The organism is Actinoplanes sp. NPDC004185 (assembly GCF_053603475.1).
Map to the genome: position 1 here is coordinate 54949 of NZ_JBSGFR010000026.1, position 89746 is coordinate 144694.

Sequence of the window (89746 nt, forward strand, 5' to 3'; positions counted from 1 at the left end):
GGCAGGATCGGTCCGCCGCTCATCCGCCGAGGACTTCACCGGGTGGACAGTCGCCGTCACGTCAGTCTCATCCGGACGGCCACCGTCAGAGAGCGCTCGCCGACCGGTTTCGGACGGTCGACCCTTCTCCCCCGGACCCGGATCCTTCGCCTCATAAGAGCCGGAAGATGTGGCCTTGTGGCGGTCGACGTGCGCAGCGGTCCGATGCCCTGACGCGACGATCTTCCGGCCAGCCGCCTCCGCCCGCGCCGAAACCGGAGCCTTCGACGGGGTGGTCTTCCGGCCGTCGGCCCTCAACGCCGGAATCTTCCGCGGCTCAGCCTTGGCACCGCTGACGTCAGCCTTCACCTCTTCGGGAGCCGAGGCTTTCGGGCGATCCACGGAAATCGGAGCCTTCCGCACCCGGGAACCCGTCCCAGCAGAACCCTTGCGACCTTCCGCAGAATCCGCGGATTTACCCACATGGATCTTCGGAACAGAGATCACCGACCGCGGGCGGTCCTTTTTCGCATTGTCCGCGAGATCCCGGCCAACACCGGCCAGACCTTCCTTTCCGCCGCGATCACCACCATCCGTATCAGCACGGGCGGCGTGATCAAAAAGACTGAGAGCAAGGTACGCAGCGACGATCAACCCGACCATCACCAGCAGCCGGGAAATGCGCTGAGCTGCTGCTCCAGCGACATTCCGGCGCACCGCGAACCTCCCGCTCGATCATTTACCCGTGCCATCGATTCATTCTTACCCGCCAATCGCAAGCTAACACCGCGCCACCGTGACCGCAGAACTCGGCCGAATCGCGCTCACCCATTCGTGACACCCGGAAAGAATGCATCATGCCGCCCGGGAGAGACCGCGCAGTCTGCTGTGGAGCTCCGTCGTCTCCGGCGCCGGACGGGTGCCGACGTGGGTTTCGAGCAGCCGCGCCAGCTCCTCGTACTGGCGCAGCGCCCGTCCCCGATCCCCCCAGTGCGGCATAGCAGCGCATCAAGTTCGAGGTCAGCGCGGACAGCGACAACCCGACCCAGACCGCGGTCCGGTTCGGCGACATCAACCCGCAGTACCGGGAGAACTTCACCGTGTTCAGCGCGCAGCGCCTGTTCACGCCGATCGGCACGAACTGTACGACCGGTGGGGCACCCAGCTCTGGTGGCAGGCGGTGCCCAAGGGCACCACGGCCAACCGCAGCCTGTCCTTCCTCGGCGTCAAGACCACCGCCGACGTGTACGAGGTCCGCATCACCACCGGCAACGCCCCCTCGGCCACGCCGCGCGTCACACCACCACGCCGTCGATCTGCAGGGTCTGGACCGAGGCCGCCGGGAACGGGACGGTGATCCGCTTGTCCGCCACCCGCAGGTCCTGACGGGCGGTGTACCGGTCGGAGCCGCCCGGGACGGTGGACCAGCGCGGAACCATGCCGCCCGTGCCGCCGGTGGCCTGGCCGAAGCGGGACAGGTCGAACGTCAGGTTCTGGGCGGCGGCCGCGTTCAGCGCCACGATGACCAGGCGGCGGGCGGCCGCGTCGTAGCCGGCGATCGCGTGGTCCACGCCGAGGTCGATGATCCGCATGCCTGGGCGGATGTGCCGGGTGAACTGGGCGAGCGTGTAGTACTTCGTCTCGACCGCCCCGGCGGCGCCCGTGCCGCCGTTGTAGCGGATCGTGCCCCAGCCGGCCGACGGGTCCATCACCTGCCAGTAGCACCACGCCGTCGGGTGCAGCCAGCGCCAGTCCATGCACAGGTTGCGGGCCATGGCCAGGCCGGTGCCGTCGCTGTCGCCGTGCTCGGAGTTCCACAGCACCTTGTTGTCGGCGCGGACGGCGTTGTAGAGCAGGTCGCGGCGTGTGTCCGGGCCGTAGCCGTGCACGTTCACCTGCCGTACGAGTGCCTTGGTGGCACTGTCGAAACTGTTCCACGTCGCCCGGGCCGCGTCGAAGTTGGTCTCGTCCGACGCCGAGATCGTCACGCCGGTCAGGCCCTCCCGGTTCAGCTCGGTACGCAGGTGCCCCAGCACGCTGCGCTGGGTCTGCGCGTCGATGTGGCACCCCTCCTGGGTGCCGTCGGCGCGCCACCAGCCGGCGGAGGGCTCGTTGAACGGATCCACGGTCCGGAAACGCACGCCCCACCGCTCCTGGGCGTAGCGGGCGGTGACGGCGAGGTGATGGGCGTGCTGACGGTGGTTCCACGACTGCAGGTTCAGCCCGCCGCCGGCCGCCCCGGACGGGTTGTGGTTGCTGCACATCCACCACATCGGCGAGTTGGCGAACAGCTCGCTGATCGCGCCCCGCTGGGTCGCCTTGACCAGGGCGGCGCGCTGCTTGGCGTCCACGTTCCAGTTCCAGGCCGGCGAGGCCGGGTCCTCATTGGTGTAGTCGAGCCAGAATCCCTCGATCTGCTTGAAGCGCGGGATGTTCGGCGAGGCCACCATCCGCTCGCCGTTGATGGCGTTCCAGCTGCTGGCACCCAGGTTGTAGCGGGCGATGGTGAGGCCGAGACCGGGCAGCGTGGCGCCGTTGTACGACACGTTCTTCAGGGTGAAGAACAGGTCGGCGAAGTCGTCCCGGTCGCCGAAGACGTTCGCCCACCAGGCCAGCGACGTGCCCCAGCCCTCCCAGGCGCCGAAGTCGGCGCCGGGGTTGACGGCGATCGTGGCGTCGGCCCACGCCGGTCCCGCGCCGAGGGCGCCACCGGCGACGGCGAGCCCGGTCGCTCCCACGGCGGCGAGAACCGTCCTTCTTGTGGTCATGGAGTCCTCCCGAGAGTGGTCACAAGCCCCAGCCCCAGCGGATCTGGGCGAGGCCGGAGGCGTTGTTCACCGCGAGGCCGCTGCCGCTCTGCCGGGTCAGTGAGTAGGTGTCGCCGGTGCGCAGCCCGGGCCAGTAGACGATGCCCAGCTGCCGGGCCCGGGCCAGGTCCGTCGTGGCCGCGAGGTACGCGGTGAAGGCGTTCCCGTCCTGGTGTCCCGCGCTGTAGTTCAGCCCGGTGGTCATGGGCGAGCCGGCCTCGTCGATCACGGTCCGCGAGGAGTACGACCCGAGCCGGTTGCTGAGATTGGTGGTCCACGCGGCCCGGGTGGTGTCCGAGGCCCAGAAGCCGTAGAAGTGCAGCGACAACAGGGTGCCGTTGAGAGCGCTCGCCGCGCCGACGCCGGTCACGTTGTCGTTGTAGCCGGTGCCGCTGATCAGGACCCGTCCGCGCGGGATGCTTGCGTGCCGCGACAGCCAGGTGGAGCACAGCGACACCCACGCGCCGAGGCTGTAGCCGAACGGCTCGTTCATCGGCTCGAAGTAGACGGTGCCGCTGCCGCCGTAGTCGCCGGTGACCCGGTCCCACATGGTGTTCCACGCGGCGGGGTCGTCGACGTAGCCGTCCTTGTCCGCCTCCCAGTACGACAGGATGACCTTCATCCCGTGCCCGAGCGCCGAGTCGACGGCGCCCTTGTAGCGGGCCCACCAGTCGGAGTTGACACTCTGCGGGTTGATCGGCAGCCGGACGGTGTCGGCGCCGAGCTGCTGCTGGAAGCCGGTGATGACGCCGTCCGCCTTGGCCCGCACCGTGGCGTAGGAGTCGGCCGCGGTCAGGCCGCTGGGGATGACCCAGCCGTCGACGTAGTTGTCGCGCTGGTCCGCCCAGTTGACGCCGCGGAAGCCGTTGGTGGCCGCGGATGCCGGCGTGCACAGGGTCAGCAGCGACGCGGCGAGCGCCACGGCCGTGATCGCGCTGAGAAAAGCTCGTCGCAACTCGACTCCAGTGATCGAAGCTGGATGTTTACGCAAACACACACGACCGCCAGTAGCATCGATGCTGCTGAATGATTGCGCTAACATTTGCAGTGTGTCAAGAAGCCGTCCGGCGGCTGCTACCCGCGGGCCCGGTCCAGCTGTCCGGTTTTGTTCAGCGCGCGGGCGACCTCGATGAGCCTGCTGCTGGATTGCTGGCTGGCCCGGGCGAGCACGGAGAACGCCTGGTCGGCGGTCAGTCTGTGGCGCTCCATGAGAATGCCCTTGGCCTGCCCGATGATGTCGCGTGCGGCCGGGGCGTTGTTCATGTGATCCTGCAGCTGAGCGCCGGACATCGCCACGGCGGCGTGCGCGGCGAACAGCTCCTGAGGCCCCGGCCTGACGGCGATCATGGTGTCCGGCCGGACCAGTGTCCGGTCGCGTATCGCTCGACAAGGGCGTTGCCGATCGAGGCCAGATGGTCACCCACGCCCGGAGGGCCGGTCACCTCGAGCCATTCGATCAGCCCGGCCAGCTCGGCCGCGAGGGCGTACTCGTCGTAGCCGCGGATCACGACCTCGACGCGGCCGTCGGTCGTGGCCCCTCCGACCTCGAGCCGGTCGCCGAGCATCGCCCGGAGCAGGCCCATCCCGTCGGGTGTGCACACCGCCTGGATCTCCAGGGGCGTCCGCCGGCGATCGACCTCGTCGGCGATCTCGCGCCAGCTCCGGGCCAGATCGAAGTCCTCGGGCCGGTGCACAGGTTCGCCGGTCGGCTCGGCGGACGACACGCGGTCGATCCGGAAGGTCCGCCGGCCGGCCCCGGTGGCGGCGACGAGGTACCACACCGGACCCTTGGCGACGATGCCCAGCGGGTGCACGGTCCGCTCGGTCCGGGCGCCGTGGCCGTCGACGTACGCGAGCCGTACCTGGACACCGCGGATCACCGCGTCCTGGAGTTGGTCGAGCAGGCGCGGAGGCCGGGGCTCGATCCGGCTCGATCCCCACCGTTGCGGGTCCATGACGAACGACGACGCGGCCGCCTCGGCCTGCACCCGGAAGGGCTCCGGCAGGGCACGGACGAGCTTGCGCAGAGCCGCTTTCACCGTCGGCGTGGCCGCCGAGGCCGGGCCGGCCACCAGGAACAGGGCGCGGGCCTCACCCGCGGTCAGGCCGGACAGGTCGGTGCGGGCACCGCCGACGAGGCGCCAGCCGCCGCCCCGGCCCTGCGTCGAGTACACGGGCACCCCGGCCATGGCCAGGGCGTCGAGGTCGCGGCGGGCGGTGCGCTCGGAGATCTCCAGCTCCCGGGCGACCTCGGCCGCGGTCACGTGCTCGCGCTGTTGCAGCAGGAAGAGGATGGCCATCAGCCGGTCAGCTCGCACCCCGGGAACACTTCCACGAAAACCGGTCAGGAGGTGACCGGTTCTGGTCGGCACCATGGCGCCATGACCTCATCGACCAGTCCCACCCCATTTCCCGAGCCCACCATCGTTCCGGTCAACGGAGTTGAACTCGAAGTCTTCGAAGCCGGCCGGCACAATGCGGGACGGGCCATCGTTCTTTGTCACGGCTGGCCGGAGCATGCCTTCTCCTGGCGCCACCAGATGTCTGCCCTGGCCGCGGCGGGCTACCACGTCATCGTCCCGAACCAGCGGGGGTACGGGAACTCATCCCGTCCGGCCGAGGTGACCGACTACGACATCGCCCACCTGTCGGGTGATCTCGTCGCCCTCCTGGATCACTACGGGTACGAGGACGCCACCTTCGTCGGTCACGACTGGGGGGCCATGGTCGTCTGGGGACTGACCTTGTTGCATCCGCACCGGGTGAACGCGGTGATCAACCTGAGCTTGCCCTACCAGGAGCGCGGGGAACGGCCCTGGATCGAGGTCATGGAGGAATACCTCGGTGGCGACTTCTACTTCGTCCACTTCAATCGCCGGCCGGGCGTAGCGGACGCTGTGCTGGAGAAGAACACGTTCCGGTTCCTGCGCAACCTGTACCGCAAGAACGGGCCACTCGGAGCGCCGGCGCCGGGCATGGTGATGATCGATCTCGCCACCGCGGAGACGCCGACGGGCGACTCGTTGATGAGTGACAGTGAACTGGCTGTCTTCGTCTCCGCCTTCGAGACCTCAGGTTTCACCGGCAGCATCAACTGGTATCGGAACCTCGACCGTAACTGGCGCTTGCTGGCGGACGTGGACCCGATCATCCATCAGCCCGCGCTCATGATCTACGGCGACCGGGATGTGGTCCAGAGGTCGGAACGGCTGACGGAGTTCGTCCCCGACGTGGACGTGGTCAGCCTGGACTGCGGTCATTGGATCCAGCAGGAGAAGCCGGAGGAATTGAACCAGGTGATGCTGACGTGGCTGGCCCGGCAGGATGCCACCGCATCTGCTGCTCGTCGAGATCGCCGCTAGGCTTCGGGCCACCACGATCGGCGCTCCGCCGCGCCCCGACAGGAGCAACGTCATGAGCCACGTTCTGGATGCATCCCCGCTTCCGTTCCCCGTGACCGCCTCACATCCGGATGTGTGGCGGTACGACGACGCGGCCGGGGCGGTGGTCGCCGACGCCCCGGCTCACACCGACCTCTACATCAATCCCGGCGGTGCGGACGCCGCGGACGCCGCGGACGCCGAGACCCTGCTGAACGCCGCGACTCTGCTCGGGCTGCCACCCGGCGGCGACTTCCAGCTGAGCGCGCGGATCAGCGTCGACTTCCGGGCTCAGTACGACGCCGGGGTCCTGCTGCTGTGGGCCGACGAGAGGCACTGGGGGAAGTTCTGCTTCGAGCTCTCCCCGTCCTCGGCGCCCATGGTCGTCTCCGTGGTGACCCGGGACGTCTCCGACGATGCCAACGCCTTCACCGTGGATGGCCACGTCATCTGGCTGCGCGTCTCCCGCGTCGACCGGGCCTACGCCTACCACGCCTCGCTCGACGGCAAGACCTGGCAGCTGATCCGGGTGTTCCACCTCGGGGACGACCTTGCCGGCCACCGGATCGGCTTCGAAGCCCAGTCACCCACCGGCGACGGGTGCACCGTGACCTTCGACCAGGTCCGTTTCATCTCCGACCGCCTGGCGGAGTTGCGCGACGGCTCATGACCGCGTCCGCGACGAGCCCGGTGCGGTCATGAGGTCCTCCGCTCAGCACAGCATCCGCATCATTCGACCGGCGACCGGCCGGTCGCCCGGGGCGGCAGCGGGTGCGATCAAGGAGGCACCGGTGTAGACCAGGAGGGTCCGGCGACGAGGAGGTCGAGATGGCACCGATCCTGGCGGCACTGCCCATCCTGCTGGTGGCCGGGCTCGGGGTCGCGCCCGTCGCCCCCGCGACCGGGGCGGCGCCCGGGGCCCCCGGCGTCGATCAGCAGTACCTGCCGGCCGACAAGTCGGGGCTGCTCACCTCGCGGACGCGGGAGAGCAAGGTCTGGGCCACCGTGCAGCGCGAAGGCGGCCTGGGCGAGATCTTCTACCCGACGATCGGCGGGCCGAGCGCCCGCTCCCTGACCTTCGTCGTGACCGCCCGCGGCGGCCCAGCCCCGGCCGCCGTCCGCACCGAGCAGCTCGACGGCCTGCGCTTCCGCCAGACGTTCGACGGCTCCGGGTGGCGGCTCACCGCCGACTACACGACCGATCCCGTACGGTCGGCTGTCCTGGTCGACCTGTCGTTCGCCGGGCCGCGGGGTCATCGGCTGTTCGCTGTCTATGATCCGGCGCTGGGCAACACCCGGGCGGGCGACTCGGGGCGTACCTCCGGCGGGGCGTTGCTCGCCTCGGACGGCGCGGTGTCGAGTGCGCTCGTCGGCTCCTTCGCCGCCACGTCCAGCGGGTTCGCCGGGGTCAGCGACGGGATCACCGACCTGCGGGACGGGCGGATGGACTGGCGCTACTCGTCGGCCACGGCCGGCAATCTGGTGCAGACGGCCGCGCTGCGGGGGCGGCACACCACTCTCGCGCTCGGCTTCGCCGGCTCCGCCGCCGACGCGCTGACCACTGCACGGCGCTCTCTGCGGGACGGCTTCGGCACGGTCGCACGCTCTTACGCGTACGGCTGGAAGCGTTATCTGGCCGGCCTGAGCGTCCCGCCGCGGGTGTTGCGGGGCCCCGCGCCGCGGCAGCTCTACCGGACGTCCGCGATGGTTCTCGCGGCCTCCGAGGACAAGACCCACCCCGGGGCGTACGTCGCGGCGCCGGCCTCCCCGTGGGCGTTCGGCACCGACGACCCGTCCGGCCCGTACCATCTGGTGTGGTCGCGCGACCTCTACCAGATCGCCACCGGACTGATCGCCGCCGGAGACCGCGCCGGCGCGAACCGCGCCCTGGACTTCCTGTTCGGGGTGCAGCAGAAGGCGGACGGCTCGTTCCCGCAGAACTCCCAGGTGGACGGGACGCCGGTGTGGGGCGGCCTGCAGCTCGACGAAGTGGCGCTGCCGATCGTGCTCGCCTATCAGCTGCGTCGCGGGGACACCTGGCCGCACGTCAAGCGGGCGGCCGACTTCCTGCTCGCTTATCCCGGTGCGCCGTTCACACCGCAGGAACGCTGGGAGAACCAGTCGGGCTACTCGCCCAACACCATCGCCACGGCCATCGCCGGGCTGGTGTGTGCCGCATCCCTCGCACGCTCCCACGGTGACGCGGCGTCGAGCCGGCGATATCTGGCGACAGCCGACTCCTGGCGGGAAAAGGTCAAGGCGTGGACGGTGACGAGCACCGGCCCGTACTCGGCCCGGCCGTACTTCCTGCGCCTGACCAAGGACGGCAGACCGGACGCCGGCACCACGTACAGCATCGGCGACAGTGGACCGGTCGATGTGGACCAGCGCCGCGTGGTCGACCCCAGCTTCCTCGACCTGGTCCGCCTCGGCGTCCTGCCGCCGTCCGACCGCGACGTGGTGAACACCCTGGCCGTGGTGGACGCGCAGCTCGGCGTGGCCACCCCGCGGGGTTTCTTCTGGCACCGGGCCTCGTTCGACGGCTTCGGCGAGCAGCTCGACGGCAGCCAGTGGGAGTTCGACGAGCCGCCGGGGTCCCTGGTCTCCCGGGGCCGGGCCTGGCCCCTGCTCAGCGGCGAACGGGGCGAGTACGAGATCGCCGCCGGTGACCTGCGGGCGGCGGCCTCCCGGCTGGCCGCGATGACCCGGGCCACCGGGCCCGGCGGCATGCTCCCCGAGCAGGTGTGGGACCACACCGCCCCGGCGGGACGCGGCCGCTTCGAGCCGGGCACGCCCACGTTCTCGGCGACGCCGCTGGCCTGGACGCACGCGCAGTATCTGCGACTGGCCCGGGATCTGGCGGAGGGCCGGGTCGTGGAACAGCCTGCCGTGGTCGCCGACCGCTACCGGGGGCGGGGAACGACCGGTACCGTCCACCCCGGCGCTCGGGTCCCGCCGGAATAGCGGAACTACCCTCCTGGCCTGCTCCGTGCTCCTAGAGTGTGGCTGGGACCGGTCGTGCGGTCCTCCGAGGAGTGCCGGCAGAGGACGTCGTGGGCTGAGACCCACAGCCCGGGTGCCGGTCCCTCGGTCCGGGGATCGACCGGCAGGCTGGCCGAGTGTCCTCTCATGCCCGTCACAGTGCCTGCTCGGCCTGGTCTGCGGCTGACGGCACGCGGCCCAGGAGTCTGCCCGATGAGCGCCACAACGAGTCCTGCCTCCGGCCGGCATTTCGTCGCCGACCTCGGGGTCAACGTCAAGATCGTCACCGCGATCGCCGTCGCGGTCGGGGTCGCCGTCGTGGTGGGTGTGGTCGGCCTGACGGCGCTGAGCAATGCCAGTGAGTCCGCGCAGCTGCTCTACAGCAGCAACGTGACCGGGATCAAGGCCATGGGGCAGCTCGACGTGACGGTCAAGCAGGCCCGCTCGGACGTCGCCAACGTCGCGATCTCCCAGGACGACGCCACCGCCGACAAATACGTCGCCGCGTTCGCGGCCGACAAGCAGAAGTTCGACGCGGCGTACGGCGCGTACGACAGCAGCGGCCCCGCCGACCAGGCCGCGTTCGGCGACCTGCGGTCCAAGTGGCAGGCGTACGCGCAGGTCGTCGAGACCAAGCTCATCGGGCTGGGCAAGGCCGACGACCTGGCCGGCTACCAGAAGGTCCGCGACGCCGAGGTCGTCCCGCTGATGGACGGTATCGGGCAGGACGTCGACACGTTGGTGACCGAGGAGGACGCGAGCGCCGCCCAGGCTGCCGCGTCGGCCGAATCGGGTTACCGGTCCAGCCGCATCCAGTCGATTCTGCTGCTTGTCATCGGGTCGCTGCTCGCGCTCGGGCTGGGGCTGCTGGTCGCCCGCGGCATCGTGCGCTCATTGCAGCGGGTCAGGCAGGTCTGCGAGGCCCTGGCCGCGGGTGACCTCACTCGTACCAGCGGTCTCACGTCCCGCGACGAACCCGGCCGGATGGGCCAGGCTCTCGACGCCGCCGTGGTCAACCTGCGGGCGACGGTCGCGACGATCGACGGTTCGGCCACCTCGCTGGCCGGTGCGTCGGAGGAGATGTCGAGCACCGCGACGCAGATCGCCGCCTCCGCCGAGGAGACCTCCGCGCAGGCGCAGACGGTGTCCGCCGCGGCGGAGCAGATCTCCCGCAGCGTGGACACCGTCTCGGCCGGCAGTGAGGAGATGGGCGCCTCCATCCGGGAGATCGCGCAGAACGCCACCGAGGCCGCCCAGGTCGCCTCCCAGGCCGTCGCGGTCACGGCGGCGACCTCGGCCACGATGACCAAGCTCGGTGAGTCGTCGGCCGAGATCGGCAACGTCATCAAGGTGATCACCGCGATCGCCGAGCAGACCAACCTGCTCGCCCTCAACGCCACCATCGAGGCGGCCCGGGCCGGCGAGATGGGCAAGGGCTTCGCCGTGGTCGCCTCGGAGGTCAAGGATCTGGCTCAGGAGACCGCCCGGGCCACCGAGGACATCTCCCACCGGGTGGAGGCGATCCAGGCCGACACCACCGGGGCGGTGACCGCCATCGAGGAGATCACCCGGGTCATCGCCCGGATCAGTGACTTCCAGACGACCATCGCCTCGGCGGTGGAGGAGCAGACGGCCACCACCGCCGAGATGAACCGCAGCGTCAGCGAGGCGGCCACCGGCACCTCCGACATCGCACAGAACATCACCGGCGTGGCGGAGGCGGCCCGGCTGACCAGCGAGGGCGTGACCCAGTCGCAGCAGACCACCGCGGAGCTCGCCCGGTTGTCCAGCGACCTGAAGGCGCTGGTCACCAACTTCCGTTACTGAGCGAACGCGACGGCGACGTCGAGGACCCAGGTCACGCCGAAGCGGTCCTTGAGCATGCCGTAGAGCGGGCTCCACCCGGCCGGGCCCAGGTCCTGGACGATGGTCGCGCCGTCGGAGAGACCCTTCCAGTACGTGGTGAGCTCGGCCTCGTCCGTGCCCCGCACCGAGACGAAGACCGGCTTGTCGCCCGGGCTGTAGGTCTGGTTCCCCGGTACGTCGTACGCCATGACGTGGAAGCCGTTCGGGGCCTGGACCTGCCCCCACATGATCTGCCCGGCCTCGGCCGGGTCGGTGACGTTGTGCGCGTCGGCGTAGGTGAGCAGGACCGTCTGGCCGCCGAACACCGACTGGTAGAAGGTCAGTGCCTCCCGGGCGTCGCCGCGGAAGTTGAGGTGGGTCGTGGTGGTGACGCTCATGATGACTCCTGTCTCGGTTGCTTGAGACCAAGATTCGCAGCCGTAGGTGACAAGATGTGTCCTCTTCTCCGGGCAGAATCACTGTCATGCCGAAGACCTCCGCCCGCCTGCTGGCCCTGCTGTCGTTGCTGCAGACCCGCCGGGACTGGCCGGGCACCCTGCTGGCCGACCGGCTGGAGGTCAGCCTGCGTACCGTGCGCCGGGACGTCGACCGGCTCCGGGAGCTCGGCTATCCCATCGCCGCGGCGAAGGGACCCGACGGTGGCTACCGGCTGCGCGCCGGCACCGAACTGCCGCCGTTGCTGTTCGACGACGACCAGGCCGTCGCCCTCACGGTCGCCCTGCAGCTCGCCGCCTCCACCGCGGGCAGCGGTCTGGCCGAGGCGGCCGCCCGCGCGCTGACCACCATCCGGCAGGTCCTGCCCGCCCGGCTGCGGCACCGCGTCAGCGCGTTGCAGGTCACCGCGATCGAACGGCCTTCCGCCCGTCCCGCCACGCCGGTCGAGGGCGACGTGCTGCTGGCGATCAGCGCCGCCGTCCAAGCCCGGGAGGTGCTGCGCTTCGATTACGGTGTCGAGCAGGCCGACGGGCCCCCGCGCCGGGCCGAGCCGCACCACCTCGTCACCTGGGACGGCCGCTGGTATCTCGTCGCCTGGGACCTCGACCGCGCGGACTGGCGTACCTTCCGCGCCGACCGGATCGCTCTGCGCACCCCCAACGGGCCCCGGTTCACCCCGCGTGAGCTGCCCGGCGGGGACGTCGCCGGCTTTGTCATCAGCAAGTTCCGTGGTTCCGGGGACACCTCCGGCGGCTGGCCCTGCCAGGGCACGGTGCTGCTCGACCGGCCGGCGGCCACCGTCGCGCTCTACAGCCGTGACGGCGTCGTCGAGGAGGCCGGGACCGGCCGCTGCCGGCTCACCCTCGGATCGTGGTCCTGGCCGAGCCTCGCCGCCGCCGTCGCCCGGTTCGACGCCGACATCGAGGTCGTCGGTCCCGATGAACTGGCCGACGCGTTCGGTCAGCTCGCCCGGCGGCTGGCCCGGACCGCAGCCGCTTTCGACGCGGCGCACGACCGGCCGTCGTTATCCTGACGGCCGACGAGAGGGGGCCGGATGCGCCTGCGCGTGTTGACGATCAACGTGCAGAACGACGAGGGCGACCCGCGCCGGACCCGCCTGCTCCATCAGGAGATCCGGCGCCTGGCGCCCGATCTGGTGGCTTTGCAGGAGGTCTGCTACCCCGCCCGGCGTGACCAGCTCGCCGAGCTGGTCGCCGGCACCGGGCTGCACACCACCCACCAGGCCGCCGTGCTCGACCGGCTGCCGCCGGACGGTGACCGGTACGGCGGAACAGCGATCGCCACCCGCCGGCCCCACCGGATCCTCGAGGTCCTGGAGAACCGGACCGGTGACGTCCACTGGTGGACGCTGGCCGTGTCGGTTCCGGTGCCGCCGCTGGGCGAGCAGGTGTTCATCGTGCCCACCACGCCGTGGCGGCTGGACGCCGAGGCCGCCCGGGAGCGTCAGGCCGTCGAGATCACCGAGCTCGACGCCCGGCACCGGGCGGAGCTGCCGACGATCATCGCCGGTGACCTCAACGCCGGCCCGGACGCGTCGAGCATCCGCTACCTGAGCGGGCTGCAGGCCCTGCACGGGCACAGCGCGCACTATCACGACGCCTGGGCCGTGGCCGGTGACGGGCCCGGCCACACCTGGACAGTGGACAATCCCCTGGCCGCCGCCGAGATCGAACGGGTGATCGGCCAGCCCGGTCACCGCCGGCGGATCGACTACGTGTTCGTCGGCTCCGCGCACGCCCATCCGCGGGCCCGCGCCCGGATCGTGGCAGCGCGGCTGATCGCCGACCACCCGGTGGACGGGGTCTGGCTCAGCGACCATGCCGGCGTGGTGGCCGACCTCGACGTCGAGATCCTCGCGTCGTCGTGACGGCCGGGCACTCCCCGGCGGGACCATCGGCCCTGGTCCGCGGGTGAGGCGCGATGCCATGCTCCCATCGACCGGCGGTGATGCGGCCACCGCCCCGCTCGAACCGGGAGGCACCCATGATCGCCCAGGTCGGAGACCGGATCCGCGTCGGCGTCATCATGGCACTACGGCACGCCGACGGCACCCCGCCGTACGAGGTACGGTGGCTCGACGACGGGCATGTCGGCCTGATTCTCCCGGGTCCGGAGACCCCCATCGAGCACCCGAAGCGGCCGGCATGAACAGCGGGCGCGCACGCCCGGATGCTCGATGCCCGATCCGTCCCGGGGAGCCCTGCACGTTGTGCGAGATGGGCGCCACCGGGCCGCGGGACTGCCCGCTGGTGTGGCTGGTGATGACCGACGACGAATTGCGGGCCGGCGTGCACGCCGCCGCGGTACGCCACCGCGCCGCCACGAGCCACCCGGCGCCGCGGTAGCTCGACCGGACCCGCCGGGCCGCACGGCCACTGGGCGGAACGCGAGGATGCGGAGGCCATCGATGACGCCGCGCGACAACCATGGCGCGACCCGCCTCGACCACGGAGCCGCGGCCGGCGCACTGCACCGGATCCTGGCCCCACGCTCGATCGCGGTCGTCGGCGCGGGACGACGACGCGGCGGTGCCGGACACGAGACGGTACGGGCGCTCCGCGACTACGGCTTCTCGGGCCGGCTCCATGCGGTCAACGGTTCCGGGCGCCCGGTGTGCGGTGTGCTCGCCCACCGCGCCGTCACCGACCTGCCCGGACCCGTCGACCTGCTGGTGGCCGCCGTGGCCACCGACGACATCGCGGACGTCCTGACCGACGCGGGCGGGCTCGGCGTCCGCGGCGCCGTCCTGCTCGGCACCGGCCCGCCCGGCGGCGATCCATGGGGCGAAGGACAGCGGCGGGAGATCCTCCGGATCGCCCGCCGGCACCACATCCGGCTGCTCGGCCCGGGCTGCCTCGGCGTCCTCAACACCGATCCACGCGTACGGCTCAACGCGAGCCTGTCGCCGCTGCGCCCGCCCAGCGGCGGCCTCGCCCTGGCGGTGCGCTCCGGCGCCGTCGGCATCACGCTGCTGGCCGACGCGGTACGCGAGCACTGCGGCATCTCGAGCCTCGTCTCGCTCGGCGACGCGATCGACCTCTCGGGCGGCGACCTGCTCGACTACTGGCTCGACGACCCGGCCACCCGCGCGGTCGCGCTGTCGCCCGACGCGTTCAGCGACCCGGCCGGCTTCGCGCGGGCCGCCTGGTTCCTGAGCCGGCGCAAACCCGTGCTGGCGATCACCGGCGCCGCTGATCCCGTACGGGAAGAGCTGCTCGCCGAAGCCGGCGTCATCCGCACGTCGAGCGTCGGTGAAACGCTCGACACCGCCCGGCTCCTGGTCGACCAGCCGCTGCCCGGCAGCAACCGGATGGCGATCGTCGGCAACGCCGGCGGCCTCACGGCGCTCGCGGCCGACCGGGCCCGGACGTACGGGTTCGACGTCGTGCCGCTGAGCGGGCCGACCCGGGCCCAGCTCCCGGCCTCCGCCGGCCCGGACGGGCCCGGCAATCCGGTCGATCTCGGCATCGACGCGCTGCCCGCACGGATCGCCGACGCCGTCGAGACCGTCGCGGTCAGCGGCGAGGCCGACGTCCTGCTGCTGGTCCTGGTCGGCACCCGCGCGAACTTGCTCGCCGCCCAACTGGCGGTGCTGACGCCGATCCTCGACGGCCATCCGCGCCTCACGATCGCCGCGATCAGCACCGGCGGGACCGCGGACGAGCACCAGTTCGCCCGGTCCGCCGTCCCCATCTTCCGCGAGCCGGAACAGGCCCTCCGGGCGCTGGTCCACGCCCGCGACTACGCCGCCTGGCGACGGTTCCCGCCGGCCCGCCGCCCCGACCCGGGACACGGCGCGATCCGCCGGACGGTCACGACCTGGTCCGGGCCGGCCGATCTGGAGTACGCACCGCGAGCCGGGAAAGGAGCGTCGATCCAGCGCTGATCGCCCGTGACCGTCATCCCGGCCGCCGCATCCCGTCGACATCCCTGCCCGCCGACCACTGCATGCCTCGCGGCCCGGTCCCCTCGGCCAGCCGCATGGCGTCGTGCAGCAGCTCAGGGAGTCGGTCTCGCAATACTTTCGCTTCTTGTGCACAAGTGCGCAGCTCGGCCGTAGCGGCGTCGCGCGCCGTAGACATCCGGCGGGAAGCGATCCCGACCCGTTCCTCCAGCGCGTACAAGGACGTGAGGTGCGGATTCAGTTCGTTGTAGGCCGACAAGCTCAGGCTGGCGGTCATGGCGACCGCGCTCATGAGGCTTCCGTAGGCCTCGTTGACCCGGTGCTCGTACGACTTGATCAGCTCCGCGTCGATCTCGTCCGGTGCGTGCTTCGCGTACCAGCACATCCACTCGATCTCCTGGATCACCCTGAACAGGAACCCGAAGCAGATTCCGCACCGGTCCCGAACCAGCTGCACGTATGCCTGCTCGGCGGCGAACTCCTGCCGGCGACGTTCATTCGCCAGTGAGACCACGTTGGTGATGACAGATCCGCTGACTGCCGCAAGTGCCCCGATGAGCGAACCGAGCAGCGCCGCCGTGACCGGATTCATGCAGCCATCCTCATGGACGCGGTCCGCCCGGCACAGCTCTCGACCGGATCAGTCTCGTCCGGACGCGAGGGCCTCGGCGATCATGCGGTGGCCTTGGGCTTCGAACGGCTCGTCACCCACCCGGTAGGCCCACGCCGCGGTGCTGATCGCCTCGCGGACCCGGTTGCGATACCACGCGGCCGGCTCCCGGGGGTCGGTCCCGTACCCGTCAAGGAAGGCCGTCTCGAGTTCGGCGTCGCGGCGGAAGTCCTGGACCGCCAGCCGGGCGAAGTCCGTGAGGGCCGGACGCAACGCCGCCCGGCCGAAGTCGATGACGCTCACGACGCCGTCACAGCTGAGCCAGTTCCGAGGCTGCCAATCGCCATGGGTCGGTACCAGAGTCACGGGCGGCGTCGGCCAGGCGGTGATCTCGGCTCGTAGCCGCTCCACCGTGGACGCGGCGATCCGGTGTGGCTCGCTGAGCCATGCCAATGACTTGTCGTTCTCACGGCGCTCGTAGTCGTCGTCCGTGACGGCGGTCTGGCCGTGCAGCAGGGCCAGCAGCTCGCCCGCCTGCCGATAGGTGGCGGGCTCGTCGGCGAGTTCGCTGCCGAGCACCAGTTCACCGGGCAGGTAGCGGGTGACGATCAGCTTGGCGGCCGCGCTGCCGTGCACCAGAGCCGGCGCGCGGCCCCGGCTGGTCCAGGGGTCCAGCCAGTGGAGATGGGCGTGCAGCTCCCGCTGGATGTGATGGTCATCCCCGCCGCCGGCCTTGACGATGAACCGTGATCCGGCGTGGGTCACTTCGAGGACAGTGGTTGCCACCAAGCCCCAGCTGTGGTCCTTCTCGACGGTCGCCGAAGGTAGCCACTGGTCCACCAGTTCCCGCTGCCGCGGAGAGAGATTTCCGAGTGCAGAAGTCACAGCGCGGAATCATACGGGCGACCAACGAACGTTCGCCCGGCGCTGATCCGCCGCCAGCAGCATGAGCCACAGCCAGCCGACCGACACGCAGAGTCGCTGCCACAGGCCCGCCGCCTGCGCCCATGGTTCGACACCGTCGAAACCCATCGTCGCGAAGGAGAACAGTACGGCGAATGCCACCCCGCTCAGCGCCGAGTACACCGCGAACCACCCCGGTCGACGGCGCGCGAACGTGACGGCGGCGGTCACCATGGCGACGGCCAGCGCAGCGAAGCCGGGCAGCGAAAAGGCCAGGTCGTGCACTTGACCGTGCCAGGTGACCGGACTCGCGGCCGTCGGATAGCCGCCGACGGGGTCGGTGACGACAAGACCCGCGCCGATCAGTCCGATGCCCCACACCGCCACCAGCACCGGCAGAGCCAGCGCGCCGGGACCGGGGCGCAGCGCGCGGCGCAGACCGATCGAGAACAGCACCACCAGCAGTCCGCACACGACGAAGGTGGCGATCTGCTGCCAGCCGTGCGGCCCGAGAGCGAGCGAGCTGACCGGATGACGCAGCTGGGAGTATCCGCGGCCACGGGAAATGCCTTCGGCGAGGTATGCCGCCGTGAAAAGAGGACCAGCGAGCAGGCCGGCCACAAGAAGCCGACTGCGGCGAAAAGGCGGCCGCGCCGGGCTGGCAGCGGCAATGGAAGTCAGCAGCGTCATGCTGTCAACCGTAGTTGACAGCATGGAGGACGTCAACCGTGGTTGACAGGCCTCGTCTGATCCCTAGTCATGCAACATGCCCAGGAAGCCGGCGAAGTTCGGCGCCAGCGGTACCACCCCCCAGTCCACGCTCCAGAAGACGACCGCCGGGTGATCGTTGTCAGCGCGGTAGTCGAAGCAGAAGAAGTCGCCGCCCCCATCGGCGGCGAACGGGATGATTCCGTCGTCCAGCACATCGAGCAGCGGAAACACCGCGGCGACGATGTTGCTGACGAACGGCGAGTCCTCGAAATGGAGGAGATGATCCACCGCGGTGCTGAAGCCGTCAGGCAGGTCGATCCGGGCGGGGACCGGGGCGGCGCCCTGATGGATCTGTGCGACAGCCAAGAATTCCGCAGGCAGGCTGACCTCCAGTTCGTCCTGCGCCTCTCGCACCGCGGTGTCCGACGCCCGCCGGGGGTCATCGATCGCCCCGTCCACCCACGTCACCATCGCTTCACTCCTTCTGTTCGCCGGCTTCGGGTCTGAGCCGCAGCTGCAGCATCGCCGCGAACCGCTCGTCCGGATCGCCCAGGTCGATCCCGCCGACGTCGGCCAGGCGGCGCAGCCGATACCGGAAGGTGTTCGGGTGCACGAACGACGACCGGGCCGCCGCCACGACGTCGCCGTAGTGGTCCAGCCACGCCGTCAGGGTGGCGATCAGGTGGCTGCCGTGCTTGCGGTCGTACTCGATCAGCCGGCGGATCCCGCCGGTCGGCCGGTCGCCCCGCAGAGCGGCCAGATCCCGCAGCTCCAGCAGCAGCGACTCGACGTAGACGTCGTCGATGCCGGCCGTGCGCCGGTCCCCGCGGGCCTGGGCCAGCACCCGCAGGGTGCGGTCGACGCTGGCCCGGGCCTGCACCAGCTCGCTGATGTCCCGGGCGACCGGCCCGATGCCGACCACCGGCCGGTGCCGGTCACCGACCCGGTCGAGGAAGTCGGCCGCCAGGCGCTGCCCGCGGGCGTCGGCCTCGTCGGCCCCGGCAACGGTCGGCAGCAGCCCGTACGCGATCCCGCCGACGAGCGCCGTCGTGCTGCGCGGCTGAACCGCGTGCAGATAGACCGCGAAGGCGTCGCTGAGGCGCTGGCGCTCCTGGATGAAGGCGGGATCGTCGGGACGTTGCTCACCGCTGTGCGACAGCGTGGCGCCGAGCAGCAGCACGGGCTGTCCGGCCAGGCCCAGCCGTTCCATCGCGGCCCGGGCGCCCGCGCCGCCCTCCAGCGCGGAGCTCAGCAGGTCGATCCGCAGCCGGCGCTGGACATCGGTGCCGGCGCGCAGCCGCAGCAGGTGCAGCGCCACGAGTTTGGCGGCGTCGCGGAAGGCCTCGGTGCGTTCCTCGGTGAGCCCGTGCGGGGTCACCGCCCAGATGGAACCGAGCACCTCGTCGCCGGCCCGGACCGCGATCGCCAGCCGGGGCAGCGAGAAGCCGTGCCGGCCGTCGCCGATGGGGTCGATGCGCACCGGCTGGTCGGTGCGCAGCAGGTCGCGGAACACGCCGCGTTCGGTGAGCTCCTGCTCGATGCGTTCGGGCACGTGCCGGCCGAGGATCGTCTCGACCCGCGACGGGTCCGCCTCCTCCTGCCGGCCGGAGAAGGCCAGGATGCGGGAGCTGAGGTCCTCGATGGTGATCGGGGCGTCGATGAGCGCGGCGATCGCGTTGGCCACCGCGAACAGGTCGCCGGAGGGCAGCCCGAGCAGCGATTCCTGCTGGGCCATGCCGACCTCGCCGTCGGCGAGCAGGGAACGCAGCATCGCGGCCAGGTGCACCCACGGGGCTCCGCGGCGCAGCCCGAGCAGGACCACCCCGGCCTGGTCGGCGGCCGCCCGTACCGGCGGCGGGGCCGGGACCGACGAGCGCAGGATCAGCGCGACGGCGTCCTGGGCGCCGATCTCGGCGAGGAGCTCGGTGATCGCGGCCGGGTCGCTGAGGCCGACGCCCAGCACGAGGGCGTGCGGCGGCAGGACCGGGCTGTCCTCCGGATCGTGGATGACCACCGAACCGACCGGCTCGGCGCGTTCCGGGTCGCCGTGCACGAGCTCCAGCAGCATGGAGCCGAGGTCGTCCAGCACGCGGCCGAGGCTCGCTCGGGGACGTGCCGAGGGGGCGGGATTCACGGCGATGGGCACTCCCTGGGCCTGGGCGTCGCTCTCACGATAGGGGCCGCGGGCTACGCACCGGCCCCGTTCACATCGGGACCCACTCGACGCGGGTGGTCACCTCGGCCAGCCGGGCGGTGTCCGGGGTCACGCCCAGCCCGGGACCGGCCGGCACGGGCAGATGGCCCTGGTCGAGCACGAACGGCTCGGTGATGTCGGCCGCGTAGTAGCGGCCGGAGGCCGACGTGTCCCCGGGCAGCGTGAAGCCGGGCAGGGCGGCCAGGGCCACGTTGGCGGCCCGGCCGAGGCCGGTCTCCAGCATGCCGCCGCACCAGACCGGTACGCCGTGCGCGGCACACACGTCGTGGATGCGCCGGGCCTCGAGGTAGCCGCCGACCCGGCCCGGCTTGATGTTGACGATCTGGCAGGCGCCGAGGCGGATCGCGGCCGCGGCGGAGGCGGCAGAGGTGATCGACTCGTCCAGGCAGACCGGGGTACGGATCAGCCGGGCCAGGTCGGCGTGGCCGAGCACGTCCTCCTCGTCCAGCGGCTGCTCGATGAGCACCAGGTCGAACGGGTCGAGGCGGGCCAGGTGCCGGGCGTCGGACAGCGAGTAGGCGGTGTTCGCGTCGGCCTGCAGCAGCACCTGCTCGCCGAAGCGCTCCCGGACCGCGCGGACCGGCTCGACGTCCCAGCCGGGCTCGATCTTGAGTTTGATGCGGACGTACCCCTCGGCCAGGTAGCCGCCGACGGCGTCGAGCAGCGCCGGGATGCTGTCCATGATCCCGACCGAGACGCCGCACGGCACCCGGTCGCGGACAGCGCCCAGCTCCCGGCCGAACGAGCGGCCCTCGGCCCGCAGCTCGGCGTCGAGGACGGCCGTCTCCAGGGCCGCCTTGGCCATCCGATGACCCTTGACCGGGGCCAGCGCCGGGGCGACGGCCAGGGCGTTCGCCGGCGCGGCGGCGGCCAGGGCCGGCACGAGATGGTCGCGGAGCACTCCCGCGGCGGCCTCGGTGTACTCCGAGGAGTAAACCGGCGCGGCCATCGCGACGCACTCGCCCCAGCCTTCGGCGTCCTCGGTGACCGCGCGCACGAGCAGGATCTCGCGGCTGGTCACCGTGCCGAACGAGGTGCGGAACGGTCCGGTCAGCGGCATGGTGAGCCACCGCAGTTCACAGCCGGTCAGTTTCATGAGTCCCTCCGCAGTACGTATCCCCGGGCCCGGTCGAAACCGACGACGGTGGCGCCCTGGGCCAGCAGGCCTGTCATCGCGTCGCGTACCGCACGCCGCCATTGTGCGGCCAGGGCCGGGTCCGAGGCCCGCAGCGCGGTGATGTCCCGCGGGACGGCCACCACGCTGGTCGCGCCGTCGAGGCGGCCGGGCACGGGCGAGCCGTCCGCCGCCGTCCCCACGGCCACGACCGCACCGGCAGCCGGCGCCAGGTCCGGCCGGTGCTCCCCGGGCCGGCCGCACGCCTCGGCGACGGCCGGGTCCCGCAACGACCACCGGACGAGCAGCCGGTCGGAGTCCCCGTCGCCGTTGAGGGTGTCGAGCATGAGCCCGTAGAAGTTCGGCATGTACTCGACCGGGCGGGCGGCCAGCTTCACGACGTTGAAGTAGGCGTTGCGGGCCACGAGGGGGTCGAACGTCCAGGCGACCCGGTCCACGCCGCGGCTCATCGCCCACGCCCGCTGGTGCAGCTTGAGCGCGAAACCGACCGCGCGCCCGGTCATCTCGGGCGACACCCCGGCGATGTGGCTGTGCAGGGCGTCCTCCGACGGGGCGTGGAAGAAGCCGACGCATGCCCCGACCAGCCGCTCGCCGACGAAGGCGCCGCTGACGTAGTTGCCCGCCTTCCCGAACGCCCGCAGCAGTTCGAGGTTCAGCGGCGGGTTGGCGTCACGGCCCCAGATCCGGGCGAGCAGCCGGACCGCCTGGTCGAGGTCGTCGAAGTCGGTCAGGGCGCGCACGTCCACCCGGGCGGCCGCGGCGGCGGCCTGGGCCTGGCCGACGGCCTCGTCGACGGCGGCGTCGAGGTGGTTCGGCTCGGGCCCGGTCTGCAGGCCACCGAGGTTGTCGGGCCTGCTCATCCTGGTCACCGCGCCCCCGTCAGCTCGGTCAGCAGCGCACCGAGCAGCGCCGTACGGGCGGGGAGGAACTCCAGCAGGACGTGTTCGTCGGCGGCGTGGGCCCCGCCGCCGACCGCGCCGAGACCGTCCAGGGTCGGGGTGCCCGTACCGGCGGTCAGGTTGCCGTCGGAGGCGCCGCCGACCGCGGCGGAGGTCAGTTCCGGCAGGCCCAGCGAGCGGGCCAGTGCCGTCGCCCGCGCGAACAGTGCCGCGGACGAGGCGGCTTCCAGCGGCGCGCGGTTCGGACCGCCGGTCACCTCGAGGACGGCGTCGGGCAGGACGGGCGTCAGGGCCGGCATCGCGTCGTCGACCCGGCGCTGCTCGTCCAGGGACCGGATCCGGACGTCCACCGCGACGCGGGCGCCGGCCGGCACGGTGTTGGTCGTCGTGCCCGCGCGGGCCAGGGTCGGTGTCACGGTGGTGCCTGCTTCCGGGTCCGACAGGGCCGCGATGCGCAGCACCTGGTGGGCCAGTTCGACGGTGGCGTTGACGCCCTGCTCCGGGGCCAGACCGGCGTGCGCGGCCCGCCCGGCGACGATCAGCTCGTAGATCGAGACGCCCTTGCGTTCGGTCTTCAGCCCTCCCCCGTCGGCCGCGGCCTCCAGCACGAGTGCAGCGCCGGTGGCCCGCGCCTCGGCCTCGATGAGCGGACGCGAGCTCGGCGAACCGAGCTCCTCGTCGCCGGTCACGAGCAGGGTGATGCCGTCCCGGTCCGGCACGGTGGCGATCGCGTGGAAGGCCATGGCGAGCCCGGTCTTCATGTCCAGGCAGCCGGGTCCGCGCAGCACTCCGGCGCTGATCCCGTACGGGATGGTGGCAAGCGTCCCGATCGGCCAGACGGTGTCGTGGTGGCCGACCACCAGGACCCGCGACGGCCCGGCGCCGAACCGCCAGCGCAGGTGGGTACGCCCGTCGAGCACGATCCGTTCCGGCTGGGCGCCCAGGCGGGCGGCGCCGACCCGGGCGACCACCTCGGCGCAGCGGGCGACGGCGGCGAGGTCGGTCGACGGTGACTCGCACTCGACCAGGGCCCGGGTGTCGGCCAGCAGGGAGTCCAGCATCTCAGTCCACCCGCGGGGTGGCTCGGGCGCCGAAGTGGACGTACTTCTCGCCCGAGTCCAGCTCGTAGAAGGTGACCGGATACCAGCTCGTGCGCTGGGCGGGCGCGGTCAGGAACAGGGCGGGACCGACCGGGACCAGCGGCTGCACCTCGACCGGATCCGGTACGAGCGCGGCCAGCGGCCCGGTGAGCGTCGTGCGCATCCGTGGCCCCTCGTCACCCTCGCCGGCCAGCACCTCGATGCGCACCGAGGCCCGCTCGTACGTGCCGGTGTACGGGGTGATGTCGACCTCGACCGGTTCCTCGGGCGGGGTGATCGAGGCCGGCATGGCCACTCCGGCGAGTTCGGCGAACACCTCGGTGAACAGGTCCTGGTACAGGTCGCGGGCGCTCTCCTTGTTGGTCAGCAGCGTGACCGCCAGCCCCTGCTCGGGCAGCAGGCGCAGGAAGGCGGCCTGGCCGATGGTATTGCCGTCGTGCCCGATGAGCCGGTGGCCGTCCCAGCCGAAGCGGATCCAGCCCAGGCCCCACGAGTCGCCGAGCGAGAGTTTGTCCGGCAGGTCGGCCTGGTGCTCGGCCATGGCCGCCGCCGATTCCGCGGCGAGCAGCTGGTCGCCACCGGCGGTACGGCCGCCGGTCAGGTGCAGCCGGGCGAAGACCAGCACGTCGGCGGCGTTCGCGCTGATCAGGCCGGCCGGACCGACCGAGCGGGGCAGGTGCCAGACGGGCGCGGCGGCGACCTGCCCCTCGTGCTCGACGTGACCGCCGGCCACCGGGTGCAGCAGCACGTCCTCGGGCAGGGTGGCCGTCGCGGTCAGGCCGAGCGGGGTGAACAGCCGCTCCCGCATCACCTGGTCCCAGCTCTGTCCGGTGACCTCCTCCAGAATGCGGCCGAGCACGCTGTAGCCGGCGTTGCAGTAGGACCAGGTGGCGCCGAGCGGGTGGTTCTGGGTCTGGTCGGCCAGCAGCTCCACGTACCGCTGGAGGCAGTCGTCGCCGCGGCCGGTGTCGGTGAAGACGTCACCGTCGATGCCGCTGGTGTGGGTGAGCAGGTGCCGTACGGTCACCCGGGCCGCGACGCCGGGGTCGGCGAGCCGGAAGCCGGGCAGCAGCTCACCCACCGGCGTGTCCAGGCTGAGCCGGCCCTCGTCGGCGAGCTGCATGATCGCGGTGGCGGTCCACACCTTGGTGACCGAACCGATCTGGAACAGGGCGTCGGGCGTCACCGGGTGGCCGCTGCCGGTGTCGAGCACCCCGGCGCAGACCTCGATGTGCTCGTCCGGGGACTGCGGATCGGTGGCCAGCCGCAGGATGCCGAGCTGGGCCCCGGGTACGCCGTGGCGCTCGGCCAGCGCGGCGAGGCGCCGCTGCCAGTGGGCGGCGTCGAGGGCCGGGCGGCCGCCGCGGCGGGTGTGCTGCTCCAGCCAGTCCACGACCCGGCGGTTGTAGTCGAGACGCTGCGACGGCGGCCCGGCCAGGATGAACGCGTGCGAGGCGCCCGGGTAGAGCACCAGCCGGGTCGGCACGCCCTGCTGGCGCAACGCCGTGTGCCATTGCTGGGCCTGCCCGGCCGGGCAGGTGAGGTCGTCGGCGCCGTGCAGCAGCAGGGTGGGGGTGCGCACGTCGGCGACGCGGGACAGCGGCGACATGTCGGCGTACCGCTTCGGGTCCTGCCAGGGCGGGCCGCCCAGCTCGTACGCGCTCAGGAACTGCCCGTCGTCGCAGGTGCCGGCCATGCTCACCAGGTCGGCCACCGTCCCGCCGGCGACCGCGGCCACGAACCGGTCGTCGTGCCCGGTGAGCCAGCAGGTCATGTACCCGCCGTAGCTGTATCCGGTGACGGCCAGCCGCGCCGGGTCGGCGATGCCCTCGGCGACCAGGGCGTCGATCGGCTCCAGCAGATCGGCCGCGTCGGCGACTCCCCACGCGCTGTTGACCCCGTCGTAGAACGCCTCGCCGTAGCCGTCGCTGCCGCGCGGATTGACCAGCAGCACCGCCCAGCCGCGCCGGGCGAGTTCCTGGTGGTACAGGTGGACCTCGTCGGCCGTGCCGTTCCAGGCGTTGTGCGGCCCGCCGTGGATGTCGAGCAGCAGCGGCCGCGGTCCCGGCGCGTCGCCGTCGCGGATCAGCCACGCCTGCACGCTGCGGCCGTCGGAGATGGTGAAGGAGCGCTCCTCGCGAGGGACGAGAGCGACGTCGGCACCGTGCTCGGTCAGCACCCGCTCGCCGCCGCCGGACAGGTCCACCACGGCGATCTCGCCGAACGAGTCCGCTGTGGACAACACGAATGCGGCGAGGTTTCCCCGGACGGAGAGGCCGTCGACGACGCGACCGGCGCCGTCGACCACCGCCCGCGGGTCCGTGCCGTCGGACGCCACCGACCACAGGTGCGTGCAGCCCTGGTCGCGGACGCAGAACAGCACCCGACCGTCGTGTTCCTGGGGCAGGCCACCCGGGTAGGCCAGGCCGCCCGGCATGACGTTGCGGTCGAGGGTGCCCGCGAGGTCGACGGGCTCCGCGCCGTCGAGCGGCACCCGCAGCAGCCGGGCGTGGCCGACCGGGTCGGCCGGCCAGCCGACCACGAGCAGGGCGGTGCCGTCGGCGGTGAAACCGGCGGTGCGGGCGACACCACCGGCCGGTCCGGCCACCCGGGCCGCGGCCTGGCGGTCGTCGACCGCGAGCAGGTGCACGGCCGAGCGGAACCGCAGGTCGCTGTCGTGACCGAGGGCGCGGACGAAGGCCAGATCGGTGCCGTCGGGCGACCACACGGGTACGCCGGCGTCGTGCGGCCCGTCGGTCAGGACGCGGCATTCGAGGGTGTCGAGGTCGACGACGTGCACCTGGCTGCGGGCCGAGCCGATCAGGCCGGCACCGTCGGCCTGATAGTCCAGGCGGTCGGCGACCAGCGGCGCGTGCACCGGGTTCTCCGGCCGCACCACGGCGGTGAAGGCGAGCCGGGCACCGTCGGGACTCCACGCCGGCGGGCCCGACAGCGGCGGCAGGTCGCCGAGCACCCGGGCCTCACCGCCGGCCATCGGCAGTACCGCGAGCCGGCCGGCGCGCAGGAACGCGAGCCGGCTCCCGTCCGGGCTCCAGACCGGGGTGGTGTCGGCCGGGCCGGCGGTCAGGCGGCGGGCCGGGCCACCTCCGGTGGCCACGATCCACAGCTCGGTGACGGTACGGTCGCCCGCCGCGTCCTGGGTCCGCAGCACGTACGCGACGTGCGCGCCGTCCGGGGCGAGGGCCGGCTCGGCGGGCACCGCCAGCGCGAGGAGGTCGTCGATGCGCATCGGTCGGGTCACGGGGTGCTCCTTGCGGTGAGGCGGTGGCCGGGTACGGCGTCGAGCAGCGCCCGGGTGTAGTCGTGGCGGGGGTCGGCCAGCACCCGGCCGGCCGGGCCCTGCTCGACCACCCGGCCGCGGAGCATGATCGCCACGTGGTCCGCGACGTACCGGACGACGGCCAGGTTGTGGGAGATGAACAGGATCGACAGGCCCAGCTCGCGTTGCAGCTCGCGGACCAGGTTGAGGATCGCGCCCTGGATCGACACGTCCAGGGCGGAGGTGATCTCGTCGGCGATGACCACCCGCGGCCGGCCGGCCAGGGCCCGGGCGAGCGCCACGCGCTGGCGCTGCCCGCCGGAGAGCTGTCCCGGGTAGGCGGTCGCCCGGCCGGGGTCCAGGTGCACCAGCTCCAGCAGCCGGGCCACCTCGCCGCGGCGCTCAGGCCGGGACATCCCCGGCGGGATCGCCTCGGTGATCGTCTCGCCGATGGTCATCCGCGGATCCAGCGACGAGTACGGGTCCTGGAACACCATCTGCAGCGGGCGGTGCCGGCCGTGGGCCCGGATCGGCTCGCCGTCCAGCAGGATCCGCCCGCCGGCCGGGGCGACCAGGCCGACCGCGGCGCGGGCCAGGGTGGACTTGCCCGAGCCGGACTCACCGACCAGGCCCAGGACCCCGCCCGCGGGCACGCTCAGGGTGACGCTGTCGACCGCCGTCAGCCGCCCGTAGCGGACGGTCACGTCCTCGAAGGTCAGTTCGCTCATGACGTCTCCACCACCGAGGCCGGCCGGACGGTTTCCGCGTGGACGGGTTCGGGGCGGGCGTGCCAGCACGCCACCCGGTGGCCCGACGGGTGCTGGGCCAGCGGCGGATCCTCGGTCCGGCACCGCTGCGAGGCCAGCGGGCACCGGGCGGCGTACGCGCAGCCCCGGGGCACGTCGGCCGGGTCCACGGGACGTCCCGGGATCACCGGCAGCGGCCGGTCCAGCGGCGAGTCCATCCGCGGCACGGCGGCGGTCAGGGCCCGGGTGTACGGGTGCAGCGCGCCGGTGGTCAGCCGGTCCGTGGGCAGGTCCTCGACGATGCGGCCGGCGTACATGACCAGGACCCGGTCGCAGACCTCGCTGACCACGGCGACGTCGTGGCTGATGAGCAGCAGAGCGACGTCGTCCGAGCGGCGGATCGCGGTGAGCAGGTCGAGCACCTGCCGCTGGACCGTGACGTCCAGGGCCGTGGTGGGCTCGTCGGCCACGATGAGCGCCGGGGAGCCCATGAGCCCCATGCCGATCATCGCCCGTTGCCGCATGCCGCCGGAGAACTCGTGCGGATACTGCCGGGCCCGGCGGGCCGGGTCGGTGATGCGCACGGCCCGGAGCCGGTCGACCGCGCGGGTGAACGCCGCGCGGCGGCCGAGGCCGTGGTGGTGCCGCGAGGTCTCGGCGAGCTGGCGGCCGATCCGCTGGGTCGGGTTGAAGGAGCTGGCCGGGTCCTGGAAGACCATCGCGAGCGAGCTGCCGAGCAGGCGGCGCTGGACCGCGGAGTCGGGCTCGCGCAGGTCGGCGCCGAGCAGGTGCAGGCGGTCGGCGTCGACCCGGCCGGCCGCGTCGATCAGCCGGGACACGGCCAGCGCGGTGAGCGACTTGCCGGAGCCAGACTCGCCGACGACGGCGACCGCCTCGCCCCGGCGGATGGAGAACGTCACGCCGCGCACCGGCCGGATCGGTCCCCCGGCAGCGGGGAAGCTGACGGTGAGATCCCGGACGTCGAGGACCACGTCGGACGCCGTGCTGTTGTCCGTGCTCCCGGGTGCCGGTGGCACCGTGCTCGCGGGTGCGGCCGGGGAGGGGTGCGCCGAGGCGGGCAGGCCGACCAGGGCGTCCATCCCGAAGCCCTTGGCCACGGACTCACCGAGCAGGTTGAGGGCCAGGCCGGCGACGAGGACGGCCAGCGCCGGGGCGATCGCGGCGGCCGGGTTGAGGTAGAGCACGCCGATGCCGTCGTACAGCAGCCGTCCCCAGTCGTAGGCGGGAGCCTGCACGCCGAGGCCGAGGAACGACAGGCCGGCGAACGCGAGCAGCGCTCCCCCGGCGCCCATGGTGGCGTTGACCACCAGCGGCTCGGCGATGTTGGGCAGCAGGTGCCGGATCAGGATGCGGAAGCGTCCCACGCCGGCGATCCGCGCGGCGGCGACGAAGTCCCGCGCCGCGACCCCGGCCAGCAGGGTCTGCACGAGCCGGGCGAACGTCGGCGCCCCGGCCAGCCCGATGGCCAGCACCGCCCCGGTCGCGCCGACGCCGAAGACGACCGCGAAGAACAGCGCGAGCAGCAGGCCCGGGAAGGCGATGGCGATCTGCACGGCTCCGGTCACCAGCCGGCCCAGACGCCGCCCGAGCAGCCACGGCGCGGTGCCCAGCAGGAGCCCGGCCAGTACGCCGATGGCCGTGGCGGCCAGCGCGAGGCCGACCGACAGCCGGGTCGCCTCCAGCACCCGGAACGCGATGTCCCGGCCCAGGTTGTCGGTGCCGGCCCAGTGCCGCCCGGACGGTCCGGCCAGGATGTTCGCGGTGTCCACGGCGTCCGCGCGGGCGTCCCACGGCGCCGGTCCGATGAGGGCCAGGACCAGGACCACGAGGACCAGTGCGGCCGCGGCCCGGCCCATGGGCGTGCGCAGCACGCGGAGCCAGCGATGGGCGGTACGGCGGTCCACCTCAGTCCTCCCGGATCGTCGACCGTGGGTCGAGCAGCGCGAGCGCGACGTCGACGGCGGTGTTGATCAGCAGCACGCCCAGGCCGTAGACCAGCACGATGGCCTGGACCAGCGGGTAGTCCTTGCTGAGGATGGAACGCACGATCGTGGTGCCCAGACCGGGCCAGGCGAACACGTTCTCGACCAGGACGGTGCCAGCGACCATCGCGCCGAGGATCAGGCCGCCCAGGGTCAGCGAGGCCGTGGCGGCGTTCGGTAGGGCGTGGCCCAGATACAGCGAGCGGGCCGGCAGGCGCTTGGCCCGCGCCGTACGCAGGTAGTCGGCGTCCAGGACGGCGACCATCTCCACCCGCAGGATGCGGGCGATGATCGCGGCCGGGCCCACGGCCAGCGACAGCACCGGCAGCACGTACCCGGCTGGGGTGGTGTTGCCGGCCACCGGCAGCCATTGCAGCGTGACGCCCAGCAGGTAGACCAGGCCGACGCCGAGCAGGAAGTCCGGGACGGTGCCGAGCACGATGGTGCCGGAGGTGAAGGCGGCCTCCGTCCTGCGGCCGTGCCCGCGCCGGGTGAGCACGCCGATGACCACGCCCACCGGGACGGCGATCACCACGGCGGCCAGGAACGCCAGTGCGGCCAGGGCCAGCGTCGCGGGCAGGCGCTGACCGACGACGTCGCTGACCGGGAGCCGGGTGAGGATCGAGGTCCCCAGGTCGCCGCCGAACAGTCCCTTCACGTAGGTGAGGTACTGGGTGAGCAGCGGGTCGTCCAGGCCGAGGGCGGCCCGGCGCTCGGCCACCAGGGCCGCCGGGGCGGTGGGCCCGAGGGCCGCCCGGACCGGGTCGCCGGGGACCAGGTGGATCATCAGGAACGACGCGGTGACCAGGACCCAGAGCGAGACCAGCAGGCGGCCGGCGCGCCGCAGCGCGAACCGGGACCACGGGTGGCCGGCGATCCGCCGGAGCCGGGACGCGCCGGTCGCCTGCTCCTGCTCCTGTTCCGCGGCGGCCCCGATCTGCGGCGCGGGCGCCGGCGCCGCCGTCATCGGTCGAGCATCCGGATGCTCGTCGGGATGAGCTGGCCGGGGGTCTCGAAGCGGGCCTTGGCGCCGTACGTGGCGATCTGCTGGTTGGCGAACGGCACCACGTCGGCCGCCTTGACCAGGGCGGTCTCCGCCTCCAGCCAGGCGGGGCAACCCGTGGCGCCGTCCATCGCGTTGGCCCGCTTCACCGCGGCCTCGTACGCGCTGTTGCGGATGCCGGCGAAGTTGGTGCCGTCGGGGACGCCGGGGCCGGACAGGAAGGGCACGATCTGGTCCGGGCTGTTGACGTTCACCTGGGCCCAGGCGATGTCCCAGTCGCCGGTGCCGAACAGGGTCTGGTTGAGGGCCTCGCCGCTCTGCGGCTTGGGTGTCACCGTGATCCCGGCGGCCTTCCACTGCTGCACCGCGAGTTCGGCGGTGGCCGTGGCGGCGCTGCCCCCGGCACTCGAGTACGCGAAGGTCAGCGTCTTCCCGGCGATCTTCTTCAGCGCTTCGGTGGCCGCGGCCGGGTCGTGGGCGGGCAGCGCGGAGCCGAGCGTCCCGCCGGGGCAGGCGAGCGGCTCGATCGCGGCGAGCGTGGTGGGCGGCGTGGCCTGGCCGGCGCCGAGCACGGTCCGCAGCTGGCCCAGGTCGAGCGCCTGGGTCAGGGCGAGCCGGACGGCGGGGTCACTCGTGGCCCGGCCCTGGGCCTGGTTGTACCACTGCTCACCGAGCACCGCGGCGGTGCGGGCCGCGAACAGACCGGCCTTGTCGAGGCGCTGCGCGTCCGGGCCGGTGACCTGGGCGGCGTTGAGCTCGCGGGACAACAGCAGGTTCGCGGCGGTGGCCGGGTTCTCGACGACCCGGACGGTGATGGTGTCGGGCATGCCGGGCGTCGCGGTGGACGCGCCGTTGGGCCCCCAGGTGTAGCCCTCGCGGATCGCGTACGTGTAGTGGTCGCCGGGCACAGCCTCGGTCAGCTTGTACGGCCCGGTGCCCGCGGTGGCCTTGGCCAGGCTCGCGCGGTTGCTCATCCCGCCGGAGCACACGATGGGCAGGCTGGCCAGCCCGTTGAGCACGAACGGAGCCGGCGCGGCCAGCGTCAGCGTCACCTCGCCGGTGGCGTCGTCGGCGGTGGCGCGGGCCCCGGCCGGCAGGAACGTGCCGAGGAACGGGCTCTTGTTCTTCGGGTCGCCGACGTAGCTCAGATTGTCGGCGACCGTCCTCGCGGTGAGCGCCGTACCATCCGCGCACGTCACGCCCTTGCGCAGGGTGAGCTTCACGGTGGTGCCGGCGGCCGACCACTTGTCGGCCAGCTGCGAGCGGATCTGGCCGCCGGCCGGGTCGACGCCGACCAGCGTGTCGTAGGCGAGCTGGCTGATGGTGAACAGCGCACTGCCCGCCGAGGACTGCGGGTCGAGATTGCCCGGGTCCGCGTTCAGGGCCATGGTGAACGTACCGCCGTCCACGACCTGGCCCTGGGCCGGCGAGCCGGAGCCCGACCCGCCGCCGCATCCGGCCAGGGCCAGCGCCGCGCAGAGCGCCGCGCTGCCGGCGATCCTCGACGTGGTGGTCAGCTTCATGAGGGTCCTCTTCCGGCCTGCCGGCTCCGGTTCGACGGGGTGGGGGTGGTCGGTGGTCGGCCGGCCGGTCAGACCGGCGCGGCCGTGGAGCCGGCCCGGCGCACGGCCCGGCCGACGTGCAGGAACCGGGCGTGCCCGGCGCCGTCGTCGCCGACGAACGCGTGCGGCACGTACATGCCCTGCTCGGGTTCGACCGGGATGAGGAAGTCCTCGCGGTAGTGCACGAGCTCCTTGCGGACCGCGTGCCCGACCAGCTCGGCCAGCTCGCCCTTGGGGGTCTGCTCGAGCCAGATCCGGCCGTCCGGGTCCTGGCTCAGCGTCAGGTCGGCCACCCGCGACGAGTACGTCCCGACGAAGCGGCCCGCGTCGACGCGCTCGGGCTCGGCCGGCGGGCGGGGCATCTCGGGCAGCGGGATGCGGCCGAGCTCGCTCAGCACGAGACCGAAGACGTCCCGGTACAGCGACATCGCGTCGCCGCCGTTGGTCAGCAGCGTCACGGCCAGTCCGTCCTCGACGACCATGCGCAGGAAGGCCGACTGCCCGATGGTGTTGCCGTCGTGCCCGGTGAGCGTCCCGGCCGGGGTGTCGAACCGTTCGAAGCCCAGCCCCCACGAGGTGCCCATCACCCCGATGTCGGGCAGCTCCACCTCGCGCTCCCGCATCCGGGCGGCGGTGCCCGGGGCGAGCACCTGCGTACCGTCGGCGGCGCGGCCGTCCTCGAGGTGCATCCGGGCGAAGGCCAGCAGGTCGCGGGGGCGCATCGCGAGCATCGCCCCGGCCGGCGCGTTCGAGCGGGCGAGCGCCCAGACCGGCGCCGGCTGGTAACCCGCGCCCGGCTCGAGCTCCAGGTGGCCGACCGCGACCCGGTGCAGGATCGCCTCGTACGGCCCGGGCGCGGCGTGGGTCAGGCCCAGTGGCGCGATCAGGTGCCGGCGCAGGCACTCGTCGTACGGCAGCTCGCGGACGACCTCGACGAGGCGCCCGAGCACGCAGTAGCCGGCGTTGTTGTACGAGAACTGCTCCCCGGGCGCGAACAGCTGCGGCAGGTCGTGCAGGGTCTCGACGAACTTGGCCACGCAGTCGTCGCCCGGCCCGGTGTCGGTGAAGATGTCACCCTCGAAGCCGGCCGTGTGGTTGAGCAGCTGCCGGGTCGTGATGACCGCGGCGGCCGCCTCGTCGCCGAGCCGGAACTGCGGCAGGTACGTGCGCACCGGCGCGTCGAGGTCGACCTTGCCCTCGTCGGCCAGTTGTAGGACCAGGGTGGCGGTCCAGAGCTTGGTGATCGAGCCGATCTGGAACAGTGAGTCCGGCGTCGCCTCGATCCCGGTCGCGGTGCTGAGCAGCCCGGCGGCCCCGTCGACGATCTGCCCGTCGTGCAGGATGCCCCACGCCGCGGCCGGCACCTGGTGCCGGCGGAGCAGGCCGGGCAGGCGGGCCGCCACGATGTCCCGGACCTCTGTGATCGTCGTCATAGCGGGATCGTAGGAGCGCGGACCCGCATCGGTGTTCGTCGATCAGGACGAAAAAGCGCCGCTGTCTTGGTCCGCTCGCACAATCGCGCTGCGGGACCGAGGCCGGCCCCGCAGCGCGATCGCGGGCGGTCAGACCGCCCAGCAGATGTCGTACGCGGACAGGTACCAGCTGACGCCCCCGCCGGGGTTGAGGCCCTCGACCGCCTCGGCCGTTGCCGTGTCCTGGACCAGGTTGCTGCTCACCTGATTGACGAACACGTACCCGCTGATGGTGGCTCCGGCGGTCGCCGTGGCCGACCCGCCCACGCCGGTCGTCACCGTGCCGGCCGGGCAGGCGCCGGACTGCTGGCTCTTCGCGTTGACCGGGTCGGCCCCGCCCGCGGTCGACTGCGCCACGCGGACCGGCGCGGCGCCCGGCGGGGTGCCGCAGATGGCGTACGCGACGAGCTCCCAGGCGCCGGCGAAGCCGAACGCGGCGTCGGCGGTGACGGTGTTGCTGGTCAGGGCGAAGTCGGGCAGGATCGAGCGGTAGAACGCCTGCCCGTTCGCGCCGATGATCTCGGCCCCGGTGCCGAGCAGCCGGGTTCCGCCCTGGCAGGTCGCCACGACGGCCTTGGTGGTGTCGGCGTTCAAGCCGGTGCTCTGCACCTCGCGGTAGTAGCCGGCGGGCGGCGCACCCGGACGGCAGATCGCCTGGGCCACGGTGGAGTATCCGGGCGCTCCCCCGGGATTCGTGTGACCCCACACCGTCACGGATTTCGTGGCCAGGTCGGGGATGACGTCGGTGAGGGTCACGTTCCGGCCGGCGCCGACGATTCCTCCCGCCCCACCGGTGAGGTACTGCCCGGCCGGACAGGTGGCGGTGGCGCTCTGCGCCACGACGCCGGCGGGCGCGGCCACCGCTACGTCGACCACCGCGGCCTGCGCCGGTGCGGCGGTGACGACGACGGCGGCGATGCCGGCCAGGGTGGTGCCGGCGAGGAAAGCCGTCCGGGCCGATCGTGTGCTGCTCATGGGTGCTCCTCAGGTGTGGGACGGGACCTGCTGAGCGTCGGCGACCGGCGTTGGGCGTTCGTTGGGCGATCGTTGAACCTCGTGCGGACGCGCCGGGGGCGGCTCACCGGACCGGTGGCCGCCCTCGGGGTCGCGCGGGTCAGCGGTGGGACTTGAGCCAGCCGCGGATCTCGGTGATGACCTGCTGGTCGGGCTCACCGAACGCGGGGAAGAACTTCGGGGTGATGTTCATGGTGTGGGCCATGCCCGGGTAGATGACGATCTTGTGGTCCGGGTTGCCGGCCGCGGCGACCGCGGCGTCGGCGACCAGGGCGGCCCGGGCCGGGGTCTGGATGTCGTTCGCGCCGTTGAGCATCAGGGTCGGCCCGGAGAACTTGGGCAGGGCCTGACCGACGGTCGGGAAGCGGGCGATGTCGTTGAGGTAGTCGACCACCGGCTGGTCCAGACCGGGGACGTTCGGGTAGGCGTCGATGCCGGTGATCTTGCGCAGCACCGGGCCGGCCTCGGCGTCGATGGCCACCTGACCGTCGTGGTCGGTGTCCGTGGCGGCCGCGACCTTGTCCCCGTCGAGCAGGACCGAGCGGAACTGGTCGGCGGCCTCCTTCGGCTGCCCGGTCAGGCCGTTGGCGGCCTCGGTGGCCGTCAGCCGGCCGTCGGCGTCCACATCGAACTCGTCGTGCAGCTGCAGCAGCAGTCGGCCGTAGATCTGCAGGGTCAGCAGCTGCTTGATGTCGAGGCCGACGACGCCCATCTCGATCACGCCGGCCGGCTTCGGGATGCCGAACTTCTTCGGCTCGGCGGCGAGGTTGGCCGCCACGTTGGTGCCCTCGCTGTGCCCGAGCAGGAAGATCCGCGACGGGTCGATCCGCGGCGACCGGGCGGCGAAGCGGATCACCGCGGCCGCGTCCTGCTGGATCCGGTCGTACGGGTTCTTCGGGTTCAGCTGGGCCGGGTCGGTGCTCTCCACCGGGCCGATGTCCGTCACGCCCCGCTTGTTGAAACGCAGCGTCGCGAAGCCCTCGCGGCTGGCCCCCTGGGCGATCGGGACGAAGGTCGAGCCCTTACCCTCCGGCAGCGTCTGGTTCATGTCGTTGTGCCCGCTGCCGTGCAGCAGCACGACCACCGGCAGCCGGCCCTTGGCATTGCTCGGGTAGGTGAGCTCACCCTTGGTGACCCAGCCCTGACCGAAATCGATCTGTACGGCCTCCCGGGTGACACCGTGCCACCCGGACTGCTTCGTGGCCGCGCCGGCTTGCCGGGTATCACCGGTCACCGCGCTCGGTGTCACTGCGGCGTTGGCGACTCCCACTCCCCCGGCGAGCACCGCGGCGGTACCGAGAGCGACCGTCAGGTTCCGGAACTTCTTCGTCGTTGTCATGTCAACAACGCTATTTTTCGGGGCCGCCGCCAACGATCCCGACAGCTACCCAGCAGTGGTACCGCTAGCGCTACCGATCATCGGAGCCCCATTACTCTGCAGGCATGCTGACCGCTGAACGGATGAGTATGTGGCGCGGCCGCTACCAGCTGGTCTCCGACGGCACGCCGGTAGCCGTCTGGGACCCGTCGTGGTGGCGCACCGGCGGCGACTTCGAGGTCGACGGCCGCCACTACCACGTGCGCGCCAACGGCTGGGGCACCAAGTACCGGATGACCGACGACCGGGGCGAGGAGATCGCCCTGGTCGAGCGGGCCGGCCGTAAGCACTGGACCGTGCAGGCCGAAGGACGCACCTACGAGTTCCGTCGCGAGTCGATGTGGGGCAACCAGCAGGCATGGGTCGCCGACGGGGTCAAGGTGGGGTCGCTGCGCCGGACGAGCGCCTGGTCGGGGGCCGTCGAGGCGGACCTGCCCGGCATGCCCCTGCCGGTGCAGATCTTCGTGCTGGCGGTTCAGATCGCGATCTGGCAGGCGCAGCAGTCCGCCGCGGCCGGCAGCTGACGCCCCGCCCATGGTGCGGCAGCGGCTCGCTCAGGCGGTGACAGAAGGCGGCGCCACCGTGGCGTACGCCTCGGTCGGTGCCGGCCGGCCGCTGGTCTACGTGATGGGCTGGCTCACGCATCTCCAGCTGAGCTGGGAGCTGCCGCCCGAGCGCGCGCTGTACGAGGCGCTGGCGCAGGGCTGCCGGCTCGTCCGCTACGACCGCGCCGGGTCCGGGCTGTCACCGGCCGCCGACCGTCCGGCGTCGCTCGCTTTCGAGCTGGAGCAGCTGGCCGCCGTGGCCGCCACCCTGGACCAGCCGTTCGATCTGATGGGCACTTCCCTCGGTGCCCCGGTGGCCGTGGCCTGGGCCGCGGCCCACCCCGGCACGGTCCGGCGCCTGGTCCTCTACGGCGGCTGGGCCCGCGGTGCCGACGTCTCTGCGCCGCAGGTCCGGGAGCACGTCCTGGGCCTGGTCGAGGCGCACTGGGGGCTCGGCTCCGACGTGCTGACCGACATCTTCGCCCCCGACGCCGACCCTGCGACCCGCGCCGAGCTGGCCCGCTACCAGCGTGCGTGCTCGGATGCCGCCACCGCCCGGGCGCTGCTGGCGCTGAGCTACGAGCTCGACGTCACCGGCTACCTGGGTCAGGTGCAGGCGCCGACCCTGGTGGTGCACCGCACCGGCGACCGCGCCGCGCCGGTCGCGCAAGCGCACGCCCTGGCCGACGGTATTCGCGGTGCCGAGCTGGTGCTGCTGCCCGGCCGGTCGCACCTGCCGTACGCGGGTGACCGGGACGAGCTGGTCCGCGCGGTCCGCCGGTTCCTCGGCCTGCCCGTCCCCCGGCGCCGCGCCGACGGGTTGACCGCTCGCCAGCGGGAGGTGGCGGAGTTGGTCAGCCAGGGGTGCACGAACCGCGAGATCGCGACGCGCCTGGGCATCGACGAGCGCTCGGCCGAGGGCCACGTCGAACGGATCCGCCTGCGGCTGGGCTTCCGGTCCCGCGCCCAGATCGCCGCCTGGTACAGCGCCCAGCGCCGACATTGAGGTATTTCCCCGCCTGACACGCCGCGGGGATCGGCGCAGAGTTCCCTCTTGTGACCTTCGAACTGCACCGGGCCCGCGGGCCCTTCAACGCCGCCTTCTTCAGCATCATGGGCCCGTACATCGAGTGGAACGTGCGGCACCAGAAGCGGCGGGTCTTCGCCGGCCTGCCGCCGACGGTCGTCGAGCTGGGCTCCGGGGTGGGCGCCAACCTGCGCTTCCTGACCCCGGGGTCGACGCTCATCGCCGTCGAGCCGAACGTCGCCATGCACCGGCGGCTGCGGGCGGCGGCCGGGCGGCGCGGCGTACGCCTGGACCTGCGCGACCAGGTCGCCGAGCACACCGGCCTGCCCGGCGGCAGCGCCGACAGCGTGATCTCCTCGCTCGTGCTCTGCACGGTGAGCGACCCGGCCGCGGTCCTGGCCGAGGTCCGCCGGATCCTGCGTCCCGGTGGGACCTTCCGCTTCGTCGAGCACGTCGCCGCCCGGGCCGGCACGCCGACGCGGGCGCTCCAGCGAGCGCTGCGCCGGCCGTGGGCCTGGACCTTCGAGGGCTGCTCCTGCGAGCGGGACCTCGCGACTTCGGTACGCGCGGCCGGCTTCACCCGCGTCGACCTCGAGCCGTACCGGCTGCACAGCCCGTTCGTCACCTTCAACACCCAGATAGCGGGCGTCGCCCACGCCTGAGCGCGCACGTATTGTTGCGGTATGACCGAGAGACTCGTCAGCGTGTGGCAGCCGTACTTCCTCGAGAGCCCGACTGCGGACGCGGCCGTGGCCGCCGCGAAACAGCTGGAGGAGCTCGGCTACTCCCGGATCTGGTTCTCGGCCGGCTTCGACCAGCACGTCCCGCCGCGCTACCGCGAGATCCTGGACGGGACCGAGCGCATCGGGGTCGCCCCCGGCATCGTGAGCATCTGGCACTCGTCACCCGCCGAGGTCGCGGCGTACGCCCAGGACGCGCAGCGCGCCCACCCCGGCCGGTTCCTGCTCGGCCTCGGCGCCAGCCACGCCGTCCTGGTGGAGAGCAACGGCACCGACTACCGCAAGCCGTACTCCAAAATGGTGGATTACCTCGATGCCCTCGACGCGGCGGGCCTCGGACCCGAGCAGCGGGTCCTGGCCGCCCTGGGCCCTCGGATGTTGACGCTCTCCCACGACCGGGCGGCCGGCGCGCACCCGTACTTCACCCCGGCCGAGCACACCGCCGAGGCCCGGACGGCGATCGGCCCGGACCGGCTGCTGGCCGTCGAGGTCGCGGTGGTGCTCGATCCGGACCCGGCCGCGGCGCGGGCGACGGCCCGGCAGTACACCACCGGCTATCTCTCACTACCGAACTACACCAACAACCTGCGCCGGTTCGGCTGGACCGACGAGGACCTCGCCGGCGGCGGCAGCGACCGCCTGGTCGACGCCCTCATCCCCTGGGGTACGGCCGACCAGGTGGCCGCCGGCATCGAGAAGCACTTCCAGGCGGGCGCGGACGAGGTGGCGATCCAGGTCCTGAACGGAGGCGACGCCACGACCTTCCCGGCCGAAGCGTTCCGCGCCCTGGCCGCGATCCTGATCTGATTCTCGCCACTACCCTTCCGTCATAGCTCTGACGTGCTGGCAAGTCTGGTCGCTGAGCTCATCGGCCGGTGCCGGATGATGTGGTCATGACGGGGCAGCATTGGCAACCGGTCGTGGCGATCGGCTCTCACGGTTCGGTGCTCGGTCTGGACGCTGACGGGTCGTGGGTCGTGGCCGATGGCGGCAAGGTCCGGGGTGTCGCCGTCGGCGCGAACTTGACGATGCTGTTGCCGTTGCTCGAGCAGCCGCATCGCCAGCTCGCGGCGGCCGTGGCAGCGGTGGTGCCGTCGGCGCCACCCTGGGACGAGCTGCTGGTGTTCGCGCTTGGCTGGCCGACTGAGTACTGGCCCGCTCTGGCCCTGGGGTGGTTGGAGGACGGCTATCCGTCAGCCGGGGTCCGCGACGCTCTCACCGCGTTGAGGGACGATGCCCACCGGTCGCAGCCGTTGCGACACCGCGCGTTGCGGTTGTGCAGGCACGCCATCGGCTGACTGTGAACCGCATCAGGTCACCGGCGTCCCGGTGAACAGGTCGAGCAGCTCACCGATGCTGTGGTCGGCCTCCGCGGGGTGCCGGAAACGGCCGGCCGGGTTGAGGGTGTACTGGTTACGGCGCCCGACGCGTTCGTGCCGGAGGTAGCCGGCTGCTTCGAGGTCGGCGACGATCGCCTGCGCGGCGCGCTCGGTGATGCCGACGGCGTCGGCGACGTCACGCAGCCGGACGGTCGGGTCCCGGGCGATGGCCAGGAGCACGTGGGCGTGGTTGGTCAGAAACGTCCACCCCTTGACCGGGTGAGCTGTCTGAGACACGTGATCCCCGTCCCCGCGTTCGCACCGAGCCGTACCACCCCTCAATGTACGCATACCAAGACACGAAATCAGCTGCGCCCCTGCCTTGACATACGAACGTCACTTCGTGAATCATTGAACGTAGTTCGAGGGGGAGTACCCGACGCACCACGCGCCACCGTCAGGACGGACCCGGCAGATCCGGGTCTCGGTGGTGCAGCCATCGCCGCGGTGGCCCGGGGAGACCTTCGTCCACAGTCGCCGGCCCGCCGCCACGGGCCGGCCGGGCGAAAGGTCTCCCTTCCCATGTCTGTGTCCTGGTGGGTCTGGGCGCTGCTCATGCTCGCGGTCGCCGCGATGCTCGCCGTCGACCTGTTCCTGCACCGCGACAACCACGTCATCGGCTTCCGCGAGGCCGCCCTGTGGTCCGGCATCTGGATCGCCGCCGGCCTGCTGTTCGGCGTCGTGCTGTGGGCCTGGCAGGGCGGCGAGGTCGCCGGCACCTACTACGCCGGCTACCTGATCGAGAAGGCCCTGTCGATCGACAACGTCTTCGTCTTCGCGCTGATCTTCACCTCCTTCGCCGTCCCCGCCGCCTTCCAGCACAAGGTCCTGTTCTGGGGTGTCATCGGCGCGCTGCTCTTCCGGCTGGTCTTCATCTTCGTCGGCGCCGAGCTGCTGGAGACGTTCTTCTGGACCGCGTACGTGTTCGGCGCGTTCCTGATCTACACCGGCTACAAGATGGCGTTCCGCCACGACGAACAGACCCCGCCGGACCGCAACCCCGTCGTCCGCCTGGTCCGCAAGGTCATCCCGACCGACCCGGCGTACCACGGTGACAAGTTCTTCACCCGGATCAACGGCAAGCGCGTCGCCACCCTGCTGTTCGTGGTCCTGATCGCCGTCGAGGCCACCGACCTGATTTTTGCCGTCGACTCCGTGGCCGCGATCCTGGCCATCACCACCAGCACCTTCATCGTCTGGACAGCCAACGCCTTCGCCATCCTCGGCCTGCGTAGCCTCTACTTCTGCCTCGCCGGCCTGCTGCGCCGCTTCGTCCACCTGCACTACGGCCTGGCCGTGCTGCTCGCCTTCGCCGGGGTCAAGCTGATCCTCTCCGAGACCCCGGTCGGCAAACTGCCCATCCCCGTCACCCTCGGCGTCATCGTGCTCACCATCACGGTCTCGATCGTCTGGAGCCTGCGCAGTACCCGCCAGACCACGACGACGCCGGAACCTCGGCCCTGACCCCGTCCACGCCGCACGGGAGGGAAACGATCATCCCCACCGCACGCCTAGGACTCCCCCACCGACCCCTCGTGGCGGCCCACGCTGCGCAGACCGGCACGCCGCTGTTCGGCGCCGCCTGGACACGCTGGCCGATCAGGCCGTCGGCCGGGTCCGCCGCCGCTGCGGCGCCCGTGAGGACTGACTGTTGTGCAACGACGGCGCCAGCACGGCGGCACGGACACACTCCCTCAGCACCGACCAGGATGGCGGCGACGACCGCCTGCCGATCCGCGGTCGACGGAGGTCACCGGACAGCCCGGGTAGCCGTCCAGATTTCACCCAGGACGGTGCCGGGGCCGGAAGACTCTGGCCCGGCACGGCCGAGCGGGCCATCGTCGACAGTGACGCGGAGGTGGCCCATGACCTATCTCATCGAGAGCCGAACCCTGACCAGCCAGGACACCGCGGTCGTCCGGTCCCGCGTACCGGCCGCACAGCTGCTGGCGTGGTTGATCGATGTCTACCGGGAGCTCGACCGCTACCTGACGGATCGCGGCGTCCGGGTCTGCGGGCCGCCGTTCGCCCGGTATGCCGGCCATGCGGACATGGTCGACGTGGAGGCCGGTTATCCGGTCCCCGGGCCGGTGCCCGGCCAGGGACGAATCACCGCGTCGCGGCTGCCCGGCGGACGAGCGGCGGCCACCGTTCACCACGGCTCCTGCCAGGACCTCGATACGGCCGAGCGGGCGGTCGCCGACTGGCTGGAGAAGCGGGGACTCGTGGCCGCCGGACCGCACTGGGACGTGTACTACACGAACCTCGCCGCGCAATCAGACAACGCCGTGGCCAGAACGGATCTAGTCGTTCCTTATCGGACGGCGTGAGCGACGTCCCATGGCAACCACGCCGGCCCGAGCGGTGCACTGTCGGCGACGGCGCGGATTTCGGGGGTCGCGTGTGCCCGGTTTCACCCATACCATCGTGCTGTGGGAGCGCTCCCAAGCCATCGTGGGGTGCTGACCGCCCAAGCAGGGAGGAGACCCCGTGCGCTACGGACACTTCGACGACGAGCGCCGTGAGTACGTCATCGACCGGCCGGACACGCCGTTGCCCTGGATCAATTATCTGGGGACCGAGGCGTACTTCGGCATCATCTCCAACACCGCGGGCGGATATTCGTTCTACCGCGACGCCCGGCTGCGCCGCCTCACCCGGTACCGCTACAACAACGCGCCGTTCGACCTCGGCGGGCGCTACCTGTACGTGCGGGACGACGCCACCGGTGACTTCTGGTCACCGACCTGGCAGCCGACCCGCAGCTCCCTGGACGAGTACGAGTGCCGGCACGGTCTGTCGTACACCCGGGTCGCTTCCGCCCGGGGCGGCATCCGCGCCGAGACGCTGTACTTCGCGCCGCTCGGCGAGACCCTCGAGGTCTGGCGGTGCCGGGTCACCAACGAGCGCGACACCGCGGCTGAGCTCTCGCTCTTCTCCTCGGTCGAGTTCTGCCTGTGGGACGCGCAGGACGACGCGACCAACTTCCAGCGCAACTTCTCCACCGGCCAGGTCGAGGTGGCCGACGGGGTGATCTACCACAAGACCGAATACCGCGAACGGCGTGACCACTTCGCCTATTTCGCCTGCTCGGAACCGCTGGCGGGCTTCGACACCCAGCGGGACACGTTCCTGGGCGCGTACCGGGGCTGGGACCAGCCGGCTGCGGTGGAGCGCGGCGCGGCCTTCGACTCGGTGGCCCACGGCTGGGCACCGATGGGCAGTCACCACGTACGGCTGAGCCTGGCCCCGCAGGAGACCCGTGAGGTGGTCTTCGTGCTCGGGTACGCGGAGAATCCGCGCACCGAGAAGTTCGATCCCCCGGGATCGCAGACGCTCAACAAACGCCACGTGCGCCCGGTCATCGAGCGCTGGCTGCGGCCGGAGACGGTCGCCGAGGGCTTCGCGGCGCTCGGCGCCTACTGGGACCGGCTGCTCGGCACGCTGAGCGTGACGACCCCGGACCTGGACACCGACCGGATGGTCAACATCTGGAACGCCTACCAGTGCGTGGTCACCTTCAACATGAGCCGGTCCGCGTCGTTCTACGAGTCCGGGATCGGCCGCGGCATGGGCTTCCGCGACTCCAACCAGGACCTGCTGGGCTTCGTCCACATGATCCCGGAGCGCGCCCGGGAACGCATCCTCGACATCGCCGCCACCCAGCTACCGACCGGCGGGGCGTACCACCAGTACCAGCCGCTGACCAAGCGGGGGAACAACGACATCGGCCAGGGCTTCAACGACGACCCGCTGTGGCTGATCCTGGGCGTTGCCGCGTACGTCAAGGAGACCGGTGACCAGACCATCCTGGACGAGCCGGTGCCCTTCGACAACGCGCCGGGCAGCGAGGCGCCGCTGTACGAGCACCTGCGCCGTTCGCTGCGCTACACCCGGGAGCGGCTCGGCCCGCACGGCCTGCCGCTGATCGGGCGGGCCGACTGGAACGACTGCCTCAACCTCAACTGCTTCTCCGACACTCCCGGTGAGCCGTTCCAGACCACCGAGAACGCCTCCGGCGGCGCGGCCGAGTCGGTCTTCATCGCCGGCCAGTTCGTGCTGGCCGGCAAGGAGCTGGCCGCGCTCGCCGAGCTGCGCGGACTGGACGACGAGGCGGTCGAGTACCGTGCCGCCGCGGAGAAGATGACCGGCGTCATCGTCGAGCACGGGTGGGACGGCGCCTGGTTCCGTCGCGCGTACGACTTCGACGGCCGCCCGATCGGCTCGGCGGAGAACGACGAGGGGCAGATCTTCATCGAGCCGCAGGGCATGTGCGTGCTGGGCGGCGTCGGCCTGGACGACGGGCTGGCCGTACGGGCGCTGGACAGCGTGGCGGAGCGGCTGGCCACCCCGCACGGCATCGTCCTGCAGCAGCCGGCGTACTCCGGCTACCGGATCGAGCTCGGCGAGATCTCGTCCTATCCGCCCGGCTACAAGGAGAACGCCGGCATCTTCTGCCACACCAACCCGTGGATCATGATCGCCGAGGCGATGGCGGGCAACGGCGACCGCGCCTTCGACTACTACCGGCGGATCAACCCGTCCGCCCGGGAAGGCATCAGCGAGGTGCACCGCTGCGAGCCGTACGTGTACGCGCAGATGATCGCCGGCCGGGACGCGCCGGCCCACGGCGAGGCCAAGAACTCCTGGTTGTCCGGCACCGCGGCGTGGAACTTCGTCGCTGTCACCCAGTGGATCCTCGGCATCCGGCCGGAGCTGACCGGGCTGCGCGTCGACCCGGTGCTGCCCGCCGACTGGTCCGGCTTCCAGGCCACCCGGGCCTTCCGGGGTGCCACCTACCAGATCACCGTCCGCAAGGAGGCGGGCGTGACCGGCCGGGTCACCCACCTGCTCGTCAACGGTGAGCGGGTGGAGGGGACCGTGGTGCCGCCCGCCGCCCCCGGCATTGAGGTGCACGTGGAAGCCGTCATCGGGGGGTCGTCCTGAGCTGACACCGTACGGTGCGCCGGAAACTTCAGCCGTGCACGGAGCCGCGACCCGCCGGCTCACGCCTCCCTCACGGCTGAAGTTTCCGCAGCACTCCCGGAATGCGGCGGAGGATCTCCCGCTCGGCGTCGTCGAGGTCCTCGCGGATCGCGCGGGCTATCCCGGCGGCCCGCGCGCGGCGAGCGCTCGCCAGGGCCTCGCCGCCGGAGGTGGTCAGCGTCAGCATGACCTGGCGACGGTCGGCGTCATGGCGGCCGAGGGTGACCAGGGCCTGATCAGCCAGCAGGCCGACCGTGCGGGCCATCGACTGGTGCTTGACCTGCTCGAGCCGGGCCAGGTCGGCGATCGACAGCGGCCCCGAGCGGGCCAGGTGACCGAGTACCGCGGCCTGACCGGGCGACATCTCGTCGTGGACGCGAACGCGGCGCACGAAGTCGCCGATCGCCGCGCGCAGTTCTTCGGCGAGATCCAAGTCACTCATGCCGCCGAATATACAGCACTGCTGTATTGTTCGGCGAAGTGCAGCAATGCTGTACATCAGAGCTGAGGAGCAAGAGATGACCTACGACCCGTACGCCCTGGCTTTTCCCGCCCCCGCGTTCACCCTCACCAGCAAGGACTTCACCAACGGCGGGGCCCTGCCCGACTCCGCCTACCAGCCGCACAACGCATCACCCGAGCTGTCCTGGGGTCCGCTGCCCGACGGCACGCGGAGCCTAGTGGTGACCGCGTTCGACGCCGACGCTCCGATCCCCGGCGGGCTGTGGCACTGGGCGGTCAAGGACATCCCGGCCACGCTGAACGGGCTTCCGCACGGCGGCGGCGCCGGCACCGCACTGCTCAACGACCTCGGCAGCACCGGCTACGCCGGGGCCAACCCGCCGCCCGGCACCGGCACCCACCGGATGGTCATCTGCGTCACCGCGCTCGCCGTCGAATCTCTGGACCTGCCCAAGGGCGCGAGCCGGGCACTACTGAACATCATGCTGATCCCGCACACCCTGGGCCGGGCGATCATCATCGGGACCAGCACGCCACGCTGACACCCGAGCGCCACCCGCGACGCGCGATCCGCAGTTGTGCCAGATCAACCGGAAGCCGGGGGTGGCGCCGCCGTCCCCGGTGGCCGCGTTCTCGTGCAACCAGAACAGGTCGCCGCCGAACCAGCCGCCCGGGCCGTTGATAGCCTCGCCGATGGCACAGAAGAACCCATCGAGGTCGGTGATGTAGCGCCCGTCCAGGTGGTACACCATGCCCGCGGGCTTGTCCGGGGCGTGCCTCCGGTGGAGTGCGGCGGCTCGCACCCAGAGGAAGCGATCGCTGCGATCAAGGTCTGCCCACTGGTTCGGCGTGGTCGGGCCCCCGGCGCGCCACATGTCCCAGAGCGGACGGTCGTTCGCCGCCAGTGGTGTCGGGATCCGCGCGCTCACGGTGATATCGACCAAGTCGTCACCGAGGGCGGATGGGCGGGTGCCTTCGACACTGCCCAGCACGCGGTGTTCCCAGCCCATCTTGTGCGCTGTGCCGTCCACGCGTACGTGGACCAGCTCGGCCTCGAAGGAACCGGTGAGTCCGGGCCGGCAACCCAGCAAAGTCAATGGTGGACCGGGCGGCCAGACCTCCGGGCGCTCATGGAACAGACCCGCAATGTCTCGGCACTCGCCGGCCGGTGTCCCGGGGTGGGAGCCGTCCGGTTCCGGCCATACGATCAGCCGATAGCCGAAGACAGCGGGCGCGACGGTACCGCCTTCATTGTTGTCACCGTCGCGGCGATGGCCTTCGAGGTCGATGTCGAGCAGGCCGGACCCGTCCACGGAAGGCCGATGGTCGATGACACGGACGTCGAGCAGCTCCTCGATGATGTCGAAGCAACCCTTGCATCCGGGATCACAGCCTTCGCTCACCGGCCGGCCGGGGACATGGGCTCCCTCGACAACGAAGTTGCCGAACCACGTCGGTCCTGTCCCTTTGATCGCTACAAGCAGTGGCCCAGCCGGCGCGCAGCTCAACAGGGTGTAACGCTCGTACACCGGCTCCGCAGGAAACACGCGATCGACGAACAGCCCGTCGACATCCGCGCATTCAGTAAGAGCGATACGGGTTCCCTCGTCGAGCAGCCGCCAGCGCAGGGGAATCGACACGGCCCGACCTTATAGTTGCCTGGAGTGGTACGCCTTGATACTGGTTGGCGCAGTGCCTGAGGTCTGCCGGATGAGAGCCGCGTCGTCGGGCGGGACCGGCACCTCGGTTTCCCCGTGCGCCGCTACGGTGACGAGGTCACCGATGGGCTCGGTGCGAACAGCTTGCTGGGTCCGTCCCTCAGGCGGCATGTCCCAGATGATGTACACCAGGCGAATCGTGATCGGACGATCGTTGTCGTTGTTCACCCGGACCCGCGTGAACACGTCGTTGCGGGTGACGGCGACGCCTGAGGCGTCGAGCGGGGTCACGGTGGGCTCGGTGGCTATCGCCGGGTAGTCCACATACAGCGCGTCTATGACTGTGGCACGGACATCGGCGACCCTGTCCACGTGCTCTCCGGTGAACCGCATGATGTCCACGATGGAGGTCCGGGCCGGGATCACCAGGGCAGCATGGTCACTGCCGTAGACAGTGGAAACCGTCACGGACGGCAGCACTTCGCCGGTCTCGTCGACTGCAGCCAGCTTCAGGATCGGCGCATAGCTCAACGAGGTGAGGTTGGAGATCGCCAAAGTCTGGTTCATCTGGTCATCGCCCGACGTGGGCTGGTAAAGGAACTCGAACGGGGGCGACTGAGGGCCAGGGCCCGATGGGATCAAGCCGCATCCGCCGGCAAGCAGACTTGCCAGCGCAACGACGGTCAGGGCGCGAAGAGGGGCGAACACCGAGTGATCCTAGATCACGTAGCCCTGGACGCTCTTCCGAGTTGATGCACCGCACCAGGACCTCGACGTTCGCCTCACCGGCCAGCAGGATGGTGGTGTGTACGAGACGGCCGGCATGCCGGGTGACCTTCCCGCCGGCGCCGACACTTTCGATCTCCTTCCCGGTCTGCAGCGAGGTGAGCAGCTACGGCGAACCGACAAGGCCGTCACCGTCGCCGGCCGCTGGCACGGCCGTGACGTGGTCGCCAAGCAGCTGATCAGCTCCGAGCGGCAATGGGTCGAACGCTTCGCGCACGAGGTGAGCGCATACCAGGCGTTCGCTGTCACCCCACCGCCATGGCGCGTCCCGCTGCTGCAGTACGCCGGGCACACCGTTCTGGTCATCGAACGCCTGCCCGGAGCGCCGCCGCACACCGACCGATACCCACCGCGGCTACCCGAGCCCATCGTGACCGCCATGATCGACGCCATGGCGGCCTTCGCCTCATGGCGGCCTCCGCCCCGGGCCGCTCAGCATGCCCGCCACGGACTGGCCGGCCCGTATCCGTCGCTACGCCGCGGCCGGGGATCTGCCTGCTGATGTCCAGCAACCACTGCTGGAAGCGGTCACCGACGCTCCCCTGCTGTTCGGGCACGGCGATCCGCTGGCCAGCAACGCCCTGGTCGCCGCCGGCGAGCCGCTGATCTTCATCGACTTCGAGTTCGCCGGCATGTATCCGCCCGGCGCTGACCTCGCACTTCTCGGGCTGTGGCTGGGCCGCCACGACCCCGCCGCCGAGCAACGGTGCGCCCGGACCGCCGAGGCTGCCGGATGGTGGCACAGCTACCGGGCGATGCGGGTTCTGTGGCTCGCCCGCGAGCAGCGGCTCTACCAGAACCTGTTCGACACTGTCGACGACCGCGAGCACCGGCAATGGCTCGACGGCCAGACCGCTGAAGCGATCACCGGGTTACGCCGGGCGGAAGGCCGTGGCTGAGCTCGCGTCGACGCCGAACCCCACGCTGGAGGCACGGACCGCCCTGCGGGTCGCGGTGGTGAGGTGGCTGTTCCCGAACCGGCGGTCAGCCGGCCGATTCGGGGAAGAGTTCCAGGACCCGGTACGCGGCGGAGCCGACGACCCCGCTGTCAGCTCGTCCGGCGATGCCGCGACATTCCAGTCGTTCGTCGATGTAGTCGTCGAGTCTGTGGTGCGGGCCGGGTTCCTCGCCCGGGGTGCCGTCGAGGCGGCCGATGAGCACGAGTTCCACCTCATCGTCGAGGTGGTCCAACGCGATGTCCAGACCCGGCTCGTCGTCTGGTTGCGGGCCGGTCACCTGCTCCCGGTACCAGACCAGGACCGGTTCGGGTCGCGGGTGTTGCTCGGCGATGGTGACGAGCGCGGGTATGACCGCGTCCAGCATTCGGGCAGCGAGTTGGTCTGCGTGCTCCTCGAGCGCGCTGAGCGGTACGACGAGTGCCACATGTTCACCAGCGGCGTCGAGGCCGGCCACCACGGTAGAGACGCTGTCCGTGTCGTCTGTGACGGTGACCGTGATGCCGACAGCCTGTGGCGTCGCCGCGGTGAGGAAATCGCCCCAAAGTGCGAGGCAGTGCTCAGCGGTGCTGACGGCGGAGTGCAGCGTCTTGGACCTCCTCGCTGAGAGGCCTGGAACCTGCGGTGTCCAGGTCACCGGATGTGGATGATCCATGCCCGCATGTCTCCCTCAGGCGCGGCGACGGTGCGCCGCGCGACGACCGTGCCGAGCGCCTCGATCACGGCTTGGTGCTGCCTGGCGACGGTTGCGGACGGGGTTCCTTGGCGACGAGTATTAGTTGATCTGGCGGGGTGGAGTGTGCGAGGCGCTGCAGTTCGAGCGCGGCCGCGGCGTAGCGGGACGGTCCGGACGGTGGCCGACGGAACGGATCAACCAGCGCGGGCCGGCCTCGGTCGGCGTGCGGGCCGACGGCCGCGGGTGTGCCGATGCCGTACCGGTCCCCTATCGCGTGCAGGGCGTGCTGCACGGCCTGGAACAGGCGCAGACCGGTCAGCCCGTCTCCCACTGGCGGGTCCTGGAACCAGGAGGAGGGAAGACGGAGTCCGCACTGGATCTCTTTCGGTCCTCCGTAGTTCTTCTTCCTGAGATATTCCGCGCTCACCACCGTGTCGTCGCGCGGCAGCAGGTGCACCCGGACGGAACTGCGGGCCGGGAACCGCTGCTTGAGCCATGCCGCGCCGGCGAAGCAACGGTTGAACCGGTCCTCGACACTATGTGCGACGACCAGGGCCTGCCCGTAAGCCACGCGGCCTACCCCTGCCGGCATCGTGAGGGACGCCGACAGGGAGATCCAGAAGCTCATGGCGCCGCTCCTACCTACCCGCGGCTCTCATGCCGACCGGCCGATGGCCGTACCGGACAACGAACCTCAGGCACATGGCCCACTCCCACGACCGGGCGAGGTATCGGTTGAGGGACAGGAGGATCAAGACGATCTGGCAGGACCCGTACGTCTTGGGGTCCCTTCACCATAGTGATCTAGTAGCCCGAGGTGGGCCGAGATGACCGCAGTTGCCTCACGTCGCGCCTTGCCGGGCGCATCCGCGCTGCGGCTGCCGAGCGTAAGCATCGTGAGAGAAGGTGACCCCTGTGACAACCAAGGACACGACGCCGACCGCTACCGGCGTCACCGAGCAGCGCCTGGCCGGTCTGCGTAGGTGGAACCTGGCTCTGACCCTGCTGCACCTGGCCCAGGCGGCGGTCGTCGTGCTGATCGCCGGCAACTTCGCGATCACCGTGACGTCGTCGTTCCCGGAGGGACCACCCGGCTCCGCCGCCGTCGCCCCGCAGGCACTGTTCGAAGTCTCCATCGGATGGGCCGTGGCCGCATTCCTGCTCCTGGCGGCGCTCGACCACCTGCTGACCGGAATTGTGGCGCGCCGCACCTACGCACGAGCATCAACGCTGTCATCGCGGTCGCCGGCGCCAACGCCGGGATGATCCTGTTCGGGTGGCTGCAGGAACTGATGAACCCACCCGGCCGCCGCAGCACGACGATGCTTCCCTTCTGGTTCGGCACGATCGTCGGCCTCACACCGTGGATCTCGATCGCGTTCAACGTCGCCGGGTCCGAGACCGTGCCCGGCTTCGTGTACGGCATCGTGGTGGTCCAGGCCGTCCTGTTCTTCAGCTTCGGACTGAACCAGTGGCTGCAGTACCGGGGGGTCGGCCGGTGGGCGGACTACGCCTACGGCGAGAAGGCGTACCTGGTCCTCAGCCTGGTGGCCAAGTCCCTGCTGGCGTGGCAGATCTTCGCCGGGTCGCTGGCCGGCTGACAACGCCGGCCCGACGGACGGCGTAGCGCGCCTCCGGTGTCATGGCCGCCGGCTCAGCGCATGAAGGCGTCGTGGACGGCTGCGGCGAGACCGGCCCGTCGTCGGTCGTGGTCCTCCGCCGGGTCGGCCAGGGTCGCCGTATAGGTCAGGCTGCTCGGCGCCCAGGTCATGGCCATCGCGATCACCATGGAGTGGATGTCGGCCGCAGCGAGGTCCGGGCGGATCCGGCCGGCGCGCTGGCCGGCGGCGATGACGTCGAGCTTGGCGGTCTCGTCGGCCTGGGGGAACAACGGGCCGGCCGGGTGGCGCTCCAGCCGCGCCCACGTGGCCAGGCGGACCAGCTGGGGGTGCTCCAGGTAGGCGTCGTAGAGGCGGACCGCGTAGTCGGGCAGGTCATCGGTGAGCGGCGCCTTCTCCAGGATGTCGGTGACCTGGTCGTCGAGGACCGCGTCGAAGAGCTGCTCCTTGCCGGCGTAGTACGAGTAGACCTGGGCTTTGCTGACCTTGGCCTCGAGGGAGATGCGGTCGACTCGCGCCCCGGCTACGCCGTACCGGGCGAACTCGACGGCGCCGGCGTCCAGCAGACGCCGGCGGCTGGCCTGTGACCTGTCCACCGTCCCAGCCTAAACGAACTTGTTCGTTTGGCACACGACGATCCGTGCGCTGCGGTCGGCAAACGAACCAGTTCGTTTGCCAAGCACGGGAAGAAGTGACGACATGAGGGACACCACCGGATGGGCCGCTCTGGATCAGGGCGGTCCGCTGCGACCCTGGGCCTTCCAGCGCCGCGACCTGCGGGACGACGACGTCGCGGTCCGGATCGAGTACTGCGGGGTCTGCTCCAGCGACATCTCCGCCATCCGCCACAGCGGCGGCGCCCCCTTGGTGCCGGGTCATGAGATGACCGGCGAGATCGCCGCCGTCGGCCCGGCGGTCACCGGCTTCCGGATCGGCGACAAGGTCGCCGTCGGCAACATCATCGACTCCTGCGGCGCATGCCCGCCGTGCCGCGCCGGCCGGGAGAACTGGTGCGAGCGGTTCCCGACGCTCACCTACGGCAACGTCGACCCCAAGGACGGGATGCCGACCCGCGGCGGCTACTCCTCGGAGTACGTCCTGCCGGCCAAGTTCACTTACCACGTACCCGATGGGTTGGACCTCGCTGCCGTCGCGCCGCTGATGTGCGCGGGGGTCACCACCTACGTTCCGCTCAAGCGCTGGGGCGCGGGTCCCGGCACGCGAGTCGGCATCGTCGGGATGGGCGGGCTCGGTCACCTGGCCCTGAAGATCGCCCATCACCTCGGCGCCGAGGTCGTCCAGTTCACCCGCACCCCGGACAAGGCCGCCGAGGCCCGCGCCCTGGGCGCCGACGCCGTCGTGCTCTCCACCGACCAGCAGCAGATGGCGGCGCAGAAGGGCCGCTTCGACCTCATCCTCGACACCGTGGGCGCGCCGCACGCGGTCGAGCCCTACCTGGCCGCGCTGGCCATGGACGGCACCCTCTGCATCGTCGGCATCCCGGAGGCCGACCTCACCGTCAACCCGATGAGCCTGATCCAGGGCGCCAAGACCATCGCCGGCGCCGGCAGCGGAGGCACCCGCGAGACGCAGGAGATGCTCGACTTCTGCGCCCGCCACCACCTCACCGCCGACATCGAGACCCTGCCTCAGCTACAGGTCAACGAGGCACTCGAGCGGCTGGCCCGCAACGACGTCCGGTACCGCTTCGTCCTCGACATGACCACCGAGTAGCGCCGCGTCCCTGGACCGGCTACGTCATGCCGCGGACAATGCGCTGCTGAAGGGGCTGCGTCAGTACGCGCCGAGTCTCTGAAACGGCGCAAACTCCTCGCCTTCGCCGCCGACCCCCAGTACTAGCGAACCCGCAGTCAGGCCGACGAATAGCCCGTCGGAGACCTCCAGGCAGACCAGCGCCGGATGGTGCACCGGGATAGAGAGATGCAGGGACCGGATGCCGACGTCCCAGATCTTGATCGTCCGGTCCTGGCTACCGGACGCGAGCATACGGCGGCCGTCGACTGTCACCGGGCAGAGCGCGTTGATGCCGTCGGTGTGCCCGGTCATCACTGCCAGGCAGTCCCCGCCCGCCGGGTCCCAGAGCCGGACGGTCTGGTCCGCGCCTGCGGTGGCCAGCAGGGTACGGCCCTGGTGCGCCACCGTGGTCAGCGCGCTGATCGAGCGGCGATGCCCGACCAGTTTGTTGCGCGGACGCCCCTCGGGTCCCCAAAGCACAACCTCGTCGTCGTCGCCGGCGGTGGCCAGCAGCGACACACCGTCCACCACGAGGTGCCGGATAATGCGGACACCGTCGAGGTGCGCGCTAAGTTTTCGGTGCCCGAAGAAGTTCGGCATCCGGACCGAGTGCACGAATTTTGCGGTGTCCGCCCACAGGTACCGAATGGCACTGTGCCCCTTGCTGACGACGGCCAGTACCGGGCGCCCGCCACGGGCCTCGAACGAGCACATGGCACGAAGGCTGCCGTACTGAAAAGCCTGGTAGTGGAGTTGCCGGCCAGCGCCGGGATCCCAGATTTGCAGGGTGCCCTGATCGCTGGACGCCACCACGAGCTGCCGGGCCCGGTAGTCGACGGTGCAGATGTCCGCGAACGCGCCGGTCACGCCCTTGAGCTGGACCACCTCTGCGCCGGTCTCGACGTTCTGCAGGCGGATCACCCCTGTGGTGTTGTCCACCGTGGCGACCAGTTGCCGGGCGGAAGCGCGGACCATGCAGGCCCCGCTGACCCGAGTGCCGCGGTGGTGACCACCGGTGGCCGGCCCGGCGAGGCTGACGTCCCACTGGCGAGCCGTGCGGTCGAGGCTCGTGGTGGCGACGAACGCGCGCCCGTCCACAGTGATCGTGCAGATGGCTGTGACCGCATCAGTATGGCCGGACAAAACGCGCAGACAGCTGCCGTCTTCCGGGTCCCAGATGCGAACGTCGCCGTCGGCGGCCGCCGTCGCCAGGACCTCCTTGCCGTCGACTCGCAGCGCAACCATGCCGCGGATGCCGGCAGTGTGCCCGTCCAGCTCGTACGACTCCAGGCCGGTGGCCGCGTTCCAAACCTTGGCGGTGCGGTAGTTGGCCGTTGCCATACTCGCACGACCGCCGACGGTCACCGAGCACGCTGCCCGCACCGCAGCGATGTGCGGCGCAACCACCAGCATCTGCTGACCGGTAAGGGGGTCCCAGACTCGAGCCTTGTAGTCGTCCCCGGCGGACAGCAGCAATTCTCGGCCGCGGCGCCGAATCACGGTGACGCAGCGCACCGGGCCATCGTGGCCCGCGATGGTACGCAAGCGCCGGTTAGCGAGGCTCCACATCCGGATGACGCCATCGTCACCGCCGGAAACCAACGTGGACTGTCCCTCGACGTTCACAGTGCACAACGATCGGACGATCGCCGGGCTCTCGGGCAACGCACCGATGAAGCGCCGAGCGACCGGATCGATGAACGAGATCCTCCGACTGCGCCCGGCCACGGCCGCCACCACTCGACCCCCCAGCACGACCGGGCAGACCGCGAGTTGCGGTTCTGTCTGCGTCTGCGGTATCGGCACTTCCCAGTGCCGGCCTGACGCCGGGTTCCAGAACCGGACCGACCGGAAATCCCCGACTGTGGCCAGGTGCGGCTGACCGGCCACCGTGATCTCGCAGATCCCTCGGACGGCGCCTGCGTGTCCTTCCAGGACGGCGCGTTCGGCGCGGCCAGTGACCGTCGCCCAGCGAGCCTGATAAGGCAGCCCAGCCCAGCTCGAGAAGGTGTCGCCGAGTTGTTCGAGTGACTCGGTCACGCCGAACAACGCAGCCCGCTCTCGTGCTCCGGCCGCGATGGCGTGCGGGGTCAGTCGCAACAGCCGGGCCCGGGCGTACCCTGCGGCGGTGCGAGCCTGGTCGGCCAGCTGGGTGAGCCGGGGCAGGTCGGCGTACAGCAGAAACGTGTCGTCGGTCAGCAACGTGTCGATGATCCCAGCACGGCCCGCGTAGGTTGGCAGCACCCGCAGCAGGTACGGGTCGACACGCTCCCAGCCGAGAGTGCGGCCGTCCTGGATCAGCCGCAGCGCCAGCGCCCGTTCGTCGTCGCGGCGCAACCCGTCGTGCGTACGCCGTGCCAGCAACGAATCGTTGAGCGCCTGATGAAACAGGCGGTACCGCGGCGTACCGGCGTCGTTGCTGGATTCTACGAGGAAGTTCGCAGCCGAGGACCCGGCGAACCGGACCAACTCGTCTCGGCCCACGGCGACGTTCAACGCCTCGAGCGCCACCCGCCACAGGTCGACGGACAATCCGGGAGCCTGGGCGTACGCCAGCGCGGTCAGGACCACGGTCGCGGGCACCTGGTCGAGCGGAGGCAGCCGGATCAGGTAGTCCTCGAGCGCGGCGTCCACCGTCGCGGTGAAATCCAGGCCGGCCGGGTCGACGGGCTCCGTGTCGTACAGGCCGTGAGACCGGGCGATCAGACCGGCGATAAGAAAGTTGCGATCGGCCATCGAGGCGATCTGCCGGGCCACTGGAACGGCCACCTCGGGGTCCGCGTACGGATTATCGCTGCGTTCGTCGCCGGTCAGCGCGAGGGTCGCGTGCGCGTACTCGATGAGGTCCTCCTCGGCGAAGTAGCGTTCTTCGTCGAGGTTGACCAGCTCAGCGTTTGCCCCCAACAAAGTCAGCAACGGCCCGCCATCGTCGGTAAGCCGGCTGCCCACCACGACTTGCGCACCGAGCCGGGCACAGGTGCGGGCGATCGGCAGCAGCAGCACATTCATGATCAAGCGGGCCTGCCGGGGACTGCTTGCCTCATCCAGGGCGTCGATGACGAGATTGAACCGGCGCCGACCACCCTCCTGGTTCAACTTCTGATGCAGCGCGGGGACCAGCTCGTCGACGGTGCGCGGAACCCGGATAGATGCGGCCTTGGCAATCTCGGTGGCCACGTCGAGCGCGGTTTTGCCCTTGGCATGTACGGCGCAGGCGATCGAGCCGAGGGGCGCCCGCACGTTGCGGTCGGTGGCTGGCAGCGCCGCCCGCATCCCCTTGTCGGCGGTGGTCACCACCCGGCCCAACACCGCGGACTTGCCAACGCCCGGTGAACCGGTGACCACCAACACCCGGGCGTCCGGCCGGGCGCGGCCGAGCCATCCGACGATCGTGGTCAGCGCCGCAGTCCGGCCGCGGAACCGGTAGCCGCCCTCTGTGTCGATGGATACGCCACGTGCCCGCGGGCGCCAATGACGGACCGCCTCGACGTCGTGGCTCAGCGACCAGCCCCAGGCCTTGAGAGCAGTTTCCCCAGCGGCCATGATCGACCAGGCCGAGAGCTCGTGCAGCTTCTCGTCGGGCAGTTCGGCGGCGGCCCGGTGCAACGTCACGGCGAGCGCGTCGCCGGGGTGGTCGCCGCCCAGGCGGGCTTGTCCAACCAGCCCGACGACTGCGCCGAAGGCCGCCGACCACAGTCCGGCGCCGCTGAAGCCCGGCTTCACCACGTATCGCGACTGGGTGTCCAGGCGGACCCATCCATACGCCAGCGGCGCGCCGATCACGCCGTACGCGTCCGTACCCAACTCGGAATCCTGGGTGAACCCGAACGCCCACCAGCGTTCGCCGGCCAGCGAATCCGGCGTGGGTGACCGTAGCGGCGCCGGCACCGCCTCGGGCGGAGCCAGGTCGGCCAGTTCCAGGACGGCGACGTCGCCCTCGCGCCCGGGCCGGAATCCGGCGACAGCCGTCATCGCTGTCCGCGGCAACCCCGATTTCGGATAGGCCACGGTGAACGGCTGCCGCCTGTCCTGGAGGACGTGCAGGCAGGTAAGAACGCGACGCCGGTCGATGAGCACCCCGGATCCGACCGGAAACCGGGAGCCGCTGGCGTAAATCGCGACGGTCCAGGGATCGCGCCCCGGACCATCGGTCACCATCCATCGATGTTGTCATTACCGCGGAGACCCGTCCAGGCCGCCGCCACGTCATATCGACGTCACCCCGCAGGCGACGGCTCCCCCGCTGACTTCCGTGTGGGTGATTCAGGCTTGCTGGAGCTGGAACCGCTGATTGGTGCTTCCGGTGACCGTCCACTGGGAGATGCGGGCGCCGTCGGCGGTGGAGGCCTGGTAGACGTCCATGGCCAGGCCGGTCTGCCGGTTGACCAGGCTGCACACCTGGCCGCCCTGGTCCACCACCCGCCACTGCTGGGCCGCGGCGCCGGTGTCGGGCTGCTGGGTGATGTCGGCGCCGCCCGCGGTACCGGCGACCTGCAGGACCAGACCGCTGTGCCGGGCCCTGATGCGGTGGTAGCCGCCGTCGGAGGGCAGGAACTCGAACTGCTGGTTGAGTCCGCTGGTGAGCGGCCACTGGACCAGGGCGGCCCCGGCGGTCGTGGAGGCACCGCTGATGTCGGCGGCCTTGCCGCTGTGCTGGGCCACCAGCCGATAGTAGACGCCCTTTTGCACCGGCCCTGTCTGGAGCGCCGACGCCCGGTACGTGTGCCCGGCCTGACCGGTGAACTCGATGACGCCGGCCTCGGGCCGCGCCGGCTGGACCGCAGCGCCGCTGGTCTCGTCGCGCAGCTCCAGGTCGCCGGTCAGTGACTGGTTGCGCAACCGGACGGTGCCCGTACGGTCGGGGGTGACGACCAGTTCGACGCGGCCGCTGCTCCAGGTGGCACCGACGGTGTGTCCGCCGCGGGCGCGCAGACCGCTGACGCTGCCGCTCGGCCAGGTCGGCGGTAGTGCGGGCAGCACGTGCAGTTCGCCGTTGTGGCTCTGCAGCAGCATCTCGGCGATGCCCGAGGTGGCGCCGAAGTTGCCGTCGATCTGGAACGGCGGGTGCAGGTCGAACATGTTGGGCGCGAGCCGGTCCGTGCGTACGAGATCACGCAGGAGCTTGTGCGCGCGGGCCCCGTCCTCCAGCCGGGCCCAGTAGTTGATCTTCCAGGCGAGGGACCAGCCGGTGCCGTCGTCGCCGCGCAGTTCCAGCGTGCGGCGTGCGGCCGTGTGCAACGCCGGTGTTCCCCGCCGCGTGATCTGGTTGCTCGGGTGCAGCCCGTACAGGTGGGAGACGTGCCGGTGGTTGATCTCGGTCTCGACCCAGTCGGCCAGCCACTCCTGGATGTTGCCGCGCGAGCCGACCCGCATCGGCGCCAGCCGGTCCCGGGCCGCCAGGACCTGGGTGCGGAAGGCGGCGTCCACGCCCAGCGTCTCCGCGGCCCGGGCGCAGCCGGTGAACAGGTCGCGCAGGATCTGGTTGTCCATGGTGGGACCGGCGCACACGCTGGCGTTCGCGTGGTGCGGCAGTTCCGGTGAGTTCGACGGGTTGGTGACCAGGTGCCCGAGCGTCGGGTGGGTGACCAGGGTGTCGAGGAAGAACTGGGCGGCGCCCTTCATCGCCGGGAAGTTGGCGCGCAGGAAGTCGAGGTCGCCGGTGAACGCGTAGTGGTCCCAGATGAGGGTGGCCAGCCATGCGCCGCCGGTCTGCCACATGCCCCACAGTGCACCGTCGACCACCGACGAGCCCCGCCACGCGTCGGTGTTGTGGTGGGTGACCCAGCCGCCCGCGCCGTACTGGGCCTGGGCCGTGCGGGCGCCGGTCACGGTCAAATCCTTGATCATGGCGAAGACCGGCTGGAAGCACTCGGCCAGGTTGGTCGTGTCAGCCGGCCAGTAGTTCATCGGCAGGTTCGCGTTGATGGTGTACTTCGAGTCCCAGGACGGCGCCATCTCCTCGTTCCAGAGGCCCTGGAGATTGGCCGGCTGGGTGCCGGGCCGCGAGGACGAGATGAGCAGATACCGGCCGTACTGGAACAGCAGCGCGGACAGCTGCGGGTCGTTGGTGGAGGCGTGCTGGGCTATCCGTACGTCGGTGGTCTGATCGGCCGCGGCGGTGCGGCCCAGATCGAGCGTCACCCGGTTGAACAGCGCCTGATAGTCGGCCAGGTGCCGGGCGCGCAGCTGCTCGTAGCCCACCGTGCCGGCGGCACCCAGCCGGGTCCGGGCGATGTTCTGGTAGTCGCCGTTGACGGTACGGAAGTCGACGTAGCTGGTGCCGATCGACACGAGCAGGGTGACGGAGGTGGCGCCGGAGACCCGCAGCGTGCCACCGGAGCTGCTGACCGTACCGCCGGTGACCGTGGCCCTGGTCAGGGCCAGGAACCGCACCGAGCCGGTGATGCCCTCCATGCTGCCGGAGATGCCGTCGAGGCCGATCGTGGCGCCGTCCGGGCTGGACACGGTGGTCCGTTGCGGGCTGTCGAAGGTGGCGGTGAAGCTCAGCGCGCCGGCGCGGTCGGCGGTCAGCCGGACCACGATCACCTGGTCGGCCGCGCTGGCGAACACCTCCCGCTGGAACCGCACGCCGTTGAGCACGTACGTCGTGGTGACGGTCGCCGTGGTCAGGTCGAGGGTGCGGCGGTACTGCGAGGCACCGGCGGCGCTGCCGAACGCCAGCCGCAGGTTGCCGACCGGCTGGTAGGCCAGCTGCCCGGCCGGGCTGCCGAGCATCGTCTGGTTGATCAGGTCCTGGGCCTGGGTCCACTGGTCGGCGAACACCCGCCGCCGGATCTCGGCCAGGTTGGCGGCACCGCGAGGATTGGCGGAGTCGTACGGGCCCCCGGCCCACACCGTGTCCTCGTTGAGCTGCAACCGATCCGTGTCGACGTTGCCGAACACCATCGCGCCGAGCCGCCCGTTGCCGACCGGCAACGCCCGCAGCCACTCGGTGCCGGCCGGTTCGTCGTACCAGAGCGCGAGGTCACCCGCGGCCAGCACCTGCGGTGGCGCCGTCGCTCCGGCCCGGGCCGCGGCCGTCCACCCCGGCAGCAGCGCGGCCCCGGCGCCGGCCGCCCCGGCGGCGAGAAGTTTCCTTCGTGTCACTTCGGACATGGTGCTTCTCCAAGCGGTCGCTACGGGAGGGTCCAGCGTTGGTTGGTGCCGCCGTGGCAGGTCCAGACGATCAGTTGGGTGCCGTCGGCGGAGCTGCCGCCGTTGGCGTCCAGGCACCGGCCGGACGCGGCGTTGACCAGCGAGCCGTTGGCTCCCGCGGTCCAGTTCTGCCCGCCGGCGCCGGTGCAGGTCGACAGCTGCACCGGGCTGCCGTTGGCCGTGCCGGCCACGGTCAGGCACTTGCCGAGGGAGCGCAAGGTGCTGCCGGTGACCGTCCACTGCTGGTTGGCGCCGCCGTGGCAGGTCCACAGCTGGACCTTCGTGCCGTCGGCGGAGCCGGACCCGCTGACGTCGGCGCACTTGCCGGCGACACCGGTGATCGGGCCGACCCGGGGCGTCGTGCCACCGAGCTCCTTGATCCGGATGTTGCGGAACGACACGTCGTCACCGGTGCCGTTGTTCTGGATGCCGACGTGGCCGGAGCTCAGCGATCGCAGCGGGTCCGTGTTGACGAAATCGTTGATCTTGACGCCGTTCAGGAGGACCTGCAGATGCTCGCCCTCCACCAGCAGCTCGTAGGTGTTCCATTCGCCCGGTGGGTTGAGCGCGCTGTCGCGGGCGGCGAGGTCCGCCGACTGGAATCCGTACACCGATCCGGTGGTCCGGTCCGGGGTGTCGGTGGCGTCGATCTGCACCTCGTAGCCATTGGCCAGGGCCGCGTTCGGGTCGTTGCCCGCCGGGAAGCCGATCAGCACCCCGGAGTTGTCGTCACCGGGCATCATCCAGTCCAGCTTCAGCGAGTAGGAGCCGAACTCCTTGGTGCTGTACCAGAGCATGCCCGGCCCGCCGGAGGACGTCAGGGTGCCGTTGCTGTTGCTGAAGCTGCCCGGCCCGGCCTGGGACCAGCCCGTGGTGGCGCCGTTGTAGAGGGTGGTGTAGCCGGTTTCCGGGCGACAGTCGGCCTTGGTGCGGTTGGCCGCGTACCGGATGCCGCCCAGCAGCAGCGACCGGAAGCCGGCCTCGGCATAGCTGGCCTGGGTGTGGCCGGCTCCGGTGTAGAAGGATCGGCCGCCCTGCAGAGTCTTGCACCAGGTGTGCGGATGGTCGGCGCCCATCGTGCCGCCGGAGTAGCTCGACTCGTCCAGGGTCGACAGCACCCGCGCCGACGAGCGCGGGTTGGTGCGGAAGTTGTACCACTCGTCGGTGCGGGTCTGGGCCGGGCTCAGCCCCGCCGTCGCCGCGTGCGCCCGGTTCTCCGTCCGGACGGTGGCCTGCTGGATCGCCGGGTGCGAGGCGAAGTACGCCCCGACCAGCTCGCCGTAGAACGGCCAGTCGTACTCGGTGTCCGCGGCGGCGTGCACGCCCACGTACCCGCCGCCGCCCCGGATGTAGTTCTCGAAGGCGGTCTGCTGGCTCGCGTTGAGCACGTCACCGGTGGTGTTGAGGAAGACCACCGCCTCGTACCGGGCCAGCTCGGTCGCGGTGAACTGGGCCGGGTCCTCCGTCGCGGTCACCGTGAAGCTGTTGGCCGCGCCCAGCTCCCGGATCAGCTGGATGCCGGCCGGGATGGCGTCGTGCCGGAAGCCGGCGGTCCTGGAGAACACCAGGACGTCGTAGGGCGCGTCCGCGGCGTGGGCCGGCGTGCCGCCGGTGCCCGCCAGGATCATCAACGTCGCCGCCGCGACGCCGAGCAGGCTGCGGATGGATGGGCGCATGGCGGTTCCTCTCGAGGCAGATCCGGTCATGGCAGGGTCCAGCGCTGGTTGGTGCCGCCGTGGCAAGTCCAGATGATCAACTGGGTGCCGTCCGCGGAGCTGCCGCCGTTGGCGTCCAGGCACTTGCCGGACCCGGCGTTGACCAGCGAGCCGTTGGCGCCCGCGGTCCAGTTCTGCCCGCCGGTGCCGGTGCAGGTCGACAGCTGCACCAGGCTGCCGTCGGCGGTGGCCCCACCGGCGACGCCCATGCACTTGCCGAGCGCCCGCAAGGTGGTGCCGGTACGGGTCCACTGCTGATTGGCGCCACCGTTGCAGGACCACAGCTGGATCTTCGTGCCGTCGGCGGTGCCGGCGCCGTTGACGTCGACGCACTTGCCGGCTGCCGCGGTGATCGGGCCGGCGCCGCTGCTCGGGGCCGTACCGAAGCTGAACGCGTCCACGTCGAACAGCGTGCCGCTGCCGCCCTGGAAGGTCAGATACAGCGTGGTGGTGCCGGCCGGAACCGCGGACAACGCGGTGGACACCTCGGTGAAGGTCTCCCAGCCACCCGTGACCGGAACGGTGACCGTGCCGAGCACGGTGCCGGTCGGTGAGCCGGTGCGCACTGCGAGCGTGCCGCCCGAGCCGGCCGAGGACACCCGCGCCGTGAACCTGTTCTCACCGGCCAGGGCGTAGCGCTGGAACGCGATCCAGTCGCCGTTGTTGATGTCGCCGACCGTCTGCCCGCCCTCGGCGGCCGCCTTGCTGTACACGGTGGTGCCGGACTGGGTGTTGCGGTGTTCGGCCTGACGGTGGCGGGGTTGCAGCACGTTCTGGGCGTGGGTGGTCAGCGCCGGCTGGCCGTTGGCGCCGTTGTCGGTGTACTCGGCGTCGAAGACCGCGAACAGGTTGGCCGCCGTGTCGTGCTCGCCGTCCACCGGGATCGGCAGCGTTCCCGAGCACCCGGTCCGCGAGCTGATCGCGTGGCCGTGGTCGTCGTGGCCGAGCAGGTAGGTCAGCTTCACCCGGTCGCAGTCGACCGTGCCGTCCTCCGGATCCGACACCGTGATCGTGTACGGCACGCTGTCACCGAAGGCGAACAGGGACCCGTCGACCGGCGTGCTCAGGGTCACGGTGGGAGCGGTGTTGCCGACGGTGATGGTCACCGTGGCGCTGCCCGTACGGCCGGCCGGATCGGTCACGGTGAGGGTGACCGCCCGCTGGCCGCTGTCGGTGAAGGTGTGGCTCGGATTGGCCTGCGTGGAGGTGCTGCCGTCGCCGAAGTTCCACGAGTAGCTCAGCGCCCCGCCCTCCGGGTCCGAGGAACCGGCGGCGGAGAAGTTGACCGTGAGCGGCGCGCCCCCGGAGGTGCGGTCGGCACCGGCCCGGGCGACCGGCGCCTGGTTGCCGGCCGGGTTGTACTCGATGCGGTACAGCGCGGAGCTGGCGTCCCCGCTGCCCCATCCGGTGCCGTAGTCCAGCACGTACAGGGCGCCGTCCGGGCCGAAGGCACTGTCCATGATCTGCGTGCCCCGCCACGGGAAGTCACTGATCTGCCCGGCCGAGCCGTCGGCGTTCACGTCGATGGTCTTGATCCAGCGCCGCCCGAACTCGGTGGCGAAATAGTGCCCGTCGAGAGCGGCGGGGAACTTCACCGAGGACGGGTTGGCCGCGTCGTAGCGGTACACCGCGCCACCCATCGGCGATTCGGACCCGCAGCCGAACGCGGCGAGTGAGCAGTTGTCGTACTTGATCCACGCGGGCCGCGCGGGCGGCAGGTTCGTCAGCCCGGTGTTGCGCGGCGAGTTGTTGACCGGCGCGGCGCAGTTGAACCGGTTCCCCGACGGCCCGGACGGGAACACGTAGTCCACGTACGTCTCCGCGGTGGTGTTCGAACCGGTGCAGTACGGCCAGCCGTAGTTGCCGGCCGACGTGATCCGGTTGAACTCGACCTGGCCCGCGGGTCCGCGCGTCGCGGTGGTGGTGCCGGCGTCAGGCCCGTAGTCGGCGACGTACAGGACGCCGGTCGGCTTGTCGACGCTGAGCCGGAACGGGTTGCGCAGGCCCATCGCGTAGATCTCCGGCCGGGTGCCGGCGGTGCCGGGCGGGAACAGGTTGCCCGACGGGATCGCGTACGTGCCATTGGGGTTGACCTTGATCCGCAGCACCTTGCCGCGCAGGTCGTTGGTGTTGCCGGCAGTGCGCTGGGCGTCGTAGACCGGATTGCGGTTGCTGCGCTCGTCGATGGGCGTGTAACCGCCCGAGTCGAACGGGTTGGAGTCGTCGCCGGTGGACAGATACAGGTTGCCGGCCGCGTCGAAGTCGATGTCGCCGCCGACGTGGCAGCACATCCCGCGGTTGGTGGCCGCCTCCAGGACGGTCACCTGGCTGGACATGTTGAGCGTGAAGTCGGCGTTGAGGGTGAACCGGGCCAGGCGGTTCACGCCGTTCCAGGCTGAGAAGTCCGTCCCGGTGGCGGGCGCGTCCCCGCCCGGAGTGGACAGCGGCGGGGCGTAGTAGAGGTAGATGAACCGGTTGGTGGAGAAGCCCGGATCCACCCCCACGCCCTGCAGTCCCTCCTCGTCGTGGGTGTAGACCGGCAGGGTCCCGATCACGCTGGTGACCCCGGCGGCGGTGGTCCGGCGCAGCACCCCGTTGCGGGCGGTGTGCAGCACCGAGCGGTCCGGCAGCACCGCCATCGACATCGGCTCGCCCAGCTCGGCGACTCCCCGGGCCAGCTCCACCTGCTGGAAGTCGGCCGCGGTGACCGGATGCGCGGCAGCCGGTGAGGCGGGGACGGCGATGGTCGCCGCGGTGCCGGCGGCCAGGAGGAATGCGACCGCCGTGGCGGTCAACGCGCGCATTGTCATAGGGCGGTCGCCTTCTGAGTGGGCAGCTTCGAGGACGGGATGCGGGTCGGAAGCTCGTCCGGCGGGGTGGTGGGAGTCCCGCGCTGCTCGTTGCCGGCATCGACGTAAGACGTCATACGTTATAACTGCCGATTGGCGTCGGTCAATGCATTGTCGTACGGATGCCCGGGGATCAATTTCCGTGCTCACCACTCGGCGATGACAATGCGCACCAGGAAAAAAGATGCTCAGAAAAGTGTTACGGCAGGTCTGGTGCATTGCCGAAAATCGGCGTTGCGGTCGCGGGCTACCAGAGTGTGGGCTGGTCCGGGTTGTTCCTCGTCCAGGACAGTGATGCCGGCCAGATGTCGAGCGGAGCGCGATCCGGGTCCTGCAGCCGCGTGTAGTACTCCAACGCAAGGGCAGGCAGTTCAGCGGCGGGGCGCTTCTGGTCGACGAGGTGGAACCACATGACGTTCTCGACCCAGTAGCGGAAGAGGAACTGCTCGAAGTCCGGCGCCATCCAGAACGTGGTTTCCCGGTACTCGGTCGGCGACCCCAACGACACCTCCGGGGAGTCCTCGCCCGGTTCCGGGGTGAACAGTTCACTGCTACCGACGACCGGGCAGGAGCCGTCCGCGGCAAGGTAGAGGTAGGTGTACGAGCATCCCTGGGAGTCGTGCATGAACCGCAACAGCCGACCGTGTTCTTCGAACGGGCTCGGCGCCGGATCCGACATCTCCCAGCCGTTACCGGTGCAGGACGGAACTCGCTGCTGCAGTGCGGCACTGGTCATGAAGGAGACGAAGGCGGAAGGCAGGTAGAGGCCCGAACGCGCCAACCGGTGCTCCACCTCACGCATGGCGAGCTTCGATTCCACCCCGGGCTCGGTGTAGCAGGCGTCCGGGCCGGCGGTGTCAGCGGTCAGCCAGCTGAAGTCACCAGTGAACAAGTGTTCCGGAAGCCGCGGCAGACGGCTGTACGTCTCGTTGTCGCAGACTCCGTGAGGCGTGAAGTCGTGGTCCCAAGCCGCCCACCATTGCCGATCCAAGCGCACCATCCGGCAGATGCTAGGGCCCCTGAGGCCGGCGAAAGATGTGGCTGCGCGCGCGCTCGGCGGCGTGTGGGTCAACTGCATCTTGGTCCTGGCGGTAGCAAAAGGCGGGAACGTCGCCGCTACTGCCACCACACCTTGAATCCGCCGATCTTCCCGAGGTCCACAGCTTGGCCCTCGGCGTGCAGAAGCGTCAGGAGCCTGTGGCCGCGCATCAAGTGCTCACGTGAAACTTGCGCGATCACGTCGATCGCACCGGCCGCCAGCCGGGCATCGGCTTCGAAGTACCGGTCGAAGTCCCGCAGGGCCAGGACCCACCCGGTCACCCCGTCGAAGTCGATGGAGCGGAGCGTGTCACAGAACGCATCGAGGTTCTTGGCCGACCATCCGCAGTAGCGCATCGAGACCTGGCTGAGCAAGTCCGTCAGGAACGGGGCCGGCTGATAGTGCGCATCAGCCGGCGCCGGATGCGACTCGGCGCCGACGGGTCGGGCCGATGACGCCCGACCTGACACCTCAGCGACACCATAACCTCGATCGCGCAGTTCACGGATAGCACTATCGAACGCCTTCGCCGACCGGAACGCGCCAACGCCACCGTCGTGGAACACCTCCCAATCGATGCGCCCTCGTTCCTCTTCTTCCTCCGTGAAGACCGCCATCCCCGTACTATCCACCACCCTCCAGCCAAGCCGTGTAGGGGCCCGCCGTCGTCGGCGCTCCATATTGAACACGTCCGTGTGCCCACGGCCGGCATCCCAATCAATGGCCGCGACCGCTGGTCGGAGGCGGTGTCCTGCCGACAGCAGAGGAGTGCATCGAATTCTCAGCGGCAGGTGAGGACGTCACGCTACGGTGCCGAACCGCTTTCTTCGCTGTCGTTGGGATGAGATCCGGGTCGCTACAAAAGGTCCAGCAGCGTTTCGATCCGCGCGGCCAGGACCCGATCCATGGTGCCTTCGACGCGCACGCTGACCACCGCCCTACCCGGTGGCTGCGCCAGCAGGATCAACAGCGGCGGCGTGCCTGTCAGCGGGTAGTCGAACCAGCCGTCGGCTGCCTCGTCATCGGTGCCGTCAAGCGCACCGGTGAGTGCCGCCTCGTCCAGATCGTCGTACGCGTAGCCGATGTAGGTGCTGATCTGCCGGAACAACCGCACGACGTGTTCCTCGTTCACCCATCCACTGACCTCCGCCACGCCGTCGAGAACTCCCCCGTCCTGCGGCCGCGGCCCGTACGACAGCAGTTCGTCCGACTGCGGGTCGTACGAGTCGAGTCCGAATGTGCCGGCCACGCAAGGGAGTGCGCTGGTATCTGCCCAGCCATAGGGCAGAGTCACTCCGACGAACCGATCGGCGAGGTCGGTGCGGCCCCATGGCTGCCGCGAGCCCAGATCGTGATGCCACGGAGCGATCCTGTCGGCAAGGTCAGGCCAACGTCGCAGCAGTTCAGCGCGAAAGGCCAACACTCTCTGATCCGGAAGGAGGCTGCCGGCCTCCTCATCCGCAAGCAGTGCAGCCAGCCCACGAGGATTGCTGGCCGCACCGGACGGCCAGAAGTACAGGTCGTAACTCACCCGCAGCAGGGTAACGACCCAGATGCCGGCACCCTGGTCCCCACAGTTCAAGACGCCGGCTACCCGATCACCGGCCCCCGAGTGCGACGGCCGTCGTCAGCCCGTGAGCACGCTCGGCGGCGAATGAGGATGCCGTCCGGCCGTATCCTTTCGCTGTGCCGAACCACTTCTATCGCCGCCGCTGGGACGAACCCCGCGGCGACGAGTTCGATGGCTGGGGCCACTCGCTGTGGCACTTCCAAACCGACGACGAAGGCTGGCCCGTCCGCCAAATCCAGCGGTACGACGTGGGCCGCGTGCTTCGGTACGGCCCAGGACACAGTGAGGACCGCTACGGAGGTCTCAGCGAAGCCAGCCTCTACGATTCGGACGAGGACTGGAGCACCTTCGAGATCACGGAGGCCGAGTTCGAGCGTGTCTGGCGCGCCCACGACGAGTGATGGCATGCCGCAAGCCACCACGGTGGCTAATAGGAAGTAACCGAACACGGCCCAACCGCCGACCGAGCACCCCGAACTCCGGCACGACCGGCCGTTGCCGGGCGTGGCTATGCCCGGCAATTCTCTTGCCCTCGTGGGGTGAGCGTTCAGCCGAAGTGGTCCGCGGCAGCCCGGAGCAGGTGCCAGCACAGCGCACTCAGCGTCCCGGTGACGATCATCGTGATGAACAAGATCGGCCAGGCATGCCAGAGGCGTTGGACCGTCGCCAGCCACACAAGGACCACGAGCGGGACGATGACCTGGATCATCTCCGCGGGACCGATACCGAAAGAGAAGGCGGCGTCCGGACCGCCGGCCGTCCACGGGAGCCAGGATGGTGTCGTAGTGACCTCTTGCCAGCCCTGTCCGGACAACAAACCATAGGCGGCGCCTGTGGCCAGCGCCGCTCTCGGCACAGGGGCGGTGCGTGTCAGCTGACCGAGCAGGCCGAGCACGGCTCCCGCGAGCACCGAGATCAGTAGCCATGCGGCGGTCGTGATCGCCAGCGAACGCAAGGCATACCCGTCCGCCGATGACCCGTCCGCCAGCCAGCCGCCGCTCCAGCGACGGCTGACTACAACAATCAGCAGGTAGTAGACGAGCGTGGCTGACACCAGCAGCACGGTCGCACTGGTCACCGCCCCGCGCCGGCTGGTGGCACTCCGACCGGCCAGCAACGCCGCAGAACCCCATGCCAGGCCACTGCTGACCACCGCGATCGCGACCCGCCCGGCAAGGCCATCGATGCCGTCGGCCGCGAATGCGAACACGCCGAGCCCGACCGCCGCCACCACGACGGCGGGCCAGCGTACGGGTTGGCGTGCAACGACGTTGACCATGCTCACCCCCGGGACCGGCCACGGTATCAAGACCACGGCTACTCGTCGCCGGAGGCAGCGCTTAACCTTGGCACGGTCCGGCCGCGTCCTCGAGATCAGCGGACAGGGCGGCCAACCGCTCACGGATCCGCTCCGCGGCGGGCATACCGAGCTCGGCGTAGAGCCGCAGCGCGCGTTCGAAGTGCGACCGGGCCGCGGCGGGCTCCGCCGATGCCCGGTGGGCCTCCCCCAGGCCGGCCTGAGCTCGCGCCTGCTGATCGCGGCTGCCGATGTCCGAGGCGATCGCGTCGGCCGCGGTGTGCTGGATGATCGCCTCGGCCGCCCGGCCGGCGGCCTGGGCCGCTTCGCCGAGACCGTTGAGCGCCCAGGCTTCGGCGTCGCGGTCGCCGCTCTCGCGTACGACGGCGAGCGTGTGACGGTGACACTCCGCTCCCCGGGCCGGCTCGCCGAGACGGGTGTACGCGATCCCGACGTCGTCCATCGCGGCCGCCTCGGCCCCGCGGTCGCCCAGCGTGCGGTATCCGGCGATCGCCTGCTCGCCGTACTCGACGGCTGAGCGGTAGCGGCCGAGCTGGGCTTCGACGTAGCCGAGGGTGGCCCGGGCGTCGGCCGCACCGACCGGATCACCGGCCCGCCCGCACAGCTCGAGGGCCTGCCCGAGGTACTCGGTGGCGGCGGCGTACCGGCCCTGGCGGGTCTCGACCACGCCGAGGTTGACCAGCGAGCGGGCCTCGCCGGCCGGGTCACCGACCCGCCGGAACAGCGCCAGCGCCTGTTCGTGATGGGCGGTGGCGGTCCCGAACCGGCCGAGCCGCTTCTCGATGTTGCCGAGGTTGCCGAGCACCCGCGCCTGGCCGGCCGGGTCGTCCGCGGTGCGGAACAGCTCCAGCGCCGACCGCAGGTGGTCCGTGGCCGCCTCGTACCGGCCGAGGCGCAGGTGGGCGGTGCCCAGGCCGAGGAAGGCGTGCCCCTCGCCGGCGGGGTCGCCCGTGTCTTGCGCGCGGTGCTGGGCCAGGGCGTGCAGGACCAGCGCGTCGTGCGGGTATCCGCCGTCGAGGTACCGGTACAGGATGGTCGACAGACCGATGAGGTGGGACGTCCCGGCGTGGACCGCCACGGCGACCAGGTTGGCTCGTTCGGCGTCGAGCCAGGCCCGGGCGGCGTCGGCCTCGCCGACCTCCGGAGACGGCGTGCCGGGCCGGGGCACGCGTGGTCGTTGGCCGGCCTCGGCCGGATACAGCGTGTCGACCGCCGCGGCGGCGGCGGCGAGGTAGTGCTCGGTCATGCGGGTCAGGGCCGCGTGCACAGCGCGGGGTGGGTCCTGGTCGCGGGCCCGGTCCGCGGCGTAGACCGCGATCAGGTCGTGGAACGTGTACCGCCCCGGTCCGGCCCGCTGGACGAGGTGGTGCCGGCAGAGATCGTCCAGGGCCGACCGGGCCGTGGCCACGTCGGTCGCGGCGAGAGCGGCGGCCGCGTACGGATCCAGGTCCTGACCGGGGTGCAGCGCCGCCAGCCGCAGCACACGCTGCTGGTACGGGGCCAGGTGCTCGTACGACCGGTCGAACGCGAGCCGCACGCCGGTGTCCAGGCGGCGGTCCCGGTGCCGCTCGTCGAGCCGGTCGGCGTGGTCGGTCAGGGTCCACCCGGGCGTTCCGCGGATGTGTCCGGCGAGCAGGCCGAGGGCGAGCGGCAGATAGCCGCAGCGCTGGGCGATCCGGGCCGTCGCGCCGCTGTCCGGGCCGACCGGGATGTCCGGCGCCGACCGGGTCAGGAACTGCTCGGCGTCCGCGGCGGAGAACACCTCCACCGTCAGCTGGATCGCCGGGTGGAGGTCGGCGACACTGCGCCGGCTGGTGACCAGCATGACGCAGCCGGGCGCGTCCGCCAGCAGCGGACGGAGCTGGTCGGCCGAGGCGGCGTTGTCGAGCACCACCAGGGTTCGCCGGCCGGCCAGCCGGGCCCGGAAGGCAGCCGTACGGGCGGCGAGCTCGAACGGGATCTCCTGGGCCGGCACCCCGAGCAGCCGCAGGAAGGCGTCGAGCACCGCGCCCGGGTCGGCCGGCGGCTGCGCCGGATCCGGGTGGAAGCCGCGCAGATTGACGAACAGGACCCGGTCGAAGGGTTCGTCGCGAACGAGGAGATGTCCGACGTGGACGGCCAGGCGGGTCTTGCCCACCCCGGCCATGCCGGCGATGGCGACCACCACGGCCGCATCGCCGCTGCGCCCGGCGGGCCGGAGCACGTGCCGCAGCCGCCCGACCTCGGCATCGCGCCCGGCGAAGCCGGCGAGGTCCGGCGGCAGCGTGTCCTGGACCCGGACCTGGGCCGAAGCCTGGGCCTCGCCGCCGATCACCCGCAGCGCCTGCCGCCACTGGGTCACGTATCCGACATCGGGGTGCAACGCCCGCACGACGGCGATCACCAGCTCGGTGTTCAGCCGTCGCCGGCCGGCCTTGAAACAGTCCGCGACGGTCGCCTTGCGGGCCAGCTCGCCGCCGGGCCGCCCGGCCGCCCGCCAGGCGTCGTTGATCCGGTCCTTGATCGTGTCGTAGGACGGGCTACCGGCCCAGACCTTCAGCTGACGCAACCCTTCGGCGATCTCGTCGAGGGTGCCGGCCCGGCCCGGGTCGGGAAGCACCACAAAAGCATGAGCCGCACGACTCGCTGTCACGACATCACCCAACACCGGCCCGGCCGCCCCGTCACCGCATCTGTCCGCAACCCGCGCGACCGCCGTACGGGATCGTCCGGGATTCCGTCCCCGGCGCCGTCTGCCCCGCACTCTCGGAACCGGGGCGGCGCATTGCCGGCCCACCGTCCCGGCGGCATCCGGGAAAAGGGGGACGAACAACAGTGAAGCTTCGCAGCAAGATCTCGGCCGTCGTGGTGACCGGTGCCCTGGCGGGCACCACAGCCGTGGCGGGAGCCGGTCCGGCCCAGGCGGCGCCGCCGCCGCCGAACGGCAGCATCTGTGCGATCCAGGTCGACAACGGCCGGTTCGTGACGGCGGTCGGTGGCGGCGGCCGGATCACGAGCGTGATGCGCACCGACGCCACCGTGATCGGCCCCAACGAGAAGTTCACCCTCGAGCCGGTCGGCGACGGGGTGCACGTCGACCTGAGGACCCGCTCCGCGAACTACGTGACCGCGGTGAACAGCGGCGGGCTCACCCACAACCAGGTGACCGACGTGCTGCACACCGACGCGACGAGGCTGGGCACCTGGGAGACGCTCGAGCTCGTCGGGCAGGGGGACGGAACGGTCGGCATCAAGCTCTTCGACCGTCACTTCCTGACGGCGGTCGACGGCGGTGGCCGGTCGACCGGCGCCTTCGACTCGAACCGGTCGGTGGTGAAGTCCTGGGAGAAGTTCCGGTTCATCTGTGGCCTGAGCTTCTGACGTGACATCAGGTGGGGTGGGAGCCGTGCGCGTCTCCCACCCCACCGTCGTGAGCGGATCAGCCACGGTCGCCGTTGGCCGCACCGTCAGCCGCTGACGGCCACCACGGCGATCGACACCCAGGATCCCCGGCCGGTCGACCCCGAGCCGGCTGACGCCTCGCGGGTACGGGTGGGAGCGCAGTCCCGAGAATCTCTTCGTCGGACATGCCCCGACGCTATGGGCCGGGCCGGGGGGCCGAATCGGTCGTCCTACCGAGGCAGCACGGGCTTCCCTGGCTCGCTTGTCGGGCGAATTACCTAGCCGGCGTGAGCCGGGCCCGGACGGCGATCTGGCTCCGGGACCGGCGCGGCGAACTGCCGGCTCAGCTCAGCGGGAAGATCGACTGGGCCCAGGCCGGCCGGGCCGACGGCTGGATCGAGGTCACCCACTTCACCCACCAGAAGCCGCGCCGCCCGGGAGCGACGATCCGCGCGGGATAGCCACTGCCGTACGGCAGGCTGCGGCCCCCGACCGCCGTCACCAGCCACACGTCGTCCAGCGTCGACGCCCCGAACCAGCGGGCGTAGCCGGTCACCGACCGCACCTCCACACTGCGCCACTCACCCCGGGCAACTCCCGCCGCGGCGAGCAGGTCACTCAGCCGTACGCCGTCCCACTCCTGGCTGCTGAACCAGCCGCTCGTGCAGTCCAGCACCGCGGTGAACCGTTCGTGCGGCAGGCCGGTCACGGTGGACAGGTCGAAGGCCGCGGGGCCGACTCGCAGCGTCCACCCGTCCGGGTCGAGGCGCTGGATGCCGTCGTTGAGCCAGGACGTGAAGAGCAGCTCGTCCTCGGGCACCGAGCCGGTGAACCGCCGGTCGGTCGCCGGGCCGGTGTCCCAGGCGGCGGTGGCCACGGCCGCGCCCGCACCGAGGGCCAGCAGGCCCAGCATCGCCCGCCGGTCCGCGTCGGCGCGCCGGGGCCGGACCGCGTGCAGCAGGAAGTGCGCGATCACGGCGGCCAGCGCGCCCACCGCCGCGCCCACATGGATCTGCATCAGGGTGAGCGGGCCGACCCGTTCCAGGTGCCCGGTGGAATGGATCAGGCCGCTGGCGATCGTGATGACCACGAGCCCCGCCAGGGTGAGCGACAGCACCTTGATCGCCGTGCGACGCCGCGGCCGGCGCAGGCCGCGGCGGATCACCACGTACTTCCACGGCGTCACCAGCAGGACGGCCAGCGCACCGGCGGCGTGCAGCTGGATGAGGTCCAGCCACCAGTTGACGCCGATCGTGTTGGCGCCGAGCCCGGTCAGCACGCCGGCGACCAGCAGCAGCCCGAGCAGCAGGTCGGTGCGCCGGCCGGCCTGCCTGCCGCGCACCCGGATCCGCATGCTCCGACGCTAGCGCAGCTGAGCCCTCATTCCCGGTCGCGCCAGAACAGCCGCTCCTCCCGGTCCGGGTCGTGGACGATCCTGCACTCGGCGTCGAGCCACATCGTGGCGCGTTCCTTGCGCGTGTACGCGGGCCACCGTGGCACTCCCGGCGCGGCCGGGCGCCCGTACCGCGCGAAGCCGGCCCACAGCCCGCTCATGTGGCGTGCGGTCGCCAGTTGTCCGGCCGGCCGGTCGCCGGGGAGGGTGGCGAACTTGAGGGGGATGTCGGAGGCGTGCGGCGAGCCCAGCGGGAAGGTCGTGCCCGGCACCAGCGTCGGGTCCGGGTACGCCAGCTGGTACATGAACACCGGCGCGGCGTGCTGGGCCGCCTTGGTCTCCGCGATCGTGATGGCGTCACGCCAGATGGGCGACGTGGTGATCGCGAAGTACAGCTGGGCCGGGGTGGCGGTGGGCCGGGACCGGCGGAACGTCGCGATGATCCGGTCGAGCTCGGCGCCGTGATAGGTGCCGGCCAGCCTGGTCCGCAGGCCGGCCTCGTCGATGCCGAAGATGTCGGGTGGCCCGAAGAGGCTGAAGAACACCGTCTCGTCGCGGCAGGTGCCGACCATCAGCGGCTTGCCGGCGGAGAAGGGTGCGGCACCGTCGGCGAACGGGTGGCGCGGGATGACCCGGCCGTCGACGAACGCACCGAAGCCGGGCAGCGGATCGGGGTCGCCCCAGGGCGCTACCCCGTTCGCGGCTTCGGACTGCTGGACCTCCAGGAGTCTCGCGGCGGGAATGCTGTGCAGCCGGGGAATGTCCGCCCTGGTCAGTCCGAGCAGTTCCAGGGTGCGCTCGGCCCGGGCCGTGGCGCCGTCGCGCGTCGGGAAGCGCAGCGGCGCGGCGCTCTCGATCGAGGCCTTGTGGAACAGCCGGGCGGCACTGGGCATCGTGTAGACGGCCGCGGTCTTGGCGCCGCCGCCGCTCTCGCCCCAGACCATGATGTTGTCCGGGTCGCCGCCGAAGTTGCCGATGTTGTCGCTGGTCCAGCGCAGGGCGGCCAGGATGTCCAGCATGCCCTGGTTGGCGGCATAGTCACCGTGGGCGAGGTCGCCCAGGAACAGGTAGCCCAGCAGGCCCAGCCGGTGGTTGGACTCGACCACCACCACGTCGTGGAGCCGGGCCAGGCGGGTGCCGTCCTGGCCGGTGGCCGAGCCGGAGCCGATCATGTAGCCGCCGCCGTGGTTGTAGAACATCACCGGACGTCGGCGGCGATCGGCGGCCGGGGTCCAGATGTTGAGGTAGAGGCAGTCCTCGGCCGGGGCCGGCATCCGGCCGTTGCCGCCCGGGCCCATCTCGGCCCCCGCCACCTGGAACGCCGGCCGGGGGAAGCTCACGGCGTCGCGGACCCCGGACCAGTGCCGGGGTGCCTTCGGGGCCTTGAAGCGCAGGTCACCGAGCGGTGGGGTGGCGTAGGGGACGCCGAGGAACTTGACGATGCCGTCCTCGCGCCGGCCGCGTACCTTGCCGTAGCGGGTGGCTGCCTCGTCGGTCTGCCGGCCGCCGTGGGCCTGAGCCGGCAGCGGCGCCCCGGCCACGGCGGCCACGGCCAGCGAGCTGCCGAGGAGCGCCCGGCGGGTCATTCTCGGGTTCATCGGTTTCTCCTCAGCGTGCGGTGAAGGTGTGCGGCCCGGCCGGTACGGCGTAGACGGCGTACGCACCGTCGATGCGCTGGAACGTGGCGCGCCCGGAGGCGGTGACGTCCCGCCGGCTGTGCGCCGGGATCCACACCTCGGCGCGGGTGTTGGCGGGCACGGTGACGGCCAGGGACAACCGGCCGTCCTGCTTGACCCAGCTGCTGCGGGCGGTGCCCTGCGCGGTCTCGTAGGAGCCGCTCGCCCTGGTCAGGTCGCCCACGGGCTTGGGCTGGAAGATCAGGCTGCCGTACGCGGTACGGCCGGCCCGGATGCCCGCGATCCCGGCGTGGAACCACTCCTCGATCTGGGCCAGGATCATGTGGTTCTTGGAGTCGCCGCGGTTCCAGCGTTCGCCGATGGTGGTCATGCCGCCCGGGTTGGCCGGTGTGGAGGCCAGGAAGTAGCCGTAACCGGGCTGGTCGTCCTGCTGCAGCACCTCCCAGAGGACGTCGTCGCGGTCGCCGTTCATGAGCGCCCGGACGATCGGTCCCATGCCGATGGTGCCGCCGCTGAGGTGCGGTCCCGTGCCGTTCGGGTGGTACGCGTACACCAGCTCGACGAGAGCGTTCAGGACCTTGCCGCGGCTGTCGGCGGGGACCAGGCCCGCGTCCAGGGCCAGCGCCTGCGCGGTCTGGGAGGCGCCGTCCGTACCGTTGTTGCCGTTGGTGGTGTAGCGGCCCAGCGCCTCGTTGAAGAAGGCCTCGTGGAACGCGGTCCTGATCTGCTCGGCCAGGGCCGCGTAGCGGGCGGCGTCCGCGGTGTGCCCGGTCAGGGTGGCCATCCGGGCCATCGCCTGGATGGTGAGGTGGTAGCCCCAGGTGCCGGTGATCCGCCCGGAGGTCGGCTCGTCGCCCACCCAGTCGCCCAGCGCCGCGTCGACGATGAAGCCGTTGACCTTCTGGCGCTGCAGGTAGTCGACGAAGCGGACCATGCGGTCGTAGTACGCGCTCATCAGGTCGGTGTCGCCGTACAGCTGGTTGGCGATGGCCGGGACCAGCACGATGGCGTCGCCCCAGTTGATCTCGTCGCCGAAGCGGCCGGTGTAACCCCAGTCGTAGACCGGCGTCTTGAGCGCGACGTTGCCGGCCATCGGGGTGTCGGCCAGCGACTGCCCCTCGACCAGGTGCCGCATGGTGGTGCGCAGGAACGCGTTGAGCTGGAAGTCGCGGTGGATGGCCCCCATCGGCATGGTGTAGTCCGCCGGGTAGGACAGCTTCTCGCGGCCGGGGCAGTCGGTGAAGACCGACATGATGTTGGCCGCGAACGAGTACCGCGCCATGGTGTGGATGCGGTTGACCCGGGCGTTCGACGAGCTGAAGGTGCCCGCGACGGGGGTGTCGGCCTGCAGGCGTACCCCGGTGATCACGTCCTTGCCCGGCGTGTAGCCGGCCGGCAGACCGGTGACCTGGACCCACTGCATGCCGAAGTAGTTGAACTGCGGATGCCACTTCTCCCCGGTACGGGCACCGGCCGCGGTGTAGGTGTTGAACAGGTCGGTGCCGCGGGAGCCGCCGCCGCCCATGAGCGAGGCTTGATCGACGGTGCCGTCGGCGTTGAGCGACTCGGCCGGGGCCATCTTCACCGTGGTGCCGGCCGGTACGCGATCGAGGTTCAGCCGCGGCCAGCCGACGATGTTCTGGCCGAGATCGAACACCCACGTGCCGGGAGCCGGGTTGGTGACCGCCACCGGCTCGAACTCCTCCTGCACGGTGACCGGCTCGGCGGCGCGGGCGACGAGCTTCGTGGCCAGGTTGGGCGGCGGCGCCAGGCCGGCCCTGACCCAGCCGGTCGGGGTGCCGTCGCGGCGGGTGGCCGACGGGCCGAGGTCGGCGCCCGGCCGGTTCCAGCCCGGCTGCTCGCGGCGGGCGTCGTAGTCCGAGCCGGAGTACCAGGCGTCGGTGACCAGCGGGCCGAGCGCCGTCCGCCAGGACCGGTCGGTCACGATCGTGTCGGAGCTGCCGTCCCGGTAGGTGATCTCCAGCCGGCCGATCAGCCGCGGCGTGACGGCGGCCCCGGCACTGGCGTCGCTGGCGGCGATGTTGTTGCCGGAGCCGGTCACCGTGGCACCGGCCGGGTGGCCGAGGGTGAGGGCCGGCGTGAACGTGATGCTGTCCGCCCCGATCGCGGTGATGACCCGCGACTCCAGCCGGTCCCCTCCCCCGCCGGTGTCGACGTTGACGGTGCCGCCGACGTGGTACCCCGCGACGTCGCTGACCGTCACCGTCGTCGCGCCGGCCGGGGCTTCCGCCGCCAGGGTGCCGTTGCCCTTGAGCTGGCTCTGCCACCACGAGTACGGCGCTGTCCGCCCGACACCCGGGTTGGTGACACTGCGCCGCACGTAGGCCGGACCGTTGCCCAGTTCGACGCCGAGCAGGTTGGCGCCGGTCCGTACCGCCCCGGTCAGGTCGTAGGTGCGGTACTCGGTGGACAGCTGATAGTTGGAGTTGCCGGGCGCGAGGACCTCGTCGGTGATCTCCCGGCCGTTGACGGTGGCGTGATGCAGGCCCACTCCGGACAGGTAGAGCCGGGCGTCGGCGACCCGTTTGCCGTGCGGAACCCGGAACGGGCGGGCGAAGATCGGCATCGGCTGGTTCTCGGCCCGGTCCGGGTAGTCGATCCAGCGGGCCGCGCCCCAGTCGCGCGGGTCGAGCAGACCCATGCTCCAGCGGGCGGGCGCGGACCAGGCGGACGGGTTGCGGTCGGCGTCCCAGACGCGTACGCGCCAGGCGACGGTGTCCCGGGAGCCCAGGTCACGGCCGAACCGCACCTGCTGGCGGTCACCGGACACCCGGCCGGTACGCCAGATGAGCCGCCCGGCGCGCAGCTCGGCCACGGTGGCGGCGGCCTGCACCTCGTACGCGGTCTGCCGGTCCCCCGGGCAGACAGCGCGCCGGCAGGGCCCGGTCTGCACCATCTGCCAGGCCAGCGTCGGCCGCACATTGCCGAGACCCACGGGCCAGTCGTACCGGCCATCCACACTGAGCCGCACCACCCGCACATCACCGGATGACCGCCCGGTGGCCTGCGCCGGCACCGCGGCGCCGAGGGTGAGCAGAAGTGCCGCCGTCATCAGGGTCGCGGGTCGTCCGATCGGGGACATCACCGTTACTCGCCCTTCTTGTATTCGGCGTCCATGTCCTTGAGGACCTCGTCGGCGGTGGCCTGGTTGCTGAAGACCTCCTGCAGGCCGCTGAGCATGGTCTGCTGCACCTTGGCGTTGGGCCACAGCTGGTCCATGAACGGCACCGTGCGGTTGTCCTTGACGAAGGTGGTCAGCTCGGTCAGGCCGGGGTCGACCTGAGTGCCGGCGTTCTGCAGGGTGGGCAGGCTGCCCTGCTTCTCGTTGAACACCTTCATGCCGGCCGGCGACATCACGTACGAGATGAACTTCAGGGCCAGGTCCTTGTTCTTGGCCTTGGCGTTGACGCCGTAGCCCGCGCCCGCGGCGGCCGGCATCAGGAAGGTGGCCGGGTCGTCGGTGCCGGGCAGCGGCTTCATGGTGAAGGTGCCGCCGGGGTTCTTCTGCTTGAGCAGGCCGATGATCCAGTTGCCCTGCACGACGCCGAGGGTCCTGCCGGTCGCGGCGAGGGTCTGGCTGGCCTCGTAGCTGGTGCCCAGCGGGTTCTTCTGGAAGCAGCCGGCCTTGCTCATCTCCTGGTACTTGGCCATCGCGGTGGTCCACGGCGAGCCGGCGAAGGTGGCCTGCCCGTTCTGCATCTTGGTGTCGAAGTCCTTGTCGGCGCCGAAGACGACGTCGGCGGCGAGCGCGTACAGCACCAGCTGGGTGACCCAGTTGTCCTGGATGCCCAGGGCGAACGCGGGCGTGCCCTTGGCGGTCGCCGCGCGGCAGAAGGTGAGCAGGTCGGTCCAGGTTCCCGGCGCGGTCAGGCCGGCCTTCTTCAGGGCCTGGTCGTTGTAGACGGCGCCGATGCCGTTGAGGCCGAACAGCGCGTTGTAGGTCTTGCCGTCGTACTGGGCGACCTTCTGGAAGGCCGGCGGCAGCTGCGACGCCCAGGGCTGGCCGGACAGGTCGAGCAGGTAGCCGGGCTTGGCCAGGACGTACGTGGCGCCCGGGTTGCCGTTGCCGGGCCAGACCGTCATCACGTCCGGCGCGGTGCCTGAGGACAGCTGGGTACGGATCTGCTGCTGGTACTGGTCGGCGCCGGCGGTGGTCAGGGTGACCTTGACGCCGGGGTTGGCCGCCTCGAACGCCTTGACGACATCCTCGATGGAGCCCTGGTCGACCGAGGCGAGGGTGAGCACATTGGAGTCGCCGCTGTCGGAGTTGGCTTCGGTACCGCTGCTGCACGCCGCGGCCAGGGTGAGCGCCGTCAGGGCCGAGACCACGGCGGCGAGTCTGCGTGTCTTCATGATCGCTCCCACGTTGGAGATCAATAAGAGGTGGCGGTGAAGGTGAAACGGCCGGACGTCAGTCGCACGGTGGCTCCGCGGGCGGACGGTTCGGCCGGGACGGGAGCGCCGCTCTCGCGCACGCTGCCCGGGTCGGAGGTCGGGATCTCCAGGACGGCGGTGCTGCCGGGCGGCACCGCGACGGTGACCGTGAGCAGCTCGCCGTCCAGGGACCAGCCGCAGGCGACGCGCCCGCGGGCGGTCTCCTGCTCGGCGCGGGCCCAGGTGAGCCGCCCGCCGGGTTGTGGCCTGAGCAGCAGCTCGCGGTAGGCCACCGAGCCGGGCGTCTGGTCGATCCCGGCGACGTGGCCGTAGAGCCAGTCGCCGATGCTGCCGAGGCTGTAGTGGTTGAAGGAGTTCATCGCGGCGGACTGGAACCCGCCGTGCTCGGTCCAGCCGTCCCAGCGCTCCCAGACGGTGGTGGCGCCGTGCCGGATGGAGTAGCCCCAGGACGGGAACTCGTCCTGGTGCAGCAGGGCGTAGGCGAGATCGGCGCGGCCGTGCTCCGACAGCACCGGGCACAGCAGGGACACGCCGACGAAGCCGGTGGTGAGCCGGTTGCCGCGTTTCTCGATGTCGGCGGCCAGATGGCCCACCGCGGCGCCGGCCAGCTCCGGCGGAAGCAGATCAAAACCCAGGGCCAGGAGGTACGCGGTCTGGGTGCCACCCTCTACGGCGCCGTCCGCATCGACGTACGTGTCGATGAAGGCCTTGCGGATGGCGGCGTGCAGTGCCCGGTACGGCGTGGCGTCCCGGCCGAGCACCTCGGCGGCGTCCGCGACGAGCTGCGCGCTGTGGGCGAAGTAGGCGGTGGCGAGCACGTCGCGGGGGGTGTCGGCGTCGACCTGCAGCCAGTCGCCGTACGAATTGCCGGTGCGGTTCCGCCAGAGCAGGTCCAGGTTGTGCCGGCGGATGTGCTGCACCCAGGCGGCCATCGCGGCGAAGCTGCGTTCCAGGGTGCGCCGGTCGCCGTAGGTGCGCCAGAGCAGCCAGGGAATGATGACGCCGGCGTCGCCCCAGGCCGGCGCGCCTTCGCGGTCGAGGACCAGGACGGGCGCGACGTCTCGGAAGGCGCCGTCGGCGTTCTGCCCGTCGATCACATCGCGCAGCCAGCGGGCGAAGAACGCGGACACGTCGGCGTTGCGCGTCGCGGTCGGCGCGAAGACCTGGGCGTCGGCGAGCCAGCCGAGCCGCTCGTCGCGTTGCGGGCAGTCGGTGGGCACCGCCACGAAGTTGCCGCGCTGCCCCCAGCCGATGTTCGCGTGCAGCTGCTCGACCATCGGGTCCGAGCACGCGAACCGACCGGTGGACGGCGTGTCGCTGTGCAGGACGCGGGCGCTCACGTCGGCGGCGGCCGGCTCGCCGGGGTGACCGGTGATCTCGGCGTACCGGAAGCCGTGGAAGGTGAATTGCGGCTCGAACACCTCGTCGCCGCCGGCGGTCACGTAGGTGTCGGTCGCCCGGGCCCGGCGCAGGTTGTCGAGGTAGAGCTCGCCGCCGGTCAGGACCTCGGCGTGGCGCAGCACGATGCGGTGGCCCGGCTCGGCGTCTCGGATCCGCAGCCGGACGCGGCCGACCAGATTCTGTCCGAAGTCGACGATGAAACGCCCGGGTCCGCGCCGCTCCACGGCCACGGCGGGCACCTCGGCGGTGACCCGGATCGGCTCGTCCGGCTCGGCCACCAGCGGGCCGGGTTCGGTGTCGAGCACAGCCACCGGCGCGGCCGGACCGGCGTGGTGGCCGGCGTCGACGAACTGGCCCATCAGCAGGTCCGCCGACCGGATCAGGCCGGGCCGCTCCCGCCAGTCGCCGTCGGTGGCGATCACCCGCCGGGAGCCGTCGGCGAAGTCCAGCACCAGCTGGGCCAGGTACGCCGGCGCGGTGCCGTAGTGCCGGGCGGGCCAGCTCGGGTCGAACCCGACGTGGCCGCTCCACCAGCCGTCGGCGACGATCGCGCCGAGGACGTTGACGCCGGCGCGCACCTGCCCGGTGACGTCGTACGTCTGGTACTGCAGGCGGTGGTGGTACTCGGTCCAGCCGGGCGCGAGCTCGTGGTCGCCGATCTTCTCGCCGTTGAGACCGGGCTCGTAGACACCGTGGGCCGTCGCGTACAGCCGGGCCCGGACCGGTGGCTCGGCCAGCTCGAATTCCCGCCGCAGGTACAGCGGTGCCACGGCCGGGTCGGGGAAGGAGCGTTCCTCGTCGGTGGGTGGGTCGACCGGCGGCAGCGTCACCGGGTCGCGGCCGATCCACACCGCGCTCCAGTCGTCGCGGTGCAGCAGACCGGTCTCGAACCAGCTCTGCGCCTGTCCCGCTTCGGCACCGGTCTCGTCCCACACCTGGACACGCCAGTGATAGCGGGTCGCCGACTGCAGGACCGGGCCGTCCCACGGCACCAGCAGGGTCTCGTCGCTCTCGCGGCGGCCGGTGTCCCAGACGATCCGGCCGAGGACCTCGGCCGTGATGCGGTAGGCGGTCTGCGCCGCGCCTCGGCGGTCGCTGCGCAATTTCCAGGACAGCCGGGGCTGTCGCTCACCGAGGCCGAGCGGCTCGGTGCGTTGTTCGGTGGTCAGGCCGTACGGTGTCATCCCTTGAGCCCTCCGGCGAAGCCGTTGATGATGCTGCGCTGCAGGGCCAGGTAGACCGCGAGCACCGGCACGATGCTGATCAGCAGGGCCGCGAAGATGAGGTTCCAGTCGGAGACGTACTGCCCGACGAAGCCGGCGATGGCGACGGGCATGGTCTGCTGGTCGCTGCCGCTCAGATACAGCAGCGGGGTGAAGAAGTCGTTCCAGACCGCGACCGCGTTCAGCACCAGGGCGGTGACCGTGATGGGCTTGAGCATCGGGAACACGACGTAGCGGAAAGTCTCCAGCGGTGTGGCGCCGTCGATCGACGCCGCGTCCTCGAAGTCGGCCGGCAGGGCGCGCAGGAACCCGGCGTACAGGAAGGTCGTGAACGGCACCTGCAGGCCGGAGTAGAACAGGATCAGCGACCACACCGAGCCGAGCAGGCCCAGGTCCCGCACGGTCTGGTAGAGCGGCAGCGAGGCGAGCTGGAACGGCAGGATCAGGCCCAGCATGATCAGCAGGTAGGTGCCCCGGGACCAGCGGGCGGTCGACCGGGCGAGCGGGTACGCCGCCAGGGCCGAGACCGCCAGCACGACGAGCACACTGGCCGCGGTGACCAGCACACTGTTGACCAGGGCGCCGCCGAGGCCGGCCGCCTGCCAGGCCTCGGTGAAGTTGCCCAGCGTCGGGGCGGTGGTCGGGCGGATCGGCGACGAGGTGTCCGAGGCGGGCCGCACGGCCAGGTTGACCAGGACGTAGACCGGGAAGGCGAAGACGACGCCGACCGCGATCATGAGCGCTTCGAGGCCGAGAGTACGTCTGGTGTAGCGGTTCATGAGGCCGCCCTCTCGTTACGGGAGAGCACGGCGTACTGCCCGGCGGAGATGACCGCGACGATGACCGTCAGCACGACGGCGAGGGCGACGCTGTAGCCGAACTCGCCGAGGGTGAAGGCGTCCTTGTAGATCAGGGTCGAGATGGTGTCCGTGGCGTGGCCGGGGCCGCCGCCGGTGAGCGCGTACACCTGGTCGAAGAGCTTGATCCCGCCGATGATCGACAGCATCAGGTTGATCGTGATGGCCGGCGCCAGCAGTGACCGCACGATCGACCAGAAGCGCCGGACCGCGCCGGTGCCGTCGATCGCCGCGGCCTCGTAGATCTCGCGCGGGATGGACTGCAGCCCGGCCAGGAAGATCACCATCGAGTAGCCGGCGAACTGCCAGACGACGACGAGCACGATCATCCACAGCGCCAGGTCCGGGTCGCCCAGCCAGTCCTGGCGCCACGAACCGAGCCCCACCGCGCCGAGCACGCTGTTGACCGCGCCGTCCGGGCCGAGCAGGTTGCGCCACAGGTAGGCGGTCACGATGGGCGTGATGACCGCCGGGGCGAACAGCAGCACCCGCAGGACGTTGCGGGTCTTGATCATGCTGTTCACGCCCAGCGCGAGCAGCAGGCCGATGCCGTTCTGGATGACGGTGATGGCCACCGCGATCACCAGGGTGTGCCACACGGCCTGCAGCGCGTCGGCGTCGCCGGCCAGGTCGGCGAAGTTGCGCAGGCCGACGACGGCGAAGTCGGGGTCGAGGCCGTCCCAGTCGGTGAACGCGTAGTAGACGCCGCGGGCGCTGGGCACGAGCACGACGAAGGTGAACAGCGCCAGCGCCGGCAGCATGAACCACCAGGGCGGGGCGACCCGCCGCCGCGATGCCCGCGGGGCCGGTGGGGCGTGGCCGGGTGGCCGGACTTCGAGATCAGGTGTCACGGGGGCCCACTTCGCTTGAATCGTTTCATCGACACGCCGCCGACCGGGCGGGCACGAACAGGGAGGGGCGGAGCCGCCGCCGACCAGGCGACCGGAGTGGCGTGGGTAACGTTCTCCAAATGTTTCGCCGACACTACGAGCCGGTGCCGAACACGTCAAGGGTTTCCTGCTCCGGGCTGGTGATCTAGGGTGGGCAACGTTGCCCTAATCGAGGAGTCCTCCGTGCCGAGACAGCCGAACGCCGCGCGCCGCGTCACGATCGTCGATGTGGCTCGGCACGCCGGCGTGTCGACCACAGCGGTGTCCAAGGTGCTGCGCAACGCGTACGGCGCCAGCCCGCAGATGCAGACCAGGGTCCGGTCGGCCATCGAGGAGCTGGGCTACCGGCCGTCAGCCGCGGCCCGGGGACTGCGCGGGCAGACGTACACCATCGGCGTGATGCTGCCGGAGATCCGCAACCCGTTCTTCGCCGACGTGCTGGACGGGGTGGCCGAGCACCTCGACGGCACCGACTACCAGTTCTTCATGGCCCAGTGCTGCAACGACGAGGCCGGCGAGGCCCGCGTCATGGAATCCATGATCGACCGCAGCATGGACGGCGTCATCCTGATCGCGCCGATCTCCGCGCGGAGACACCTGCAGGCCGTCGCCCGGACCGTGCCGACGGTCGTGATCGGCCGGCACGGCCACTCGCCCGACTACGACACGGTGACCGACGACGACTTCGCCGGCGCCGGCCTGGTCGTCGCCCACCTGGCCGAGCTCGGGCACCGCCACATCGCCCACATCGAACACCTGGAGAAGGACCCGGTACGCCTCGTCGAGATGCCCAACGCCCAGCGCGCCGACGGCTACCGCCACGCGATGAACGCCCACGGCCTGGCCGACGGGATCGGCGTCGTGTCCACCACCTACACCCAGGAAGGCGGCTACCTCGGCGCCCGGAAGCTGCTGGCCCGCCCCCGCCGCCCCACGGCCATCTTCGCCGGCGCGGACATCGTGGCCATGGGCGTGCTGGACGCCCTCACCGAAGCGGGCCTGTCCACGCCGCACGACATCTCGCTGGCCGGGTACGACAACACGACCTTCGCCGCGTTCGGGCCCATCTCGCTGACCAGCGTCGACCAGGCGGGGCACCAGATGGGCGTCAACGCCGCCCGGCTGCTGCTGGACCGCATCACGGACCGGACCAGGCCGACAGCACAGGTGAAACTCTCCCCCGGCCTGGTGACCCGGCGATCCACCGCGGCGCCACCGGCGGTCCAGCTCTGACCGAACGCCCTTCAGTCCGGCGCGCCCGGTGACAGGCAGAGCAGGTCACCACCGGTAGCGCCGCCATCGCCTGCGGCCGCGGCGGCGATGTCACCGCGGCATGTCGCCGTCACCCGCGGTGCGTTGAGCCTTTCGGCCAGGTGGGGCATCTGCCGACCGGTCCGCGTACACGAATCGTTCGATCTGCGACACGGTGACGTCTCGTCCGAGGGGGCGCAGGTAGCGTTCGGCGTATTCGGTGGGCCCGACTTGTTCGTGCTCGGTCCAGCCGTAGGTGCGCAACAGTGCGGCGGTCTCTTGGGGAAGCAGCCCGAAGTGCCAGACGTGGCGTCTGGTGACGAATTCATCCCGTGCGGGTGCTGCGCCGTAGTCCTCGCTGCCGTCGAGGAAGTCGCGGCGGAGGTAGGTGAAGATCAGCCGGCTTCCCGGCGCGGCCGCACCGAGGCTGGCCAGGGTCCGGCCGACCGCGTCCTCGGTCAGGTACTGGGTGACGGCCTCCCAGATGAACATGGCCGGCGCGTTCCAGTCGAAGCCGTTGCCGGTGAGCGTCGCGGTGAGGTCGTCGGTCTCGAGATCGACGGCCGCGAGGGTGGTGCCGGCGGGTGGCCCGCCGTAGGCCTCGGTGAGACGACGGCGCTTGTAAGAGATGTTCGCTTGCAGGTCGGTCTCGAAGGATCGGGCGCCGGCCGGGGCCACGAGCCGGCGGGGACGGGTGTCGAGACCGGCGCCGAGAAAGACGAACTGTTCGATGCCGTCGTGCAGAGCGTCCCGGACTTTGTCGTCCGCGTACCGCTTGCGGCACAGCATGCCGGCCCAGAGGCCTTGCGCTTTGCTGTCAGTGGCCCGGACGAGCAGCTGGTGGACCGGTTTCCAGCGGCAGGCGCGGACGATCAGGCGTTGACCGGCGGGCAGCAGGCGCACCGCGTCCGGGTCGTCGAACAGCCGTTGGTCGGCGGGGAGGAGCTGCTCGCACGCGGCGATCACCATCGGGCCGAAGGCGGTCTGCGCCGCGGGTGGTCGTGCTGTCATCCTCTTGGCTCCTTGGCTGCGCGGGTGGTTGAGGGCAGCGGCGGCGCGTCGTCGAAGATCTGTTGCATCCATCGGAAGACGTCGTTGGCGGCGGCCATGCGTGCGCCACGATCGGGTGATGGACCGGCGAGCGGTGCGCCGTCGCGCAGGATGGTCCCGAGCGCGGCCAACGAGGCGATCTGCCGCTGGACGACTTTTTCCCAGGCATCGTCGTCGACGCGGTAGTACACGGTCCGGTTCGCCGGCTTGGTGAGGACGCGGACGAACCCGACGGAGCTGAGCAGGCGAAGGTTCGTCGACAGCGACGCCCGGCTGGCCCCGATCGCGGACGCGATCTGCTGCGCGGACTGCTCGGGTGGGTCGCAGATCATGAGCCAGCCGAGCACGCGCCCGGCGATCAGGGGTACGCCGTCCTGGTCCGAGCAGTACTTGGCCAGCCGTTCCACCCATTCCAGGACGTCACCTGAAGGGCCGGCCGGGAGCTCGCCGGACATGTCTTCAGTCGGTGATGGCCGTTTCATAAATTTCAGTCTTGACTGAAACAGCTTCTGTGTCCAGAGGGGAGGGTCGGACGCGAAGATCGGAACGGCGATCCCACGCAGACCGGCCAGATCCTGATGAACATCCTGGGCCACGTCAGCGACCTGGACGAGGCCGCCGGCATCGTGGGGCAGCTCATGGCCGCCCTGCCGCCGGGCAGTTACCCGGTGACCGCCGACGGCACCGACGTCATCGACGGGCCCGCCTTCTCCGCGGCGATCGACGTGGGGAACGCTAACGCCCCGCTGGCGTACCACCTGCGCCACCCCGACCAGCTGGCCCGCTTCCTGAACGGGCTGACCGTCGTCGAGCCGGGCCTCGTCCCGTGCTCGCAGTGGCGTCCCGCGCCCGATGCCACGCCTGAGGACCTCCGGGCGGTCGACGAGTACGGCGCCGTTGCCGTCAAGTCCTAGGGTCGCCCGTATGACTGAGCGAGTCGCTTTCCTGCTCCCCGGCCTGCGCTACTCCGCGGAGCGGCCGCTGCTGCACGTCGCCGGGGCGGTGTTCGTCAAGCACGGCTGGGCGATCCGCGAGGTCCGGTGGCCCGACGACCCGCCGCAGCTGGAACGCGGGGACATGGCGGGCTGGTCCGCCCGGCTCAGCTCGTTCGTGAACGCCCACGTCAGCCGGCTCCTCGACCAGGAGTCCGCACCGGCTGTCGCCCTGGCCGGCAAGTCCATGGGGGCGTTCGCCGCGGCGACGGCCGCGGACCGCGGCCTGCCCGGCATCTGGCTGACCCCGATCCTGCGTGACTCGCCGGTGCCGGCCGACCTGCGTCGCGCCACCGCGCCGTTCCTGCTCGTCGGCAGCGCGGCCGACCCGTCGTGGGATCCGGGGGTCGCCCGCGGTTCCGGGCAGCCCTGGTACGAGGCCCCGGACGCCGACCACAGCATGGAGACCCCCGACGACCCCGTGAACTCGATCGACGTGCTGCGCCTCGTCTGCGTCGCCATGGACAGCTTCGTGAGCAAGTTGTAGGAAATCCGATCGGCCGGGCTGTCGAAATCGGCGCTCGCCGTTCGTCTCACTGCGACGATCTCAGAGACCGACCGAGGAGTGACGATGAAGTACATCATGCTGATCTATCAAGGCCCGGCGATCGAACGGCAGAACGCGCTTCCCGAGGAGGACCGCAAGCAGGTCTACGCCGACTACCAGGGGATCAACGAGACCCCCGGCGTCACCCCCATGCCGCCGATGGGGCTGCCCGAGAACGCGACCACGGTCCGGGTCGAAGGCGGCCGGACGCTGACGACCGACGGCCCGTTCGCCGGGATGAAGGAGTCCGTCGGCGGCCTGTTCATCCTCGAGGCCGACAACCTCGACGCCGCCATCGAGGTGGCCGCCCGCGTCCCGGCGGCCCGCTACGGCGGCGCGGTCGAGATCCGGCCTTCACAGGTGTACTGGTAACCATGCTCGACGAGGTCTTCCGCGAGGAGTGGGGCCGCGTCCTGGCTACGCTGATCGGCGTCCTCGGCGACTTCGACCTCGCCGAGGACGCCGCCCAGGAGGCGTTCGCCATCGCCGCCGATCGCTGGCCCCGCGACGGCGTGCCGGGCAACGCCCGCGCCTGGCTGATCACGACTGCCCGCAACCGGGCCACCGATCGCATCCGCCGCGACCGGACCCTCGCCGCCAAGGCCGGCCTGCTCGCCGCCCGGGAAGCCGAGGCGCCGATGACCACCACCGCGTTCCCCGACGAGCGGCTGGAGCTCATCTTCACCTGCTGCCACCCGGCCCTCGCCGTCGAGGCCCAGGTCGCGCTCACCCTGCGTACCGTGGGCGGCCTGACCACCGACGAGATCGCCCGCGCCTTCCTCGTCCCGGAACGCACCATGGCGCAGCGCCTGGTCCGGGCCAAACGCAAGATCAAGGCGGCCCGGATCCCGTTCCGCGTGCCGCCCGGCCACCTGCTGCCCGAACGCCTCGACGCCGTGCTGACCGTCGTGTATCTGATCTTCAACGAGGGCTACGGTGGCCGGGACGACCTCGCCGCCGAGGCGATCTGGCTGGCCGGTGCGCTGACCGAGCTGCTGCCCACCGATCCGGAGGGGCGCGGACTGCTGGCAATGATGCTCCTGCACGACTCCCGCCGCGAGACCCGCTTCCGGGACGGTGAGCTGGTGCTGCTGCCGGATCAGGACCGCTCCCGGTGGGACACCGCGCAGATCGGCCGGGGACGGGCCGAGCTGGACCGGGCGATCGCCCTCGGCGGCCGCGGACCGTACGTGCTGCAGGCGGCGATCGCGTCGCTGCACGCCGAGACACCGTGTGACTGGGCGCAGATCGCCGCGCTGTACGGCGAGCTCGCCCGCCTGACCACCTCCCCGGTCGTCGACCTGAACCGGGCGATCGCGGTCGCGGAGACCGAGGGGCCGGAGGCGGGTCTGCGCATCGTCGACGGGCTCGGGCTGGACGACTTCCGCTACCTGCACTCGACCAGGGCCGAACTGCTGCGAAGGCTCGGCCGCACGGATGAGGCCCGCGCGGCGTACCGGCGGGCGAGAGAGCTGACGGACGACGGGGCCGAACGGCGGTTCCTCGAACGCCGCCTGACGGAACTGGCGGGACTGCCCGCTCAGCCGCCCGGCCCACCGCGCGGGTGATCCGACGGTCGTCGGTGGGCAACCGCGTCGTTCGGTGGGCCGCGGTCCACTCGCAACTGGGCCTCGCGGGGCGACCTCGGCGAGCGGGCTATGCCGCGGAGCGCCCTAGCGACCGGCGGCGACGGGCTCCGCGATCATCGTCAGGTCCCTGATCACCTCCGAGGCGGCGATCGCGCCGAGCGCCGTGAACGGTTGGCGGCCGGGTCTGTCGTCGAGCCTCGACCGGCCGTGGACGTGGATGTTCTCCAGGGTCTGGTCACCGAGCCCGTCGGGATCACCGACGGCGATGCCCGGGTCGAGCTCCACGACCACGGTGAAGTCGCCGGCGACCCGTTCGATCCGGCTCTGCACGCCGGCGTCCTGCGGCGCCTCCCGCCGCCAGCCCCGACGCTCCAGGCCGAGCACGCGGGTGGCGGGCACCTGGGCCCCGAGGAACCGTTTCAGGCTCTCGTCGCCGGCCGGGTACGTCTCCCGGCTGAGCTGCGGGAACGGCTGGACGATCTCGTAGTCGGCGAAGACCTCACCCCAGGCGGGCAGCGCCTCCCCCAGGTCGAGCGGGTGCGCGACGCCGACCGTGACGTCCTCGGGCAGGGCGTACGGCTCGTCGGCGGCGTCGGCGTAGCTGCGGTCCTCGGCCACCCGGAACGAGGCGCCGTCCGACACCGTCCACACGAGCCGCCGCACGATGTGCCAGAGCAGCGGATGACCGGCGAAGTAGCGGGCGAACTCCTCCGGCGTCCACCGCCGTCCGGTGACCATGGCCTGCTCCAGCCGCCGCACCTGATCGGCGGCGACCGTCCGCACGTCCTTCTTCAGCGCGGTGAACTGCTGGTGGGCGTCCTCGGCGAGCGGCTCCGAAGGCTTCGGCAGCGCCGTGAGCCGCTTGCCGGCGGCATCCGAGACGTAGGGCCGGAGCTGCTCGTCGAAGCCGACCCGGAACTGCCGGGATCCGTAGTCGAGCGTCATGCTCCCGTCGGCGCCGAGGCCGAAGTCGGGCACGAGCCGGTCGGCCAGCTGCTCGGCGGTGAGCCCGAGCGAGTCGGCCACCTCGGTGATCTTCTCCTCGGCCGCGGTCTTGAGTCCCTTGAATCTGGCCCGTTGCGAGATGCCGTACAGCCGCGTCAGCGCCTCGTCACTGCCGATCGCCGCCAGCGCCCGGACGCCGGCGACCGCTTTGGTGTGCCCGCCGTCGGCCGGCCACACGAGGATCAGCGGCGTGAGCCGCCGGACGGTCGTGTCGTCGCCGAGCAGCGCCAGCGCGTCGAGCACCCAGCTCTGCTTGGCGTCCGCCCCGGCGAGCTGCCACGCCTCGAGCAGCCCCCACGCGAACTCGGCCAGGTCGTCCGGCTCGCAGGCCGCGGCCACGAGCCCGATCCCCGCATACGGCTCGTCCAGCTTGGAGACGGCCAGCGCCGCGAGCGCGACCGAGGCAAGATCCGCGGGCCTGAGCGGGAGTCGCGGCCGTCCCCGTACGGGCTCGTCGACTTCGGTGGGACCGGC

The 89746-nt window shown here is 71.2% G+C and carries 76 protein-coding genes and 1 pseudogene; 29 read left to right on the forward strand and 48 right to left on the reverse strand.

The annotated features are described in order from the left end of the window. Positions 1 to 834: 834 nt before the first annotated feature. From ACWEOZ_RS25720 to ACWEOZ_RS25740, 5 genes are all read right to left on the reverse strand, one after another. Positions 835 to 978 carry a BTAD domain-containing putative transcriptional regulator gene (locus tag ACWEOZ_RS25720; RefSeq protein ID WP_451913218.1) on the reverse strand — a complete coding sequence of 48 codons (144 nt, stop codon included), beginning with the start codon at positions 976 to 978 and terminating at the stop codon, positions 835 to 837. Between the two features lie 296 nt (positions 979 to 1274). Continuing rightward, the gene (locus tag ACWEOZ_RS25725; RefSeq protein ID WP_451913219.1) at positions 1275 to 2747 is read right to left on the reverse strand and encodes a hypothetical protein; all 1473 of its coding nucleotides are present in this window, start codon (positions 2745 to 2747) and stop codon (positions 1275 to 1277) included. A gap of 19 nt (positions 2748 to 2766) precedes the next feature. Continuing rightward, positions 2767 to 3741, reverse strand: a complete 975-nt coding sequence (locus ACWEOZ_RS25730) for a cellulase family glycosylhydrolase (protein WP_451913220.1) — start codon at positions 3739 to 3741, stop codon at positions 2767 to 2769. 119 nt (positions 3742 to 3860) lie between these two features. After that, positions 3861 to 4133 (reverse strand): ANTAR domain-containing protein, encoded by a 273-nt coding sequence (locus ACWEOZ_RS25735; RefSeq protein ID WP_451913221.1) that lies wholly within the window; start codon positions 4131 to 4133, stop codon positions 3861 to 3863. Beyond that, positions 4130 to 5086, reverse strand: a complete 957-nt coding sequence (locus ACWEOZ_RS25740) for a helix-turn-helix transcriptional regulator (protein ID WP_451913222.1) — start codon at positions 5084 to 5086, stop codon at positions 4130 to 4132. Before ACWEOZ_RS25740 ends, ACWEOZ_RS25735 begins: the two co-directional genes overlap by 4 nt. Here ACWEOZ_RS25740 and ACWEOZ_RS25745 point away from each other — a divergent pair. The 4 genes from ACWEOZ_RS25745 (at position 5051) to ACWEOZ_RS25760 (ending at position 10975) form a co-directional block, all read left to right on the forward strand. Next, entirely contained in the window at positions 5051 to 6148 is a 1098-nt protein-coding gene (locus tag ACWEOZ_RS25745; RefSeq protein WP_451913223.1) for an alpha/beta fold hydrolase, read from the forward strand. The genes ACWEOZ_RS25740 and ACWEOZ_RS25745 overlap by 36 nt on opposite strands. A 52-nt stretch (positions 6149 to 6200) precedes the next feature. After that, complete coding sequence (locus ACWEOZ_RS25750; RefSeq protein WP_451913224.1) at positions 6201 to 6836, forward strand: DUF1349 domain-containing protein; 636 nt, start codon at positions 6201 to 6203, stop codon at positions 6834 to 6836. A 158-nt stretch (positions 6837 to 6994) separates the two neighbouring features. Further along, the gene (locus tag ACWEOZ_RS25755; protein ID WP_451913225.1) at positions 6995 to 9130 is read left to right on the forward strand and encodes a glycoside hydrolase family 15 protein; all 2136 of its coding nucleotides are present in this window, start codon (positions 6995 to 6997) and stop codon (positions 9128 to 9130) included. A gap of 231 nt (positions 9131 to 9361) precedes the next feature. Next, on the forward strand, positions 9362 to 10975 hold the full coding sequence (locus tag ACWEOZ_RS25760) for a methyl-accepting chemotaxis protein (protein ID WP_451913226.1): 1614 nt from the start codon (positions 9362 to 9364) through the stop codon (positions 10973 to 10975). Here the strand turns inward: ACWEOZ_RS25760 and ACWEOZ_RS25765 are convergent. Further along, positions 10969 to 11391 carry a VOC family protein gene (locus tag ACWEOZ_RS25765; RefSeq protein ID WP_451913227.1) on the reverse strand — a complete coding sequence of 141 codons (423 nt, stop codon included), beginning with the start codon at positions 11389 to 11391 and terminating at the stop codon, positions 10969 to 10971. The genes ACWEOZ_RS25760 and ACWEOZ_RS25765 overlap by 7 nt on opposite strands. Positions 11392 to 11477: 86 nt before the next feature. On the opposite strand from ACWEOZ_RS25765, the gene ACWEOZ_RS25770 reads away from it, so the two are divergent. The 5 genes from ACWEOZ_RS25770 to ACWEOZ_RS25790 all read left to right on the forward strand — a co-directional run bounded on the left by ACWEOZ_RS25770 (position 11478) and on the right by ACWEOZ_RS25790 (position 15356). After that, on the forward strand, positions 11478 to 12482 hold the full coding sequence (locus ACWEOZ_RS25770) for a helix-turn-helix transcriptional regulator (protein WP_451913228.1): 1005 nt from the start codon (positions 11478 to 11480) through the stop codon (positions 12480 to 12482). A 21-nt stretch (positions 12483 to 12503) separates the two neighbouring features. Further along, entirely contained in the window at positions 12504 to 13337 is an 834-nt protein-coding gene (locus ACWEOZ_RS25775; RefSeq protein WP_451913229.1) for an endonuclease/exonuclease/phosphatase family protein, read from the forward strand. A 116-nt stretch (positions 13338 to 13453) separates the two neighbouring features. After that, positions 13454 to 13618 (forward strand): DUF1918 domain-containing protein, encoded by a 165-nt coding sequence (locus ACWEOZ_RS25780; RefSeq protein WP_451913230.1) that lies wholly within the window; start codon positions 13454 to 13456, stop codon positions 13616 to 13618. Then, positions 13615 to 13815, forward strand: coding sequence for a DUF6767 domain-containing protein (locus ACWEOZ_RS25785; RefSeq protein ID WP_451913231.1), 201 nt, complete (start codon positions 13615 to 13617; stop codon positions 13813 to 13815). Before ACWEOZ_RS25780 ends, ACWEOZ_RS25785 begins: the two co-directional genes overlap by 4 nt. Before the next feature lie 62 nt (positions 13816 to 13877). After that, entirely contained in the window at positions 13878 to 15356 is a 1479-nt protein-coding gene (locus ACWEOZ_RS25790; protein ID WP_451913232.1) for a CoA-binding protein, read from the forward strand. A 13-nt stretch (positions 15357 to 15369) separates the two neighbouring features. Here ACWEOZ_RS25790 and ACWEOZ_RS25795 read toward each other — a convergent pair whose 3' ends face one another. The 16 genes from ACWEOZ_RS25795 to ACWEOZ_RS25870 form a co-directional block, all read right to left on the reverse strand. Next, entirely contained in the window at positions 15370 to 15966 is a 597-nt protein-coding gene (locus ACWEOZ_RS25795) for a hypothetical protein (protein ID WP_451913233.1), read from the reverse strand. A gap of 48 nt (positions 15967 to 16014) precedes the next feature. Continuing rightward, complete coding sequence (locus ACWEOZ_RS25800; RefSeq protein WP_451913234.1) at positions 16015 to 16869, reverse strand: phosphotransferase; 855 nt, start codon at positions 16867 to 16869, stop codon at positions 16015 to 16017. Between the two features lie 9 nt (positions 16870 to 16878). Further along, positions 16879 to 17577 carry a DUF998 domain-containing protein gene (locus tag ACWEOZ_RS25805; RefSeq protein WP_451913235.1) on the reverse strand — a complete coding sequence of 233 codons (699 nt, stop codon included), beginning with the start codon at positions 17575 to 17577 and terminating at the stop codon, positions 16879 to 16881. A gap of 63 nt (positions 17578 to 17640) precedes the next feature. Further along, positions 17641 to 18069, reverse strand: a complete 429-nt coding sequence (locus ACWEOZ_RS25810; RefSeq protein WP_451913236.1) for an SMI1/KNR4 family protein — start codon at positions 18067 to 18069, stop codon at positions 17641 to 17643. Positions 18070 to 18073: 4 nt separating this feature from the next. Continuing rightward, complete coding sequence (locus ACWEOZ_RS25815) at positions 18074 to 19687, reverse strand: PucR family transcriptional regulator (protein WP_451913237.1); 1614 nt, start codon at positions 19685 to 19687, stop codon at positions 18074 to 18076. A 115-nt stretch (positions 19688 to 19802) separates the two neighbouring features. After that, the gene (gene menC, locus ACWEOZ_RS25820; protein WP_451913238.1) at positions 19803 to 20909 is read right to left on the reverse strand and encodes an o-succinylbenzoate synthase; all 1107 of its coding nucleotides are present in this window, start codon (positions 20907 to 20909) and stop codon (positions 19803 to 19805) included. Beyond that, positions 20906 to 21808, reverse strand: coding sequence for a GNAT family N-acetyltransferase (locus ACWEOZ_RS25825; RefSeq protein ID WP_451913239.1), 903 nt, complete (start codon positions 21806 to 21808; stop codon positions 20906 to 20908). Before ACWEOZ_RS25825 ends, menC begins: the two co-directional genes overlap by 4 nt. Before the next feature lie 5 nt (positions 21809 to 21813). Next, positions 21814 to 22908 carry a M20/M25/M40 family metallo-hydrolase gene (locus tag ACWEOZ_RS25830; protein ID WP_451913240.1) on the reverse strand — a complete coding sequence of 365 codons (1095 nt, stop codon included), beginning with the start codon at positions 22906 to 22908 and terminating at the stop codon, positions 21814 to 21816. A 1-nt stretch (position 22909) separates the two neighbouring features. Then, positions 22910 to 26209, reverse strand: coding sequence for a serine hydrolase (locus ACWEOZ_RS25835; RefSeq protein ID WP_451913241.1), 3300 nt, complete (start codon positions 26207 to 26209; stop codon positions 22910 to 22912). After that, a complete protein-coding gene (locus ACWEOZ_RS25840; protein ID WP_451913242.1) occupies positions 26206 to 26955 on the reverse strand; it encodes an ABC transporter ATP-binding protein in 750 nt (249 codons plus the stop codon). The genes ACWEOZ_RS25835 and ACWEOZ_RS25840 overlap by 4 nt, the downstream gene beginning before the upstream one ends. After that, positions 26952 to 28898, reverse strand: a complete 1947-nt coding sequence (locus tag ACWEOZ_RS25845; protein ID WP_451913243.1) for a dipeptide/oligopeptide/nickel ABC transporter permease/ATP-binding protein — start codon at positions 28896 to 28898, stop codon at positions 26952 to 26954. Before ACWEOZ_RS25845 ends, ACWEOZ_RS25840 begins: the two co-directional genes overlap by 4 nt. A 1-nt stretch (position 28899) precedes the next feature. Next, positions 28900 to 29943 (reverse strand): ABC transporter permease, encoded by a 1044-nt coding sequence (locus ACWEOZ_RS25850; protein ID WP_451913244.1) that lies wholly within the window; start codon positions 29941 to 29943, stop codon positions 28900 to 28902. Beyond that, positions 29940 to 31502: an ABC transporter substrate-binding protein gene (locus tag ACWEOZ_RS25855; RefSeq protein ID WP_451913245.1), complete on the reverse strand. Its 1563-nt coding sequence runs from the start codon at positions 31500 to 31502 to the stop codon at positions 29940 to 29942. Before ACWEOZ_RS25855 ends, ACWEOZ_RS25850 begins: the two co-directional genes overlap by 4 nt. Before the next feature lie 68 nt (positions 31503 to 31570). Further along, positions 31571 to 32974: a serine hydrolase domain-containing protein gene (locus tag ACWEOZ_RS25860; RefSeq protein WP_451913246.1), complete on the reverse strand. Its 1404-nt coding sequence runs from the start codon at positions 32972 to 32974 to the stop codon at positions 31571 to 31573. A 129-nt stretch (positions 32975 to 33103) separates the two neighbouring features. Beyond that, the gene (locus tag ACWEOZ_RS25865; RefSeq protein ID WP_451913247.1) at positions 33104 to 33988 is read right to left on the reverse strand and encodes a hypothetical protein; all 885 of its coding nucleotides are present in this window, start codon (positions 33986 to 33988) and stop codon (positions 33104 to 33106) included. A gap of 139 nt (positions 33989 to 34127) precedes the next feature. After that, complete coding sequence (locus ACWEOZ_RS25870) at positions 34128 to 35366, reverse strand: alpha/beta hydrolase (RefSeq protein WP_451913248.1); 1239 nt, start codon at positions 35364 to 35366, stop codon at positions 34128 to 34130. A gap of 104 nt (positions 35367 to 35470) precedes the next feature. On the opposite strand from ACWEOZ_RS25870, the gene ACWEOZ_RS25875 reads away from it, so the two are divergent. From ACWEOZ_RS25875 to ACWEOZ_RS25895, 5 genes are all read left to right on the forward strand, one after another. Continuing rightward, positions 35471 to 35929 carry a hypothetical protein gene (locus ACWEOZ_RS25875; protein ID WP_451913249.1) on the forward strand — a complete coding sequence of 153 codons (459 nt, stop codon included), beginning with the start codon at positions 35471 to 35473 and terminating at the stop codon, positions 35927 to 35929. Positions 35930 to 35966: 37 nt separating this feature from the next. Continuing rightward, complete coding sequence (locus ACWEOZ_RS25880) at positions 35967 to 36956, forward strand: alpha/beta fold hydrolase (protein ID WP_451913250.1); 990 nt, start codon at positions 35967 to 35969, stop codon at positions 36954 to 36956. Between the two features lie 50 nt (positions 36957 to 37006). After that, positions 37007 to 37639, forward strand: coding sequence for a class I SAM-dependent methyltransferase (locus ACWEOZ_RS25885; protein ID WP_451913251.1), 633 nt, complete (start codon positions 37007 to 37009; stop codon positions 37637 to 37639). A gap of 21 nt (positions 37640 to 37660) precedes the next feature. Beyond that, on the forward strand, positions 37661 to 38524 hold the full coding sequence (locus ACWEOZ_RS25890; protein ID WP_451913252.1) for a TIGR03620 family F420-dependent LLM class oxidoreductase: 864 nt from the start codon (positions 37661 to 37663) through the stop codon (positions 38522 to 38524). 86 nt (positions 38525 to 38610) lie between these two features. Then, on the forward strand, positions 38611 to 39015 hold the full coding sequence (locus ACWEOZ_RS25895) for a hypothetical protein (RefSeq protein ID WP_451913253.1): 405 nt from the start codon (positions 38611 to 38613) through the stop codon (positions 39013 to 39015). Positions 39016 to 39027: 12 nt separating this feature from the next. On the opposite strand, the gene ACWEOZ_RS25900 is transcribed toward ACWEOZ_RS25895, so the two are convergent. Further along, positions 39028 to 39333: a helix-turn-helix transcriptional regulator gene (locus ACWEOZ_RS25900; RefSeq protein WP_451913254.1), complete on the reverse strand. Its 306-nt coding sequence runs from the start codon at positions 39331 to 39333 to the stop codon at positions 39028 to 39030. A 285-nt stretch (positions 39334 to 39618) separates the two neighbouring features. Between ACWEOZ_RS25900 and ACWEOZ_RS25905 the strand changes: the two genes are divergently transcribed. The 3 genes from ACWEOZ_RS25905 (at position 39619) to ACWEOZ_RS25915 (ending at position 44043) form a co-directional block, all read left to right on the forward strand. Beyond that, complete coding sequence (locus ACWEOZ_RS25905) at positions 39619 to 40560, forward strand: TerC family protein (protein ID WP_451913255.1); 942 nt, start codon at positions 39619 to 39621, stop codon at positions 40558 to 40560. A gap of 401 nt (positions 40561 to 40961) precedes the next feature. Then, the gene (locus ACWEOZ_RS25910) at positions 40962 to 41426 is read left to right on the forward strand and encodes a GyrI-like domain-containing protein (protein ID WP_451913256.1); all 465 of its coding nucleotides are present in this window, start codon (positions 40962 to 40964) and stop codon (positions 41424 to 41426) included. Between the two features lie 160 nt (positions 41427 to 41586). Further along, the gene (locus ACWEOZ_RS25915; protein ID WP_451913257.1) at positions 41587 to 44043 is read left to right on the forward strand and encodes a GH36-type glycosyl hydrolase domain-containing protein; all 2457 of its coding nucleotides are present in this window, start codon (positions 41587 to 41589) and stop codon (positions 44041 to 44043) included. A 70-nt stretch (positions 44044 to 44113) separates the two neighbouring features. On the opposite strand, the gene ACWEOZ_RS25920 is transcribed toward ACWEOZ_RS25915, so the two are convergent. Next, positions 44114 to 44524, reverse strand: coding sequence for a MarR family winged helix-turn-helix transcriptional regulator (locus ACWEOZ_RS25920; RefSeq protein ID WP_451913258.1), 411 nt, complete (start codon positions 44522 to 44524; stop codon positions 44114 to 44116). A 76-nt stretch (positions 44525 to 44600) separates the two neighbouring features. Between ACWEOZ_RS25920 and ACWEOZ_RS25925 the strand changes: the two genes are divergently transcribed. After that, positions 44601 to 45086, forward strand: coding sequence for a YbhB/YbcL family Raf kinase inhibitor-like protein (locus ACWEOZ_RS25925; protein ID WP_451913259.1), 486 nt, complete (start codon positions 44601 to 44603; stop codon positions 45084 to 45086). On the opposite strand, the gene ACWEOZ_RS25930 is transcribed toward ACWEOZ_RS25925, so the two are convergent. Then, positions 45015 to 46184: a barstar family protein gene (locus ACWEOZ_RS25930; protein WP_451913260.1), complete on the reverse strand. Its 1170-nt coding sequence runs from the start codon at positions 46182 to 46184 to the stop codon at positions 45015 to 45017. The two genes, ACWEOZ_RS25925 and ACWEOZ_RS25930, sit on opposite strands and share 72 nt — an antisense overlap. Before the next feature lie 9 nt (positions 46185 to 46193). Beyond that, complete coding sequence (locus ACWEOZ_RS25935; RefSeq protein WP_451913261.1) at positions 46194 to 46910, reverse strand: hypothetical protein; 717 nt, start codon at positions 46908 to 46910, stop codon at positions 46194 to 46196. Between the two features lie 97 nt (positions 46911 to 47007). Here ACWEOZ_RS25935 and ACWEOZ_RS25940 point away from each other — a divergent pair, with 97 nt between their 5' ends. Both ACWEOZ_RS25940 and ACWEOZ_RS25945 read left to right on the forward strand, forming a co-directional pair. Next, a complete protein-coding gene (locus tag ACWEOZ_RS25940; protein WP_451913262.1) occupies positions 47008 to 47490 on the forward strand; it encodes a hypothetical protein in 483 nt (160 codons plus the stop codon). Continuing rightward, positions 47426 to 47887 (forward strand): phosphotransferase, encoded by a 462-nt coding sequence (locus ACWEOZ_RS25945; RefSeq protein ID WP_451913263.1) that lies wholly within the window; start codon positions 47426 to 47428, stop codon positions 47885 to 47887. The genes ACWEOZ_RS25940 and ACWEOZ_RS25945 overlap by 65 nt, the downstream gene beginning before the upstream one ends. An 85-nt stretch (positions 47888 to 47972) precedes the next feature. Here ACWEOZ_RS25945 and ACWEOZ_RS25950 read toward each other — a convergent pair whose 3' ends face one another. Together ACWEOZ_RS25950 and ACWEOZ_RS25955 are read right to left on the reverse strand one after the other, a co-directional pair. Next, a complete protein-coding gene (locus ACWEOZ_RS25950; protein ID WP_451913264.1) occupies positions 47973 to 48599 on the reverse strand; it encodes a hypothetical protein in 627 nt (208 codons plus the stop codon). A 64-nt stretch (positions 48600 to 48663) separates the two neighbouring features. Then, positions 48664 to 49248: a hypothetical protein gene (locus ACWEOZ_RS25955; RefSeq protein WP_451913265.1), complete on the reverse strand. Its 585-nt coding sequence runs from the start codon at positions 49246 to 49248 to the stop codon at positions 48664 to 48666. A gap of 404 nt (positions 49249 to 49652) precedes the next feature. On the opposite strand from ACWEOZ_RS25955, the pseudogene heR reads away from it, so the two are divergent. Beyond that, positions 49653 to 50221 (forward strand): annotated as a pseudogene (gene heR / locus ACWEOZ_RS25960) (heliorhodopsin HeR). Between the two features lie 53 nt (positions 50222 to 50274). Here heR and ACWEOZ_RS25965 read toward each other — a convergent pair. Further along, positions 50275 to 50835: a TetR family transcriptional regulator gene (locus ACWEOZ_RS25965; protein WP_451913266.1), complete on the reverse strand. Its 561-nt coding sequence runs from the start codon at positions 50833 to 50835 to the stop codon at positions 50275 to 50277. Between the two features lie 103 nt (positions 50836 to 50938). Between ACWEOZ_RS25965 and ACWEOZ_RS25970 the strand changes: the two genes are divergently transcribed. Beyond that, a complete protein-coding gene (locus ACWEOZ_RS25970; protein WP_451913267.1) occupies positions 50939 to 51973 on the forward strand; it encodes an NAD(P)-dependent alcohol dehydrogenase in 1035 nt (344 codons plus the stop codon). A gap of 60 nt (positions 51974 to 52033) precedes the next feature. Here ACWEOZ_RS25970 and ACWEOZ_RS25975 read toward each other — a convergent pair whose 3' ends face one another. The 7 genes from ACWEOZ_RS25975 to ACWEOZ_RS26005 form a co-directional block, all read right to left on the reverse strand. Continuing rightward, entirely contained in the window at positions 52034 to 56152 is a 4119-nt protein-coding gene (locus ACWEOZ_RS25975; protein ID WP_451913268.1) for a trypsin-like peptidase domain-containing protein, read from the reverse strand. Between the two features lie 105 nt (positions 56153 to 56257). Then, the gene (locus tag ACWEOZ_RS25980) at positions 56258 to 59110 is read right to left on the reverse strand and encodes a glycosyl hydrolase family 95 catalytic domain-containing protein (RefSeq protein WP_451913269.1); all 2853 of its coding nucleotides are present in this window, start codon (positions 59108 to 59110) and stop codon (positions 56258 to 56260) included. A 20-nt stretch (positions 59111 to 59130) separates the two neighbouring features. After that, positions 59131 to 60825: a ThuA domain-containing protein gene (locus tag ACWEOZ_RS25985; RefSeq protein WP_451913270.1), complete on the reverse strand. Its 1695-nt coding sequence runs from the start codon at positions 60823 to 60825 to the stop codon at positions 59131 to 59133. 26 nt (positions 60826 to 60851) lie between these two features. Continuing rightward, entirely contained in the window at positions 60852 to 63668 is a 2817-nt protein-coding gene (locus ACWEOZ_RS25990; protein WP_451913271.1) for a PQQ-dependent sugar dehydrogenase, read from the reverse strand. A 292-nt stretch (positions 63669 to 63960) separates the two neighbouring features. Next, complete coding sequence (locus tag ACWEOZ_RS25995; protein ID WP_451913272.1) at positions 63961 to 64713, reverse strand: hypothetical protein; 753 nt, start codon at positions 64711 to 64713, stop codon at positions 63961 to 63963. 116 nt (positions 64714 to 64829) lie between these two features. Then, positions 64830 to 65369 (reverse strand): hypothetical protein, encoded by a 540-nt coding sequence (locus ACWEOZ_RS26000; protein ID WP_451913273.1) that lies wholly within the window; start codon positions 65367 to 65369, stop codon positions 64830 to 64832. A 239-nt stretch (positions 65370 to 65608) separates the two neighbouring features. Then, a complete protein-coding gene (locus tag ACWEOZ_RS26005; RefSeq protein WP_451913274.1) occupies positions 65609 to 66283 on the reverse strand; it encodes a hypothetical protein in 675 nt (224 codons plus the stop codon). 155 nt (positions 66284 to 66438) lie between these two features. Here ACWEOZ_RS26005 and ACWEOZ_RS26010 point away from each other — a divergent pair, with 155 nt between their 5' ends. Then, positions 66439 to 66723 carry a hypothetical protein gene (locus tag ACWEOZ_RS26010; RefSeq protein ID WP_451913275.1) on the forward strand — a complete coding sequence of 95 codons (285 nt, stop codon included), beginning with the start codon at positions 66439 to 66441 and terminating at the stop codon, positions 66721 to 66723. A gap of 146 nt (positions 66724 to 66869) precedes the next feature. Here the strand turns inward: ACWEOZ_RS26010 and ACWEOZ_RS26015 are convergent, their stop codons facing one another. Together ACWEOZ_RS26015 and ACWEOZ_RS26020 are read right to left on the reverse strand one after the other, a co-directional pair. Further along, positions 66870 to 67601: a hypothetical protein gene (locus tag ACWEOZ_RS26015; RefSeq protein ID WP_451913276.1), complete on the reverse strand. Its 732-nt coding sequence runs from the start codon at positions 67599 to 67601 to the stop codon at positions 66870 to 66872. Between the two features lie 61 nt (positions 67602 to 67662). Beyond that, a complete protein-coding gene (locus ACWEOZ_RS26020; RefSeq protein WP_451913277.1) occupies positions 67663 to 70239 on the reverse strand; it encodes a tetratricopeptide repeat protein in 2577 nt (858 codons plus the stop codon). A gap of 215 nt (positions 70240 to 70454) precedes the next feature. Between ACWEOZ_RS26020 and ACWEOZ_RS26025 the strand changes: the two genes are divergently transcribed. After that, positions 70455 to 71000, forward strand: coding sequence for a fascin domain-containing protein (locus tag ACWEOZ_RS26025; protein WP_451913278.1), 546 nt, complete (start codon positions 70455 to 70457; stop codon positions 70998 to 71000). 364 nt (positions 71001 to 71364) lie between these two features. On the opposite strand, the gene ACWEOZ_RS26030 is transcribed toward ACWEOZ_RS26025, so the two are convergent. The 7 genes from ACWEOZ_RS26030 to ACWEOZ_RS26060 are packed head-to-tail and all read right to left on the reverse strand — an operon-like array spanning position 71365 to position 82799. Then, a complete protein-coding gene (locus ACWEOZ_RS26030; protein ID WP_451913279.1) occupies positions 71365 to 72375 on the reverse strand; it encodes a molybdopterin-dependent oxidoreductase in 1011 nt (336 codons plus the stop codon). Positions 72376 to 72401: 26 nt separating this feature from the next. Next, positions 72402 to 74012, reverse strand: coding sequence for a carboxylesterase/lipase family protein (locus ACWEOZ_RS26035; protein ID WP_451913280.1), 1611 nt, complete (start codon positions 74010 to 74012; stop codon positions 72402 to 72404). A 10-nt stretch (positions 74013 to 74022) separates the two neighbouring features. Beyond that, positions 74023 to 77124 carry a family 78 glycoside hydrolase catalytic domain gene (locus tag ACWEOZ_RS26040; protein WP_451913281.1) on the reverse strand — a complete coding sequence of 1034 codons (3102 nt, stop codon included), beginning with the start codon at positions 77122 to 77124 and terminating at the stop codon, positions 74023 to 74025. Positions 77125 to 77159: 35 nt separating this feature from the next. Then, positions 77160 to 78425 (reverse strand): ABC transporter substrate-binding protein, encoded by a 1266-nt coding sequence (locus tag ACWEOZ_RS26045; protein WP_451913282.1) that lies wholly within the window; start codon positions 78423 to 78425, stop codon positions 77160 to 77162. A 20-nt stretch (positions 78426 to 78445) separates the two neighbouring features. Next, positions 78446 to 81052 carry a family 78 glycoside hydrolase catalytic domain gene (locus ACWEOZ_RS26050; RefSeq protein WP_451913283.1) on the reverse strand — a complete coding sequence of 869 codons (2607 nt, stop codon included), beginning with the start codon at positions 81050 to 81052 and terminating at the stop codon, positions 78446 to 78448. Further along, the gene (locus ACWEOZ_RS26055) at positions 81049 to 81870 is read right to left on the reverse strand and encodes a carbohydrate ABC transporter permease (protein ID WP_451913284.1); all 822 of its coding nucleotides are present in this window, start codon (positions 81868 to 81870) and stop codon (positions 81049 to 81051) included. The genes ACWEOZ_RS26050 and ACWEOZ_RS26055 overlap by 4 nt, the downstream gene beginning before the upstream one ends. Then, positions 81867 to 82799, reverse strand: coding sequence for a carbohydrate ABC transporter permease (locus ACWEOZ_RS26060; RefSeq protein WP_451913285.1), 933 nt, complete (start codon positions 82797 to 82799; stop codon positions 81867 to 81869). Before ACWEOZ_RS26060 ends, ACWEOZ_RS26055 begins: the two co-directional genes overlap by 4 nt. Positions 82800 to 83021: 222 nt before the next feature. Between ACWEOZ_RS26060 and ACWEOZ_RS26065 the strand changes: the two genes are divergently transcribed. Beyond that, positions 83022 to 84071 carry a LacI family DNA-binding transcriptional regulator gene (locus ACWEOZ_RS26065; RefSeq protein WP_451913286.1) on the forward strand — a complete coding sequence of 350 codons (1050 nt, stop codon included), beginning with the start codon at positions 83022 to 83024 and terminating at the stop codon, positions 84069 to 84071. Positions 84072 to 84161: 90 nt separating this feature from the next. Here the strand turns inward: ACWEOZ_RS26065 and ACWEOZ_RS26070 are convergent, their stop codons facing one another. Beyond that, complete coding sequence (locus ACWEOZ_RS26070; protein ID WP_451913287.1) at positions 84162 to 85100, reverse strand: class I SAM-dependent methyltransferase; 939 nt, start codon at positions 85098 to 85100, stop codon at positions 84162 to 84164. Further along, on the reverse strand, positions 85097 to 85735 hold the full coding sequence (locus tag ACWEOZ_RS26075; RefSeq protein WP_451913288.1) for a GbsR/MarR family transcriptional regulator: 639 nt from the start codon (positions 85733 to 85735) through the stop codon (positions 85097 to 85099). The genes ACWEOZ_RS26070 and ACWEOZ_RS26075 overlap by 4 nt, the downstream gene beginning before the upstream one ends. Between ACWEOZ_RS26075 and ACWEOZ_RS26080 the strand changes: the two genes are divergently transcribed. The 4 genes from ACWEOZ_RS26080 (at position 85718) to ACWEOZ_RS26095 (ending at position 88246) form a co-directional block, all read left to right on the forward strand. Then, complete coding sequence (locus tag ACWEOZ_RS26080) at positions 85718 to 86053, forward strand: SAM-dependent methyltransferase (protein ID WP_451913289.1); 336 nt, start codon at positions 85718 to 85720, stop codon at positions 86051 to 86053. The genes ACWEOZ_RS26075 and ACWEOZ_RS26080 overlap by 18 nt on opposite strands. A 10-nt stretch (positions 86054 to 86063) precedes the next feature. After that, positions 86064 to 86618: a hypothetical protein gene (locus ACWEOZ_RS26085; protein WP_451913290.1), complete on the forward strand. Its 555-nt coding sequence runs from the start codon at positions 86064 to 86066 to the stop codon at positions 86616 to 86618. Between the two features lie 84 nt (positions 86619 to 86702). Then, positions 86703 to 87050, forward strand: a complete 348-nt coding sequence (locus ACWEOZ_RS26090; protein WP_360552715.1) for a YciI family protein — start codon at positions 86703 to 86705, stop codon at positions 87048 to 87050. Positions 87051 to 87052: 2 nt separating this feature from the next. Next, entirely contained in the window at positions 87053 to 88246 is a 1194-nt protein-coding gene (locus ACWEOZ_RS26095) for an RNA polymerase sigma factor (protein WP_451913291.1), read from the forward strand. 105 nt (positions 88247 to 88351) lie between these two features. Here the strand turns inward: ACWEOZ_RS26095 and ACWEOZ_RS26100 are convergent. Further along, a partial coding sequence (locus ACWEOZ_RS26100; RefSeq protein ID WP_451913292.1) for a DUF4132 domain-containing protein occupies positions 88352 to 89746 on the reverse strand: 1395 nt, incomplete at its 5' end.

Excerpts from the sequence above, each read along its gene's own strand:
- ACWEOZ_RS25865 (WP_451913247.1), bottom strand. The coding sequence starts at position 33,988 with ATGAGCAGCACACGATCGGCCCGGACGGCTTTCCTCGCCGGCACCACC.
- ACWEOZ_RS25805 (WP_451913235.1), bottom strand. The coding sequence starts at position 17,577 with ATGACGCTGCTGACTTCCATTGCCGCTGCCAGCCCGGCGCGGCCGCCT.
- ACWEOZ_RS25770 (WP_451913228.1), top strand. The coding sequence starts at position 11,478 with ATGCCGAAGACCTCCGCCCGCCTGCTGGCCCTGCTGTCGTTGCTGCAG.
- ACWEOZ_RS25750 (WP_451913224.1), top strand. The coding sequence starts at position 6,201 with ATGAGCCACGTTCTGGATGCATCCCCGCTTCCGTTCCCCGTGACCGCC.
- ACWEOZ_RS26000 (WP_451913273.1), bottom strand. The coding sequence starts at position 65,369 with ATGGCGGTCTTCACGGAGGAAGAAGAGGAACGAGGGCGCATCGATTGG.
- ACWEOZ_RS25870 (WP_451913248.1), bottom strand. The coding sequence starts at position 35,366 with ATGACAACGACGAAGAAGTTCCGGAACCTGACGGTCGCTCTCGGTACC.
- ACWEOZ_RS25980 (WP_451913269.1), bottom strand. The coding sequence starts at position 59,110 with ATGTCCGAAGTGACACGAAGGAAACTTCTCGCCGCCGGGGCGGCCGGC.
- ACWEOZ_RS25755 (WP_451913225.1), top strand. The coding sequence starts at position 6,995 with ATGGCACCGATCCTGGCGGCACTGCCCATCCTGCTGGTGGCCGGGCTC.
- ACWEOZ_RS26050 (WP_451913283.1), bottom strand. The coding sequence starts at position 81,052 with ATGACACCGTACGGCCTGACCACCGAACAACGCACCGAGCCGCTCGGC.
- ACWEOZ_RS25855 (WP_451913245.1), bottom strand. The coding sequence starts at position 31,502 with ATGAAGCTGACCACCACGTCGAGGATCGCCGGCAGCGCGGCGCTCTGC.
- ACWEOZ_RS25825 (WP_451913239.1), bottom strand. The coding sequence starts at position 21,808 with ATGAGCAGGCCCGACAACCTCGGTGGCCTGCAGACCGGGCCCGAGCCG.
- ACWEOZ_RS25780 (WP_451913230.1), top strand. The coding sequence starts at position 13,454 with ATGATCGCCCAGGTCGGAGACCGGATCCGCGTCGGCGTCATCATGGCA.
- ACWEOZ_RS25810 (WP_451913236.1), bottom strand. The coding sequence starts at position 18,069 with ATGGTGACGTGGGTGGACGGGGCGATCGATGACCCCCGGCGGGCGTCG.
- ACWEOZ_RS25970 (WP_451913267.1), top strand. The coding sequence starts at position 50,939 with ATGAGGGACACCACCGGATGGGCCGCTCTGGATCAGGGCGGTCCGCTG.
- ACWEOZ_RS25775 (WP_451913229.1), top strand. The coding sequence starts at position 12,504 with ATGCGCCTGCGCGTGTTGACGATCAACGTGCAGAACGACGAGGGCGAC.
- ACWEOZ_RS25785 (WP_451913231.1), top strand. The coding sequence starts at position 13,615 with ATGAACAGCGGGCGCGCACGCCCGGATGCTCGATGCCCGATCCGTCCC.
- ACWEOZ_RS25985 (WP_451913270.1), bottom strand. The coding sequence starts at position 60,825 with ATGCGCCCATCCATCCGCAGCCTGCTCGGCGTCGCGGCGGCGACGTTG.
- ACWEOZ_RS25955 (WP_451913265.1), bottom strand. The coding sequence starts at position 49,248 with ATGAGCTTCTGGATCTCCCTGTCGGCGTCCCTCACGATGCCGGCAGGG.
- ACWEOZ_RS26035 (WP_451913280.1), bottom strand. The coding sequence starts at position 74,012 with ATGAACCCGAGAATGACCCGCCGGGCGCTCCTCGGCAGCTCGCTGGCC.
- ACWEOZ_RS25765 (WP_451913227.1), bottom strand. The coding sequence starts at position 11,391 with ATGAGCGTCACCACCACGACCCACCTCAACTTCCGCGGCGACGCCCGG.
- ACWEOZ_RS25910 (WP_451913256.1), top strand. The coding sequence starts at position 40,962 with ATGACCTATCTCATCGAGAGCCGAACCCTGACCAGCCAGGACACCGCG.
- ACWEOZ_RS26085 (WP_451913290.1), top strand. The coding sequence starts at position 86,064 with ATGACTGAGCGAGTCGCTTTCCTGCTCCCCGGCCTGCGCTACTCCGCG.
- ACWEOZ_RS25760 (WP_451913226.1), top strand. The coding sequence starts at position 9,362 with ATGAGCGCCACAACGAGTCCTGCCTCCGGCCGGCATTTCGTCGCCGAC.
- ACWEOZ_RS25830 (WP_451913240.1), bottom strand. The coding sequence starts at position 22,908 with ATGCTGGACTCCCTGCTGGCCGACACCCGGGCCCTGGTCGAGTGCGAG.
- ACWEOZ_RS26080 (WP_451913289.1), top strand. The coding sequence starts at position 85,718 with ATGAACATCCTGGGCCACGTCAGCGACCTGGACGAGGCCGCCGGCATC.
- ACWEOZ_RS25720 (WP_451913218.1), bottom strand. The coding sequence starts at position 978 with ATGCCGCACTGGGGGGATCGGGGACGGGCGCTGCGCCAGTACGAGGAG.
- ACWEOZ_RS25920 (WP_451913258.1), bottom strand. The coding sequence starts at position 44,524 with ATGAGTGACTTGGATCTCGCCGAAGAACTGCGCGCGGCGATCGGCGAC.
- ACWEOZ_RS26045 (WP_451913282.1), bottom strand. The coding sequence starts at position 78,425 with ATGAAGACACGCAGACTCGCCGCCGTGGTCTCGGCCCTGACGGCGCTC.
- ACWEOZ_RS25735 (WP_451913221.1), bottom strand. The coding sequence starts at position 4,133 with ATGATCGCCGTCAGGCCGGGGCCTCAGGAGCTGTTCGCCGCGCACGCC.
- ACWEOZ_RS26040 (WP_451913281.1), bottom strand. The coding sequence starts at position 77,124 with ATGACGGCGGCACTTCTGCTCACCCTCGGCGCCGCGGTGCCGGCGCAG.
- ACWEOZ_RS25725 (WP_451913219.1), bottom strand. The coding sequence starts at position 2,747 with ATGACCACAAGAAGGACGGTTCTCGCCGCCGTGGGAGCGACCGGGCTC.
- ACWEOZ_RS25925 (WP_451913259.1), top strand. The coding sequence starts at position 44,601 with ATGACCTACGACCCGTACGCCCTGGCTTTTCCCGCCCCCGCGTTCACC.
- ACWEOZ_RS25875 (WP_451913249.1), top strand. The coding sequence starts at position 35,471 with ATGCTGACCGCTGAACGGATGAGTATGTGGCGCGGCCGCTACCAGCTG.
- ACWEOZ_RS25790 (WP_451913232.1), top strand. The coding sequence starts at position 13,878 with ATGACGCCGCGCGACAACCATGGCGCGACCCGCCTCGACCACGGAGCC.
- ACWEOZ_RS26030 (WP_451913279.1), bottom strand. The coding sequence starts at position 72,375 with ATGCGGATCCGGGTGCGCGGCAGGCAGGCCGGCCGGCGCACCGACCTG.
- ACWEOZ_RS25840 (WP_451913242.1), bottom strand. The coding sequence starts at position 26,955 with ATGAGCGAACTGACCTTCGAGGACGTGACCGTCCGCTACGGGCGGCTG.
- ACWEOZ_RS25990 (WP_451913271.1), bottom strand. The coding sequence starts at position 63,668 with ATGCGCGCGTTGACCGCCACGGCGGTCGCATTCCTCCTGGCCGCCGGC.
- ACWEOZ_RS25905 (WP_451913255.1), top strand. The coding sequence starts at position 39,619 with ATGTCTGTGTCCTGGTGGGTCTGGGCGCTGCTCATGCTCGCGGTCGCC.
- ACWEOZ_RS25850 (WP_451913244.1), bottom strand. The coding sequence starts at position 29,943 with ATGACGGCGGCGCCGGCGCCCGCGCCGCAGATCGGGGCCGCCGCGGAA.
- ACWEOZ_RS26015 (WP_451913276.1), bottom strand. The coding sequence starts at position 67,601 with ATGGTCAACGTCGTTGCACGCCAACCCGTACGCTGGCCCGCCGTCGTG.
- ACWEOZ_RS25950 (WP_451913264.1), bottom strand. The coding sequence starts at position 48,599 with ATGGATCATCCACATCCGGTGACCTGGACACCGCAGGTTCCAGGCCTC.
- ACWEOZ_RS25860 (WP_451913246.1), bottom strand. The coding sequence starts at position 32,974 with ATGACGACGATCACAGAGGTCCGGGACATCGTGGCGGCCCGCCTGCCC.
- ACWEOZ_RS26095 (WP_451913291.1), top strand. The coding sequence starts at position 87,053 with ATGCTCGACGAGGTCTTCCGCGAGGAGTGGGGCCGCGTCCTGGCTACG.
- ACWEOZ_RS25895 (WP_451913253.1), top strand. The coding sequence starts at position 38,611 with ATGACGGGGCAGCATTGGCAACCGGTCGTGGCGATCGGCTCTCACGGT.
- ACWEOZ_RS26070 (WP_451913287.1), bottom strand. The coding sequence starts at position 85,100 with ATGACAGCACGACCACCCGCGGCGCAGACCGCCTTCGGCCCGATGGTG.
- ACWEOZ_RS25995 (WP_451913272.1), bottom strand. The coding sequence starts at position 64,713 with ATGGTGCGCTTGGATCGGCAATGGTGGGCGGCTTGGGACCACGACTTC.
- menC (WP_451913238.1), bottom strand. The coding sequence starts at position 20,909 with ATGAAACTGACCGGCTGTGAACTGCGGTGGCTCACCATGCCGCTGACC.
- ACWEOZ_RS25890 (WP_451913252.1), top strand. The coding sequence starts at position 37,661 with ATGACCGAGAGACTCGTCAGCGTGTGGCAGCCGTACTTCCTCGAGAGC.
- ACWEOZ_RS26090 (WP_360552715.1), top strand. The coding sequence starts at position 86,703 with ATGAAGTACATCATGCTGATCTATCAAGGCCCGGCGATCGAACGGCAG.
- ACWEOZ_RS25795 (WP_451913233.1), bottom strand. The coding sequence starts at position 15,966 with ATGAATCCGGTCACGGCGGCGCTGCTCGGTTCGCTCATCGGGGCACTT.
- ACWEOZ_RS25740 (WP_451913222.1), bottom strand. The coding sequence starts at position 5,086 with ATGGCCATCCTCTTCCTGCTGCAACAGCGCGAGCACGTGACCGCGGCC.
- ACWEOZ_RS26055 (WP_451913284.1), bottom strand. The coding sequence starts at position 81,870 with ATGAACCGCTACACCAGACGTACTCTCGGCCTCGAAGCGCTCATGATC.
- ACWEOZ_RS25975 (WP_451913268.1), bottom strand. The coding sequence starts at position 56,152 with ATGGTGACCGATGGTCCGGGGCGCGATCCCTGGACCGTCGCGATTTAC.
- ACWEOZ_RS25945 (WP_451913263.1), top strand. The coding sequence starts at position 47,426 with ATGCCCGCCACGGACTGGCCGGCCCGTATCCGTCGCTACGCCGCGGCC.